This window comes from Natronococcus sp. JC468, from assembly GCF_012163165.1.
Classification (GTDB): Archaea; Halobacteriota; Halobacteria; order Halobacteriales; family Natrialbaceae; genus Natronococcus; species Natronococcus jeotgali.
In genome coordinates, this window is record NZ_JAAVUO010000007.1 from 1 (window position 1) to 110381 (window position 110381).

Sequence of the window (110381 nt, forward strand, 5' to 3'; positions counted from 1 at the left end):
GTGGTCTTTTTCTGGGTCATCTCTCTGCCCGAGGGGGGGGGTGTGGGCGGGCCTCCGCGCGCCAAACAGGGCGCGGCAACGCCCGCGACGACTACACCTACAAACGCAACGGAACACGTAACCTCTTTGTCTACTCTGAACCGCTCGTTGGTTGGCGGGAGATAACCGTCACCAACCGCCGCACAAAACAAGACTGGGCGAACGCGATGCACACACTGGTCGAACAGTATCCTGATGTGGAGATTATTCGCGTTGTCTTAGATAATTTGAACACACACCGACTAGGAGCACTGTACGAGACGTATCCGCCGGCCGAAGCCCGGCGGATACTCGAACGGCTCGAGTTTCACTTCACTCCAGTTCACGGCAGCTGGCTCAACATGGCTGAAATCGAAATCAACGTTCTCACCCGTCAATGCCTTGATCGCCGAATTCCGGATGCAGCGACACTCCGTTCGGAGGTCGCTGCATGGGTGAGTGCTCGCAACGAAAAGAAGTCACAGATCAAGTGGCAATTCACGACCGAAGACGCTCGCACCAAACTGTACCGGCTCTACCCCTCAATTGACGGTTGACAGAACACTAGATCTAATCCGTGAACCGGACAAGAACTAGTGGACTCGCTGGGACTGAGCAAACCCGAAGGGTTTGCGATGTACAGCGAGTCCACGACTGAACGAGCGAAGCGACGTGAAGGAGTGGACTCGCTGGGATTTGAACCCAGGGCCTCTTCCTTGCGAAGGAAGCGATCTACCACTGATCTACGAGCCCGCGACCGTTTCTATCCGCGAGATCTACTTGTAGCTTGCGTTTCGGGGGCGACGTGGGCCGCGGGCACACGCGACGGAGGGCCGTCCTCGAGACTATCGCCGAGACCGCGGTCACACCGCCGACCGGTTCCGCGCCCGCCTCGAGCGCGTCTCGAGCACGCCGGCACGACCCGCGAGCAGCCCGAGCAGGAACCCGGTGAAGTGGGCGACCAGGGCGACGCCGGGCGCGCCGGTCGCGATCGTGATCAGCCCCGCGAGGACGACGAAGGCGACCGCGGCGGCCCACCGCGGGATCTCGACGACCGGCGCGAGCCCGTCCGAGAGGCGGTTGCCGGCGATCAGATAACCCGCGAGCGCGAACACCGCGCCGCTGGCGCCCAGCACGGCGGTCGGGTTCCCGAGCCCGAGCGAGGCGACGAAGCTGCTGGTCAGCACCTGGGCGATCCCCGCGAGCGCCCCCGTCGCGAGGAAGAAGGTGTGAAAGCGCAGCCGGGTCGTCGCGCGGGCGATCGGCCAGCCGAACAGCACGAGCCCGATGCTGTTCGAGACGAGGTGGCCGAGCCCGCTGTGGGCGTAGACGCTGGTGACGATCGTCCACGGGTTGACGGTCAGGGGCGGCCCGAGGACGAACAGCCCGGTCATCAACCCCGCGCTGACGAGCGCGGCGACGGTCTGGAGGACGAGGACGACCGCGAAGACGACCAGCAACTCGAGGATGGGGCCGCCGGAGCGGGAGTCGGACCTGCGGCGCGGGCGCTTCGCCATACCGGCGGTACGGGACGCGGCGATAAAAGTTCACGCGGCGTGGTCGCCTGCAGCCGAGAGCGGCCGCTGGCGAGGCGCGAAAAAACGGAAAATCCGAAGCGCCGAGATCAGTCCTCGAGGACGATCTCGATCGAAACGTCGTTCGGCACCTGAATGCGCATGAGCTGGCGGAGTGCGCGTTCGTCGGCGTCCAGGTCGATCAGGCGCTTGTGGACGCGCATCTCCCAGTGCTCCCACGTCGCGGTGCCCTCGCCGTCAGGCGACTTCCGGGTCGGCACCTCGAGGGTCTTCGTCGGCAGCGGGATCGGCCCGCTGAGGTTGACGCCGGTGTTGCTCGCGATCTCGCGGACGTCGTCGCAGATGTCGTCCAGATCGTCCGGACTGGTGCCCGCGAGTCGAACGCGTGCCTGCTGCATTTATTCGTTGACCTCGAGGACCTTGCCGGCCGCGATGGTCTGGCCCATGTCGCGGATGGCGAAGCTCCCGAGCTCGGGGATCTCGCTGGATGGCTCGATGCTGAGGGGCTTCTGCGGTCGGATCGTCACGACCGCAGCGTCGCCCGACTGGATGAAGTCGGGGTTCTCCTCGGCGACCTCGCCGCTCGAGGGGTCCATCTTCTTGTCGATGGACTCGATCGTACAGGCGACCTGAGCCGTGTGGGCGTGGAAGACCGGGGTGTAGCCGGCCGTGATGACCGAGGGGTGCTGCATGACGACGACCTGGGCCTGGAACGTCTCGGCGACGCTCGGCGGGTCGTCGGCGGGGCCACAGACGTCACCGCGGCGGATGTCGTCCTTACCGATGCCGCGGACGTTGAATCCGACGTTGTCGCCGGGTTCGGCCTTGGGGACCTCCTCGTGGTGCATCTCGATCGTCTTGACCTCGCCGCCCACGTCGCTGGGCTGGAACGAGACGTCGTCGCCGACGTTCATGATGCCGGTCTCGATACGTCCGACGGGGACGGTACCGATACCCGAGATCGTGTAGACGTCCTGGATCGGCAGCCGCAGCGGCGCGTCCGTCGGCGGCTCCGACTCCGGCAGGTCGTTCAGCGTCTCCAGCAGGGTACGGCCGTCGTACCACGGCGTGTTGTCGGAGGACTCGGCGACGTTGTCGCCCTCGAACGCCGAGATCGGGATGAACGAGTTGTCGTCGACCTCGAAGTTAACCTGGTTGAGCAGCTGGTTGACTTCGTCGACGACGTCGTTGTAGTCGTCCTCGGAGTAGTCGACGACGTCCATCTTGTTGACCGCGATGATCAGCTTCTCGATGCCCAGGGTACGCGACAGGAAGACGTGCTCCTGGGTCTGGGGCGCGACACCGTCGTCGGCGGCGACGACGAGGACGGCGTGGTCCGCCTGGGACGCGCCGGTGATCATGTTCTTGACGAAGTCGCGGTGGCCAGGCGTGTCGACGATGGTGAAGTAGTACTCGTCGGTGTCGAACTCCTGGTGGGCGATGTCGATGGTGACACCACGCTCACGCTCTTCAGCGAGGTTGTCCATGACGTAGGCGAACTCGAAGCCGCCCTTGCCCTTCTCCTCGGCTTCCTCGCGGTGCTGTTCGATTACGTGCTCCGGGACGCTCCCCGTTTCGTAGAGGAGTCGGCCCACGAGCGTACTCTTCCCGTGGTCAACGTGACCGATGATGGCCAGGTTCTGGTGGGGTTTGTCTTCGCTCATTGTTGTAGCTCACGCGCAAAGGCGCTTATATCGGTCTCTTTTGCTCGTTGCGGTTAAAACCATTTCGAAAGCGTATTCGAGTCGCCCCGACGCCCGCTTGCGGTTTGTGCCTCGTCAACACGATCTCGAACCCGACGGCGGCGGCGACCTCGTCACCGATCGGGGAGGCGACCGACGTCCGACAGCACCGCCGTCGCGGTCTCCGGACCGCCCGCACCGCGGCCGCTGTTGTGGAGGCTGCCCGCGTGTTTGGTCTCGAGCTGGACGATGTTTCGGGTCCCCGTCACCGCGAGCGCGCCGTTTTCCGGGACCAGCCGCGGTCCGACGCGGACCCCCTCGCGGGAGGCCTCGCCGATGAGCCGGATCGTGCGCCCGTCCTCGGCGGCGAGCTCGAGCGCGCTGCCGGGAATGTCCTGAATGCCCTCGACGGTCGCGTCCTCGAGGGAGAACCCGCCGTCGGCCAGCACGTTCGCGAGGATCACGAACTTCAGCGCGGCGTCGGTGCCGTCGACGTCGAAGGTGGGGTCGGCCTCGGCCACGCCGAGGTCCTGGGCCTCCGCGAGGACGTGCTCGTAGTCCAGCCCCTCCGCGGCCATGCGCGTGAGGATGAAGTTCGCGGTGCCGTTGAGGACGCCCCGGGCCGCGGTCACCGCCTGGGGCGTGCAGTCCTCGATCGTCGACAGCACCGGGATGGCGCCGCCGACGGTCGCCTCGAACCGGATCGAGCCCGCACTGTCGGCCTCGAGCGCGCGAAGCTCCTCGTAGCGCTCGGCGACGGGGCCCTTGTTCGCCAGGACGGCGTGGCGGTCGGCCTCGAGCGCCCGCCGCACGTGGGTGAAGCCGGGCTCGGCGTCGCCCAGCGTCGTCGGAGTCGCCTCGATCAACACGTCGTAGTCGGTCTCGAACGCCCGCGCGGGGTCGGCGTCGCCGATCGGTTTGCCGCCGACCTTGCGCTCGAGCGCGCCCTCGACGTCGATCCCGTCGGCGTCGACGGCCGCGCCGGCGGAGTCGGTGATCGCGACGACCTCGTGGCCGTACTCGCCCGCCAGATCGGCGACCGAGCGGCCGACGTCGCCGGCGCCGACGATCGCGAGCCGCATCAGGCCTCACCCCCGGTCAGCGGTTCGACGACGGTCAACTCCTTGTCGGCGCCGATCGAACGGATCGTCTCGAACGCGTGCTCGGTTCGACCGGAGTCGATCGCGAGTCGGAGCCGAGCGCTGGCGGTCGCGTCGGTGCCGTCGGGCGCCGCGAGCGAGAGGTCTTTCACGACCGCGTCGGCCTCGTCCTCGATCCGCGACAGCGTCCCCGAGAGGTCGGTCTCGACGAGGTGGCCGACGAGGATCACGTTGAGCTCCTCGCCGTAGTGTTCCGCGCCGGCCTGGATCACGTTGACGCCGGCGTCCCGGAGCGCGTCGACGATCTCGTCGAACCGCTCGGGCGGGCTCTCGAGGTCGACCTCGACGGGGATGTGTCCTCGCGGCGTGATGTTGCCGCGCTCGTGGTGGATGCTCAGGAGATTGCCGCCGTTGGCCGAGATCGGCTCGAGCGCGCGGAGCAACTCGCCGGGCTCGTCGACCAGCTCGAGGCGGACGGTGTAGGCGCGCACGCCGCCGTCGGTCTCGGGTTCCTCTTCCTCCGGGTCGGGCTCGGGTACGTCACCCATCGTCGTCACCTCCGAACTGTGGGCGTCCAGGCGTCGTCATACTCTGTGACTCCGTAATGGGCGTGTAAAAGGATATAGGACTTCCCAAAACTCTCCGGGCGTGTCAACAGCCGGCACGGCCGCTCGAGGTCGCACTCAGAGGTGATCCTCGCCCGGGTTCGAGGAGCCCCAGTCGCCCCGTCCACCCTCGGTGCGGTCGATTCCCATGATCGACTCGGCCTGATCGGGCCCCCCGAGGCTCTCGCGGGCGTCCGGGATGCGAACCGTGACCTCGTCGATCTCGGACCACGTGATCAGTTCGGCCTCGATGTTGCTCGTCGTGATGTCGCCGACCGAACACCCCTTGCAGCCGCCGCCGAGTTCGATGATGACCTCGCCGTCGTCGGGGTCGGCCTTCCGGACCGCGCTGGTCCCCCCGTGCATCTGGATGATCGGCATCTCGCGCGTGAGCCACGTCTCGACTCGGTCTTTGAGTGGCGCGTCCTCGGAGTCAGTCATTGCCCGAGCTAGGAACTGGAGCGGTGAATAGGTTTGGTCCGAAACCTTCACGATCGTTCGGTACAGCGCCGGCGAAGCCGTTCGAGCGACCCGAATCGGGGACGGGTCAGCCCTGCAGCTGCCCGCGGTCGCCGGTGCCGCCCGTCAGGGCGCTGGCGATCGCACCCTCGAGGACGACGTCGTCGCCCTGGTCGGTGACGCGGATCTCCGGGACGTTGTTCAGCAGCATCTCGGAGACGCGCTCGCGGATCGGATCGACGACGAGCTCCTCGTTGTGGAGCGCGACCGCGCCTCCGAAGGAGACGACGATCGGGGCGAACGACTGGATCACGTTGGTGACGCCGACGGCGTTCCAGTGGGCGAGCTGTTCGATAGCGTAGTCGGCGAGGTCGTCCTCGCCGGCCAGCTCGAAGACGTCCTTCGCGGTGAAATCGGGGCTCTCGAGCGCGAGGCCGGTGTCGATCGTCGGGTCGTCGTCGGCGAGCAGCCGGACGTAGTCGGGGATCGCGTTCCCCGAGCAGTACGCCTCCCAGTGGCCGTCGTGGCCGCAGCCGCAGGTCAGTCGCCCGCGGGGATCGACGACGCAGTGTCCGACCTCGCCCGCGTTGCCGTCCCAGCCGGCGAGGATCTGTCCGTCGCAACAGACCCCGGCGCCGATCCCCGACGAGATCGTGATGTAGACCATGTCGTCGGGGTTTCGGTCGGCGTGGAACCGCTCGCCGATGACGCCCGCAGCCGTGTCGTTGTGCAGGTAGACCTCGTCGCTGTCGACGAGGTTCGCGATGGGACCGGTGAGCGGAATGCGATCGATCGAGTCGGGGAGGTTCGCCGGGTCGATCACCGCCCCTTCGGCGAGGTCGAACGGGCCGATCGAGCCGATCCCTGTCGCGGCGATCTGCGTCGGTGCGATTCCGGCCTCGCCACACGCCTCGCGAAGCGTCCGGAGCACTCCCTCGGTGACGTCGATTCCGGTGGGACCTCGCGGCGTCCCGTTGCGGCTGACGCCGATCGTCGCTCCCTCCTCGTCCGCGACGGCCGCCCGGACGTTGGTCGCGCCGAGATCGACGCCCGCGTAGTAGACCATGCTATCCTAACGAGCGCCGTCGGCGCACTTAACTACCCGTATCTTCACTCGGGTGCGAGTAGTTACCGGAAACCCCGGGCGCCACACGTATGGGATTCGGACACATACGTCGGGTATGGCGACCGACGAGGACGAGGCCGACGCGGAACCGGAGACCGCGCTCACCGACTCGGAGATCGAGGCGCTCCACGAGGTCGAACTCGGCCTCGAGTGGCTCCAGCGCGCCCAGGGCTGTCTGCTCGAGTTCCACCACGCGACGGGCCACGGGATGGACCACCTCGACGACGCCGAGCGACTGCTCAGGGCGAACGGTCACGAGGCGCTCGCGGACGCGGTCCGGACCGAGTTGCTGCCCCACGGCGTCGTCGACGGCGACCGGTGGTCCTACGACGTCCTCGAGGATTTCCAGGGAACGCTGCTAGCCGAGACGGCCGCCCTCGAGGCTCGCGTCCGCCGGGAACTGGCCGACGGGCGGCGCCACGTCCCGGAGCGACGTCAGGAGCGACGCTGGAAGGAACGGGCCGATCGAGCCCGACCCAAAGCGACGGAGCGAGCCTCGAGCGACGACGAGTAGCCGTCCGGTTCACTCCATCACGTCGAGATCCCGGTAGTAGGTGACCGGACAGGGCGCGGCGAGGATGATCTCCTGGGAGACCGAGCCGAGCACCGCCTTCTCGGCCGGCGACCGTCGGCGACCGCCCACGACCAGGCGGTCGGCGTCGACCGCTCGCGCCATCTCGACGACCTCCGTCCCCACGTCGCCGAGCGCACCTCGAACGTCGGTCTCAACGCCCGCTTCCGAGAACCGCTCCTCGAGGTCGGGAACCGGCGGACGTCGGGCCGCGACCGCGTCGGGGTCGACGTCCTCGACGCGCTCCTCGAACCCCAGGTTCTCGCGGAACTCCTCGTATTCCGCGGCCGTGAAGGCGTGGCCGATGACGACGGTCGCGTCCAGCGGCGCCGCGATCTCGAGGACGGTGTCGGCGAGGTCCTCGGTTCGGACGGTGTCCATCGGACCCACGGCGAGCAAAACGGTATCGATACCCATGCGATGACGTGACCTCCCCGCCCGCTTAAGCGTTCGCGATCCCGCAGTAGTTCGGCGGGCGTTCAGCGACCGCCGTTCGACGGAATCAGTCCTCGTCCTCCCCGGTGCCCCGGACGAACGTCACCGGACACGGCGAGGAGAGCAACACTTCCTGGGCGGTCGAGCCGAAGACCGCCTTCCCGGTCGGCGACCGACGGCGACCGCCGACGACGACCCGGTCGGCGGCGACGCCCGTCGCGAGCTCGACGATCGTCGATCCGTGGTCGCCGATGTCCCCTCGCACGTCGTAGTCGACGCCCGCCTCGTCGAGCTCGCGCTGGATGTCCCGGATCGTCGAGTGACGGGCGGCGACCTCGTCCGGACGGACCTGGTCGCTCTCGGCGTCCATCTCGAGGTTTTCGAGGACCTCGTTGTACTCGTCCTGGGTGAAGATGTGGGCCAGAACCACCGTCGCGTCCGCGGGCGCTGCGACCTCGATCACCGTCTCCGCGAGCTCGTCGGTTCGGTCGGCGTCGCCCGGACCGACGGCGAGCAGGATCGTCTGTAGCGTCATACCCCATCCATGTATCGGCGTCGGCTTAAATTCCGGAGTTGCAACGGCGGGTGGAGCCGCCGCGTCGGTCGCCGGTTCCGGGTGGCTTTTCCCGTCGGTCCGCGATCGAACGCGGTATGAACGAGCCCGATCTCTCGGGTCGCACCGTACTGGTCACGGGCAGCGCGAGGGGCGTCGGCCGCGAACTGCTGCTCGCGACCGCCGACCGCGGCGCGAGCGTCGCCGTCCACTACCACACCAGCGCCGACGCCGCCCGCGAGGTCGCCGAGACGGCCCGCGAACGCGGCGTGGCCGACGCGATGACGGTACAGGGCGACGTCACCGACCCCGAGAGCGTCGACGGTCTGTTCGCGGCCGTCGAGGCCGAACTCGGCGACGTCGACGTGCTCGTGAACAACGTCGGCGACTTCGCGCCCGCCCGCTGGGACGACCTCGAGTTCGAGACCTGGAACCGCATCCTCGAGACCAACCTCAACGGAACCTACCTCTGTTCGAAGCGCGCGCTGGGGGCGATGCGGGAGGCCGACTACGCCCGGATCGTCAACGTCGGCTACGCCTCCTCGGAGAAGGGCCTGGTGAGCCCGAAGAACTTCCCGTACTTCGTCGCGAAGGCGGGCGTCTTGATGTTCACGCGGATGCTCGCCGCCGACACGCAAAACGAGGGCGTGACGGTCAACGCTATCTCGCCGTACGTCGTCGAGAACTCCGACGAGTTCCCCGAGGAACTCCCGCGGGACCGCCCCGCGAGCTTCGAGGACCTGATCAATCCGCTGTTGTTCTTCCTCGATCCCGACAGTGAGTACGTCAGCGGCGAGAACCTCGAGGTCGACGGCGGCTGGCTGCCCGAGGACGTGTAGGCACTCGTTTCCGGCGGGGGCTTTTTCGGCGCACCCGTCGCGAGGACCGGTATGACGCTCCCGGTTGCGATGGGATGGCGCCACCTCCTGTTCGCGAACTGGCCGACCGCTCCGGCGGTCGTCGACGCCCGCCTCCCGGACGGCCTCGAGCCCGACACCTACGACGGGCGCGCGTGGCTCTCGATCGTCCCGTTTCGCAACGTCGCCGTCCGTCCTCGAGGTGTGCCCGCGAGGCTGGGATTCGGGCTCCCCGAACTCAACCTCCGGACCTACGTCCGCCGAGACGGGAAGTCGGGGGTCTACTTCTTCAGTCTGGACGCCGACGGCGTCCTCGGCGTCCTCGCCGCCCGGCTTACCCACCGCCTACCGTACTACAACGCACGCATCGAGATGCGGCTGGGGTCGAGACACGTCTCGTTCGCGAGCGAGCGTCGCCATCCGGGTGCGACCCCCGTCCGGTTCGCGTGTCGGTACGAACCCGTCGGCGAGTCCTTCGCGCCGAACCCGGACTCGCTCGCGGCGTTTCTCACCGAACGCTACCGCTACTACACGATCGGGCGGCGAGGTGAACTTCGCTCCGCCGACCTCGTCCACGATCGCTGGTCGCTCCGCCCGGCGACGGTCGCCCTCGAGAGGAACGCGCTCTTCGAGGCCAGCGGCTTCGAGCCCCCGGCGACGTCACCGGTCTGTTACTACAGCCCCGGGGTCGACGTCGTCTCCTCGCGAAACAGGCCCCTCTGAACACACAACGGGTTCCGGGTGCGGCTCCTCGAGGACGGTCCTCACGGTCGGGGACCGCCTCGAGTCGCCCCGAGCGGAGCCGCGGCGCTCGCACACGTTCGGTTGACCGCCTTCCGGGCGCGGCGCGACCGCCCGAACCCCGGACGCGACGGGAAGGTACATCCCCTCGCAGTCCCAGCACTCGCTCGATGAACGAGCCCGGCGTCCAGTCGCTGCTGGATCAGGAAACGCTCGACGAACGGGTGCGAAACGACGACGCGCCTAGCTGGGTCGCCGCCCACTGGAACTCCTTTCGGGAGGGGCTACTCGGGGAGCGAAACGGGACGCCGTTTCCCTGTTTCTTCGGCGCCGAATCTGTTCGGGACGGTGAACCGCTCTACACCGCGGTGCCGTCGATGTCCGACGCCGACGCCCTGCTGGGGCTGCGGGATCGAATCCTCGAGTACCTCGAGGTCTACCGCGAGCGCGGGGGACGAACGTCGCTGGTCACGTTCTTCGAGCCGCCCGAGGACGCGCTGTCCGAACGGGAGTACCACGACGCGCTGTGGCACGTCCTGCAGACGCTGCACTGCCACGATCCCGAGCCCTGGCCCGAGGACGTCCCCACGAATCCCGACGACCGCCACTGGGAGTTCTGTCTGGGCGGCGAGCCGATGTTCCCGACCTGTCGGGCGCCCTTTTACGACGAGCGCAAGAGCCGTTACTCCCCCGTCGGTCTCGAGATCACGTTTCAGCCCCGCGCGCTGTTCGAGGACCTCGGGGTGACCGCCGACACGCAGGCGGGCCAGCAGGCCCGCGACGTGATCCAGGACCGCCTCGAGGGGTACGACGGGGTCTGTCCCCACGCCGATCTGGGCGACTGGGGCGTCGAGGGCGACCGCGAGTGGCCCCAGTACATGTTCTCAGCGGACGACGCCCAATCGCCCGAGGAGTGTCCGATGACGGTCACGCGAGAGCATCCGAAACCCGGTGCGCAGCTGCCATGACCGACACCGAGGACCGCGACGGCCCGGAGCCGACGCTGGTGCTGATCGACCTTCAGGAAGGGTTCGACGATCCGGCGTGGGGAACGCGGAACAACCCCGACGCCGAACGGCGCGCGGCCGAGCTGCTCGAGGGCTGGCGCGAGGCCGACCGCCCCGTCGTCCACGTTCGTCACGCCTCGGCCGAGCCCGACTCGCCGCTGCGCGGCGACGAGTCGGGTTTTGCGTTCAAATCCGAGACGGCGCCCGCGGAGGGCGAGGCGACGTTCGAGAAGTCGGTCAACGGCGCCTTCGTCGGGACGGGCCTCGAGTCCTGGCTCCGCGAGCGCGGGCTCGAGCGGCTCGTCGTCGCCGGGCTGACGACCGACCACTGCGTCTCGACGACGGTCCGGATGGCCGAGAACCGCGGGTTCGACGTCACCGTGGTCGCCGACGCGACCGCGACGTTCGATCGGGAGTTCGACGGCGAGCGCTTCGACGCCGAGACGATCCATCGGACGGCGCTGGCCCACCTCGAGGGCGAGTTCGCGGCGGTCACGACGACGGCGGAGCTACTGGACGACGGAGCGTGAGAGGGTGCGACCGCGGTTCCACGGGGTCCCGGTCCGAACGCGGTCGCCGACGGCGAAGAGGAGAGACAGTTCGGAGCTCGTAGCGAGAGGGGTCGTCTCGATCGAACCGGGCGATGGCGGACGGTTACAAGGGGAGCTTGCCGTTCAGCGACAGCTTCCCCTCGAGCTGTCGTTTCGCGAAGCGCGCGAGCAGCGGGACGTCCTCGGCGCCGAGCAGCTTCGCGATCCCCAGCGGGTTCCCGTTGTTGGCCTTGGCAAGCGTCTCCTCGTCCAGCCGGCCGAGGTCGGCCATGAACTTGTCGTAGCGGTCGTTGTCCGCGAGGTACAGCAGCTGGGTCATCAGCAGGCGTTTGTTCGCGTTCGGGGCGACCTGCTTGTGCCACAGCGAGTCGTACATCGAGAGGTTCTCGGCGGTGGGCTCGACGCCGTCGTGTTTGAGACAGCTGTCGGCGGCGGCGGCGGCCATCCGTCCGGATTTCATGCAGGTGTGGATCCCCTCGCCCCAGACCGGGTCGATCGTTGGGACGGTGTCGCCGATCGCCATGAACCGATCGGTGTGCATCTGCCCCGGGGGCTGGATGTGGGCCGAACCGCGGTGTTGCTTACCCTCGAGGCGCTCGGCGTTGCGAAAGCGTGGATCGGTGTCGAGCCAGTAGGAGAGGTAGTCGTCGACCGTGAAGTCGTCCCGGGCGTGCTGTTGGTGGCTGCCGCTCTGGATGTAACAGAGCCCGACCTTCGCCGTGTCCTCGCCGGTGTGGAAGATCCAGGAGTAGCCCCCGGGCGCGATGTTGTGATCCAGCCGGAGCATCATCGCGTCGTGGAGGTCGGCGAAGCCGGGGCGGTCGATCTCGATCCCCTCGAGTTCGACCTCGATGCCGATGGCGTGGTTCTCTCGCTCGAGGTTGGAGACGCCGAGTTTCTTCGCCAGCGGCGCCGCCGGACCGGTCGCGTCGACCACGATATCGGCGTAGAGTTCCTCGTCGCCGTTGTAGGTGACCCCGACGGGTTCGCCGCCCTCCATGATCGGCGCGGTCGCCCGCGCGTCGAAGCGGTACTCCGCTCCCTTCTCCCGACCGTCCTCGACGAGGTAGCGCTTGAAGTCCGCGAACTCGAGGACGGCGCCGGGGTGGCGTTTGACGTAGTGGTCGGTCGGGGACTCGAGGACGACCGTGTCGGTGTACTGCATCACGACGTCGTCGGGGATCCCGAACGCGGCCATCATCGAGTGGAACGTGCCCGCGGTCGACTTGTTGCTTTGGCGCGGGAACTCGTCCTCGGATTCCGTCTCGAGAACGACGACGTCGTACCCGCGGGTCGCGAGATCGCGCGCACACTGGGCGCCGGCCGGTCCGGCCCCGGCGACTACTACATCGTAACGCTCGTTCATAGTGCTGAAACTGTCTCGCCCCTTAATGAGTTTGTCCAACCAGTTCCGTCGTCGTGCGGCCGACGGAACTCGAGCGCGGCGGCGAGACGATGGCGTCGACGCGGAGCCGACTCACCCTGTGGTAGCGCGGAGGTCCCGGTCTCAACGAGCGAGCAACGCGAGCGAGTAGGCCGGGGAGGAAGCGCGTTCGCAAAGTTTACTCGCTGTACCCTTCCTGCATGAACGTCCCCTCGGCCTCGTAGATCGAGACCAGTTCCTCGACCAACTCCTCGAGGGACTGGCCCTCGTCGCAGTGGCTGTCGAGTCGGTCCTTCAGGTCGTCGCTGATCTCGAGCGTGTGGGACATGAGCGATCGTCGATCGAACGGTCGGTCGCCGCGATCAAATAGGCCGGGGACGCGTGTGCAGACACCGGCAGGCACGAGACGGCACCGCGATTATTCCCCCGCCCGAGAAAGGCGGTAGTATGGTAGCGACACTATCCGACGACGAGGTCGGCAAGAAGGTGATCGACGCGGAAGGGAAAGAGCTCGGGATCGTCGCGAAAGTCGAGAACGGCGAGGCCGCCGTCGACCCGAACCCCAGCGTCGCCGAGCACCTGCTCGCGAAGATCGGCGTCGAGGGCGAGGACGAGGAGGACTACCTCGTCACCAACGGGATGATCGATCGGGTCGACGACGACACCGTCGTCCTCCAGGGCGATATCTAGGGCTCGACGCCGTCCGTCTCCGCGCTCGAGGGCGCCGAGAGCGACAAGCGAGCCGAGCGGATTAAGACGGATGCTGGTGGCTGAGACGCTCGGCGACGACGTTCGGGACTGGGGTGTTGCAGTCCTTGCACCGCCAGCTCCGGCGCACCCCGCTTCGGTCCTCGATCATGTCCTGTCTGAACCGCAACGTCGCGCCACAGGTGCACCTGTGGGTCGTCGGCGACATACGCGGGCGTTCGGGCGCTCGAGTGAAATAGTCGTCGGGCTACTCCTCGTCGGCCTCCAGGGCGGCCTCGCACAGCGTCTGCCTCTCCTCGAAGTACGCCGGGGCGTCGGCGTCGGCCTCGAACTCGACGACTCGAGTCAGCGCCTCCCCGGCGTCGTCGACGTCGGTCTGGAGGTCGGCCGCCAGCTCGGCGTACCCGGCCGACAGCTCCTGGAACGCCTGGATGCGGGCCTGCTTGGCGTCGACCAGCGCCTGTTTCTCCTCGAGGTCCTTCCCTGCGGCCTCGAGGTCGTCGACCTCGGGTCCGTCGCCCGGACCGGTCGCCGACGGCGGACGCTCGGTTCGCGGGGTGTCGCCCGACCGGGCCTCGAGCTCCGAGCGCAGCTCGGCCAGCCGCGCGTCGATCTCGTCGAGCAGTTCGTTGGCCTCGTCGGTCATCGTCTCGACGCGACCAGACAGCAGGCCGGCCTGCGTGTGGCAGTACTCGACGTACTCCGAGACCGCCGGGGCCGCTCCGGTGTCGTCGCTCATACCGGGTCAATGGTGCTTCCGACCGAAGTCTGTTCGGCTCGCGGACGTGCAAAGCGGTACCATACCACTCCCGGTTTGGCTTTCAGACGGGTTAAGTTGCTCCGACACCTGACTCGGGTATAATGAATCGACCGTCAGCTCGATCACCGTTTCGCGCCCGTCTCCGGAGGGAACCATGAGTCGGGACACGATCGAGGTCCGCGGGGCCGAGGAGCACAACCTCGAGGATCTCGACGTCTCGATCCCCCGCGAGGAGTTCACCGTCGTCACCGGGCTCTCGGGCTCGGGGAAGTCCTCGCTGGCGTTCGAAACCGTCTACGCCGAGGGCCAGCGCCGGTACATCGAGAGCCTCTCGGCGTACGCCCGGAACTTCCTGGGCCAGATGGACAAACCGCAGGTCGAGACCGTCGAGGGGCTCTCCCCGGCGATCTCGATCGACCAGAAGAACGCCGCGAACAACCCCCGTTCGACGGTCGGGACCGTCACGGAACTCCACGACTATCTGCGTCTGCTCTACGCTCGCGTCGGTACTTCCCACTGTCCCGAGTGCGGTCGAGAGGTCGGCGAGCAGTCGGCCCAGAACATGGTCGAGCGCATCCTCGAGCTGCCCGAGGGAACGAAGGCGAAGCTCGCGGCGCCCGTCGTCCGCGACCAGAAGGGCGCCTTCGAGGACCTGTTCGAGGAACTCGTCTCGGAGGGGTACGCCCGCGTCGAGGTCGACGGCGAGGAACACGACCTCACGCTCGAGAAACCCGACTTGGACGAGAACTTCGACCACACGATCGACGTGATCGTCGACCGCGTGAAGGTGAGTACCGAGGCACGACCGCGGATCATCGACAGCGTCGAGACCGCACTCGAGGAGGCCGAGGGCGTCCTCAAGGTCATCCTGCCCGAGGCTCCCGAGGAGGTCGCCGCGGAACTGGGCGCGGAGAGCCGACAGACCGGCGCGCTCGGCAACGAGAGCGAGGACGACGACCGCTTCGTCGTCGAGTTCTCGAAGGACCTCGCGTGTACGCACTGCGGGATCGACGTCTCCGAGATCGAGACCCGTTCCTTTTCCTTTAACTCGCCCCACGGTGCCTGTCCCGAGTGCGAGGGCCTGGGCGAGACCAAGGAGATCGACGAGGACCTGGTCGTCCAGGACGAGTCGAAACCGCTCAAGCACGTCTTCGAGGCCTGGAGCTACAACCGCTCGTACTACCAGACCCGGCTCGACGCGGTCGCCGACCACTTCGACGTCTCGCTGTCGACGCCGTTCGAAGAGCTCGACGAGGAGATCCAGCAGGCCTTCCTCTACGGCACGAGCGGACAGGTGCTGTTCAAGCGCCGAACGAAAAACGGCACGCGGCGCAAGAAGAAGCGCTTCGAGGGCGTCATCCCGAACCTCGAGCGACGCTACCTCGAGACCGACTCGGACTCGACCAGAGAGCACATCGAGGACTACATGTCGGCCACGGAGTGTCCCGCCTGCGACGGCACCCGCCTGAAGCCCGCCTCGCGAGCCGTGCTGGTCGACGGCACCGCGATCACCGAGATCAACGCGATGAGCATCGGCGACGCTCGGGATCACTTCGAGGCGATGGAGGCCGACCTCACCGAACGCGAGCGCGTGATCGCCGAGGAGATCCTCAAAGAGATCCGCGCCCGGCTCGGATTCATGTGCGAGGTCGGCCTCGAGTACCTGACCCTCGACCGCGAGGCCGCCACCCTCTCCGGCGGTGAGAGCCAGCGCATTCGGCTGGCGACCCAGATCGGGTCCGGACTCGTCGGGGTGCTGTACGTGCTCGACGAGCCCTCGATCGGGCTCCACCAGCGGGACAACGACCGCCTGCTCGACACGCTCGAGGAGCTGCGCGACCTGGGCAACACCCTGCTGGTCGTCGAACACGACGAGGAGACGATGCGCCGCGCGGACAACGTCATCGACATGGGGCCCGGCCCCGGGAAACGCGGCGGCGACGTCGTCGTCAACGGCGCCGTCGACGAACTCAAGGCCTGCGAAGAGTCGATCACCGGCGACTACCTCTCCGGGCGCCGGCAGATCCCGGTGCCCGACGAGCGCCGCGACCCCGACGGCGCCCTGACGATCCGCGGGGCCCGCCAGCACAACCTCGACGATCTGGACGTCGACCTTCCGCTCGGAAACTTCACCGCGATCACGGGTGTCTCCGGCTCCGGGAAGTCCACGCTGATGCACGACGTGCTGTACAAGGGGCTCGCTCGGCAGATGAACGACAACACCTCGGTGATTCCGGGCGACCACGACGGTCTCGAGGGGCTCGAGGAGATCGAGACGGTGCGGCTGATCGACCAGTCCCCGATCGGCCGCACGCCGCGCTCGAACCCCGCGACCTACACCGGGGTCTTCGACTACGTCCGCGAGCTGTTCGCCCAGACGAAACTCGCCAAGCAACGGGGCTACGAGAAGGGGCGGTTCTCCTTTAACGTCAAGGGCGGGCGCTGCGAGGAGTGTGGCGGCCAGGGAACGGTGAAGATCGAGATGAACTTCCTCTCGGACGTGTACGTCCCCTGCGAGGAGTGCGACGGTGCCCGCTACAACGACGCCACGCTCGACGTCACCTACAAGGGGAAGACGATCGCCGACGTGCTGGAGATGGAGGTCGAGGAGGCCTACGACTTCTTCGAGTCCTCGAGCCAGATCCGCCGTCGCCTCCAGCTGCTGAAAGACGTCGGGCTGGGCTACATGACCCTGGGCCAGCCCTCGACGACGCTGTCCGGCGGCGAGGCCCAGCGGATCAAGCTCGCCGAGGAACTCGGCAAGAAAGACACCGGCGAGACGCTGTACCTGCTCGACGAGCCCACCACCGGGCTCCACAGCGAGGACGAGCGCAAGCTGATCGACGTGCTCCACCGCCTGACCGACGAGGGCAACACCGTCGTCGTCATCGAACACGAACTCGACCTCGTGAAAAACGCCGACCACGTCGTCGACCTCGGTCCCGAGGGCGGCGAGCACGGCGGCGAGATCGTCGCCACCGGCACGCCCGAGGAGGTCGCCCGCCTCGAGGACTCCCACACGGGTCGGTACCTGCGGGACCTGCTCCCGAAAGTCGACCTCGAGGGACCGCGCGGCGAGCGCGTCGAGCCCGTGACCGCGCCGATGGACGACGACTGAGACGGTTTGCTGTACCGATTTCCCGGTGCAACCGCAGGGCGATCGCGGTTGCACCGGCAATGACTCACTAGACCGTATGAGACGGGCGGTGCGCGATCGGAACCGTTACCAGCCCGATCTTCCTACTCTCGTAGACGAATGAGCGACCGAAAGGATCGGCTCCGACGGGGCTTTCTCGGCGTCGGCGTCGTTACGCTCGTCCTCGCAGTCGGGATCGTCGTCCTCGCGGGGACGACGCCCGTGACGGCGGCGCTGTTTGGCTGGCTCGCCGTCGGTGGCGGCCTGCTGCTCGTCGCCGGCGTCCGCGAACGGCTCGGGAGCATCGGCTGGCCCCGGATCGGCGCCGTCGGCCTGGCGGTGCTCGCGATGGGTGCGACGACGCTGGGGTTCACCCAGTTGCTCGCCGGCGCCGGCGGCTGGACCCTGCTCAACGGCGTCGTCATGCTGGTCGTCGGGCTCGCGCTCGTCCTGCTCGCCCTCGAGTGCTGGCTGGGCGGGGTCGGCATCCCCGCGGAGACGTTCGCGGTCGAGTGAGACGGTCTGCTGTACCGATTTGCCTGCACAACCGCAGCGTGGGTCGCGGTTGCGCCGGAGCTGCTGGAACGGAACGGATTTGCTCGCCGCGACTCGAGCGGGCGTATGGGATCCGACGACTGCCGGATGCGTGACTGTCCGCGCGCGGCCGAGCGAACGATGACGTTCAGGAGCCACGAGGACGTCGCCGTCTGCGAGCGCCACTACAGGCGCGCCATCGCGATCAAGTACGGCGTGCTGGTCGCGCTCTCGGTCGTCCTCGCCGGACTCGGGCTGGGCGCGTACTGGCTGCTCGCGTAGTTCCGGGCGAACCTTTCTGCGCCTCGAGCGCCTCCGTTCGGGTATGACGACCGTCTACGTCGCGTTGCGCGATCGGCTGCTCGTCTGCGAGGACGGCGAGGAGTGGACGACGACGGCCGCCCTCGAGGGGTACGACCTCGAGTGCCTCGCCGCCTCGCCAGCGCGGGTGTTCGTCGGCACCTTCGAGAGCGGGCTCCACCGTTCGACGGACGGCGGCGACTCGTTCGAATCGCTCGAGACCGAGTTCGTCCCCGAGCGCGAGTCGGGGTACGGCGGCGCCGAGAACCTCGAGAGCGACGCCGTCACGGCGGTGACGATCAGCCCCCACGATCCCGACGTGGTCTACGCCGGGACCGAACCCAGTCGGATCTACCGCTCGCACGACGGCGGCGACTCCTGGGAACACCTCGAGGGGCTGACCGATCTCCCCTCGGCCGAGAGCTGGTTCTTCCCGCCCAGACCGCACACCCACCACGTCCGCTGGCTCGAGGTCGACCCGTTCGATCCGGATCGGCTCTACGTCGGGATCGAGGCCGGGGCGTTCGTCCTGAGCACCGACGGCGGCGGGAGCTGGCGGGACCGGCCTGAGGGATCGCGCCGGGACAACCACAGCCTGGCGATCCACCCGGACCGGGAGGGGCTGGTCTACTCGGCCGCGGGCGACGGCTTCGCCCGATCGGCCGACGGGGGCGAGTCCTGGGACCACCCCCAGGAGGGGCTCGCACACCGGTACTGCTGGAGCGTCGCGCCCGATCCGGGCGACCCCGACGCGGTGTTGGTCTCGAGCGCCAGCGGCCCCCGCTCGGCCCACACGGCGAGTTCGGCGGAAGCGTACGTGTACCGAAAGTCGGACGCGGAGCCGTGGGAACGACTCGAGGACGTCGGCCTCCCGACTGGCGAGGGCGTCGTCCGGGCGGAACTCGCCGCCGGGGCCGAGCCCGGGGTCGTCTACGCCGCGAACAACCGCGGACTGTTCCGGACCCGGGATTTCGGCGACGCCTGGGGACGGATCGGTGTCGACTGGGCCGACGGGTTCGAGGCGCAGGCGCCGCGAGGGCTGGCGGTCCTCGAGGGGTAGTTCCGGACTCGAGCCGGCGGCGGCGAGCATCGGGCGCTTCGAAATCCTTTTAGGCGCTACACGGGGATACTAGCGTAACTGAGTGATATCATGGACGTCGACATCATCTCCGAGAAGGAGAACCCCATGTTGCACCGAACGGACGTGACCTTCGAGCTGTTCCACGAGGACGCCACTCCCGAGCGCCTGCAGGTTCGGGACAGCCTCGCGGCGAAGATGAACAAGAACGCCGACGAGGTCGTCGTCCGCAAGCTCGACACGAAGTTCGGGATGCGAAAGACCGTCGGCCAGGCCAAGGTCTACGAGACGGCCGACCACGCCCGCGACGTCGAGCAGGAGCACATGCTCGAGCGCAACAAGATCGGCGCCGACGAGGCCGACGCCGAGGCCGAAGCGGAGGAGGCGTAAGATGGCTCGCCACGAACTCTACGGCGAGGACGGCACCACCGACCGCGAGCAGTGTCCCCGCTGTGGCGACAGCTTCCTCGCGGACCACGGCGACCGACTCCACTGCGGGAAGTGCGGGTACACCGAGTGGGAGTAACGAGGGCTCGAGCGAAGCGGGGAGCACCGGAACACGCGAACGGCCGACAGCCGTAAGCGGGACGTCTCGCTCGCTCGTTCTCCGACACCGCGTTCGAACTGACACCGATCACTAGCCGTGAGTTCTCACACCCGCGTCCTCGGCATCGAGGGCACCGCCTGGGCCGCAAGCGCGGCCGTCTACGACGCGGCGACCGACGAGGTCGTCATCGAGAGCGACGCCTACCAGCCCGACAGCGGCGGCATCCACCCGCGCGAGGCCGCCGAACACATGCACGACGCGATCCCCCGCGTCGTCGAGACGGCCCTCGAGCGGGCCCGGGAGCGCCGCGACGCGGCCGACGAGCCGCCCGTCGACTGCGTCGCCTTCTCTCGGGGCCCCGGGCTCGGCCCCTGTCTGCGGATCGTCGGCACCGCCGCGCGGGCGCTGGCCCAGTCGCTCGGCGTCCCCCTGGTCGGAGTCAACCACATGGTCGCCCACCTCGAGATCGGCCGGCACACCTCCGGCTTTTCGTCGCCGGTCTGTCTGAACGCCAGCGGGGCCAACGCCCATCTGCTGGCCTACCGGAACGGTCGCTACCGCGTGCTGGGCGAGACGATGGACACCGGCGTCGGCAACGCCATCGACAAGTTCACCCGCCACGTCGGCTGGACCCACCCGGGCGGGCCGAAGGTCGAGGCCGCGGCCGAGGACGGCGAGTACGTCGACCTCCCCTACGTCGTCAAGGGGATGGACTTCTCCTTTTCGGGAATCATGAGCGCCGCGAAGCAGGCCTACGACGGCGTCTCCGCGAGCCACGCGAGCGGAGGTTCGTCGGTCGAGCGCAGCGAGTCCGACGGTGGCGTGCCCGTCGAGGACGTCTGTTACTCGCTCCAGGAGAACGTCTTCGCCATGCTGACCGAGGTCTCCGAGCGTGCGCTGTCGTTGACGGGCAGCGACGAACTCGTCCTCGGCGGCGGGGTCGGCCAGAACACCCGCCTCCGGGAGATGCTCGCGGAGATGTGCGACCAGCGCGGCGCCAGCTTCCACGCGCCCGAACCGCGGTTCCTGCGGGACAACGCGGGGATGATCGCCGTGCTCGGCGCGAAGATGTACGACGCCGGCGACACCCTGGCGATCGAAGCGTCGCGGGTGGACCCGGACTTCCGGCCCGATCAGGTGCCGGTTACGTGGCGCCCGCAGGACGAGTCCGACCTGGCGCTCGGCCGCGAAGCGGGCAGCGTTCGGGGGGCCGAGGCGATCGTCGACCTCGAGCCCGAGGCCGGAACGGTGACGAAACGCCGCGAGTCCAAGACCTACCGCCACCCCGAACTCGACGAGCGACTCCGGCGGGAACGGACCCGAACCGAGGCCCGCCTGACGAGTCTGGCCCGACGGGAAGGGGTGCCGACGCCGGTGCTCTCGGACGTCGACGGACGCGAGGCCCGCCTCGAGTTCGAGTACGTCGGTCGCGAGGACCTGCGGGCCGCGCTGTCGCCCGAGCGAGTTCGCGAGGTCGCGGGCCACCTCGCGCGGCTCCACCTGGCGGGATTCGTCCACGGCGATCCGACGACCCGAAACGTGCGGGTCGGACGAGCGGACGACGACTGCGATCGGGGCGGTACCGACCGCGCATACCTCATCGATTTCGGACTCGGCTACCACACCGACCACGTCGAGGACTACGCGATGGACCTGCACGTCTTCGACCAGAGCCTCGTCGGCACCGCCGACGACCCCGAACCCCTGCGGGCGGCCCTGCGCGAGGGGTACCGCGAGGTCGGCGAGGCGCGGGTCCTCGAGCGCCTCGAGGACGTCGAGGGGCGGGGTCGGTACGTCGGCGGCTCGTAAGTTACCCACGACTGAAGTCGTGAGCTTTCCCCCGCGAGGGGTTTCGGCCCACACTTCGTCCACTGTCACGGGCGGGTTGTACGGCAGAAGGTCAGGCACACGGAGGGGGTTCCTGCGTGGTTTTCTGACCCGTGGTCTGCGTCCGAATCTGCCTCACACCGCGTTAATTGTCGGTGGACTCTCACCGCTTCATGGTCGGGTAATCCGACCAGAGGGGCGCTGTATCATCCGTCCCCGACTTCAGGGCCTACCTACGGAGGCCCCTCCACAGTCGACACGTTTGGCCGACCGGGAGTGTACCCCAAACATGATTACATTGACAGTTAATGGTTGTGGTGGCGAAACCAGCCGTGCTATCGACGGTGGAATCAGCGGGACTGTCAGATTCCTCCCACGACTGAAGTCGTGGGCTTCCTCCTTGCATTTCTGCGAGCCCGTCGAGGCCGCGCCGGCGTCCGATTTCTCGAACGCTCGCGCACACAATACTCTTAATCGTGGACGACGTTCGGTCGCGCATGGCAGACAAGCCAACCTCCGGAGAGGTTTTCGGCGTACCGTACAACTTCGATCGGCCGAGCATGGGTCGGATGCTCTCGGCGTACTGGCAGCCCGGCGAGGGGATGCTCGTCGAGAAGCCGTTCGGCGTCGGCTACACGCTGAACCTCGCGAACTGGCGCTCGTGGATCGTCGTGGCCGTCGCCGGCGCGCTCCTCTGGCAGCAAGAGCAGGGCAAGACCGAGGGAACCGACGGTACCGAGGACGAGCCCGTCGAAGTCATCGTCGACGACGAGTAATCGCGCGCCTCGCTACCACGTGGTAGCAACGCGAACGCTTTTTCAGCGGATCTCCGATATACGAGCGTATGGCAACGGACAGCGGTACCGTCTGGGAGTACGAGACGGTTCGCCCGCCGCGAGAGGCGACGATGCGGGAGGCGGCCGATCCGAAGGAACTGTTGAACGACCTCGGTCGAGACGGGTGGGAGCTCGTCGAGACGATCGAGTACACCGGAGGCGGCACGAAGTTCCTCGTCTTCAAGCGACCGACGGACGGTGACCCGGATGAGTGAGAACGCAGACGAGGACCAGATCAGCACCGCGGACACGATGCGCAAGCGGGCCGACGAGAGTCGGATCAAGCTCTGGCTGCTCATCGGGGCGAACCGGCAGGTCATCACGGGCGTCCTCGCGGGGACGTTCTTCGGGTTGTTCATGCTCGGAAGTCTGTTGGATCCGACGCTGGCGGACATGCTGCAGGACCGGGCCGTGATCGAGTCGCTGTACGCGCAGATGATCGGCGCGCTGATCACCGGCGTCACGCTCGTCGTCACCATCAGCCAGCTGATCATCTCCCAGGAGAACGGCCCGCTCGGCGAGCAGCGCGCCCGGATGAGCGAGACGATGGACTTCCGGGACTACATCAAGGAGTTGACCGACAAGCCGGCGCCCGCGGACCCCTCCGCGTTCCTCAGGGAGATCATCGACGCCACGCAGGGCCGCGCCGAAACCCTCGAGGAGCGCATCGAATCCGCGGACAACCGGGACCTCAGAGACGAGGTCAACGAGTTCGTCGACAGCATCACCGGCAACGCCGAGACCGTCCGCGAGAAACTCGACGGCGCGACGTTCGGTACCTTTGACGTCGTCCACGCCTCGTTGGACTACAATTATTCTTGGAACATCTTCCAGATTGAACGGCTGCTCGCCGACTACGAGGACGACATCAACAAGGAGCAACGCGCCGCCCTCGAGGAGCTCAGGACCTCCTTTGCGATGTTCGGGCCCGCCCGTGAGCACATCAAGACGCTGTACTTCCAGTGGGAGCTAATCAACCTCTCGCGGTATATCCTCTACGCCGCGATCCCCGCGTTGTTGATCTCGGGGATGATGATAACATTCGTTGACGCGACGACGATCACCGGGAGGATCCTCGGGGTCGAGGCGCTGCTCTGGCTCGTCGCGATCACCTTCACGATGACGCTGGTTCCGTTCTTCCTGCTGACCTCCTACATCCTGCGGATCGCGACGGCCGCGAAACGCACCCTCGCGATCGGGCCGCTGATCCTGCGGGACTCTCAGCGCTAGCGGTCGAGGGTCGCCCGCGGACTACTCGAGCGACACCGACGTTCCCTTCTCGGCCGACCGGTAGATCGCGTCGATCACGCGCTGGACCGTCAGCCCGTGTTCGGCCGTGTTCAGCGCCGGCGGCTCGCCCGAGAGCACGGCCTTGAGGAACCGCTCGTCGCTGCCCTCCCAGCCCGTGCGGTCGAGCGAACCGCCCGTCAGCGTGGCGTCGATCAGGTGGTCGGTGCCCTGCGTGCCCGCCTCGTACAGCGTCAGCTCCTCGCCGCCGAGTTCGAGTTTCGCCCCCGCCTCGGTGCCGCGGACGACGAAGTCGTTCGTCTCGGCCTGGTTGGCCGCCCACGTGACCTCGAGCGAGATCGTTCGATCGTCCGCACACCGGATCATCGCGGTCGCCGAGTCCTCGACGTCGAACACCGCTTCGTCGGTCTCGTCGTACCAGTCGCCCGGGTCGACGTAGTCCTCGCGGTGGCCGAACTCCGTGCGCGTGACCGCGAACACGTCCTCGACCTCGGGGTAGCCCATCAGGTACAGCGCGTAGTCGATGGCGTGGACGCCGATGTCGACGACGGCGCCGCCACCCGAGAGTTCGCGGTTCGTGAACCAGGAGCCGACGCCGGGGATGCCCCGTCGCCGGACGTAGTTCGCGTCGACGTGGGTCACGTCGCCGAAGAAGCCCTCGGCCTGGCGGTCCTTGAACACCTCCGTCGCGGTCGAGACGCGGTTGTGGAAGTTGACCATGCAGAACCCGTCCGACTCCGCGGCCGCGTCCGCGATGCGCTCGGCGCTCTCGAGGTCGCTGGCGAGCGGTTTCTCGCAGAGGGCGTCGTAGCCGCGCTCGAGGGCGGCGACGACCGCCTCCTCGTGGAAGGCGTTGGGCGTCGAGACCGCGACCGCGTCGAGGTCCTCGCCGTCGTACAGCTCCTCGAACGCCTCGTAGGTCGCCGCACCGTAGGTCTCGGCGAACTCCTCGCGGGTCGACTCGACGAGGTCGGCGCCCGCGACGACCTCGTGGCCGAGGGTTTCGGCGTTGGTCGCGTGGGTCTGTCCCATGAATCCGAGTCCGACTACGCCGAGCCGGACGGTGTCAGTATTACTCACACTCCGAGTAAATCAGTACACCGACGAAAGTGTTGCTGTGGCGGCGAGCCAGTCGGCGCGGGGGCCACGACCGCGGAGCGCAACCGACGACGCTTTGGCGTCGGTGGACACGGGTTCCAGTATGACCGTTCGGTTCGTCACGAGCAACGTGGGGAAAGTCGAGGAGGCACAGGACTACCTCGAGGGGATCGACACCGTCGAGCAGGTCGCCTACGACTACGCGGAACTGCAAAGCGACTCGCTCGAGGAGATCGTCGTCCGCGGGGCCGAGGAGGCCTACACAGCGCTGGGCAGCGAGGAGCCGGTACTGGTCGACGACACGGGGCTGTTCGTCGACGCGCTCGAGGGGTTCCCGGGGCCGTACTCCGCGTACGTCGAGGACACCCTCGGGATCGAACGCGTCTGGCGGCTCGCCAGCGAGGAGCAGAGCACGCGGGCGCGGTTCCGGACGGTGCTGGCCTACGCCGACGGGGAGCGCACGGAGACCTTCGAGGGATCGGTCGCGGGCACCCTCGTCGCGCCCCGCGGCGAGGGCGGGTTCGGCTACGACCCCATCTTCGAGTACAACGGACGGACGTTCGCGGAGATGGACACCGAGGAGAAAAACGCCATCTCCCACCGCGGCCGGGCGCTCGCCGAGTTCGCGGACTGGTACGCCGGCCGGTAGCGACGCCGGCGGAGACGTCCGGCGGAACCGATCCCGTCCCGGGCAAAGGTTGAACAGCGGCGGCCCCGATAGGGTGTACGGATGCTCGAGAGAGACGCCGTTCGCAGATCGTACGACGAACTCGCCGAGACGTACGCCGCGAACCGATCCGAGGACGGCCGCGCGACCGAGCTCCTCGCGCGGTTTCTCGAGTCGCTGCCCGACTCGAGTCGCGTTCTCGACGCGGGCTGCGGACAGGGGACGCCCGTCCTCGAGCGACTGGGCGAGTCGACGACCGCCGTCGGGCTCGACTTCTCGCGCGCGCAACTGGCGCTCGCGGCGGACAGCGAAGCCGACGCCGCGCTCGTCCAGGGGGAGATGACGTCGCTGCCGTTCGGTCGGTCGACGTTCGACGCCGCGGTCGCCTACTGGTCGCTGATCCACGTGCCGACGGGCGACCAGTCGGCGGTCCTCGACGAGTTCGCGCGCGTCCTGAAACCCGGGGGACGAGCGCTGGTGTGCGAGGGAACCGACGAGTGGCGCGGGACGAACCCGAACTGGCTCGACAGCGGCGTCGGGATGGAGTGGGATCTCGCCGGCGCGGCGGCGACGGCCGCGGGGCTTCGGGACGCCGGCTTCGAGATCGTCGACCGGTGGGGCGTCCCCGAGGAGCTCGACGGGGCCGGCGGGGACGGGGACGAGGAGGATCCCGAACACCCGTGGACGCTCTTCGACGCCCGCCTCGAGTCCTCGCCCCGGTGAGCCGGGCGCCGTCGGAACGCTCGAGCGACACCGGCGCGCGAGCGGAGCCTTTTATCCCGCCGCGACGAACGCCACCGTATGACCGACGAGACGGTTCACGTCGTCGGCGTCGTCGGGAGCCTCCGTGAAGGGAGCTACACCCGGCCGGCGCTGCGACACGCCCTGGACGCGGCCGAGGCGAGCGGCGCGAGCGCAGAACTGATCGACCTCCGGGAGCTCGAGCTCCCGCTGTTCGACGCCGACGACGACGAGGCCGGTGACGCCCCGGAGCTCGCGCGCCGGATTCGGGAGGCCGACTCGGTCCTCCTGGGGACGCCGATGTACCACGGGTCGTACTCCTCGGTGCTGAAGACCGCGCTCGACTACTGCGGGTTCGACGAGTTCGAGAACAAGACCGTCGGCCTGCTGGCCGTCTCGGGAGGCAGCTTCCCGGTGGGCGCGCTCGATCACCTGCGGGTGGTCTGTCGAGCCCTCGACGCCTGGGTGTTGCCCCACCAGGCCGCGGTGCCGAACGCCCACCGGCGGTTCGAGGGCCGCGAGCTGGTCGACGAGGACCTCCGCGGGCGCGTCGAGACGCTGGGCGTGCGGGCGGTCCAGTTCGCGAACATCGAACCCGACCCCGCCTCCTTCGAGAGCCGGGAGAACGTCGGCGCCGAGGAGAGTCCCGACTGACGGCGGTTCGGCGTTCCCTTACGCTCGAGGGTCCCGGTCCGGACCCGGGTAGTCGCCGCCGACGGCCGCCTCGTAGAGGCTCTCGGGGTCGAACAGGGCCGCGAACGCGTCCGGGGGCCGGACGCTGACCGAGACGCGGGGCTGGAGCGAGAGCCCCGCCTTCGCGGAGTTCAGTCGCTCGTCGTACGAGAGGAGGTGGGCGGCCTCCCCCTGGTACGCGGAGGCCAGCGCGGGGTGGTCGTCCTCGGGCTGGTCGACCGCGACGCGGTCGGCCTCGAGTCGCTCCCGGTGGGCCGCGGCGAGCTCCGGGTCCGCGAGCGCGGCGACGAGCGCTTCGGTCGCCGCGAGCAACTCGTCGCTCGCGACGAGCTCGACCCAGGAGTGGCGACGGACGTGATCCAGCGCCTCGCGAGCCGCCCCGCCGACCAACAGGTCGGCCGTGAGGACCGCTGGATCGGCGACCACGCGGGTCTGATCGGGCTCGTCGCGGCGCTCGCTCATTCCTCGCCCTCCGCTCGCGCGTCGAACGCGTCTCGGACGTCCTCGAGGTCGACGTCGTACTCCCCGGCTCGCTCGAATAGCGCCTCCCAGCTGGCGGTCATGGGTCGGCGTTCGGACGCCGAGCGGAAAGGTCGACCGCCTGCGGTCCGCGGTCGACGAGGCGAGCCCGATCACGCTCCGCGGGAGAGCAGCCGGAAGGCGACGGTCCCGAGGACGAACGCGACGCCGACGTTGACCGCCAGGCCGACGACCCCGACGCCGACGACCAGCGCGAGCGCCCGCGCGTCCTCGACGGGAGCGAAGGCCGCGCGACCCAGCTCGAGGGCGACGACGACCAGCAGGACCCCCAACAGCGCCAGCGGAAAGGCGGCGAGGACGGCGCCGGCGGCGACCAGCGCGAGCGCGAGGTAACCGACCCCGAGCAGGACGTTCGCCCCGCCGGTGCGGGCGCCGAAGGCGTACTTGCCCGCGAGGCCGCCGCTGCCGTGACACATCGGGATGCCGCCGAACGGAATCGCGGCGAGGCAGGTGACGCCCATGCTCTGGGAGAGGTCGTCGGCGCTGACGTCGCGGTCGTAGAGGTCGCCACAGAGCAGGGCGGTCGCGATCGCCGCGTTGCCGATCGTCATCCCCAGCTGGGCGATAGTACCCTCGAGGGCCGCGGTCGTGAACGCGGGCCCGCCGGCGGGAAAGAGCGTGAGTTCCGGGAGCCGCGGGGTCGGGACGCCCGCGGTCGCGACGGCCGCGACGGCGCCGAGCGCCAGGACGACGAGTACGCTGGACTGGCGGTAGCCGACGAGGGCGAGGGCGACGACGACGGCGAGCCCGGCCGCGGCGACGGGGAGGCTCTCGAGGGAAAGGCCGACGGCCGACTCGAGCAACAGCAGGGCGACCGCGAACTGCACGCCCCGGATGACGGGTTCGCCGACGACCCGCTGGAGGCGGCCGACGAGCCCGAGCCGACCGACGGCCAGCAGGACGACCCCCGCGAGCAGCCCGGCTGCGGCGAGTTCGGGATACGAGAGGGAGCCGACGATCGCCAGCCCGATCAGGGCCTTCATCGGCTCGACCGACAGCGGCATCCCGTAGTACACCCCCCAGACGATCTGGAAGACGCCGAAGCCGACGAGGACGTGGGGTACCGAAACGCTGGTCGTCGCGGCCAGCGCGACGAGCAGGGGGAGGACCGTAACCGAATCTCCTAGCGCACCCGTCAGTTCAGAGGCCGAGAAGTCGAACTCCCGTTCGGTTTCTGAACCGATCGAGTACGCCATCTACCCGGGATTACGCGGGGAGTAACTTGACGCTTGTCAGTAACCTCTCGCGGTTCACTCGAGTCGTGAGTGGAATCGGTTCCGGTTACTCCTCGAGCGAACGCTCGAGGATCGACTCGAGGGCGGCCTCGTCCTCGCGCTCGAGCGGGCGGAGCGGACGCCGCGGGCGGCCGACGGGCTGGTCCCGCATCGCGAGGGCGGCCTTGACCCCCGGGACGCCGAACCTGGCGGTGACGGCGTGGTTGAGCTCGACGAACGCCGCGTTTCGCTCGCGGGCCGCGTCGGTGCGGTCCGCGCGGTCGAGCCCGAAGACCGCACTCGCGCGCTCGGGGACGACGTTCGCGACCGCCAGCACGCCGCCGTCGGCTCCCGCCGCGAGCCCGGCTGCGTAGATACTGCCGCTGCCGACCAGCACGGTGAAGTCGTCGTCGGTGTGCTCGACCAGCCGCTGGACCGAGCCGAGGCTCCCGCTCGAGTCCTTGATCCCGGCGACGTTCTCGCGGCTCGCGAGCTCCGCGACGAGTTCGGGCGCGAGGGCGCGGTCCGTGAACTTGGGCACGCTGTAGAGGTAGACCGGGAGCGGCGAGCGGTCCGCGAGCGCCCGGTAGTAGGCCGCGAGGTCCGCGTCGTCGGTTCCGTAGTAGGAGGGCGTCACGACCAGCGCCGCGTCGGCGCCCGCCTCCGCGGCGAGCGCGGTCGTCTCGAGGGTCGGCTCGAGGGCTTCCCGGCCGGTGCCCGCGAGCACCGGGAGGTCGGTCGCGTCGGCGACGGTCTCGACGACCGCGGCGCGCTCGGCGGTCGTCAGCGACGGTCCCTCGCCCGTCGAGCCGCAGGGGACGAGGAAGTCGACGCCCGCGCGCTCGAGCCACGCGACCAGCGAGCGCAGCCGTTCGTGATCGATCGCGCCGTCCGCGAAGGGCGTAGCGAGGGGAACGCCGGTGCCGTGCATGCGCCGCGGTACGACGGTCGGGGTCAAGGAACGTCGGGTTGAGGCAGCGACGGTGAGACACACCTACGGCACCCGAGCGACTCTGTCCGACGACGGTGACGGCCGCGTATGGAACTGCGCCGCCTCGAGGACTCCTCGGTCGACGCGCGAGCGATCACCCCGTCGGCCATACGGACGGACGATCTCGAGAGCCGATAGCCGTACCGTTCGGCGGCGGTCGGTTCTCCGGCGACTCGCGGCGACCGAACGCGACGCCGTCGATCAGCATCGCTAAGGGCTCGCAAGCGAATCCTCCGGCCGTGAGCGAACTCGGCAAGATCGATCGGCAGTTCTTCGAGGAGCGGATCGCCCCCAATCTCGGCGCCGACCGCGAGGACGTCGTCCTGGGACCGAGCCACGGCGTCGACTTCGGCGTCCTCGAGATCGGCGGGCGGGCGCTGGTAACGGCGACCGATCCCGTCTCGATCCCCCCGGCGCTGGGCCTCGAGCGCGCCGCCCGGTTCGCGCTCGATCTGATCCTGGCCGACGTCGCCGTCAGCGGCGTTCCGCCCTCCCACCTCTCGATCTGTTTCACGCTCCCCGAGGCGATGGACGACGAGGCGTTCGCGACCGTCTGGGAGACCATCCACGAGGAGTGTGCGGACCTGGGCGTCGCGGTCGTGACGGGCCACACCGCCCGCTACGCCGACCCCTCCCACCCGTGGGTCGGCGCGGCGACGGCGATGGGTGTCGGCGACCGCGACGCGATCGTCCGCCCCGACGGCGCGCGACCGGGGGATCGCCTCCTGTTGACCACCGGGCCCGCCGTCGAATCGGTCGGCCTGTTGAGCACACTCTTCCCCGAGCAACTCGCGCTTCCCGACGACGTGATCGCCGACGCCCAGGAACGACTCGAGGACGTCTACTGCGTTCGGGACGCGCTGACGGCGGCCGCCGCGGGTCCGGTGACGGCGATGCACGACGTCACCGAGGGTGGGCTCGCGGGGGCAGCGAACGAGATGGCCGCGGGGGCCGGCGCCCGCTTCGAGATCGACCGCGAGGCCGTCCCGCTGCGTCCCGGGGTCGCCGAGGTCTGCGAGCACCTCGAGATAGATCCCTGGGCAGCGACCAGTTGTGGCTCGCTGTTGCTCGCCGTCGACCCCGACGGCGTCGGCGCGGTCCGCGAGGCGCTCGAGGACCGAGGCACCGTCGTCGCCGAGATCGGGCGGGTCGACGCGGACCCGAGAGCGGGCGGAACGGTCGTCGTCGACGGCGACGTTCTCGAGCACCCGCGGGTCGACCCCTCCTGGGACGCACATGCGAGGCTGGCCGAGAGCGCCACTCGCTGACGATCGCCGCGCCGACCACTACCGCTTAGTACAACCGTGCGATAGCCTCGGGTATGAGAACCCCAGCACCCGACTCCCGTCCCGTGGCGCTGACGATCGCGGGCAGCGACTCCGGCGGCGGCGCCGGGATCCAGGCCGACCTGGCGACGATGACCGCCCACGGCGTCTTCGGGACCTCGGCGATCACCGCCGTCACCGCCCAGCACACCCGCGGGGTCGAGTCCTCGTTCGCGCTCCCGCCCGCGGAGGTCGAGGCCCAGATCGACGCGGTCGTCGACGATTTCGCGGTCGGCGCGGCGAAGACGGGGATGCTCGCGACGACCGAGATCGTCCGGCTGGTCGCCGACCGCGCTCCCGCGTTCGAGTTCCCGCTGGTCGTCGACCCCGTGATGGTCGCGACCTCGGGGGATCGCCTGCTCGAGCCCGAGGCCGAGCGCGCCTACGAGGACCTGCTCGCCGAGGCGACGCTCGCGACGCCGAACGCCGACGAGGCCGAAGTGCTGTCGGGAGTCGAAGTGACCGACGGGGCGAGCGCCCGCGAGGCCGGCGAGGCGATCCTCGAGACCGGCGTCGACGCCGTGCTCGTCAAGGGCGGCCACGTCCCCGGCGAGTCGGTCCAGGACAGACTCGTCACGCCCAACAGTGTCGAGACGTTCGACCACCCGCGAGTCGATACCGAGGCGACCCACGGCTCGGGCTGTACGCTGGCCGCGGCGATCGCCGCCCGGCTGGCGACGGGGGAGCGCCTCGAGTCGGCCGTCGAGGGCGCGACCGACTTTCTCGAGCGGGCGGTCCGGTACCACTACGACGTCGGCGAGGGGCCGGGCGCGGTCGACCACGCCGTCGACCTGCGGAACGCGGCGGCCCGCGAGCCGACCGCGGAAGCGGTCCGGGGGATCGTCGACCGACTCGTCGACCGCGACGTCTCCCGGCTCGTCCCCGAGGTCGGGATGAACGTCGTCGGCGCGACCCCCTACGCCGAATCAGCGGCCGAGACGGCCGCCGTCGAGGGGCGGATCGCGCGCACGCTCGAGGGGGTCCGGCCGAACCGAGGGATTCGCTTCGGCGCCTCGACGCACCTCGCCGCCGTCCTGCTGGCGGCCCGCGAGTCCGCGCCGGAGCTGCGGTTCGCGGTGAACTGTCGGTTCGACGACGAGGTCGAGGACGCGCTCGAGGAGCTAGACTGGGCCGTCGCCGAGAACGGCTCGGAGGAAGACGTCTTCGCCGACCGGGAGACGCCGCCCGTCGCGGTGATCGATCGCGCCGAGATCGGGCGGGAAGCGACGCTGAAGCTCCTCGCGGCCGACGCGGAGACGCTGACCGAACGGACCCTCGAGCTGTGCGATCGGCTCAAGTGAGTCGGGGCGGCGGATACTGCCGTCGGCCCTAGAACTATGCGAGCGCGAGCCGCCGTCGCGGTATGGTCGAGAGTCCGTTCGACGTCGAGATTCGGGTCGGCGAAGTGCTTGAGGCCGAGTCGTTCCCGGAGGCGAACAAACCGAAGATGACCAAGCTGTGGATCGACCTCGGCGACGAGGGCGGACAGATCCAGTCGGCGGCACAGCTCGATCACCACTACGATCCCGACGAACTCGAGGGGCGGCAGGTGCTGTGCGCGACGAATCTCGGCTCCGTCCGGATCGCCGGCTTCAAATCGGAGGCGCTGACGGTCGGCGTCCCCGGCGACGAAGGGTATCCGATTCTCGTCGAGCCCGACCGTGAGAAGGACGTCCCGATCGGCGGGCTGCTGTTCTGATACTGTCGAACAGAAGTCGACGAGAAGTCGGTCGCTCGAGCGATCGATCTTCAAATCGGTCGGGAGGGACGAGCCGGTAGCCGCCGTCCCGCGGTGATCGACGCGCGGTCGCCTGTCGGCCCCGCCCGTTCACTTTCGGTGCGGATCCCGCAGGGTTTTTGCGATGGAACGCCAGGCTCCGCCTATGACAGAGGCGACGGGGATCGTCGGGGAGTTTCTCTCGCTCAAGGAGGAGACCGACGCCGACCTGCTGACGATGCAGTGCGGGGACTTCTACGAGTTCTTCGCCGAGGACGCCGAGATCGTCGCCGACGAGCTCGAGCTGAAGGTGTCCCAGAAGTCCTCCCACGGCTCGTCGTACCCGATGGCGGGCGTCCCCGTCGACGACCTGACGCCCTACCTCAAGGCCCTGGTCGAGCGCGGCTACCGGGTCGCCGTCGCTGACCAGTACGAGACCGATTCGGGCCACGCACGCGAGATCGTCCGCGTGGTCACCCCCGGGACCCTGCTCGAGACCAGCGACGCCGACGCCCAGTACCTGGCCGCGATCGTCGCCGACTCGAGCGCCCGCGGCGACGATCCCGGCTACGGCCTCGCGTTCGCCGACGTGACCACCGGGCGATTCCTCGTCGCGGAGGCCGACGACACCGACGAGGCGCTGACGGAGCTGTACCGGTTCGATCCCGTCGAGGTGTTGCCGGGTCCCGAGGTCCGGGCCGACGACGACCTGCTCGGGCTGGTTCGCGAGCGCCTCAAGGCGACGCTGACCCTCCACGAGACCGAGGCGTTCGCGCCCAGGCGGGCGGACCACGCCGTCCGCGAGCAGTTCGGCGAGCGCGTCGACCGCCTCGGCGTCGGCGAGCCCGCCGTCGCGGCCGCGGGCGCCGTGCTCGACTACGTCGAGGAGACCGGCGCCGGCGTGCTCGCCTCGATGACCCGCATTCAGGCTCACCGCGGCGACGACCACGTCACGCTCGACGCGACCACCCAGCGCAACCTCGAGCTGACCGAAACCATGCAGGGCGAGCGAGAGGGGTCGCTGTTCGCGACGATCGATCACACCGCGACCAGCGCCGGCGGGCGACTGCTCAAGGAGTGGCTCCAGCGCCCTCGTCGGTCGCTCGCGGACCTCGAGCGCCGCCAGGAGAGCGTCGCCGCGCTGTCGACGGCCGCGCTGGCCCGCGACGAGATTCAGGACGCGCTGGGCGAGGCCTACGACCTGGCGCGGCTGGCCTCGAAGGCCAGCCACGGCAGCGCCGACGCGCGGGATCTGGTCGCGGTCCGCGAGACGCTTTCGGTGCTGCCGGCGGTCGCCGACGCCGTCGGTTCGAACCCCGACCTGGCCGACTCGCCGCTGGTCGACGTCCTCAAGCGCCCGGATCGCGAGGACGCCCGCGAGTTGCGCTCGGAGCTCGAGGACGCGATCGTCGAGGACCCGCCCTCGACGGTGACCCAGGGGGAGCTGTTCCGAGAGGGGTACGACGACGAGCTCGACGGGGTGATCGAGCGCCACGAGGAGGTCCGGGAGTGGCTCGACACCCTCGCGGAGCGCGAGAAACGCCAGCACGGCCTGAGCCACGTGACCGTCGATCGGAACAAGACCGACGGGTACTACATCCAGGTCGGGAAGTCGGCGGCCGACGGAGTTCCCGGCCACTACGAGCAGATCAAGACGCTGAAAAACTCCAAGCGCTTTACGACCGACGAGCTCGAGGAGAAAGAACGCGAGGTCCTGCGACTGGAGGAGCGCCGCGGCGAGCTCGAGTACGAGCTGTTCGAGGAGCTTCGCGACGAGGTCGCCACGCGGGCGGAGCTCCTGCAGGACGTCGGTCGGGCGCTGGCGACCGTCGACGCGCTGGCGAGCCTGGCGACCCACGCCGCGGAGAACCGCTGGGTCGAGCCCGATCTCCGCCGGGACGATCGCCTCGAGATCGAACAGGGCCGCCACCCCGTCGTCGAACAGACGACCGAGTTCGTCCCAAACGACGTCCGTCTGGACGAGGAGCGGGACTTCCTCGTCGTCACCGGCCCCAACATGTCGGGGAAGTCGACGTACATGCGCCAGGTCGCCGCGATCGTGCTGCTGGCCCAGATCGGCAGCTTCGTCCCCGCGAAGGACGCGGAGATCGGGCTGGTCGACGGCATCTTCACCCGCGTGGGGGCGCTCGACGAACTCGCGCAGGGGCGGTCGACCTTCATGGTCGAGATGAGCGAGCTCTCGAACATCCTCCACACCGCGACCGAGGAGTCACTCGTTATTCTGGACGAGGTCGGCCGCGGGACGGCGACCTACGACGGGATCTCGATCGCCTGGGCCGCCACGGAGTACCTCCACAACGAGGTGCGGGCGAAGACGCTCTTTGCCACCCACTACCACGAGCTGACCGGGCTCGCCGAAAAACTGCCCCGGGTGGCCAACGTCCACGTCGCTGCGGACGAGCGCGACGGCGAGGTCACCTTCCTGCGGACGGTACGGGACGGCCCCACGGACCGCAGCTACGGGATCCACGTCGCCGACCTGGCGGGCGTTCCCGACCCCGTCGTCGATCGCTCGAGAGACGTTCTCGAGCGCCTGCGCGAGGAGAAGGCCATCGAGGCCAAGGGCGGGGCGTCGAACGAACCCGTCCAGACGGTGTTCGACGTCTCGAGCGGACAGTTCCGCGGCCCCGCGAACGCGGACGGCGGCGAGCGACCGACAGCGGAGGGCGACGATCCGAAATCGACGCTCGACCCCGAGACCGAACGCGTCCTCGAGGACCTCGCGGACGTCGACGTCAACGAGACCCCGCCCGTCGAACTGCTCTCGAAGGTCCGAGAGTGGCAACGGCGCCTCGAGGAGTAACGCTCGGGATCGGTCTCGCTCCTCACGGCTCTGTTATCTTATTAAATTTATAATCTATCGGCTAGTACCATCAGTACACACTCAGAGATATTGAAATACATTTATTAGCTACTGGATTGTCTGTGATTGTAGGAGGTGGAATGGGTGGTACGAAACCTACTGATAGTCGACGACAATCCGGCCGACGTCCGGTACACGGTGGAGATGCTGAACGAAGCGGGGATCGAGAGCGACCGACACGTCGTGGGTGACGGGGTCGAAGCGCTGCGATTCCTCCGGCGACGCGGCGAGTATACCGACGCTCCGCGTCCGGATCTGGTCCTTCTGGACTGGTACCTGCCGCGGAAAGACGGCCGGGAGGTGTTGGCCGAACTGCGCAGCGACGAGCGGGTGGCCGACGTGCCGGTGGTCGTTCTGGCGGGATCGCACCTCGAGGCGGAAACGCTCCGCACCGAGTCCAAAGCGGCGGACGCCTACGCAGTTAAGCCGCTCGAGCCCGACGGGCTACGGGGGTACGCCGAGCGGTTGGGCGGCGCTCGGCGGATCGCGTAGTGCCGGAAATCACACGCGAACGCCTTCCGTCGCGTCCGCCTCGTCGGCGGCGTCGCGGTCCGTGCCGTCGGTGTGGTGGTCGCCGACCACGACGTTGATCGACGCGCCGACGAGCAGGACGAGGGCGTTGCCGTAGAGCCAGACGAGCAACAGGATGACCGCGCCGAGGGTCTCGTAGGTGCCGACGGTGTCGACGAGCCCGGCGTAGATCCCGAAGACGCCCTCGAGCAGGACCCAGCCCGCGGCGGCGACGACCGTCCCGGGAAGGGCCTCGCGAACCCCGACGTCGGGATCGGGAAAGAGGTAGTACATCGGGTAGAAGGCGATCGAGAGGCCGGCAAGCAGCGCCAGCGGGGAGCCCGCCTCGACGATCGCGTGATCGACCGTCGCCAGCGCCGCCGCGGTGGCTCCGGTGCCGACGGTCGCGATCAGGATGGCGCCGAAGACGACGACGCCCTCGAGCAACTTCTCCCCGAACGAGGTCTCCGTGCCACCGTATAGTTCGTCGAACGCGGTGTTGAGCCCGCGGAAGACCCGGAGCATTCCCCACAGCAACGAGGCGACACCGATGAGCGACGCGCCGGCGCGCTCGGAGGCGTTGGTCAGGGCCTCGAACACCAGCCCCTCGCCAGCTGGGCTGAGGTGATCGCGAGCCAGCAGCGTGATCTGCTCGGTCAGGTGGTCGTTGCCGACCGCGCCGACGACGACGAGCAACAGGAGGAGCAGGGGGAGCAGCGAGAGGAAGGCGGCGTGGGCGATGCTGCCGGCCATGAACGGCACGTCGTGCTCGCGGATCACGCTCGCGGCGTCTCGAGCGAGGGAGCCACCCCGTCGCGGATCCATACCGGACGGACGGCGGCCGAATGGAAAAGCCCGGCCCCGGAAGCTGCCGTCAGACGGCCGCCCGCGCCGCGGACGTGATGCTCCCCGCGGTCGACTCGAGTCACGGATCGGAGGAACGCGTCGTCGGGAACGCCTCGCCCCAGTGATCGGGGCGGTCAAGCCGGGGACCGAGCAGTTCGCGGACCAGAACGACCAGCGGGTTGGCCGTCCCCTCGCCAACCAGTCCGAGCTCAGTCTCCGCCCCGTCCGCCGTCCCGCTCGAGAGCCCGACGACGACCGCCTCCCGATCCGCAACCACGAGGCGACTGACGCCCGGACGGCTCGAGGGGTCGGCCGGTCGGTGCGAGTGCGGTTCCCAGACCGTCGCCTCCGGGAGCCGGTTCCGGAGGACGGTCCTGGCGGCTTCGCGTTCCGTTCCGATGCGGAGGTCGACGCCGCGAGCGAGGGCGTCGCTCGCGGGCTGGAAGAAGCCGTCGTCGAGGACCGCGGCGGCGGCGAGCACGAACAGCTCGTCGTCGGCCCCGTCGATCAGCTCGCGTCCGTACGCGGCGACGTCCTCGCGACCCTCGAGGATCCCGACGTCTCCCTCGTCGGCCGCCGACCCGACGCGAAACCCCGAGAGCAACTCGTCGAGCGCGTCGATCCCGTCCCACTCGGGGGCGACGATGTACCCTGTTCCGGTGACGGTTCGGTCGTCGCGGTCGTACTCGAGCAGGCCGGCCTCCTCGAGACGGGGCAGCCGGTCGTGGTGCAACGAGACGAGCGTCCGCTCGAGTAGATCCTCGCCGGCTGGCGGGATCGGCGTCGCTTCCCGCTCGACGAGTCGCTCCGCGATCGCCGTCGCGGGGATCGGCTCCGTCGCCCCGTTCAGCATCGAAACGACCGCTCTGTTTGTCGCGTCCGTGAGCAGCCGGAGTATCCGTGCTTCCCTCGGGTCCATCGCCCGGAACTTGTCGATACAGTGAGTAAAAACGAACGTATTAATTCTCTAATAATTCCACGGAATATACTTCGCGGTGGTCGGCGGACGCGTAAGACCTAACCGCCCGCTCTGAGTACGAACGGTATGTTCCGCGGGAGCGCCCGACGCCTCGGGCGACCGCCGATCGAACCGAACCCATGAGCGACGACACCACCACCGACGCGACCGAGATCCGCCGGCTCGACGAGGACACCGTCGCCCGGATCGCCGCCGGCGAGGTCGTCGAACGACCCGCCAGCGCCGTCAAGGAACTCGTCGAGAACAGCCTCGACGCCGGCGCCGACAGCGTCGACGTCACCGTCGAGGACGGCGGGACCGAGCTGATCCGGGTCGCCGACGACGGCGACGGGATGGGCGAGGCCGACCTCCGGGCCGCGGTCCGCCAGCACACCACGAGCAAGATCGACGGCCTCGAGGACCTCGAGTCCGGCGTCGCCACGCTGGGCTTCCGGGGCGAGGCCCTCCACACCATCGGCTCGGTCTCGAAGCTGACCATCCGGAGCCGTCCGCAGGGAGGCGACGGGGTCGGCACCGAACTCGTCTACGAGGGCGGCGAGGTCGTCTCGGTCGAACCGACGGGCTGTCCCGCCGGAACCGTCGTCGAGGTCGCGGACCTCTTCTACAACACCCCCGCGCGCCGGAAGTTCCTCAAGACGACCGCGACCGAGTTCGCCCACGTTAACCGGGTCGTGACCCGCTACGCGCTCGCTAACCCCGACGTCGCGGTCTCGCTGACCCACGACGGCCGCGAGGTCTTCTCGACGACCGGACAGGGCGACCTGCAGGCGGCCGCCCTGGCGGTGTACGGCCGCGAGGTCGCCTCGTCGATGATCCCCGTTGAGGCCGACGGCGACGAGCTCCCCGTCGGACCGGTCGAGTCGATCACCGGGCTGGTCTCGCACCCGGAGACGAACCGCTCGAGCCGGGAGTACCTCGCGACCTACGTCAACGGCCGGGCCGTCTCGGCCGACGCCGTCCGCGAGGGGATCATGGGCGCCTACGGGACCCAGCTCGGCGGCGACCGCTACCCCTTCGTCGCGCTCTTTCTCGAGGTTCCGGGCGACGCCGTCGACGTCAACGTCCACCCCCGCAAGCGGGAGGTTCGCTTCGGCGACGACGACGCCGTGCGCCGGCAGGTCGATTCGGCCGTCGAGTCGGCGCTGCTCGAGCACGGCCTGCTGCGCTCGCGGGCCCCCCGGGGTCGGTCGGCGCCCGAGGAGACCCGGCTCGAGCCCGGCGGGAACGGGGGATCGACGGGTCGACCCGCGACCACGGACTCGTCCATCGAGGAGGGAGAGCCGACGGACCCTCGAGGACGGACGACCGATCCGGATTCCGCGACGGAGCTATCGGAGCCCGGCGACGCCGGAGCGGAATCCGAACCGAACTCAACGGTGCCGGGCAATCTCGGGACGGAGGCCGAGTCAACGCCGCCGAGCGACGATCCGACCCCTCGAGTCGAGGAGCGCGACGCCGTCCCGGAGTCGAACGCGGACGCTCCCCGCGGGGCCCGCAGCGTCGAGGAGCGGACCGCGACCGATCCCGAAACGGCTCCCGACCCGGACGACGAGCCGACGGAACCCGAGGACGCCGTCGCTCCCGGGGCACACGACGACCGCGAGCGTCGGTTCTCGGGCCCCACCGAGCAGCGGACGCTCGCGGGCGAGACCGCCAACGGCGAGGGCTCGGAGTTCGAGACGCTGCCCGCGCTGCGGGTGCTGGGCCAGTACGCCGACACCTACCTCGTCTGCGAGGCCCCCGACGGGCTCGTCCTCGTCGACCAGCACGCCGCCGACGAACGGGTCAACTACGAGCGCCTGCGGGAGGCCTTCGCCGACGACCCCGCGGCCCAGTCGCTGGCCTCGCCCGTCGAACTCGAGCTCACCGCCGCGGAGGCCGAGGCCTTCGAGAGCTACCGGGAGGCCCTCGCTCGGCTCGGCTTCCACGCGAACCGCGTCGACGACCGCACCGTCGCCGTGACGACCGTCCCCGCCGTCCTCGAGGAGACCCTCGAGCCCCCCCGACTCCGGGACGTCCTCACCTCGTTCGTCGAGGGCGACCGCGAGGCCGGCGCGGAGACGATCGACGCGCTGGCCGACGAGTTCCTCGGCGACCTCGCGTGTCACCCCTCGATCACGGGTAACACCTCGCTGACCGAGGGGTCGGTCGTCGACCTGCTCTCGGCGCTCGACGACTGCGAGAATCCCTACAACTGTCCACACGGTCGACCAGTGATCGTCCGCCTCGAGGACGGCGAGATCGAGGACCGGTTCGAACGGGACTACCCCGGCCACCGCGGGTAGGACCGCTCGCGATCGCAGCGCGGAACGGTCCGGGATCGCCTCGAGCCGGCTTCGCGAGTCAGGTGCCGCCCGATCCTCGCGGTCCGAATCGGCGCGCGAGCGACCCCTCGGGCAGAAAGCATTTATCCACCTGCAGGAAAGTAAATCTCGTTGAAAAATGAGTGTTGTTCTCATAGTTGTCGGGTGGCTGGCGGTACTCTGCCTGTACCTCGGATTCTTCATCGGAATGGGTGCGCCCGAGCGCGACCGCCTCGAGACCGATCGCGCGTCGCACCGTCGCGGTTCACGGTAGCGCCGTCCGCGGGTCAGTCCCTGTGAGGAGGCCGACTCCCGACGACCACGACCGCCCGGCGGGAATTTTTCCAAAATTCGATCCTTCCAACCGATAGGTTATCCCCTGTCGATCACCGGTTCCACAACGACTACATTACTAATCATGATCGACTTTGCTGCTGCTATGAAAAACTATACAAAAACTCGGCGGCGGGTACTGCAAGGAATCACCGCGGCGGGACTGTCGATCGGGGCGCTCGGTTCGGGAAGCGCCAGTTCGGGGACGACGTACGTCGTTACGGGCGGTTCGAGTGGACGACTCGAGGACGCCGGCTTTGCGGTCACCCGCGAGCTCGCGGGCGGATCGGTCTCGATCGTCACCGGGCCGGCCGACGCCGAGGGCGACCTCGAGTCGGTGTCGGGCGTCAGCGGTGTCACGGAGAACTTCGAGGTCGACTTCGCGGACCCCGTCGAGAGCGCCGAACCACAGACGACCGACGACGCGGCGTTTACCGACCTGCAGTGGGACAAGGAGATCACCGACACCTTCGAGGCCCACGACTACGCCACCGGCGAGGGCTCCCGGATCGTCGTCGCCGACACCGGCGTCGACGGCACGCACCCGGATCTCGAGGGGAACTTCAACGAGGAGCTGAGCGTTTCGGTGGTCGAGGGCGGTCAGATATCCGAACACGAGGGGGATACTGGCACTCACGGCACGCATGTCGCGGGAATTGCGGCAGCATCCGGCGCGGAGGGTGTAACGGGGACTGCTCCCGATGCGGAGATCGTCTCTGTGCGAGTTCTCGGCCCCAACAGCAGTTCGTTCGCCGATATCCTCGTCGGCGCAGAGTACGCTGCCGAAATCGGCGCTGACGTCGCGAACTACAGCCTCGGCGCCACTCCCCAGCCCGCCGAGGCGAACAGCGAGGGGCTCCGCGTCGCGGTCCAGCAAGTGATGCAGAGCGTCGCCCGACGCGGGACGCTCTCGACGACAGCGGCCGGGAACGACGTGGTGAACCTGCAGCAGGGGCAGTCCCCGTGGGAGATTACCGACGAAGATGGCGAGGTGGTCGACGTGATCTACGACAACTGGCACTACCTCCCGGGGACTGTGCAAGGGGCGATGACTGTCTCCGCGAGTGGCCCCGGAGACAACCTATCATTTTACTCGAACTACGGGACGAACGCGATCGAGGTTGGGGCGCCCGGCGGCGCACGTTCGACACTCGAGGAAACAACCATCCCAGACGACCTCGTCTACTCGACCGTTCCGAACGGAGGGTACGGCTGGAAGGCGGGCACCTCGATGGCCGCACCCCAGGTCGCCGGCCTGGTCGGGCTCGTCCGCGAACTCGAGCCCGACATGAACGCCGACCAGGTCGAGAACGAGATCGCCCACGGCGCGGAGCTCGCCGAGGGGCGGAGCAGTTCGGAGTTCGGCGCCGGACGCATCAACGCGCTGAACACGGTCCAGCGGCTCTAAACGGCGGCTCGAACGGTACCAGGACGCTCCTTTCGTTCGGCAACGGTAGGTGACTCGAGCCCGTACCCCGACCCATGCGCGAACTCGACGGCTCGAGCGCGGGCGGACAGTTCCTCCGGAGCGCCCTCACCCTGTCCGTCCTCGAGGACGAGCCCGTTCGGCTGGAGAACGTCCGCGGCGACCGACCGAATCCGGGACTGGCGAACCAGCATCTGGCCGTCCTCGAGACGATGGCCGAGGTCTGCGACGCCGAGGTGTCGAGCGCCGAACTCGGCGCCGAGACAGTCGAATTCGACCCCGAAGGGGTGGGCGCGGGCGGACTCGAGGGCGGGTCCTACGCCGTCGATATCGGTACGGCCGGGAGCGTGACGCTGCTGTTCGACGCCCTGCTGCCGCTGGCGACGGTCCTCGAGGCGCCGCTGTCGGTCACCGCGACGGGCGGAACCGACGTCGAGTGGTCGCCGCCCCTCGAGTACTTCCGGCAGGTCAAGCTCCCCCTGCTCGGAGTGCACGGGCTCGTGGCGTCCTGCGAGGTCGATCGTCGCGGGTTCTACCCCGACGGCGGGGGTCGCGCGACGCTGCGGATCGCCCCCTCGAGTCTCGAGCCCCTGGCGCTCGAACGGCGGGGCGACCTCGAGGGAGTGCGGCTGTACTCGACCGAATCCGCGTCGCTCGCGGATCGGGACGTCGCTCACCGTCAGCTCGAGGGCGCCCTCGAGCGACTCGATCTCGCGGGTGCTGGTCGAAACGCCGACGACGGGAGCGACGAGGACGATCAGCTCGCGGTGCTCGAGCGCCAGGAGCGAACCGCCGAGAGCCCGTCGCCGGGCTCCGCGCTGGTGATCAGGGTCGACCACGGAACGGGGATCGCCGGGTTCGGCACGCTGGGCGAGCGGGGCAAACCCGCGGAGCGAGTCGGCGAGGACGCGGCCGACGCGGCAAACCGGTTCCTCGAGGGGGACGCGGCCGTCGACCGCCACATGGGCGACCAGCTTCTGCTCTTTCTCGCGCTCGCGGGGGGACGGGTTCGGGTCCCCCGGGTGACCGACCACGTCGAAACCAGCCGGGCGCTGCTCGAGGCGTTCGGTCGGGAGGTCGATCTCGAGCGCCGCGAGGAGGGTGCCGTCGTCTCGCGGTCGCCCGACCTGCCGTAGCGTCGAACGACACACCTTAACCGCAGCCGATCGATCACCCGCACATGAGCACATCAGCGAGTACCGACGGGAGCGATCGGAGGGCGGTAGAGTGAGCGAGATCGTCACCTTCGGCGAGACGATGCTACGGCTCTCGCCGCCCGATCAGCGACGGCTCGAGGAGGCGACCGAGTTCGAGGTCCGCGCCGCGGGCGCCGAGAGCAACGTCGCCATCGCGGCCCAGCGGCTCGGGTCGGCGTCGGCGACCTGGGCCTCGAAGCTGCCGGACTCGCCGCTGGGTCGGCGCGTCGTCGGCGAACTCGAGCGCTACGGCATCGACACCGAGATCGTCTGGAGTGACGAGGGCCGACAGGGAACGTACTATCTCGAACACGGCGGCAAACCCCGCGGGACGAACGTCGTCTACGACCGGAGCGACGCCGCGGTCACGACCGCCGAAACCGCCGAGATCGACACGGCGCTGATCGAGGACGCCGAACTCTTCTTCACGACCGGGATCACGCCCGCGCTGTCGGGAACGCTGCAGGAGACGACCGCCGAGTTGCTCGAGACGGCTGCCGAGAGCGGGACGAAGACCGCCTTCGACCTCAACTACCGGGCGAAACTCTGGTCGCCCGAGGAAGCCAAAGAGTGTCTGCGGGAGCTGTTCCCGTCGATCGACGTGCTCGTCGTCGCGGCCCGGGACGCACGGAACGTGCTCGATCTCGAGGGCGAGGCCGACGAGCTGGCTGAGGAGCTGGCCGATACGTTCGGGTTCGAGACCGTCATCGTCACCCGCGGCGCAGAGGGTGCCCTCGCCTGGAACGACGGCACGGTCGTCGAACAGCCCAGTTACGAGACCGAGACGCTCGACCCGATCGGCACCGGCGACGCCTTCTCGGGGGCTTTCCTCGCTCGCCGACTCGAGGGCGAGGACGTGGCGACCGCCCTCGAGTACGCCGCGGCGACGGCCGCACTGAAGCGGACGATCCCCGGCGACGTCGCCCTGGTCACCCGCGAGGAGGTCGAGGCGGTCGTCGCCGAGGACGAAGGCGGAATCTCACGGTAAGGTCGGCCTGCAGAATCTCTTTTTGCCCGTCGTCCGTACCTCGAGTATGGTTCACGTCGCGATCGTCGGAGCGTACGGGAGCGCGGGCGTCGCCGTCGCCGACGGGTTGCTCGAGCGGGCCGAGGAGTTATCGGAGCTCGAACTGACGCTGATCGACGACGGCGACCCCGGCGGCGGGCTCTGTATTCTGCGGGGCTGTATGCCCTCGAAGGAGGTTCTGTCGGCGGCCGACCACCGGTTCCAGGCGCGCCACGACGACCGCCTCGAGGGCGTCCCCGAGGTCGATCCCGAGGCCGTCGTCGCCCGCAAGGACGAGCACATCTCGGGGTTCGCCGAGCACCGCCGCGAGCACGTTCACGACCTCGCCGAGCGCGAGAACGTCGAGTTCCTCCGCGAGCCCGCGCGGTTCGTCGACGACCGCGTCCTCGAGGTCGACGGTCGGCGGATCGACCCCGACTACGTCGTCGTCGCGACGGGGTCGACGCTCGACGTTCCGGACCTGCCGGGGATCGACGAGGTCGACTTTTCGGGCAGCGCCGACGTCCTCGACGCGACCGCGTTTCCCGACTCGGGGATCGTTATGGGCTTTGGCTACGTCGGCCTCGAGCTAGCGCCCTACCTCAGCGAGGTCGGCGACGTCGATCTCACCGTCATCGAACACGACGACCACCCCCTCGACGAGTTCGAGCCCGCGTACGGCGAGACGATCCTCGAGCTCTACCGCGAGGAGTTCGGTATCGAAGTGCTGACCAATACCGACGAACGACGGCTCGAGCGGACCGACGACGGCGGGGTCCGGCTGTACGCCGAGCAGGACGGCGAACAGCGCGTGCTCGAGGCCGACCACCTCTACTGCTTTACCGGTCGACGGCCGAACCTCGACGGGCTGGGACTCGAGGAGACCCGGCTCGAGCCCGACGAAGGGTGGGTGGGGTCGACGATGCAGGCGGACGACGACGACCGCGTCTTCGTCGTCGGCGACGCGAACGGTCGCGAGCCGATCCTCCACGTCGCCAAGGAACAGGGCTTTGCGGCCGCCCAGAACGTCGTCAGCCACGCCCGCGGGGAGGAGTGCGAGCCGTACGCGAACGTTCCCCACCACGTGATCTTCTCCGGGCTGGGGACGTACCCGTTCGCCCGCATCGGCCACACGCCCGAGACCGCGGCCGACACGGAGATGGAGACGATCGTCGTCACCCGCGAGGCGAGCGACGACGGCGTCTTTAAGACGAAGGGCCACCCCGAGGGGCGGGCGACGCTCGTCGTCGACGCCGACGGCGGAACGGTGCTGGGGTTCCAGGGACTGCACCTCCACGCCGACGTGATGGCCAAGACGATGCAGGTGCTCGTCGAGATGAAAGTCGACGTCCGCGAGGTGCCCAAGCGAGCCTACCACCCGACGACGCCCGAAATTCTGGACGGACTGCTCCGGGAGGCCTGCGAGGAACTCGGCGACGAGCAGGACTGCGTCGACGACATCGACGCCCGCGATCTGGCACTGTAGCGGCGTGCTACCGCTGTTCTCGCAATCTTTATTATTAACTGAGTCCTGTATATCTCGATCAGTTATGAGATCCTTCGACGAAATGAACCGCATGTTCCGCGAGATGGACCGCATGTTCGACCAGTTCCGCTCGAGCTGGGATGCGGAGTTCCCGGTCGACGACCGCGAGTTCGCTCGGCCGGCGCTCGAGGGGAGCGACGCCGCCGACTCGACCGCGATGGACCACGGAGTAGCGAACCTGGAAGAGATGGACGACGAGTACGTCTTCGTGATGGACCTGCCCGGCTTCGAGAAGGCCGACATCGACCTCTCCTTCCGCGACGGCGTGCTGTCGGTCCGCGCTCACGCCGACGCCGAAGAGGGGTCGGATAGCTACCGGGCGCGTCGCTCCCGACGGGTCGCCAGACAGGTCCCGATCGCGGCGGCCGTCGACGAGGCCGAAATCTCGGCGACATACCACAACGGCGTCCTCGAGGTCCGACTGCCGGTCGCCGACGACGGCGAGGACGACCACCGAATCGACATCGAGTAGTCGCCGCCGGACGCATCGGCCGTTCGCGAGTTCCGCCCGACGCGGGACACACCGCTCTCCGAACGCCCACCGGGGAAAAGGGAGTCCTGGAGCGTGTGACAGGGGTCCAGACTCCAGTCGTACTTATATATTATTCAATAAAATATCTTGTCAGGTTCTCAGTTCGTGAGTATCGGGCTAGCACCACATCGAACCGCCAGTCGCCACCCGTTCAGGACGCGTCGGTCGACCTCGAGACGGAGCGGGGGTGTAGCTACGCCTCCTCGACCACTTCGATGCCGCGGTTGTTGACGGCCGCGGGGTCGAGGCCGACCTCCTGGAGGAACTGTTTGTACTCGCGTTCGCACTGCTCGGCGTCCTTTTGCTTGTCGCTGGCGCGATCACAGAGCTCGACGAGGTTCTCCGGGACGTCGTTCTTGTAGACGATCCAGTGGTTGATCAGGTCCGACAGGCGTCGGATCGGACTGGTGAAGTGGCCGTAGATCTCGAAGTTCAGCGCGTGGTGGCCGCCGAAGGGGTCGTTCATGTACTTCGCGCGGGGCATCACCTTCATGACCGCCCACTGGATCTTGTCGAGCTGGCGGCCGGGCGCCTCCTCGAGAGTAGCGTTGACCGCCTTTCGGGGGTCGTCCCACTTGTCGCCGGGGATCGAGACGCCTTCGAGGTCCTGGATCTCCCGCAGCGCCTCGGACCACTCGTCGGGACTGGGCTGGGGGTGGACGCGGTACATCGCCTCGACGCCGCGGTCCCACATCAGCGTGTGCGTGACGGCCTTGTTGGCCTTCAGCATGCACTCCTCGATGATCGTGTGGGCGCGGTCACGGGCGGGGTTCAGGACGAGCGAGCCGTCTTCCTTGCGCTGTTCGTGCATCCGATCGGCGACCTCGTGGACGAGGACGTTCTCCTCGTGTAACGGCGCGTCGGGATCCTCCAGGCGGTTCTCGGCCTGGGTATAGGTGAGCCGCTCGTCCGAGCGGATGACGGACTTGTAGATCTCGATGGTCTCGTACGAGAGGTTCTCCTTGTCGAGGTGCATCTCGACGGTGTGGGCGAGGCGATCCTCGTCGGGGACCAGCGAGCAGACCGTCTCCGCGAGGACGGGCGGGAGCATGTGGATCGTGTACCCGGGCAGGTAGACGGTGTTGGCGCGCTCGACGGCCTCGTCCCACATCGCGGAGTCGGGGTGGACGTAGTGGGTGACGTCGGCGATGTGGACCCAGAGGACGTACTCGTCGTCTCGCTCCTCGATCGAGAGGGCGTCGTCGAAGTCCTGGGCGTCGATCGGGTCGGTCGTCCAGGTCGTCAGCTCCCGGAGGTCCTCTCGCTCGTCGACTTCGTCCTCGATCTCGGCCTGGACGCCCTCCGTGCGCTCGCGGGCCTCCTCGAGCACTGCCTCGGGGAACTCGTCGCGGATCTCGAACTTCTCGAACAGCTCCTCGCGTTTGTTCTCGAGGTGGCGCGCGACCTCCTCGGAGATCTCGACCGGACCCTGGCCCTCGGCCGTGCCGGCCTGGGCCTGTGCGTCGTCGCTCATAGGCTGGCCTACGAACGTCGGGGTGAAAGTCGTGTCGGGACGGAAACGCTAGGATTCCTCGAGAGGTTCGTCCCGCTCCTCGAGGGCCTGCAGGTACCGGTCGACGACCGTCTCCCAGGGGTGGCAGTCGGCCTCGAGTTCGACGAGGGCGTCCTCGAGGCCGTCCCGCGGGTAGTGACAGAGCTCGCCGTAACAGGGTTTACAGAGGTACTCGAAGCGCTTGTCCTCGCGATCCCAGCGGTCGCCGTACTTGTCGTACTCGCGGGCCCGCGACCGGGGGATCTCGGAGCCGCAGGCGGGACAGACGACCGACGGGTCGCGGTTCCGAGAGAACCACATACGTCCGACGAGCGCGCGTATCCACTTAGCGATTGCTACGGCTCGTCACTGACGGGATCCCGCGATCGATCGGCCGCGGGAACGGTCGTTTTATACGCCGACCGACCCACTCTGGGGGTATGCAGGTCAAGTCTCGACACCACCTCCGCAGCGACGCCATCTCCGAGATCGAGGAGATGCTGTCCGAGCAGCTGGGCGTCTCGCCGACGGGCGACACCTACGAGCGCGTCGAGTTCGAAGAGACCGACTGGGAGGTCGTCCTGATCGACGGCGAGCCCCAGGTCGCCTTCTTCGACGAGGAGCCGTTCCTGACGGTTCGGGGTGCGAACGCGTACGATCCCGACAGGCGGATCGTCACCGTCGACAGCGGCGCGATCTCGTTCGTCAGCGACGGCGCCGACGTGATGCGACCCGGCATCACCGAAGCCACCGACGACATCTCCCCCGACGACCTCGTGTTGATCGCCGAGGAGTCCCACGGGAAGGTGCTCGCGGTCGGCCGGGCCCGCGTCGAGGGGTCGGAGATGTCCGGCGACGAGGGGAAGGTCGTCGACTCGCTGCACCACGTCGGCGACGACCTCTACGAGTTCGCCGGCTAACGACGACGCACCTCCCGTTCCGGGGCGGGGTAGGACTGATCCCGCGCGACGACCGTCTCGGGTGTGAACTCGAGGAGTCGGTACCGATCGGGATCGAGATCGACGAACCCCTCGGGCCACTCCCCGCGGCGGGGTCCCAGGTACTTCGCGAAGAGCCGTTCGGCACGGTCCTCGTCGTAGGGCTCGAGCGAGGCCGCGCCCCGCATACCGACGTGTTCGACCCGTCCCGTCGCGGGGTCGAAGTCGACGATCGCGAGCGCGGTCGCCGGGTCGCGTCGAACGCGCTCGGGGTACGACCGCTCCTCGAGTCGAGCGACGATCCACACCCGGTCGTCCTCCCACAGGAACCACAACGGCGAGATCCGCGGCCCATCGTCCGACCGCTGGGCCAGAAAACAGAACAGCGGCCGCTCGAGGAACGCCGCGAGATCGCACTCGAGGGTGTTCTCGACGATCCGCACGGCTACTCGGCGGTCTCCTCGAGCGAGTCCGCCTCGAAGGCGTCGGCGTACCGCTGCAGGGTGTCCTCGTAGCCCGCCAGCGCCAGCTCGTACGTGTCCCGCAGGTCGTCGATCGGCGACTCGGAGGCGTCGACCCGCAGGTCGTTGTACGGCGGGGTAAACTCGTAGTCCTCGGTCGTCTCGACGAGGACGGCTGCGCTCTGGACCGACAGCTCCTCGCGTTTGTCCCCGCCCTCGCGGTGGCCCGCCTCGAGGGCGTCGAGCAGCCGCTTCGCGAGCGGGTCGGCGCCGATTCCCGCGCCCGCGGTCTCGTCGGTCGTCTCGTGGACCGCGCTCTCGGCGTAGGCGTCGGCGGCCGCCTCCAGTACCGACTCGCCGGTGAGCATGTTGCCGGCGACGGTGTAGTGGTCGCCCTCGCGGTGGCCGAACCAGCCCTCGCAGTCCTCGCCCGAAAAGGCGAACGTGGCGTCGGCGTCGACGCCGTGGAGCTGGCGTTGGGTCGCGCCGTCGTCGGCGTTGAGCAGCGCCTCGAGGGCGTCGTCGACGGCCAGTCCATCGTCGACGTAGCGGATCCCGTCCCGCCCGAGTGAGACGTTGACCAGGCTCTGGGTCGCGACGGCGCCGTTCTCGCTGACGAACGGACAGAGCGTGCCCACCCCCGGAAGACGCGTCGTGACCGCGACGCCGAAGCGGTCGTGGCGCTCCCCGTCGGGCGTCTCGTAGGCTTCGCGAACGCAGACGCTAAACGTCATGGTCGATCGCACGGACCGATCCGGCAAAAAACGGCGGTTTCCGGCAGGGTCCTCGTCGGGAAACGGACAGGCCGGACCCGAACAGCTCGCCGTCGTCGGCCCGCCGCGGACGCGGCGGCTCCCGCCAACTCGTCTGACGTAAGAACTATACTCGCGGCTGCGCAGGATACCGTCAATGGGATTTATGGATAAGATCGTCGGCGGTGGCGGCGGACAGGTCTCGACCACCACCGGCGACTACGTCGAACTGAACCTCGACGACGTCTCGACCGAGTCGGCCGAGGCCAGAACACAGGTCCGGATCGCCGAGATCGGCGGACAGGCCGACGCGGTCGCGATCAAGGACGCCGTCTACGACGGCGACATCGTGTTCGCGGACATCACCCGGCTACGGACCAACGACAGCACGGTCGAACACATCGTCGACGAGCTGCGCCAGGTCGCCCAGGAGGTCGACGGCGACATCGTCCGCAAGGGCGACGACCAGATCATCGTCACCCCCGCGGGCGTGCGAATCAATCGAACGAAGCTGGGACAGGACTCCTGACGGGCGGGATTTCGACCCGATCGCCCGGCTCCGCCGCCTTGCCGATTCGCCCGCTATCGACAGCCGTCGAGCTACCCGTTCGACGAGTGTAATCTCCCACGCGGCCGAGAATCCCGTTCCCGCGGCCTGCAAACGATAATACTTTTCCATTACTATACGAAAGCCCGAGTATGGTTGACGATCTCGAGAAAGGGCTGGAGGGAGTTCTGGTCGCAGAGTCGGAACTCAGCTCGATCGACGGTGACGCCGGGCGGTTGATCTACCGGGGCTATCCGATCGAGGACCTCGCTCGCGGCGCGAGCTACGAGGAGGTCGTCTATCTCCTCTGGCACGGCGAGTTGCCGACGGCGGACGAACTCGCCGAGTTCACCGCCTCGCTCAACGAGGAGCGGACCGTCGACGACGGCGTCCTCGAGACGGTCGAACGCCTCGCCGACGCCGGCGAACGGCCGATGGCCGCGCTCCGAACGGCGGTCTCGATGCTCTCGGCGTACGAGCCCGAGGACGACGCCGAACCCGAGGACCTCGAGGCGACGCTCCGGCAGGGACGGCGGATCGCCGCCAAGCTGCCGACGGTCCTCGCGGCGTTCGAACGCTACCGGCTCGGCGAGGAGCCCGTCGATCCGGACCCCGATCTGGGACTCGCGGCGAACTTCCTGTATATGCTCACCGGCGAGGAACCCGACGAGCTCGCCGCCGAGACGTTCGATCAGGCGCTCACCCTCCACGCCGACCACGGGCTCAACGCCTCGACGTTCACCGCGATGGTAATCGGCTCGACGATGGCCGACATCTACAGCGCCGTCACCGGCGGCATCAGCGCCCTCTCCGGCCCGCTCCACGGCGGCGCGAACCAGGACGTCATGGAGGTACTGATGGAGATCGACGAGAGCGACCTCGACCACCGCGAGTGGGTCGAGCAGGCCAACGAGGAGGGCCGGCGCATCCCCGGGTTCGGCCACCGCGTTTACAACGTCAAGGACCCCCGCGCGAAGATCCTCGAGGAGCGCAGCAAGGAACTCGCCGAGGAGGGCGAGGACAAGTGGTACAACTACACGACGACGATCGAGCAGTACCTCTCGGAAGAGCAGGGGCTCGCCGAGAAGGGGATCGCCCCGAACGTCGACTTCTACTCCGGTTCGGTCTACTACCAGCTGGGCATCCCGATCGACATGTACACCCCGATCTTCGCGATGAGCCGCGTCGGCGGCTGGATCGCCCACGTCCTCGAGTACCAGCAGGACAACCGCCTCATCCGCCCGCGGGCCCGGTACACGGGTCCCGAAGACCAGGCGTTCGTCCCCCTCGAGGAGCGGTAGGAGACACCCGATTCCGAGGCGATCGGCGCTCCTTTTGCGATCCGGGACCGAGACGGTTCCATGGCGACGACGCGTCCGACCGAGACGGTGTTCGTCTACGGTACCCTGACCGATCCCGACCGGGTCGAGGCGGTCCTCCGAAGCGTTCCGAACGCGAGCTACGAGCTCGGCGCGACGGCCGTCCTCGAGGGGCTGTGCCGCGTCGAGGGCGAGTACCCGACGCTGGCGCCCGGCGGCCGAACCGAGGGACGGCTCCTCTCGGTCGACGAGAGCGGGCTCGAGGCGCTCGACCGGTACGAGGGCGTCGATCGGGGGCTGTACGAGCGGATCGCGGTCCCCCACGAGGACGCCGACGCCGACTGCTGGATCTACGTCGGCGACCCCGATCGGCTCGGAGCCGACGGCCGAGTCGACTGGCCCGACGGACCCTCGTTCGAAGAGCGGGTTCGGACCTACGTTTCGGCTCGAGATGTCGCGGTAACGACACCCGAATGACGGGCGTCCGTCCCGCGTCTGACGACCCGATCACGCCGACGCCGTCTTGCGGTTTCACTTCCGCTGCGGGTGCATGGGTTTTATGGTCGTTCCACCCGCGACTACAGTCGCAGGTCACGCGCCGTGCGATCCTGTATTCCCTGTCGTGTTGCCGTCGTCGGCAACACTGTCTATCGGGTTGAGGGGGTAACCGACACACCGATTCCCGATAGTAAATCCTTACAGTACGCGCCGAATAGTCGACCGTATGCTTCAGTTATCGGACATTCTCGAGGCGAAAGAGCGGGTCCGCGACACCTCCAGGTGGACGCCGCTGCAGTACTCTCACACCTACTCGTCGATCACCGGCGCCGACGTCCACCTGAAACTCGAGAACAGCCAGCGGACGGGTGCGTTCAAGATCCGCGGGGCGACCAACCGAATCGCGACGCTGTCGCCCGCGGAACAGGAGGCGGGCGTCGTCACCGCCAGCGCGGGCAACCACGCCCAGGGGGTCGCCCTCGCGGCGACGCGGGCGGGCGTCGACGCGAAGATCGTCATGCCCGAGCACGCCCCGATCTCGAAGGTGAAGGCGACGCGTAACTACGGCGCCGAGGTCGTCCTCGAGGGCGTCGACTACAGCGAGGCCGCCGAGCGGGCCCACGAACTCGAACGCGAGGAGGATCGGACCTACCTCCACGCCTTCGACGACGAGGACGTGATGGCGGGCCAGGGGACGATCGGCCTCGAGATCCTCGAGGACTGCCCCGACCTCGACACCGTCGTCGTCCCCATCGGCGGGGGCGGGCTCGTTAGCGGGATCGCGACGGCGGTCAAGGAGCGCAACCCCGACGCGCGCGTGATCGGCGTCCAGGCCGAGGGCGCCTCGAGCGCCGCACCCTCCCTCGAGAAGGGCGAGCGGGTCACCATCGAGGGGGTCGAGACGATCGCCGACGGGATCGCGACCCGCAGCCTCGGCGAGCACACCTTTCCGATCGTCCGGGAGTACGTCGACGAGGTGGTCACCGTCTCCGACCCCGAGATCGCCGTCGCGACGATCTACCTGCTCGAGCGCTCGAAGACCGTGGTCGAGGGCGCCGGCGCGGTGCCGCTTGCGGCGTTGCTGTTCGACCGGTTCGACTACGAGCCCGACGAGACGATCGTTCCGGTGCTCAGCGGTGGCAACATCGACCTCAACACGCTCAGCAACGTCATCGTCCGCGGGCTGGTCGAGACGGGCCGGTACCTGAAGATTCGGACGGTGCTGAAGGATCGTCCGGGCTCGCTCGAGGAGCTGCTGGCGATCCTCACCGCCCACCAGGCGAACATCTACGCGATCCACCACGACCGCACCTCCCGGGACGTCGAGATGAGCGATACCGAGGTCGAACTCGAGCTCGAGATGCGGGGCACCGACCACGTCAAGCGTTTTCTCGCCGCGCTGCGCGAGGAGGGGTACGAGGTCGACGTCCTCGCGTAGGACGGTGCCGTTAAGGGTGAGGGGACGGATCCTCGAGTGAAAAGCGATGGAAGCCTCGAACTCGCTGGGGCCCTCGCGGCGGGCCAAATCCGCGTTGCTGTGGGGGGTCGTCGGCGCCCTCGCCTTCCTGGTGCTCCTCCAGGGGTACGCCCTGCTGGCCGAGCCTCCGGTGACGATCACTCAGGGTGCGCTCGTCGCCGTTCTCGTCGGGCTGGGCGCGGGACTCGGGAGTTTCCTGCTCGAGCGCCGGATCGCTGCCTGGGCGAGCCGGCGCCCCCCGGAGTGACCCTATCTCGTAACAGTTAAACGACGGACGCGGCTAGGATAACTCGAGCCAGGATGGCCGAACGGTAAGGCGCACGCCTGGAAAGCGTGTTCCCTTTGGGATTCTGGGTTCAAATCCCAGTCCTGGCGTATTCTGCCGCGAGCAAACTCGCGAGCGGCAGATACCCGACGACTGGATTTGAATGAGAGAACGGCGAGCGAAGCGAGCCGTTCGCGTGGTTCAAATCCCAGTCCTGGCGTTTTCGGAGTTCGATACTAACGAGCACTGTGCGTTACTCGAGCGGGGGCCGACGCCACCCTACTGTTCGATCTCGACAGGCGTGTCGCAGGCGATCCAGCGGTCTGGATCCGAACGCTCGCGGACCTCGAAGAACCCGTCCTCGCTGAACCGCGCCTCGTACTCCGAACTCTCGTTCGATTGCATGCCCGGTCCGATCACGGGACCCACTATGAGTACGTGTGGCGTACCGAGAACCGACGGGAAGAAATCGGCCCTTGGGCGACCGTTTCGCCGACGAAACGGTCGGCGACGGAGCCGCGGGTGGAGGGTATTTGCTCACGGGGCGCCTACTCGGTCGCATGTGCGGTCGCTACACGCTGTTCGTCGATCAGGACGACCTCGAGGACCGGTTCGACGCCCGCGTCGCCGACTCGGCGGCCCCGCTCGAGCCGCGGTACAACGCGGCGCCGGGCCAGAAGCTCCCGGTGATCACGAACGAGGACGCCGACGAGATTCGGCACCTCGAGTGGGGGCTGGTCCCCTCGTGGGCCGACGACGACAGCGGCGGGTTCATCAACGCGCGCGCCGAGACGGTCGCCGAGAAGCCGAGCTTCCGGGGAGCCTACGAGTCCCGGCGGTGTCTCGTCCCGGCCGACGGCTTCTACGAGTGGGTCGAGACCGACGATCGAAAGCAGCCCTACCGGGTCGCTCTCGAGGACGACCGCCCGTTCGCGATGGCGGGACTGTGGGAGCGCTGGGAACCCGAGACGACCCAGACGGGGCTGGACGCGTTCGGCGGTGGCCTCGAGGACGACTCCGACGACGGCCCGCTCGAGACGTTTACGATCGTCACGACCGAGCCAAACGACCTGGTCGCGGAGCTCCACCACCGGATGGCGGTCATTCTCGAGCCCGGCCGGGAACGGGAGTGGCTGACGGCCGACGATCCGCGGGCGTGTCTCGAGCCGTATCCCGCCGACGAGTTGCGGGCGTATCCGGTCTCGACGGCCGTCAACGACCCCGGGACCGACGAGCCGTCGCTGGTCGAACCGCTCGAGTCCGTATAGCGGACGATCGGCGCGCCGAGACGCCGAGTCGAGCCCGCTCGTCAGGTGTCGCGGGCGGCTACAGCCCCTCGCGGCCGCCCTGCGAGAGGAGAACGACCAGGGAGAGCCCGGAGACGGCGAGCAACAGCAACGCGGGAATCACGGCGTACTGGTAGTAGGCGGCCTCCTGTGCGCGCCAGATGATGGTGACGAGCGTGTCGAACCCGGTCGGGCGCAGCATCAGCGTCGCGGGGAGTTCCTTCATCGTGGTCAGAAAGACGAGCGCGGCGCCGGCGGTTACGCCGGGTGCGATCAGCGGCAGCGTGATCTTCCGGAAGGAACCCGTCGGCGACTCGCCGAGCGTACGCGCGGCTTCGATCAGCGCCGGGTCCACCTGCAGCGTCGTCGAACGGATCGAGCCGACCGCCTGGGGGACGAACCGAACGACGTACGCGAAGATCAGCAACGGAAGCGTCTGATAGATCGCCGGCGTGGCCAGGTCGCGGGCGGTTCGGAAGGTCTCGTAGTCGGTCGCGAACGCGACCAGCGCCAGCCCCAGGACGACCCCCGGAACCGCGAAGCCGACGTAGGTCGCCCGCTCGAGCAGGGACGCAAGCGGCGAGTCGCTCCTTGCCGCGAAGTACGCGACGGGAAGAGCCAGGAGGACGGCGACCAGCGCGGCCGCGCCAGCGATCAGCACGGAGTTGAACGCGTACTCGAACTCGAAGGCCAGCGACGGGCGGGCGTCCGGATCCGCGGTCACGAGCCAGAGGCCGAGGATCCACAGCGGCACCAGCAGCGCCACGCCGGTCACCGCCGCGGGAAACAGCGTCGCGGGCCAGCGCCACGCGCCGAGGTCGACGACGGGATCGCTGCCAGCCGAGCCGTCGCCGTCGCCCGAGGACGTCTCGCCGCGGCGAACCCACCACTCGAGGGCGAGCACGACGAGCACGATCGCCAGTAGCTGCAGGGAGAGAAAGGCGGCGTACCCCCGATTGAAGACGTTGTACTCGAGGAAGATCTGCCTGGTGAACACGGGCAGTTGCATGATTGCGGGCGTGCCGAAGTCGGAGACGGCGTACAGCGCCGCGAGCAGGGCGCCGGCGACGATCGCCGGGCGAACCTGCGGGAAGGTCACTCGACGAAACGCCGTCCAGGTGTCGTGGTTGAGCGTCCGCGCCGCGTCCAGCAGCGTGGTGTCGAACGACAGCAGGGCGGCCCGCGTCGTCAGGTAGACGTAGGGGTACGTGTAGAGCGTGATCACGATCGTGGTGCCGGGAAGGCCGTAGATCTCCGGTAGCTGTTCGATGCCGAGGGGTTCGAGAATCGACTGGAACTCGCCCTGTGGGCCGAACGCGGAGACGAACGAGAAGGCGCCGATGTAGCTCGGGATCACCAGCGGCAGGGCGGCGACGACGGCCCAGAACCGCCTGAACGGGAGGTTCGTCTGGACCGTCAGCCACGCGAGGGGGACGCCGAGCAACACGCAAAGCACCGTCACCCCGACCATCAGCAGGAGGCTGTTGGCGATCACCTCGAGCGTGTCCGGCCGGAGCGCCAGTTCGCGGATCCGAGTCGGATCGACGGTCGTCGCCTCGACGACGATCCAGGTGAGGGGAAACAGCATGGCGGCGGCGATAGCGCCTGACAGCAGCGCCAGCCCCAGCGGGACGCCGTCGGTCCGTTCGAGCAGTCGTCGCGGTAAGAGAGATCTCATAGGTTCGTGGACGAACTTCCGCCGGGCGTCCGCCGCTTCGGCAGCGGCGCCGAGTCCCCGAGCCGCCGTCGACGAAGGTCCGGACGCGATCGACGGCGCCGAGGGGGAGGCCCGACGTCGTGATACCCGGGTATCTCGTTCCAACGAGTATAAGGTTTAGGTTTACCTAATCCGCTCGTATGGAGCTGACACGACGCGACGCGGTCGCCGCCCTCGCCACGCTCGGGGTTGGCGGCGGGGCCGCGCTCGGGGTCGGTTGGCTGGGGCGCGATCCCGACGCCGACGGGGGAGTCGACGCCGAACGGATCCGCGAAACGCAGGTGGCCGCCGCGGCCGTCGTCTACCCGAGCGAGGTATCCGGAACGCGGGAGTTCGTCGAGACCTTCCTCGAGGGACGCCTCGAGCAGCCGGCCCACGCGACGGCGCTCGAGGAGGCCGTCGCGGAACTGGACGACCGCGCCAAGAGCTGGTACGACGACGCCTTCGCGGCGCTTTCGGTCGCGGACCGCGAGCGCGTTCTCGAGCAGGTCGGTGCCGACACCGCCGACGAGGACCCCGACGGGACGACCGCCGAGCGAATCCGCTACTACGTCGTCAACGAACTGCTGCTCGCGCTGTACGCCTCGCCGACTGGGGGCGAACTGGTCGGCCTCGAGAACCCGCAGGGTCACGCGGGCGGGCTCGAGACGTACCGGCGGGGGCCGGAGGCGTGAGCGCCGATCGTCCGCCCGCGGAGGCTGCGGCGCCGCTCGACGAGGAACTCGATCGAACCCCCGTCGCGGACGCCGATGTCTGCGTGATCGGCGCGGGGCCGGCCGGCGGACTGGTCGCGTCCAAGCTCGCCGAGGCGGGCCTGGAGGTCGTCGTCCTCGAGGCCGGACCCCGGTTCGACCCCGCAGATCGGCTCGCCCGCCAGGAGCGGGCGATCAGACCCGCCTACGATCGGCCGGCCGTCTGGGACGGCGACCCCGATCGGGACGCCCACACGTCGTCGGGCGAGCGGTTCTACCCCCTGAACCACGCCCGCGTCAAGGGCGTCGGCGGATCGACGCTGCACTGGCAGGGGATGGTGATGCGCCTCCACGAGGACGATTTCGACTCCGAGAGCGCCCGCGGCGTCGGCGCGGACTGGCCGATCGACTACGCGGACCTGCGACCCTACTACGCGGAGGCAGAGCGCGAACTCGGGGTTTCGGGAGCCAACGACAACCCCTTCGCGCCGCCACGGGAGCAGCCCCACCCGATGCCGGCGTTCCGGCCCTCCTACAGCGACGGGCTGTTCGCCGAGGCCTGCGACGAACTGGGAATCGCGATGCACTCGGTGCCGAACGCGCGAAACTCCGAGGCCTACGACGGGCGCAGTGCCTGCGTCGGCTACGGCACCTGCCAGCCCGTCTGTCCCTCCGGCGCGAAGTACGACGCGACCGTCCACCTCGAGCGCGCCGAGGCGGCGGGCGCGACGGTGCTCGACCGCGTTCCCGTCCAGCGCCTCGAGCACGGCGCCGAGCGGATCGAGGCGGCCGTCTACGCGACCCCCGGCGAGGAGGAGCACCGCCAGGAAGCCGACGCCTTCGTGATCGCCTGCGGCGGCGTCGAGACCCCCCGCCTCCTCCTGCTCTCGGAGTCGAGTCGCTACCCCGACGGGCTGGCGAACTCGAGCGGCCTGGTCGGGACGTTCTTCATGGACCACTGCTTCGCCGGCACGGGCGGGGTCCTCGAGGAACCAACTCGGCAGAACCACGTCGGCTTTCTCACCAGCGAGTCCCACCAGTTCTACGACGACGCCGACGACGAGATCGCCCCGTTCAAACTCGAGTTCTTCAACTACGACGGTCCCTCGCCCGTCGGGCTGGCGCTGTCGGGCGACGACTGGGGCGACGACCTCCTCGAGCGCCTGCGCGCGGAGTACGGGAACCACGTCGGGATGGGCGCGCTGGTCGAGCAACTCCCCCGCGAGGACAGCTACGTGGCGCTCGATCCAGAGCAGACCGACGACCGCGGCAATCCGGTGCCGGACGTCCACTGGACGATCGGCGATCGCGCCCTGGAGACCATCGAGCGGGTCAACGAGATTCAGGAGCGGATCCTCGAGGAACTCGGCGCCGAGATCACCTGGCAGGTCGGGCCCGAGGACACCGGCCCCGCCTACCACCACATGGGCACGACGCGAATGGGCGACGATCCCGCCGAGAGCGTGGTAGGTCCGGACCTGCGGACCCACGACCTCGAGAACTGCTGGATCGCCTCGAGCAGCGTCTTCCCGACCGGCGGGGCAATGAACCCGACGCTGACGATCGCCGCCCTCGCGCTGAAAGCGGCCGACGACGTTCGCGAGTCGCTGTAACCGTTACTTTAGGCTAACCTAAAAGTATAAGTGCGGCGGCCAGAGAGTACCGCCAATGAGTAGCGAGAAGCGGAACGAACCGGGGGCGAACGGAGCCGTCGACGGTGCGACCGACGGCGGCGAGTACACCTTCGAGGACGTCAGCGTCGTCATGGGGACCTACAACGAGGAGGAAGCGATCGGAACAGTGCTGGCGGACGTCGAGGCGGTCACGGACGGGAAGGCCGAGGTCGTCTGCGTCGACGGCTCCTCGGACCGCACGCCCGAGATCGCCCGCGAGCACGGCGCGACGGTGATCGAACAGCCCCCGCAGGGGTACGGCGTCGCCGTCCGCGCGGCGATCCTCGAGCCCGACCGTCCCATCGTGGTGACGACCGACTGCGACGACACCTACCCGATGGAACAGCTGCCGGAGTTCCTCGAGTTGATCAACGAGGGGTACGACGTCGTCAGCGGCGACCGCCTCTACCACGGCGCCGACGCCATGCCGGCGTTCAATCGGCTAGGCAACCACGCCTTCGCCGCGCTGGCGAGCGTCCTGATGGGGACTCGCGTCCACGACACGACCACCGGGATGCGGGCCTACCGCCGCGAGATCGTCGAGTCCATCGAGTGGACCGAAAATACGGGCCTCTCGGCCGAGCTCCTGATCCGACCGCTGCTGCGGGGGTACGACGTCCGCGAACACCCTATCGAGTACCGCGAGCGCGCCGGCGAGACGAAACTCGACCCGATTCAGGGCGGCGCCGAGATCGCCAAATCGATCGTCAAAGTCTGTCTCGAGGAGCGGTTCCGGTAGTCGACCTGCGCTACGGTTTTCGGCCGCGTTCGACGCTCGAGTCAGCCCTCCGGCTCGAGGCTCGTCTCGAAGGTCACCCACTCCGCGTGTGAGGTCGACTCGTTCGGGAGGTAGGTCCCCTCGGTGCCGCAGTCCTCGACCAGCCGACACGCCGTTCGCTCGGACGGCCGGATCGCCTCGAGGCCATCCGTGGTCGCCCGGACGGCCGTCTCCTGGCGGTACGTGAACGTCGCGGAGACGCCCGTCTCCTGGACGAGCGTCACCGTCAGGACGACCTCGTCGGTCTCCTCGAGCGGGACGGTCGTCGGGTCGTCGCCCGGCGCGTTCAGGCGGGCGACGCCGCCGTCGGTCCCGCCGGACTCGAGGCCCCACTCGACGGCGATCCGATCGTCGGGGTCGTCGATCCGATAACTGGCGTTTCCGTCCGCGGTCTCGAGGCCAACCGTCGCGCGGTCGACCCGCTCGGGGAGACCGACGACGGTCTCGCCGTCGAACGCCTCGCCCTCGCGGACCGTCAGCGGCTGGAGCGTCGGGACGAGGTCGTCGGGCGAGTCCCCCCACTCGCCGTGGTAGGTGTACCGGTAGTAGTCTCGATCCGGATAGGCGTCGAGCACTGCGAACTCCCGCTCGGGGGGGCCCTCGAGCGCGTAGACAGTCTCGCCGTCCAGTCCCGGATCGTTCCGCAGCGCCTGGAACGGGTGGTTCTGCCACTGGCCGTACGGCGTCGGCTGGAACACGAGCGCGTCCTCGAGGTCTGCCTCCTCGAACGGTTCGTAGGCCGTCTCGAGCCGATCGGTGTGGGCGGCGTTGCGATCGATCGGAGCGGAGAGGAGGGCGGCGTTGGCCGCGCCGACGACGAGCGCGCTGGCGACGAGGACCGCGAGCGCGATCGCCCGGGCCGACCGCGGCGACGCCAGCGCCTCGAGTCGGCCGCGGACCGCTCCGTCGCGGAGCCGACGCCAGCCCGCCACCAGTCCGAACGCGGCGAAGATCGACAGCGGCACCAGCACGTCGAAGTGGTAGACGGGGCCGAACTGCGCGAGCAGCCCGTCGGTCGGATCCGTCATCGTCGCGAGGACGTTGTAGTTGCCCCAGAACGCGACGTTGCCCAGGGGGACGGTCAGTAGTAGGCAGGCCAGGAGGACGCCGGCGGTTCGGTCGTGAGCAGCGGAGCCGGCGGATCCGCCGGCGTCTCGAGTCGGCGTCCCGGACCCGCGCCACCGTCGCACCGCGAGCGCGAGTCCCGCCAGCGCGGCGACGGTCCCGACCGCTCCCGCCGAGAACCAGCGGGTGGCGAAATAGCGGAGGACGTACCCGTTGGCCCGCACCGCGAGCGAGGGAGTGTACTCGACGGCGTGGCCCCTGAGCTGGCGGTAGCCGAAGCCGGGACCGTCCAGCGGCGCGAACGCCTGGAAGGGAAACAGGAGGGGCGAGCCGGTGAGACGGGCGTTGTAGACGAGCGCCAGCCCGACGAACGACAGGCCGACGGCGGCGGTGACCGCGTTTCGGCGGATCGGGTCCGGCAGCGGTCGCAGCGGCGTCGACTCCGTCCGGACCGACCGCAGTATCGTCCAGAGCGCGTGGCCGATGAAGGGGGCCGCAAACAGGACGGCGGTGTAGGGCCGGGCGAAGAACGCGAGCCCGATCGCGGTCCCGGCGAGCGCCGCGTGTCGGAGCCGTCCGGAGCGAACGCCCCGGAGGTACCAGACCGCAAAGCAGAGGTTCAGTAGCGTCGTCGGCGCGTACGGCAGAAAGACCGACGTCGCGAGCAGGGCCATCGGCGAGGACGCGAAGACGGCCGCGGCGACGACGCCGACGCGGCGCTCGAAGACCGTCGATCCGAGCACGTACACCAGCGCGGCGTTGGCCGCCGCGACGACCGTGAGCGTCACTCGCGGCTCGCCGAACAGCGCCATCGAGACCGCGTACATCGCCGCCGGAACCGGCGAGTACCTCGGGTAGAGCCGGCCGCCGTCCTCGACGAAGAACCACGGTCGGAACGCGTCCGCCAGCTCGCCCGCGTGGATCTCGAGCTGGCCCTCGAGCAGCATGGCGGCCTGCAGGAGGTAGACGGCCTCGTCGTCGTTGCTCGAGTGGTAGGGAAACAGCTCGGTGGCGAGCGTGAAGACCGCGACGCCCGCACAGAGGGCCACGAGAGCCGCGGCGGCGCGTTCGCGGCGGTGCGAGAGGGTCGCGAGCCGGGAGCGCGAAAACCGGTTACGAATCGGTTCGGGGATCGGCGTCACGGGGCTGCGACGGACTCAGAGGGTGATTCCGTCGACCTCGCGCATGAAGTCGACCGTCTCCTCGATGTTAGACAGCTCGGACAGATCGATATCCGGGACGTTCAGCTCGTCGACCGGCGGCAGTTCGCCGTAGGGGTCGACCCCGGAGATCATCGGGTACTCGAAGGTGTCGACGGCGAAGTACTCCTGGGCCTCGGCCGAGAGCAGGTGCTGGACGAACGCATCCGCGAGGTCGGGGTCGGCGGCGGCCTCGGTGACGGTCGCGCCGGCGACGTTGAACACCGCGCCCGCGTCGCCCTCGGTGAACGCCGCGGCGATCGACGGATCCGACGAGCCGTCGATGACCCGCTGGATGTAGTAGTGGTTGGTGAACCCGGCGTCGATCTCGCCGTCGTTGACCGCGTTAGTGACCAGCTGCTCGTCGTCGTACTCCTGGATTCCCGCGTCGACGACGCCCTCGAGCCACTCGCGGGTAGCCTCGTCGCCCTCGAGCTGTCGCATCGCGGCGACGAAGGACTGACAGGAGCCGTACGAGGGGGCCCAGCCCAGGGTGCCCTCGAACTCGGGGTAGTCCATGATGCCGTCGGGGAGGTCCGACTCGTCGACGGCGTCGGTGTTGTACGGGACCGTTCGGGCGCGACCGGAGGTGCCGATCCAGGTGTCGGTGCGGAACTGCTCGGGAACCAGGTCGGCGAGGTCGTCCGAGATCGAACGGGTCAGCCCCTCGTCGGCGAGCGCGCCGAGCGCGGACGCGTCGACCGTGTAGAAGACGTCGGCTTCGGTCGCGTCGCCCGCCTCGGAGATCTGGTTGACGAGATCCGAGGAGCCGTCGTACCGAACGTTGAGCTCGAAATCGTCGTAGTAGTCCTCGAGGCCGTCGACGAGCGGTCCCACTAGGAACTCGTTGCGTCCGGAGTAGACGTGGAGCTCGCCCTCGAGGTCGGGCAGGTCCTCGATCGACGTGCCGCCTGGCTCGGGTCGGCCCTCCCGTCCGGAGCCGAACTGGCCGAACGGGTTTTGCTGGTCGTTATCCTCTTCGCTTCCGATCAGTCCGAGACAGCCCGAGAGCCCGGCCGTCCCGACGGCGGCGGCGCCGACCAGAAACGATCGGCGGTCCGCGGTGATTCGTCGCGTCATAGGTTTTAGGCTAACCTAAACAATCTTATATCCGTCGATTCGCGGCAATCGGCGCGGGTCGTTCGAGCGCCTCGAGACACTCGAGCCACTCGAGCATGCGTTCGCCGACGTGGGTGAAGAACGCGCCGTTGTTGTACTCGTCCCAATCGCCGTCGGCGAGTTCGCGGGCCATCACCTCGAAGACCTCGGCGTAGGACTCGGCCCCGTCGCCGACGTCGTCGATCACGCGCCAGAGGTGTTCGTTGAGCTCGAGGCCGGGGACCTCGTTGTTGAGGTCGTCGAACGTGCTGCGGGGGGCCTTGTTGTGTTCGCACAGCGGCGCGCCGTTGTAGATGCGCGCGCCGAGGACGTCGCAGGCCCGCTTCAAGAACACGCCCGACCAGATGTCGTCGAACCGACCCACGTCCCACTCGTTGTCGTCCATCGGCAGCTGGTAGAACGCGGGGATCACCTCGCGGCGAAAGGCGAGGTTCATCGAGCAGACCGTGAGGTAATTCCCCCGCGCGGCGACGAAGTCCCCGTCGAAGTCCTCGGCCGTGGTCCGAGTCTGGGCCTGGCCCTCCAGGTCGCCGTCCATGAGGATTCGCACCGCGTCCAGGTCGGGGACGTTGGTCCACAGCCCCTGAGAAGCGACGACCTGCCCGGATTCGATTTCGGTCGTGTCGGTCTCGACGGTCTCGCCCATCGCCGAGTAGGGGTACCCCCGGGGGTAGAGCCCGTGCTCGTCGGCGTTCTGGTAGAGCACGTTGACCCAGTTCTCGTCCGAGGCGACTTCCTCGATTTCGCCCCCGAAGGCGAGGTTCTCGAGGTGGGTGCCAAAGAAGTCCTCGTCGGGGTGGGGAAGGGTGTCGTCGTCGATGAAGAAGCCGTACTCGAACTCCTCGCGGGCCCACATATAGAGGAGGCCGAAGCTCGTCTCGGCGTGGCTCGCCGCGGGGACGACGTGGCTATACTTCTCGACTCCGTGCTCGGCGTACCACTCCTCGCGACGGGAGCCGTCGAAGACCTCGCCCGAGACCCCCTCCTCCTCGAGCATGCGTTCCATCGCGTCGGTCTCGCAGAAGTCCTCGGTGACGAGCACGACGTGCAGCCGCGAGAGGTCGAACCCGTGTCGGCGGGCGTTCTCGAAGTACGAGCGCATGCACTCGTACTCGCGGATCGTGGGAACGACGACGCAGACGTCCTGACTCATTGGCCCGCTATTTTTTAGGCGAGCCTAAAAAACTGCCGGTTCCGTCCGTTCCGTCGGGCTCGCCCCCGGCCGCTTCGGAGACCGAGACGCCGAGCGCGGCGACCGACCCGGCGCCGCCGACCAGCGTCACGGCGTTTTTCAGCGCGTGGTCGACGATCGCGGCCGCAAGCGCCGTGCCCGCGCCGACGGGCGTGAGCCCGACGACCAGCGCCGTAAAGGCGGCCTCGTAGAGGCCGACGCCGCCTTGGGAGAGCGGCAACACCTTCGCGAGGTTGCCCACGCTGACCGCCAGCGTCCCGACCGCAAGCAGGGAGCCGACGGCGAGTCCGCTGTCCAGCGCCGCGAGGACCGCGACCGCGGTGAGAGCGTCCAGCAGCCAGACCAGCAGGCTCGTCGCCCCGACTGCCACCAGCGCGCGCGGCCGTTCCGCGACGACCTGCACGTCGGCCCCGAATCGGAGCGCGGCCTCGAGAAGTCCCTCGAGTCGCGGTCGACCTTCGACCCGCGCTCGGAGCCCCGCGCCGAGGTCGCGATCCACGCGCGCGGACGCGACGACGACCAGACCGACGCCGGCGGTCGCCGCGCTCACGGCCGCCGCCGCCAGGATCGCGGTTCGGGCGCCGCCGGCCGCAGCGGCGAGTTCGATCGGGCCCGCGCCGCCGAGGGCGAGCCACGCCGCGGCGACGGCCGCGAGGACGGCGATGGCCACCAGATCGAACGCCCGCTCGACGACCAGCGACGCGAACCCCGCGGGGTAGGGAACCCCCCGACGGGTCGCGAGAACGTACGCGCGCGCCGCGTCGCCGGCCCGTGCCGGAATCGCGAGGTTGGCCGTCTGGCTGACGAACACCGCCATCGTGAGAAACGCCGTGCCGTGACGGTGGCCCATCGCCCCCAGGATGTCCCCGTACCGGCGCCCCCGAAGCGGCCACGAGACGGCGTACGCCCCGACGGCGAGCGCCAGCAGGCCCGGATCGGCGCCCGCCATCTCGGCGGCGACGGTTCGAACGTCGAGTTCGCGCGCGACGACGAGCAGCCCGAGCGCGACCACCACCGTTCCGCCGATCGTCAGCCGGCGGCGGGTCAGCCCCGCCGCGAGCCCGTCGCTGTCGGCTCCCGCTTCGCCCGACTCGTCGACCCCCGCGGGGTGCGATCGCTCGCCGCCGTTCACTGGCGAGTGCTCTCGAGCGCAGATAGTTAAGTCCACCTAAAACTCGCCTCGGGGGGCGGGACAGCCTCTCTCGGTCGGCTTTCCGTCTCCATATCTCGGCGGTTACTCCAGCTCGTCGAGTAGCTCGCGGGTCGCCCGCCGCACCGCCTCGTCGCTCGAGAGCGCGGGCTCCCAGCCCAGCGCCGAGAGCTTCTCGATCGAGAGGCGCATCTTCGGGACGTCCCCGGTCCAGCCCCGCCGGCCGCCGGTGTACTCGAGGTCGGGCCCGAGACCCATCTCGTCGGCGACGATGGTCGCGATGCGGTCGACCGACGTGGTCGTGCGGGTGCCGAGGTTGTAGGTGTTCATCGCCGCGTCGGCGCGCTCGACGACGTGGAACATCGCGTCGAGGCAGTCCTCGACGTGCAGGTAGGATTTCTCCTGGCGCCCGTCGCCGAGGATCGTCAGCGTCTCGGGATCCTCCCGGAGCTTCTCGACGAAGTCGGGGATCACGGCCCCGCGCAGGCGCGGGCCGACGACGTTCGCGAACCGGAAGTTCCAGACGGTCAGGTCGTGGCTGTGGGCCCGCGCCGAGAGCAGCCCCTCGTCGGCCAGCTTGCTCGCGCCGTAGGCGCTGATCGGCTCCAGGGGCGCGTAGTCCTCCGGCGTCGGCCGCGGCGCCTCGCCGTAGACCGTCGAGGAGGAGGTGTAGGCGATCTCGGTCACGTCGGCCGTGGCCATCGCCTCGAGGAGGTTCCGAGTCATTTGCGTGTTGTCGTCGAACTGCGCGTGGGGGCGGTCGGTGTCGACGCGTTTCGAGGCGGCGAGGTGGAAGACGAGGTCGACGTCCGCGAGGCGTCCCTCGAGCGCGTCCGGCGACGTGAGGTCGGCCTCGAGAAGATCGGCGCCGTCGGGAACCCGATCCGGGTCGCCGCCGGAGAGGTCGTCGACGACCGTCACGTCGGCCCCGTCGGCGAGCAGGCGCTCGACGAGGTGCGAGCCGATGAATCCGGCGCCGCCCGTCACGAGCGCCCGACGGTTCGAGAGGGCCATACGCGTGGATTCGCGGACGGCGGGTTAACCCTGTCGCGTTTCCGTGCGATCCGCGGTCCGTGGGACTCGAGCCGACGTGGACGACTTCTGGTCCGAAAATCCTACTTAAATAACACTGCTCGTCGGCTTCTGTTCCCCGTCGAGTACCGTGGTATCACTGCGCATGATTCGAGGGGTACCGGTCCGCACTACTGCGATTTCCCTCTCGGTTTCCGGTCAGTCTCGACTCCCCGCCCGTGTTCGATAGCGGTGGATTTATGTAGAAGGACAATCAATGAATCGGCTGACTATGAGCCAGCGAATGCAGCAGGGACAGCCGATGATCGTGATGAGCGAGGACTCCCAGCGCGTCAAGGACCAGGACGCGCAGGATTACAACATCCGCGCCGCTCGAGCGGTCGCCGAGGCCGTCCGCTCGACGCTCGGCCCCAAGGGGATGGACAAGATGCTCGTCGACTCGATGGGCTCGGTAACCATCACCAACGACGGCGTCACCATCCTCCAGGAGATGGACATCGACAACCCGACGGCCGAGATGATCATCGAGGTCGCCGAGACACAGGAGGACGAGGCCGGCGACGGTACCACGACCGCGGTCGCGATCGCGGGCGAACTCCTGAAGAACGCCGAGGACCTCCTCGAGCAGGACATCCACCCGACGGCGATCATCAAGGGCTTCCACCTCGCCAGCGAGCAGGCTCGCGAGGAGATCGACGACATCGCCACCGACGTCGACACCAGCGACGAGGAACTGCTCCAGTCGGTCGCCGAGACGTCGATGACGGGCAAGGGCACCGAGGTCAACAAGGAACACCTCGCCGAACTCATCATCGAGGCGATCAGCCAGGTCACCGTCGAGAACGAGGACGGCGAGAACGTCGTCGACCTCGAGTTCCTCAACATCGAGACCCAGACCGGCCGCAGCGCCGGCGAGTCCGACCTGCTGACGGGCGGCATCGTGGACAAGGATCCCGTCCACGACAACATGCCCACCGAGGCGACTGACGCCGACATCCTGCTGCTGAACACGCCGATCGAGGTCGAGGAGACCGACATCGACACCGAGGTCTCCGTCACCGACCCCGACCAGCTCCAGCAGTTCCTCGACCGCGAGGAGAAACAGCTCAAGGAGAAGGTCGAGAAGATCGCCGACCTCGGCGCGGACGTCGTCTTCTGCCAGAAGGGCATCGACGACCTCGCCCAGCACTACCTCGCCAAGGAGGGCATCCTCGCGGTGCGTCGCGCCAAGAAGTCCGACCTCGAGTTCCTCAAGGAGGTCGTCGGCGCGAACATCGTCTCCGATCTCGCGAACGCGACGAGCGAGGACCTCGGCCACGGCGACGTCACCCGTGACGAGGAGGACGAGCTGTTCTACGTCGAGGGCGACGACGCCCACGGCGTCACGCTCCTGCTGCGCGGCTCGACCGACCACGTCGTCGACGAGCTCGAGCGCGGCGTCAACGACGCGCTCGACGTCGTCGCCCAGACCGTCTCCGACGGCCGCGTGCTGGCCGGCGGCGGCGCCATCGAGGTCGAGCTCGCCTCGCGTCTACGTGACTACGCCGACTCCGTCTCCGGGCGCGAGCAGCTGGCCGTCGAGGCCTTCGCGGACTCGCTCGAGCTCGTCCCCCGCGTGCTCGCCGAGAACGCCGGACTCGATAGCATCGACACGCTCGTCGACCTGCGTGCGGCCCACGACGAGAACGACGAGACGGCTGGTCTGAACGTCCTCACGGGCGACGTCGAGGACACCTTCGAAGCCGGCGTCGTCGAGCCGGCCCACGCCAAGGAGCAGGCCGTGACCTCCGCCGCCGAGGCCGCGAACCTCGTGCTCAAGATCGACGACATCATCTCCGCCGGCGACCTCTCGACGGACAAGGGCGGCGACGAGGAAGGCGCCCCCGGCGGCGGCATGGGCGGTATGGGCGGTATGGGTGGCATGGGCGGCGCGATGTAAGCTCGGTCCGCTCACCGCGCTACTCTCCACGGAACGCCTGCATCGCTCGCCGACCGCTTGCGACCTCGATTCTTTCGCGGCGTCGATCGCCTCGAGCCGCTGCCGGACGTTGGCCGACCCGTCGGAGCGATCGTAGAGCACGACCGCTCGTCACACTGAAGACGGCCGTCTCTTCCGCGCTGGTTCCGAGGCACGTCGCCGTCCTGCTGGATCTGACCTGCGGTACCGATCGGTATCGGTCGCTCGGCGAACCGTCAGCTGCCGGTTCGGGTTCTACGGACGTACTCGCGAATGGTCCGGCAGGCCGGTGAACTATCCTGCTCGAGCGCGTTCATCGACTATGGCATACCGGACGACTATCGGCTGGTCGCTGTTTTCCTCGGGTATCGTGACGCTCATCCTGAAGGTCATGCCCGGCGATTCGCTGTGGTGGGGACTGTTATTGCTCGCGCTCGGGGCGATCGTCCTCTATATTCGGTAACCGACACTCGGACTCCGTCGACGATCGCCCGCGGTTCGCGTCGGGTTAGGGGCGATGCGGTCGACACGATCGGGGGTCGGCCCCGGTTCAGGACCGCCACTCGCCGACCCGGTTTCGGAGGCGGCCGGGAACGCCGAGCACGGTGAGTCCGGCGCCGAGCAACACCATCAGGACGTACACGCCGAGCGTCGAGGTCCAGACGACCAGCATCGCGAGAATCGCCCAGCCGCCGGTGAGAAAGTAAAACGCCGCGATCGACATCGCGGTCCCGTACAGCAAGACGAGATAGGGGCCCCAGCCGTGGGCGTGACCGCGCCGTACGCGGCGACGGACGTACCGCTTGAGCTCGGCCTGGAGCGACTCCTTCTCGACCGTGCGGCGTTCGACCGAGGTCTCGAACTCGTCGACGCGGTCGCGAAGCCGTTCGATCTCCTCGCGGAGCGCGTCGGCGTCGTCCGCCCGGTCCCGAGTCCGGGCGCTCGAGTACGTCCTCGTCCGATCCGCATCGTCCGACTCCGGGCGATCGCGCGCGGTCCCCTCGTCGGCACCCGTGGCGTCGTCAGTCATCGCTTCTGTCGAAAGCTGTCGAGCGCGGGGACTTTGTAGCTGCCGGTCCGCTTCCCGACCGGCGAGGACCGCGTTCAGCGTCGCGCCGGAGACGAGAATGATCGCGCCGGCGTACAGCCAGACTAAAACGAGGAAGACGGCCCCGAGGGCACCGTAGACGGCGTACTCCCCGGCGAGAGCCGCGTACAGCGAGAACGTTCGACCGAGCGCGAGCCAGCCCAGCGCCGCGAGGACGGTCCCTGGAAGCGCCTCCCAGACGCCGACGTTCGAGTCCGGAAAGATCACGTACAGCGGCAGGAACGCGGCGATCAGCGTCAGCACGACGAACAGCGGCCCGATCACGAGCCGTCCGCTGAACGGGACGAGCCGAACCGCCACCTCGATCCCGGCGACGACCGAGAGACCGATCGCGATCGCGACGGCGACGATCGCGGCGTCCCGAACGGTAGCGACCAGCGACTTGACGGCGACGGTCCCGTACACCGAAGAGAAGGCGCGGTCGAGGCCGCGAAACACGCGGCTCGAGCCCCAGAGCAGGCCGAGGACGCCGACGACCGTCGCCCCCTGCTGGCCGGTTTCGTCCGTGATGGTCTCCGCGAGCAACGCCTGGGCGGTCGGCGTCAGCACGTCCTCGGTCGACACGGCCACCTGCGCGGCGAAGGCCTCCCCGCCGATCGAGGCGGCGAGGGCCAGCGACAGCAGCGCCAGCGGGGCGAGCGAGAGGAAGGCGTAGAAGGCGACACCCGCGGCGAGAAGCGTCAGCTGCTCGCGTTGTGCCAGTCGAACGAACTGGGTCGCGAACTCGCGAGCGCGGCTGTAGTCGGGCACGGGTCGACGTTCGCGTCCCGATCAAATATGCGGTCGTGTGGCACTGGCCTGCAAAAGCGCTCGAGGACGGACGGCTCCACCTGCGAGTAACCAGGTTAGGTCAGCGAGCCCGCGGTCGCCTCCCGGATCTCCCCGACCGACGCCGTCGTCTTGAACGTCGTCCCGCCGTAGTGGGCCCGCGAGGCCTGGTGGCCCGCCGCGCGGAGGTCCGCGAGAAAGTCGTCCATGGCGTTGGCGGGCAGGCCCCACTCGCGACAGAGCTTGTGCTGGTCGTAGTGGGTCGGCTCGTCGAGTTCGGTCTCGAGTTCGGTACAGAGTTCCCGGGCCTTCTCGGCGGTACCGAAGCCGTCGGGAACCCGCTCGCGAACGTCCGCGACGAACTCGCGGTCGCGGATCGGGCCGAGCCAGACCGGGCCGGCGACGAGGATGCGAGTGCCGTCGCAGTGGGGACAGCGCTCGAGCGGGTCGGCGATCAACCCCGGGTCGGTCTCGCGGTAGAGACAGTCCTCGCAGTGGGAGAGGTGACCCAGCTCCTCGAGGGCGGCGTCGGCCGCGGTGGGCTTGTGCTCGAGTTCGAGGTAGGTCCGCACGTAGTGACTCGTGGCGTGGGTCAGGATCGGCTCGACGCCGACGTCGAACCGGGCCCCGCTTCGGGCCAGCGCCGACAGCAGGATGCGAACGCCCATCTCGGCGTGGTAGTCGGTGTTTCGCGGCACCGCGGAGTAGGAGCGAACGCCGCTGTTGAAGTGAGCGCCACACAGTGGGGCCGTGTCGGTCGCGGTGACACAGACCAGATCACGGCAGTTCGCGACGGCGGCGTCGGCGAAGGGCATCGGCGTCCCGTAGGGGTCGAGGTCGATCACGTCGAAGACCTCGTCGTGCATGAGCGCGCTGACGTCGCGGTTGCGAACGGTGGCCTCGCGGCCGTTTCGCTCGAGGTTGCTGCGGGCGAGCGAGACGGCCTCCTCGTCGACGTCGCAGCAGGTGACGTCCCAGCCGTCCGCGGCCGCCCGCACCCCTCGAACCCCGCTCGCGGTCATCGCGTCGAGGTACGACTCCGCTCGCGGCTCGCGCTCCCGGTAGGCCCGCAGCGTCGCGATCGTCAGATCCCGGTTCAGCTCCTGGCGGGGGTTGTAGAACACCGACTCCTCGATCCCCTCGGTCTGCTCGCCGGGGACCTCGAGCTCGATTCCGCCCTCGGTGACGCGCATACTCCTCCTCGTCGACCGACCTCGAAAAGCGGCGTGATCTCGAGTCGCCGCGGGGCCGATCGCGACGATGTTCGGTATCGGCCGTCGCCCGGACGCACCGAACGGACGGCGAAATCGACGACGACGGGGGAACGGGCCCGCCACCGCGCGCCCGCCGTCGTCCGACAACCGAACCGATTTTACAGTCCGACGCTCAGTTCCGGACGTGTCGAACGCGAACCCCGTCGAGCGCTGGCAGGCCCGGCTCGAGGAGACGGGCGAACTCACGCCGGAGCTGGTCGAGCGGATCTCGCAGTGTCACGGCGACCGCGGGGTTCGGGCCATCGAGGCCGTCGGCGAACACCGGGTGAAATCCTACCGCGATTTCACGATCGTCGTCGGCTACGAGGACGAGTACATCGTCGAGGACGGGGGCTGTACCTGCAAGGACACCGAGTACAACCTCGACGACGACGATCCGACCGACCTCTGCTGGCACGCCCTCGCGGTGGCGATCGCCCGCCGCGTCGGCCACGTCGACTACCACGACATGTGGTACTCCGACGTCCGTGAGCTGCTTTGAACGAGCGTGCCATAGAACCCTTCTCGTAGCCTTCGAAGTAGTCGAAGTGATAGATACAGGCGAACCGTGTATCAGTTGGCGGACCGAACTCGGGTCGATCTCTCTTCCTGCGGTGGCGTGCGCTGTCGATCGACCGAGCACAAGCGAGGGCGGTCGACGATGCCGCACGAGGGATGAGCGAATAGCGCGGGACCGGAGGTCCCGCGTACCATGCGAACGGTGCGCGGTTCGGAGCGAACGTAGTGAGCGAGAACCGCAATGTGAACGGGGAACGACGTGAACCGTGAACGGGCACTTCGTGCCCGTGAGCAGACAGAGTGAGCGAATCGGCTGGGGAGGGCGTGGCGAACTCCTGTGTTCGGGTGATCAGGACCTGCTACCCGTCGGTATCACCGCGAAAGCCCCTGGCCCCTTTCGGTCCCACCCGGCAGTGGTTGGTCGAGGCAACGATAGCCGTTCGACGTACAACCGCCTGTTCGACGAACGCCCTCGAGCGGGCTGTGACGAACCGAACGACGGGACTCCGGGGGCCGCTACTCGTCGTCTGACTCGCCCTCCGAGCTCGGGAGCACGTTGAATGGACGCATCATGTCGTAGTCCTCGTGCTCGATCATGTGGCAGTGCCACATGTACTCGCCCGTCTGATCGTTGAACAGGCCCTCGTACTCCCCGAAGTGGACGATCAGGTGGACCACCTCGGCGGGGTCGACCGAGACCACGTCGTTCCAGCCCAGTTCGTATGGAGCGGGCGACTCGAGGGCGTCCGGATCGACGCCGTCCTCGGAGGGTTCGTAGTCGCGGAGCGACTGCCGTCCGAGCACCTGGAAGTGGACGAGGTGGAGGTGCATCGGGTGGGACATCGACGTGTTGTTGGCGAGGCTCCAGATCTCGGTCGTCCCGAGTTCGGGTTCCTCGGTGACGGGGTCGTCGAGCGTGTATCCCTTGGACTGTTCCCGGTTCCCGAGCAGGTGTTTCGTCCGACCGTACTCGTCGGTCCCCGGCGCGAGGGTGAGGTGGCGGTGGCGCTCGACGTCCTCGAGCGGGAGTTCGGGGACCGTCGTCAGCGCGTCGGGGACCGTCCCGGCGCCCTCGCCGTCCGCCTCGTCGGCGACGTCGACGAGCATGATCTCCGGAAGCGGCTTCGTCTCCTCGCTTTTCTCGGGCGTGCCGCGGTACAGCGACGGCGCGTCGTTGTGCAGGAGCAACGTCTCGCCCGCGTAGTCGCCGAAGTCGACGACGACGTCCGCGCGCTGGCCGGCGCCGATCTCGAGACGGCCGTCGACCGTCACCGGTTCCGAGAGGAGCCCGCCGTCGTTCCCGATCTGGACGAACGACGGGCCGGCGCCGCCGGTTTCGCCCGAGGCCTCGTCGTACTCGAGCAACTCGAGGTTGTAGTACCGGCTGTTGGAGCCGTTGAGCAGACGCAGGCGGTACCGCTCTGGGTCGACCGAGAGCCGCGGCCAGGCCTTCCCGTTGACCACGGGGACGTCCCCGTAGAACTCCGGGACGATGCTCGGATCGGGGAGTGAGTCGTCGCCGCCCCGGTCCTCGGAGACGGCCGACGGGTAGAACAGCGATCCGTCCTCGTTGAAGCTCCGATCCTGCAGAACGAGCGGGATCTCGTTCTCGCCGTCGGGCAACCCGAGGCTGCGCTCGTGGTCGTCCCGGAGGAGATAAAAGCCCGCGAGTCCGGCGTAGACGTTGAGTCGCGTGATGCCAACCGCGTGATCGTGGTACCACAGCGTCGCCGACGGCTGCTCGTTGGCGTAGTAGTAGTCCTGCTTTTCGAACTCGGGGCCCGTCTCCTCGAAGTCGGACGTGAACCACGCTCCCGCGTGGCCGTCGCTCTCGGCCTCGACGTTCCCCCCGTGGAGGTGGGTCACGGTCCGTACGCCGGTGGTATCGTACGGGACCATGTCGCTGTGGACCGTCGTGTCGACGGGCAGGAGGTGCTCGTCGGGCAGGTCGTTCTGCCAGCGAACGGAGACGGGTTCGCCCCGTTCGGCCTCGATCGTCGGCCCGGGGAACTGGCCGCCGTACCCATAGACGGTCGTCGGCGGCAGGTCGCTGTGGAGCTTCTGTTCGACCTCGCTCATCTCGATCTCGTAGTAGGGGTGGCCGTCTTTCGTCCCGGTCGGCTCCGCGACGCCCGGACGGGGAACCTCGTCGATCCACTTCTCGAGGTCCGGCGACGAGTGGGCCGCGACGGTCGTCGCCTCGGTCGATTCCGTCGGTTCCGATTCGGTATCCGACGGCGTCCCGCCGGTCGAACAGCCCGCGAAGGCCGAGAGACCCGTGGCTCCGGTCGCCAGAAGCATTTTGCGACGCGAGAGACTCGTTTCAGTTACCGAGAGTCGTTCGCTCATACTCGTCGGTAAGAAGGCCCTACAAATACCGGGTACACCTAGTTCCTACCTGGTGGGAGGCGAATGGTCCATCCGTCGTTCTAGGCGATCGAGCGGCGAAAAACCCTCCGTTCGTTCCCGTCTCCGCGGACTGTCCGACGCTCGAACGACGGCGTGCTCTCCGGCTTTCGGACGACCGCCTAGTCGGACTCGTTACAGGCCGCGATGATGACCTCCGGGTCGTCGATCAACCTGTTTTCCATGTAGTTGCCCTTCCCCTTGCCCGCCCACTTGCGCTCCTGTTCGATGATCGAGAGGAACTCGAGTTCCGAGAGGATGTCCCGAACCCGACGGAGCTTCAGGTGCTCCGAGCGGTCCCGATCGCAGAGGCGCTTGTAGAGGTCGTAGGCCTCGTTGGTCGTTACGGGCACGTCGGTTCCCTCCTTCTGTTGGGTCAAAAGCGCCATCGCCTCGAGGACGAGCTTCGCGTGGCTCGGGCTCTTCGAGATGAGTTCGGCCAGCCGGCTGGTCTCCTCGCGTTCGTGGGCGTGGTCGACGCAGGCCTCGGTAACCGTCTCCAAGTCGTCCTCCTCGGCGATCTCGCCGGCGAATCGGAGGATATCGATCGCCTTGCGCGCGTCGCCGTGCTCGCGGGCCGCGAGCGCCGCGACGCGGGGGACGACGCCGTCCTCGAGGACGCCGTCGTGGAAGGCGTCGGATCTCGAGCGAAGAATCTCGCGGATCTGGGAGGCGTCGTACGGCGAGAAGACGTACTCCCGTTCGCAGAGGCTCGATTTGATCCGCTCGTCCAGCGAGTCCTTGTACCGGACCTTGTTCGAGATGCCGATGACGCCGACAGTGCTGTCGGTGAGCTTGCCGGATTCGACCGCCCGCGAGAGCTGCATCAGGATGTCGTCGTCCTCGATCTTGTCGACCTCGTCTAAGATGATCAGCGCGACGTCGTACCGGGTGTCGACGATCCGCCAGAGCCGACGGTAGTACTCGGAGGTGCTCAGCCCCGAGTGGGGGATCGAGATCCCCGTCTCGGGCTGATCGTTGAGCTGGTGGGCCGTCGACTGGACGGCCTGGGTCTCGGTTGACTCCTGGAGACAGTCGACGTAGGCGACCCCGATCGAGACATCGTTGCCCTTGGCGCGGTCGATCGCCTGGTTCGTGATGAACTTCGAGCACAGCGACTTCCCGGTCCCGGTCTTCCCGTAGACGAGGACGTTGTTCGGCGTGTTTCCCCGCGTGGCCGGTTTGATCGCGTTCGCGAGGTTCGTCAGCTCGTCCTCGCGACCGATGATGCGGTCGCCGTCCGGGAGGTGTGACACCTGCAGCAGCTCCTTGTTCCGGAAGATCTCGGTTTCGCTGCCGAAGTAGTCCATCGAATCCGACATTCAGCTACCCCGACTATCGGGGGGCCGGTTTGTAAACGTTCGGAACCGGATTGCCGCTGTATCTCCCGACGTTTCGGAGCGTCCGGAGCTGAGAAACGGGAACGACACCCCTCGATGCCGCTGTATAGGCCGTTCGGGGACTCCGGAGTGCCGCTGTATGAGTGTGTCTCCCGCGGTCGGTCGATCAGGAACTGCTCGAGGGGACACCCCGCGGTGCCGCTGTATGAGTGCGGACTCTCGGGGCTGATCGGCGCCGGGTACGTCGGGATGGGGGACACCCCTCGGTGCCGCTGTATCGGGGAACGAAGTCGGCCGAGGGGAAACGTCTCCGATGGTGTTTGGGGGACGGGACACCGGAGTTCTTCTGTATAAGGTAGCACCTTCCGGTACGGAACCTCATATCCTCGATCCACACCCCTCGGTGCCGCTGTATAGATACACACACACCCCGCGTTGCCGCTGTAACGGATGGGAGGGGTGGGGGAGTCGAAACGATGGGTGGAGGAGTCGAAACGAGAGGAGAGGTGGTCGGGAGAATGACGATACCGAGGATCGAAAGACGGAGGACACAGACGCCAGGGGCGGGAACGAACGCCAGGAACGGAGGACGTCCGAACGACGGGAAGTCGGGTACGAGCAGGCGGGACCTGACGGGACGAGGCGGGTCTCGAGACGTCGGTTTCAACCGGAACCGATCGCCGTTCGATCGTCTCTATCGAACTTCCGTTCGATATAGCTAATGGACCATAACTCGATGGTGGTATTTAGTAGTAGTGGTTTCTGCTGGCCGCAGAACACTCGACTCCGGAGTATTGCGCCTGCTCCGCGTATCATCTGACGGATGCCCCAGCGTGGTCCGGTTGAACCGCCTGGTTGTGCATCGAAACGGCCGAACCCTTCTCCGAGAACCGAGTTCCTGTCGCAACCGACCGTCCGAGCCTCCTTCCATCCTTCTCCTCCGGACGCTATACAGCGGCAACGCGGGGTGTGTCTCTCTAGGATTCCATCCCTCCGCTTTCACTCGAGGACACGTTCGAAACCGGAATCCGAATCCGGAACTTCCGAAACGATCGTCGAATCACCCCTCGCGTACGGGAGTGGGAGCGTTGCGCTCTCGAAGTCGATCGATCGTCTCGCGAACCGTCTCGACGTCTTCGGGGTGCGTGCCGTAGACGATCTCGTCGGCGTGGGGCCGGACCCGTCGGGTGACGTCGGCGAGCCGTTCGGGGTCGATCTCGGCTCCCGAGAGCTGAATCGAGAGCGAGACCTCGAGGTCCGCGAGGCGACGGGCGAACCCGCGGGCCAGCGACTCGACCCAGTAGCTCGTCCCGTAGCCGGGGTCACAGAGCGGCACGAGGACGCCGTCGACGTGAGCCGCGAGCGCCTCCAGGTCGAGTCCCGCGCGCGCTCTGAGGTTCCCGGGATACGGGTCGGGGTACAGCGTCGCGAGCAGGTCGCCGTCGACCCGGCTCGCGACCGCCGCGACAACGGCCGTGAGAACGGCGGCCCGCCACGCGTCGCGCTCGTCGTACTCGCTCGCTTCGAACCGCGAGTCGCAGCGCTCGCAGCGACAGAACTCCGCCCCGGGGAAGCCGATCGTGGTGAGTCGTACGTCGCCTTCGATCTCTCCGATCCGCTCGAGCAGCCCCTCCCGATAGTCGGTATCGGTCGGGCAGACGGTCCCCCAGTGGTGGCCCTCGGCGTCGGGCGTGGCGCGCGTCCCGTCGACGTCGACGGCCGCCCGTTCGGGCTCGTCCCGGACCGTCGCCGTGTCGCCCCAGCAGGCGACGGAGCTGATCGTCCCCTCGAGCGGTTCCTGCCGATTCCCGTCGACGTACTCCGTGAAGAAGTAGCTGCGATCGCCGACGTCCGATCGCGCCAGCCCGCGATCGTCGGTGAGGATGGCGTACATGGCTCGCAGTGCCTGGCGAACGGTCTTAAAACGTTCCTCGGACGAGCCGACCGCTCCGCGGTCGATCGCTACTCGTCGCGACAGATCTCGACGAAGTTCCGCAGAATCTCCAGTCCCGTCTCGCCGCTCTTCTCGGGGTGGAACTGGGTTCCGAAGACGTTGCCGGCCTCGTTGGCGACGATCGCGGGGAACTCCCGTTCGTAGTCGGTCGTCGCCACCGTCGCGTCCTCGTCGTCGGGCACGGCGTAGTAGGAGTGGACGAAGTAGGCGTAGCGTCCGTCTACCCCCTCCACGAGCGGGTGATCGCGCTCGACCGACAGCTCGTTCCAGCCCATGTGGGGGACCTTCTGACCCTCGGCGAAGCGAACGTTCGTTCCGGGGATCAGGTCGAGTCCTTGGACCGCGGACTCGCCCTCGTTTGCCCCCTCCTCGCTGGTCGTCAGCAGCATCTGCATGCCCAGACAGATCCCGAACAGCGGCGTGCCGGCGTCGGCGACCTCGAGCAAGTCCTCCCGGAGCGGGTCGGCATTCTCGATTCCCTCGCGGAACGCGCCCACGCCGGGAAGGACGACGCCGTCGGCGTCGGCGAACGCCTCGGGATCGTCGGTGATCTCGACGTCGGCGCCCGCGCGCTCGAGCCCGCGGGTGACGCTGCGGAGGTTGCCGAGGCCGTAGTCGACGACCACGACGTCGGCGAGCGACTGCTGCTGATCGGACGTGACGGTGCTCATGTACCGACCTCGGTGGGGCGGAAAGAAGTGCATTGCCATTGCCGCAGCGTCTCGGAGGGCGTCGAGTCGGCGCCACTCGCTCCCTCGAGCCGAGCACGCGGAGTGCGCTCGAGAAACGGGCCCGTTCCGAGACCGCTGTCGGTGGGTTCGAGTCGGGCGTGCGAACGCAGGAACTACGTACTGCGGTCCGGTAGCTCCCGTATGGCCGACCGCGAACCCGAAACCGTTGTCCGGGAGTACTACGACGCCGTCGACGACGAACGGTACGACGTCCTCGTCGACCTGTTCGCCGAGGACGTCCGCTACGAGCGCCCGGGCCAGGGCGCGATCGAGGGCCGCGAGGACCTCCGGGAGTTCTACCTCGAGGGGCGCCCACTCGAGGACGGCAGCCACGAGGTCGACGGCCTCGTCGTCGAGGACGAGACGGTCGCCGTGCGGGGGACGTTCTCCGGCCGACAGGACGGCGAGGAGGTCGCCTTCGCCTTCGCGGACTTCCACGAGTTCGAGGACGGAAAGATCGCGCGGCGCTACTCGTTTACGGATCGCGACGAGGTGTAGCGGCGGACGCGAACGTGGTGTCAGAAAATCGAAACTGGAACCTGCCCGTTTTGCAGAGCTGGCAACAGGGAATTTCCACGCCCTCCCCAGCCGATTCGTTCGCTCACGGGTCGTTCCTCCCCGTTCGCTCACTCATCCCTCGCACAGTTTCGACCGATAGCTCGCTGTTCGCTCGCTATCGTCCAGCGCGCGCCACTGCAGCGTGCCCGATCGATAGGCGACCACTGTCGACGACTGAAGCGGAACGAGCCCTCAGAACCCGTCGAGACGCGTCTGCCCGCCCTCCGACCCGTCGACATCGGCGAGCTCCGCGGCGCGCTCGAGCGCGTCCGCGAACGTCTCCTCCTGGCTGCGGTCGTACAGCGTCGCCGCGGGGTGGACACAGATCAGCAATCGGCGCGGCGTCCCCTCGATGCGGACCTCCTCGACGGAGCCGGCCTCCTTGGTCACCGACGCCGATCGGCCCAGCAGGTGTTCGGTCGGCACCTTCCCGAGGGTGACGATCACGTCGGGATCGAGTCGATTGATCTCGGTCTCGAGGTAGCCCCGACAGTTCTCGAGTTCCTCCGTCGTCGGGTCGCGGTTCTCCGGCGGGCGACAGCGCACGCAGTTAGTGATCCGAACCGTCTCCCGGTCCAGACCGACCGTCCGTAGCTGGTCGTCGAGCACGGAGCCGCTCCGGCCGACGAACGGCTCGCCCTGCTCGTCCTCGTTGGCCCCGGGGCCCTCGCCGACGAACAGCACGTCGGCGTTCTCGGGTCCGGTGCCGTTGACGATTTGACTCCGCGATTCGACCAGCTTCGGACACCGCGTGCACTGGGTCACGCGGAGGTCCTCCATCGTTCCCATGGCGATGGCTCAGACGGCGTCCTACTACGTCTTTCGGGTCGCGACTGCCGATCCCTCGAGGACGGCGATCTTACTCCGCGCCGACAAGCGATTCGGCGTACGAATCGGCCGCCTGCGCGGCCTGCCGGGCGACCCGGATCGGCTCCGGACGGCCGCCCTCGGGCGTAAATCCGCGGACGACGTCGGCCGCCTCGCCCGGCTCGAGCCCGACGCTGCGGACGTAGACCGTCTCGTCGTTGACCGATACGGGTCGGCGCTCTGGCAGCCGACGGTACAGCTCGAGGCGGGCCTCGAGTTCGGCGCCGGAGAAGGCGTCCTCGAGGCCCGCCTCGAGACCCTCGCTGTCCTCGAACGTCACCGACACGACCGGCTGTTCGCTTCCGCGTTCGATCGCCGAAAAATCGAGAACGTTGAACCACGCGGGCGCGGTGGCCCCGATCAGAACGTACCGAACGTCGGGTCGGCCGAGGTCGCCGACGAGCCCGGAGACGGCGTCGGTCGCGTCGGTGCCACCTACGGTACACCGTCGGTATCCCAGTCCGTCGACGACGCGGTCGGCGCGGACGACCGCGCCGGCGACCGTGCTCCGACGCGTTTCGTCCGGAGCGTCCGTCCTCCCGCGGAACGACTCGGCGATACCGAGCGCCCGCGCCCCGGGCTTCATTCGGGGTCGTCCTTGATCTCCTGGAGCCGATCGAGCAGTTCGTCGCTCGAGGCGCCGTTCTCGAACTCGATCGAGCCGTGATGATTGTTCTGTTCCGACTGGACGGCCTCGTCGTCGTCAAAATCGGCGTCGACCTCCTGCTGTTCGGATTCGTCGTAGCTCCCGAATCCCATACGGTGTCTACTTCGGGAGTGACCTTGAAAAGTTTCGTGGTGGGGCTCATTTAACCTCCTTAAATATCAGTCATCCGTCCAGTTCGGGAATCGATCGCTCGGCGGAAAAACCGCGGTCCGCCCCCGATACCCGTATTTCGCTAACACGGCGGCGGAACCTGTAGGTACGCTTATGATCGCCGTCCGATCGGCGTCGACGACCACGCGAGGACGGGGACCGCTCGAGGGCGCCTCCGGCAGTACCGTTTTGCCGCCGGCCCACGACCCATCCCGTATGGAGGTTCACCACGTCACCGAGGACGCGGAGACGTTCACCTGCAACGCCTACCTCGTCGAGGGCGAGCGACCGACGCTGGTCGACGCGGGCTCGTGGGACGGCGTCGTCGGCGAGGTTCGCAGCCGCGTCGACGAGGTCGACGCCGTCGCGATGACCCACCAGCACGGCGACCACGTCGAACAGCTCGAGGCCGTCTGCGAGGCCTTCGATCCCGAAGACGTGTACGCCTACGACCACCACCCCGAGCGCACGACGCCGATAGAGGACGGCGATACGGTCCGGATCGGCGACGAGGAGTTCGAGGTAGTCTACACGCCCGGCCACGCCGACGACCACGTCTCGTTCGTCTCCGGGTCGACGCTGTTCTCGGGGGACGTCGTCGTCCACGACGACGGCGCCTTCGACTACGGGAGCTTCGGCCGAACCGACATGGCGGGCCAGTCCCGGGAACGGCTCATCGAGAGCATCGAGGACCTGCTCGAGCGCATGCCCGACGGGGTCGAGCACATGTACTCGGGCCACGGCGGCGTCTTCCACGGGGACGTCCGGGACGTCGTCGAGCGGGCGCTCGAGCGCGCGGAGAAGCGGGAGCCGAAGTACCCCGACGAGTAGCGCCCGCTCGAGCGCGAGATACCGCTCGAGGCCGTCGATTGCAGGGAGAAACGGCGGGCCGAACCGCGACCCGACGAGAACGAACCGTTACGCCGCTCGGGGCTCGGTCGCCTTCGGGCGGAGGTTCTTGTAGCCGCATTTGCGGCAGCTGTCGGCGTCGCGCGCGTTACGGGCGTTACAGCGCATGCAGATCATCTTCTGGAGCATCCGGTCTTCGGCGGCGTCGAAGCTTGGCATGTCGCTCCGTTGGCCCGTTGTGCATATAACCGCTGTGGTCGCGAACCCGTCTCGGGGCGAATGATTATCACTCGCCGACACGAATCGAGAACCATGCCCCGGTCCGTACGCAAGTGGTCGGCACTCCCCCAGGAGACGCCGCTCCGGACGGTCCTCCTGTACGCTCCGTACGGACTCTACGGCGGATTCACCGCGTGGATCGTCGGATTCGCCGTCCTGCTGACCGTCAGCCAGGCGCTCGTCGGTTCCCCCGTCGCTCTCGCGCTGTTCGCGACGCTCGTCGGCGGTCCCGTCTCGGTCGTCACCCTGGCGTTGCTCGCCGGCCGCGACGGCCTCTCGAAGTGGACGGACAAACTGTTCCTGACGGATCGCCTCACCCGACGCGGGCTCGCGGTCGCGATCGCCCTCGGCGTCGCGGCGGTCGGCGTCGCAGGCAGCCTCTCGCCGCGAGGTGCCGTGTTGCTCGTCTTCGTCGGAACGCCGGTGCTGGCGCTCGTCTCGAGCGCGGCCGAGACGGGAGTCGAGTTCGACCCGGAGGCGAGCCGGGTCGTGGTGCGAAACGACCGCCGGGTCGGGAGTGCGGCCGAGACGAGCGTCGATCTCGCGAACGTCGCGAGCGCCCACCGGGTGCCCCTCGGCGCGGTCGGACTGTACGTCTGCCGGCGCGTCGGCGCGAAGCCCGTCCTCGTCTCGGTCCCCGAACGTCACCGCTTGGCCTTCGAGCGCGCGCTCGAGGACGGCGTCCGCGCGGCGCCGACTGCCGAGCCGAAGGCGCCGAGCACGACCCGACCGATGCGACTCGTGCTCGCGGTCGTCTCCTTCAAGTTCTTCGCGGTCGCGGCCGCGGTCGGCTACCTCGGCTACGCCGCCTCCGCCCCGGGCTCCGGTCGGGCGCTCGCGTTCCTCTCGACGCTGGTCTTCTTCGGCGCACTCACGCTCTGGTACGCCTGCTACGAGTCGTGGCTGGCGCGCCGGCAGCGAGCGCGCTCCGGGAGGTAGCTCCGGAACGGCCGGGAACGCCTGAACCTACGGCTACGCCGACTCCTCGTCGGCCAGGTAGTCGTCCTGAACCGCGACGATCTCGCTCGAGTCCGCACACTCGCCGTACCGTCGCAGGGGCTCCTCGTTGAGCGTGAGAAAGGTCTCGCCCCAGCGGAACGGTTCGAGCAGCGCCTCGGCTCGCTCGTAGTCCCCGAGGATGCAGCAGGCGGCCGCGAGCGCCTCGACCGTTGTCAAACGGAAGGGGCGGCCGTAGTTGACCGGGTTCGCGGCCACCAGAAAGGGCAGCGCCCGGTGGACGCCGTTCATCCGAAAGGCGGCCTCCTCGGCGGACTCCCACGAGCAGTCCAGCGCGACCAGCGTCCCCAGCGCCTCGTCGGCGTCGGCTGGCGAGAGCGCCTGCTCGGCGTGGGGGTTGAGGACGACGCCGTAGGGCACCTGTCCCATCGTTCGGTACAGTGTCGCCTCGTCGAACTGCTCGAGCCGGCGCGCGGTGCACTTCTCGGGGTCGTCGTCGCCCTCGTAGTAGACGTGACACTCCACGGTCGGCCCGAGGTAGGCGTGCCGACGAGAAAAGCGGGTCGGTCCCTCGAATCCGCGGCTCGGCGTCCCGGCGCGGTCGGTCCGTCGTGGGGGACGGTTAGCCCTCGTGGATCGCCTCGCCGCGGTTCAGCCGCGCGGCGATCGTAAACGTCTGCTCGGCCTCGCGTCTGGTCGGGAAGTGCGCGGCCGCGTACCGGGCTGTCGCGATCAGCGGGACGCGCCGACGGAACGCGCGGTCGACGCTTCCGGCGTGCTCGCCGTCCGGGCGCTCGTCGGCGAGGTCGAACTGGCGGACCGCGGCCTCGTAGTTCTGGATCGCGTGGAAGCCGGCGTCCTCGCGCAACAGTGCGTGACCGAGGGTTCGTTTCAGTTCCTCGGGATCGCCCCCGCAGTCGAGGAACTCGCCGACGAGCCGCCCCGCCTCGTTGACCTCGCCCTCGACGTCGAACGTCTCGAGCAGGTCCTCGAGGACATCCCCGGGTTCCCTCCCGGTGTCGTTTGCGCCCGGCTCCGAGATCGGCGCGGGCGGGGTGTTGAGGAAGCGATCGAGGTAGACGCTGATCGCGGCGTCGAAGACGCCCCGGTAGGGTTCGACGGCGTCGGTCCGGCGGGTCGCCCCGTGGACCGCGTTCGCGTAGGTGAACGTGTGGTGGACCGTGTTCCAGTCGGAGAATTCGTTTGCGGTGCCGAACCGCGCGACCCGCGTCGCGGCCGCGTGGACGACCTCGCTCGCGAGGGCCTCGCTCGTCGCTCCTTCTCGAACGGCGTCCGCGAGCGCGTCGACGATCGCCCCGGGGTCGTCGTCGAGCAGCGTCTCCCGGAACCCCTCCGGAGCCGACCAGTTACTCCCCTCGCCCTCGGCGACCAGCGCCTCGAGCCCCTCCGTCTCGGTGACGTCGCCGCCGTAGACGTCCTCGAGCAGGGCGACGAGGTTGACGGGTCGGCGCCACGACGAGCGCTCGTCGCTTCTGTCGGCCGTCACCAGGGGCTCGACCAGCGCCGCGAGCGCGTCGTCGGCGTGTTCGGGGCCGGCGTGCTCGAGGCTCTCGAAGGCCGTGTTCGCGAAGTCGAGCACGTGTCCGCTCGAGAGGTAGGGGTGGTCGGTCGCCGCGGCGAAGACCAGTTCGGCGAGTTCGTCCTCGGATCGGTCGGCCGCGACGGCGGTTCGCAGACACCGCTCCGCGCCGTCGGCGTCCCGGACCTCGACGCAGTCGCGGAACCAGCGTTTCAGCCTGTCGAACGGAACCTCGCGGGTCGAGAGGGAGGGCTGGTCGAAGTTCGGCGGTTCGCCCGCGCAGTCGCTCGCGACGCGACGGGCCGCGGTGTACAGCGCCCGCTTTCGGTCCTCGGGCGCGAGGTCGTCGGTGACGTTCGCCAGACAGCCCAGGATCGTCAGTCCAGGACCCCATCCGGAGTCGCGGTAGTCGGTGCCGAAGTCGAGGATCGTCGCGGTCGGCTCGCGGTAGTCGACGCCGGCTTCGAGCAGCCCGATCGTCGCCTTCGCCAGGACGAGCCCGAGGTTCTCCTCGAGCCCGGCCTCGAGGCGGCTCGCCCAGTGCTCGGCAGGCGGGCGCTCGCGCTCGGGATTGGGATCGACGTAGACCTCGCCGTCCCGAACCTCGACGGGGTAGGTCTGGACGTCGTCGGCCCACGGATCGAACGTGTCGCCGCAGGCGAGTTCGAACCGCGCGTGGTGCCAGTGACAGGTGAGGACGCCGTCGTCGACGGTCCCCTCCGAGAGGGGAAACCCCATGTGGGGACAGCGGTTGTCGACGGCCCGAACCTCGCCCTCGTGGTGGAACAGCGCCAGCGGAGTGCCGTCGACGCTTACCTGTGTGCGCCCCCGATCGCGCAGCTCCTCGAGCGAGACGGCCGTCCGGAAGTCGTCGGTCGTCGCCATAGGCGTGGTATCGCGGACCACGGACGTAAGGGTTCGCGCTCGCGGCCCCGGAGGACGGTACTTTTGGTCCTGCCCCCGAGACCCGTTGATATGGACGCTGTCGCCCTCGTCGACCGCTACTACGAGTCGCTCGACGCCCGCGAGTACGACGCCCTCGAGGAGGTCCTCGCGCCCGCGTTCGTCCAGCAACGCCCCGACCGCCGCTTCGAGGGCCGCGAGTCGTTCGTGCGGTTCATGCGTGAGGACCGCCCGAACGAGGCGACGCGCCACGAACTCGAGGCGGTCCTCGCCGACGGGGGAGACGTCGCGGTTCGGGGACGCGTGGTCGACGAGGAGACGGGGTCGGCGCTGTTCGCGTTCGCCGACTTCTTCCGGATCGAGGCGGGCGCGATCACCCGCCTCGAGACCTACAGTCGCTGACGGGTCACACTCAGGCTGAGCAGTTGTTCGGCCCCATCTCGAGTTCGACCCGATCTTCGGGAGCGAGCTCGAGCGCCCCGCGGTTGCGCTCGATGATCTCCTCGAAGTTCGCGGGCTTCTCGCCGGCGTCGGCCAATCGGTCGACGAACGCCTCCTCGTCGAGTTCGAGGGCGTCGATCCCCGTGCGCGCCTCCCGGATCGTCGTCGAGATCTCCTCGCCGGGCGCCCCGTGGGCGAACTCGCCGTCGGCCGTGACGGTGACATGACCGGGGAGGACCACGATTCCCTCGGGTTCGGCCAGGATCGTCCGATGGAGGGTCTCGTAGAGCATTCGCGCGCCCTCCTCGCCCTCGTCCTCGCTGAACTCGAGTTCGGTCCGGCCCGTCGAGTCGACGTGCAAGGTGTCGGCCGTCAGCAGCGCTCGGTCGTCGACGAGGACGTTGATCATCTCGCTGGTGTGGCCCGGCGAGGCGATCGCCTTCAGCTCGCGCTCGCCGACCGCGAGCACCTCGTTGCGCTCGAGGGCATCGTACTCGAACTCGACGTCGCGTTCGGTCGCGCGCTCGCTCAGGTAGTACGGTACCTCGAGCTCGTCGGCGAGCTGGCGGCCCCCTGAGACGTGGTCGGCGTGGACGTGGGTGTCGATCACGCCGACGACCGAGAGCCCGGCCTCCTCGGCGGCGACCGTGAACTCGTCGGTGTCAGCGGTCGGATCGACGACGACGGCCTCGCCGGTTTCCCCGCAGCCGACGACGTAGCCCAGACACCCCTTCGCGCGACGCTGGATCTGGACGATCCGGGCGTCCCCGGTCCCCTCGATCTCGACCGTGTCGTAGACGCCACTCCAGCCCTTCATCCCGCCGTCGACGGTCTCGACCGCGTAGGCGTCGGTCGCCGACTCGAGCTGGGTCGCCAGGTTCCCCGAGGAGAGCCCCTTCGCGCAGATGGTGATCACTCGCTCCGTGTCGCCGACCAGCTCCTCGAACTCCTCGAGGCGGCCGTCGAGCTCCTCGTCGGGGCCGAACGGGAAGTGCAACGCGCCCGGGACGTGCCAGGAGTCGTAGCTGTCCTCGGGCCGCGTGTCCACGAGCGCGAACTCCTCGTCCCCGTCCTGCAGTTCGGCGAGTCGGTCCGCGGTGAGGGTCGTAACCATGCGCGTGGTACGTCGGCGATCGACGTAAACGTCCCCACAGCACGCGTCGGCACCGCCGTGTCTCCTCGCGAACCGTCCCCTCGAGGACGAGGAGACCGCCACGGGTTCGCGCGGTCCTCGAGGAGATCCGGGCCCCGCGCCGACGAGCGACGGCGGGAGCGATAAGTTCATCCCGCTGATCGAAAAACTCGGGAGCATGACACTGTCCGATGCGGTCGCGGGAGCCGTCGCGGCGTTGCGACGCCGGCCGGCCGACATCCTGCCCTTCTACCTGCTCGGGGCCGCGATCCCGGCGATCGTCCGCGTCCTCCCGTTTCTGGGGATCGCCGTCGCCGTCGTCTACCTCGAGCTCTCCGGGCGACTCGACGCCGCACTCGCCGACCTCGAGCCCGGCGCCCTCGAGCCGCCCGACTCCGAGGCCGATCCGGCGGCGTTCGACGCCTGGGCCGAGGAGGTCGTCCCGCTGGCCGAACAGCTGTTTCCGCTCGAGGTGCAACTGCTGGCGGCGGCCGTCGCCCTCGGGTCGATCGTCCTCGCGGTCGTGCTCTACGGGGCCGTCTCCGCCGGCCAGCTGTCGGCCTGTTACGGTCGACTCCGGGACGACCGCGGGCTGGCGGTCGGCCTCGCCGGAGCGGAGCGGTTCTGGCTCCGGTTCGTCGGCCTCTACCTCCTCGAGATCGGCGCCTGGATCGCCGTCGGCGCGATCGGGATCGCCGGCGCCGCGCTGATCGGTGGCGCGCTCGCCGCCGCGACCGGGACCGGCGCCGCGGCGGCCCTCGTGGCCCTCCCCGCCCTGCTCGCGGCCGCGGTCGCGTTCGCGGCGATCCGAGCCGTATTCGCCTTCGCCCCCGCCGCCGTCGTCGTCGACGACGCGGGCGTGGTCGGCTCGCTGTCGGCGACCGTCGGCTTCCTCCGTCGCCACCCGATCGCGGCCGGCTTCTACTACGTCCTCGCGGTCGGCTCGACGGTCGCGCTGTCGGCTCTCACGAGCGTGTTCGTGGTGCTCGAGGTCCCCTCGATCGGGGCGTTGCTGACCGCCCTCGTCGCCCTCCCGTTTCTGGACCTGCTGAAAGTCGGGCTGTACGGCGGCCCGACGGGACGGCTCTCCCCGCCGTCGGCGCCCGAACGGTCGTTCCGGCGTCGCGTCGCCGACGGCCTCCGGCGGGGCTGGGCCGAGCTGGGTTCGTTCGTCCGGGCGACGCCGCTGTTGCACGCGTTCGTCGTCGCCGCCGCCGTCGGCACGTTCTGGGCCGGCTGGGAGCTGGCCGACCCACTGGTCGGCACTACCGAGACCTCCATCGCGGCCCGCCTCGAGGGCCACGTCCCGCCGACGGCCGCCGTCGAGTTCTTCGGGAACAACTGGACGGTCGCGTACACGACCGCTTTCGGCGGGCTCGCGCTCGCGGTTCCGGCGTTCGTCGCGCTGGCGTTCAACGGACTGGTGATGGGAGTCACCGCCCGGCTCGAGGTCGAACTCGCCGAGCTCGCGGCGTTCGTCCTCCCTCACGGGCTCCTCGAGGTACCTGCGATCCTCGTCGCCGGCGCGCTCGGGCTCTGGCTCGGGGCCATCGGCTGGCGAGGGCTCCGCGGGCGCGCGAGCCGACGGGAGGTCGTCGACGCGCTCGAGCGGGCGTTCTGGGTCGTCGTCGGTCTCGGGATTGTGCTCGCCGTCGCGGGGTTCGTGGAGGGGTTCGTCAGCCCGTACTACTACGAGCCGTTCCTCTGAGATCGGTACGACTTAGTAGCCCATCTGCCGTTTCGGACTATGGCCAGTCAGCTGCGAGACGTCCGGGAGACGATCGCGACGTCTCCGGAGCCGTCCGATCCGTTCACCGACCTCCCGCGACGGGAGTGGCGAGACGCCTTCTTCGCGCTCCCGGAGGCGGTTCGGGAGACGCTCGTCGCGGACATGGATCGGACCCAGCTAGAGCGGTTTATCGACCGACTCGATCCGGACGAAGTGACGGACGTTCTGGGGTACGCCGACGGGGAGACCCGCGAGGCGCTGCTCGCGACGCTGGACGCCCGACGCCGCGAGAAGATCGACTTCCTGCTGTCGTTCGATCCCGAGAGCGCGGCCGGGTTGATGAGCCTCGATTACGTCACCGTCGATCGGGATCGCGACTTCTCCGCGGTGACCGAGCGCGTTCGGCGCTTCGAGGAGCGAACGGGCCGCGTGCCGACGATCTTCGTCACCGACGAGGACGGGCTCCTCGGCGAGCTCCCGGGTGCGGCGCTCTCGGTGGCCGATCCGCGGGCCGAGACGCTCGACGACTACGTTCGGGAGACGCCACACGTCCGGTACGACCGCGACGACGAGGAGGTGCTCGACGTGTTCCGGCGGAACCGCGAGCGGACCGTCGCCGTGCTCGACGAGGACGGCGACGTTCTCGGCGTGATCCACGCCGACGACCTCCTGACGCTGCTCGAGGAGGCGCGGGGCGAAACCCTCTACGAGTTCACCGGGGTCGACGAGGCCGAAAGCGTCCTCGACGGACCCGGCGAGAAGGTCAGGAGACGGTACAAGTGGCTAATTCTCAACCTCGGAACGGCGTTTATGGCCGCGGCGGTCGTCGGGCTGTTCGAGTCGACGATCGCCGCCGTCGCCATCCTCGCCGCCTACATGCCGGTCGTCGCCGGGATGGGAGGGAACGCCGGCACGCAGGCGATGGCGGTCACCGTCCGGGGGATCTCCCTGAACGAGGTCTCGCTCGACACCGGCAAACGCGTCGTCGTCAACGAGGCGATCGCCGGGGCGGTCAACGGCCTTATCACGGGCGCGCTCGTTGCCGTCGTCGCGATCGCGTTCTCCTTCGCCGAGTTCGGAATCCTCCTCGGTGCCGTGATCGGGATCTCGATGGTCGCGAACCTAGTGATCGCGGGCTTTTTCGGTGCGATCACGCCGCTCCTGCTCGATCGGCTCGGGATCGACCCGGCCACCTCCGCGACGATCTTCATCACGACCGCGACCGACGTGCTGGGGTTTTTCGTCTTCCTCGGACTGGCCCGGGCAATCTTGCTATAAGGGCGGTCGCGTCGAGACCCCGTCGATCGCCTACTCGGGGGTCAGCCGAACGACCGGGGCGTCCGCGCCGTCGACCGCGACGTACAGCGCGCCCGTCCCAGAGTGAACCTCGACGTCCCGGACCCGCCACCCCCGTCCCTCGAGCAGCGGCTCGTGCTCCTCGACGTCGGTGCCGTCGACCGTGAACCGGCCCAGGTACTCTCCGGCGAGGTTGCCGACGAACAGATCGCCGGCCCACTCCTCGCTGTCGCCATCGTAAAAAGTTATCCCCGCGGGCGGGAACCCCCCGGAGCCACACTCCCAGTGGTAGACCGGGTCGACGACGTCGTCGCGCTCGTGAGACTCCTCGCCGATGGGATCGTCGGTGCCGTACCGACAGCCGTAGCCCGCGACGGGCCAGCCGTAGTTCGCCCCCGCCTCGACGACGTTGATCTCGTCGCCGTCCTCCTCGCCGTGTTCGGACTGCCAGAGCGCGCCCGTCTCGGGGTGGACCGTCATCCCCTGGGCGTTGCGGTGGCCGTAGCTGAAGATCGCGCCCTCGAGGCCGTCCTCGTCGACGAACGGGTTGTCCTCGGGGACCGAGCCGTCGGGCTCGAGCCGCAGCGTCGACCCGAGCCCGGTGGTCCTGTCCTGGGCGACGTGGTCGGGGCCGAACGCCTTGGACTGGCGATCGCCGACGGTGACGTAGACCGCGCCGTCCTCGCTGAAGACGACCCGGGAGCCGAAGTGGCCGTCCGAGTCGACGAACGGCTCGACGGCGTACAGCTCCTCGAACCCCTCGAGGCTCCCCGCCTCGAGGTCGAGCTCGCCGCGGCCGAGGGCCGTCGTCGACTCGCCGTCGCCGCCGGCCGTCGCGTAGGTCAGATAGAGCCACGGCTCGTCCGGGAACCCGGGGTGGAAGGCGGCGTCGAGCAACCCGCCCTGGCCCTCCGCGTACACCTCCGGGGCGCCTTCGACGGCCTCGACGTCGCCGTCGTTCGGATCGAGAACCGAGAGTCGTCCCTCCCGTTCGGTCACGAGCAGCCGCCCGTCGTCCGGGAGGACCGTTAGGCTCCAGGGGTGGGCGAAGCCGTCTGCGACCGCCTCGACCGCGAGGTCGTTGTCGCCCGCCTCGAGCACGTCGGCACAGCCGGCGACGGTCGCCGCGAGCGCGCCGCCGGAGGCGGCCAGAATCGCGCGTCGGTTCACGCAGGGGTCTCCGACCCTGGCGGGTAAAAAGCTTCCACGGCGGCTGCCGATCCCCCGCCTTCGCGAGCCGTCGTTTCGAGGGGCGATCCGCCCGCTCCTGGCGGGATCTAACCGAATCAATAAAGGCTGACGGGTTCAACCTCAGAACACATGACAACGACGCTCGGAACGGCGAGCGCGGACCCCGGCGAGATCGACACGGGCCGTCTCGAGGTCGGCGAGACTCGAGACGGGAGCCCGTTCGGGCTCCCCGTCGCCGTGGTAAACGGCGCGAAGTCGGGCAAGACTCTCTACATGCAGGCGGTAAGCGACGGCGACGAACTCCACGGCGTCGGCGTCGTTCGACGCGTCGTCCCGCAGCTCGATCCGACCGAACTCAGCGGCACGATCCTGATCGTCGGCATCGTCAACTACCACGCCTTCCAGGTGGCCGAGCACCGCAACCCGATCGACGACACGAAGATGAACCGGGCGTACCCGGGCAACGCCGCGGGAACCTCGAGCGAGCGGATCGCGGCCGCGACCTTCGAGGCGGCCACCCGCGCCGACCTCATCCTGGATCTCCACCAGGGGTCGACCAGCCGAATGATCGACGAGGTCCGGGTTCGCTGTGGCACCCGCCACCGGCTCCACGGCGAGTGTCTCGAGCTGGCGAAGGTCTTCGGCTGCGGCTACATCCTCGACCAGAAGGGCCCCGAGGGCCAGCTCGCCCGCGCGGCGCCTGACGAGGGGATCCCGACCGTCGACCCCGAGCTCGGCGGCGCCGTCGGCCTGGACGAGAGCAGCGTCCGGAAGGGCGTCGAGGGCGTGTTCAACGTCTTGCGGTACTACGGCTTCCTCGAGGGCGAGCGCGATCCCGCTCCCCAGACCCGCGCGAAGGGGTTCGAACAGTTCGGCGCGCCCGCCGGCGGGCTCGTCGACCTCGAGCCGGACCTCGGCGACCGCGTAAGCGCCGGCGACACGCTGTTTACCGTGACGACGCCCTTCGGCGAGCCCAAGCAGACGGTGACCGCCGACAGCGACGGGATCCTCTGGCGGATCCGTCGGCTCCCGCAGGTCGCGACCGGGGAGTACGTCTGTTCGGTCGCGACGGACATCGACGAGTACTGATGAGTGCCGATCTCACCTGCCCCGACTGCGGAACCGTCTACGCGGCCGGCCCCGACGAGCCGTGGCGCTGTGCCTGTGGCGCCCCCCTCGAGTTCGCCGACCGCCCGCTCCCCGAGGACCCGGGCGCGCTCGAACTCGAACCCGGTCGCGGGCTCTGGAACTTCGAACCGTGGCTCCCCCTCGAGGAGCGGGTCTCGCTGGGCGAGGGCTTTACCCCGCTGGTCGACGCCCCCGACTGGAATGCCGACTTCAAACTCGAGTACGTCTTCCCGACGGGCTCGTTCAAGGATCGGGGCGCGACGACGACCCTCTCCCGGGCGGCCGACCTCGGCGTCGACCGGGTGCTCGAGGACTCCTCGGGCAACGCCGGCGCCGCGGTCGCGACGTACGCGGCTCGAGCCGGGATCGACGCGGAGATCTACGTTCCCGCGGACGTGAAGGCGGCGAAGCTGGGCGCGATCGAGCGAACCGGCGCCAGTCCGGTTCGGATCGAGGGAACGCGTCAGGACGTGACCGACGCCTGCATCGAGGCGGTCGAGGGCGGGAACGGGGACGGCGGCGACGGTCCCGGCGACGCCGAATCGGAAGCCGCCACCCGTCAGGCCGGCGCGGGATGGTACGCCAGCCACGCCTGGAACCCCGCCTTCTACGCGGGGACGATGACGTTCGCCTTCGAGATCGCGGCCCAGCGCGGCTGGACGGCGCCCGACGCCGTCGTGCTCCCCGTCGGCCACGGCACCCTGTTTCTGGGCGCCTACCGGGGCTTTTCGCTGCTGTCCGAGGGCGGCGTCATCGACGAGGTTCCGCGGCTGCTCGGGGGACAGGAGGCGGGGTGTGCGCCGATCGCCGACGCCGTCGCCGACGGGACCGCGACCGACCCCGACGAGCCGTCCGTCGCCGACGGGATCCGGATCGCCGAGCCCGTCCGCCTCGAGGAGATCCGCGAGGCGATCGAGCGGACCGACGGCGACGTCCTCGCCCTCGAGCCGTCGACGATCGAGGACACCCTCGGGCGACTCCACCGCGGCGGGTTCTACGTCGAGCCGACCTCCGCGGTCGCGCCGGCGGCCCTGGAGCGGTACCGGGAGCGCGGCGTCCTCGCTCGCGACGCCGACGTCGTCGTCCCGCTGACCGGCAGCGGGCTGAAAATCGAGTAAGAATCGTGTCGGTCCCGCGATTTCTTCGCGCTCGAGCCGGACGTTACGCGAACGTGAGGCCCTCCTCGAGTTTCGCGTACAGCTCCTTCTGCTGGAAGTACGCCGCGGCGCCCAGCAGCGTCGGCGCCCAGAGGCCGACGAACAGGCCGGCGACCCTGTCCTCCTTGAGGTAGAACAGGTACCACGAGTACGCGACCGACAGCGCGGCCATCACCGACACGGGATCCCCGGACGACATCGGGGTGTCCTCGAGGGCGTTCGATTCGCCGCGTTCGGCGTCGTCGGCTTCGGTTAGCGACGTCATGCACTCGCCGGACGCTGCGGCAACGGTTGACACTGCGGCCGTCCATTTCAGGGCTCGAGCGGAGATCGCCGGACTGCGGGGCGACGCGAGAGGGCAAAGCGGAACCCGACATTCCTTTACTTCCCCCCTGAATACGGGCGGGTATGTTCCTCTCCCTACGCGCGGAGGTCGAGAGCGCCCTCGAGACGGCGCTCTCGACGCTCGACTATCCGACCGACGATCTCGGGATCGAAGAACCGCCCGAGGACGTCGACAGCGTCCTCGCCTCGAGCGTGGCCTTCCGGCTGGCCGGCGAGGCGGGGGCCCCGCCGCCGCAGGTCGCCGCCGAACTCGCTGAAGAGATCGACATCGACGAGCTAACGTACGTCGAGGCGATCGAGACCCAGGGACCGTACCTCAACTTCCTGCCGAGCGAGGCCTACCTCGAGTCCACCCTCGAGAGCGCGACGGCGGCCGACTACGGCGCCCTCGAGGACCGCGGGGAGAGCGTCGTCGTCGAGCACACGAGCGCGAACCCGACGGGACCGGTCCACGTCGGGCGCGCGCGGAACCCGATCATCGGCGACGCCGTCGCCAACCTGCTCGAGTACGCCGGCTACGACGTCGACCGCCACTACTACGTCAACGACGCGGGCCGCCAGATGGCCGTCTTCACCTGGGCCTACGAAACGTTCGACGAGTCGGACTTGGAGAGCGAGCCCGAGCGGGACCGCCCGGAGTACGACCTCGTGCGCTACTACCGGAAGGGCAACGCCTTCCTCGAGAACGGCTCCGAGGACGAAGTCGCCGACGCCGAGGCCGAGATCGAGTCGATCATGCAGGGTCTCGAGGAAGGCGACGACGAGGCCTACGAGCGGGTCAGCGAGGTCGTCGATCAGGTGCTGGGTGGGATGACGGAGTGTCTGGCCCGCCTGCCCGCGGAGTTCGACGAGTTCGTCAAGGAGACGCGGTTCATGCGCAACGGCGACACCGACGAGCTCGTCGCGCGGCTCAAGGAGCTCGACGAAGCCGTCTACGAGAACGAGGCCTGGCAGCTCGAGCTCGACGAGTACGGGATCGACAAGAACCTCGTCTTCCTGCGGGCCGACGGCACCTCGCTGTACCCCACCCGGGACCTGGCCCACCACGAGTGGAAGTTCGACAACTACGATCGCGCGGTAACCGTGCTGGGCGAGGACCACAAGCTCCAGGCCCGCCAGCTCCGGACCACCCTCGAGCTGCTCGGTAACGACACCGACCCGCTCCGGCAGGTGCTGTACTCCTACGTCAACCTCCCGGAGGGGAAGATGTCGACGCGGCGGGGTACGGGCGTGGATCTAGACGACCTGCTCGACGAGGCCGTCGACCGCGCCCGCGAGGAGGTCGAAGAGCGCCTCGACGACCGCATCCGCGACGACGACCTCGACGACGAGGACGTCGAACGCATCGCCCACCAGGTCGGGATCGGTGCAGTTCGGTACGACATCGTCTCGAAACAGCCCGCGAAGGCGATCACCTTCGAGTGGGAGCAGGCGCTGGACTTCGAGGCCCAGTCCGCCCCGTACGTGCAGTACGTCCACGCGCGCTGTTGTGGCATCCTCGAGGAGGCTGGACTCGATCCCGAGACGGCACTGGCCGACCAGGACCTCGACCTCGAGTCCGCGGCCGACGCCGACCTGCTCGAGACCCCCGCAGAACGGGAGTTGCTCGAGACGATCGCCCGGTTTCCGGCGGTCGTCGAGGAAGCCGCCGACGACCTGGAGCCCCACCAGGTCGCGACCTACACCCGCGAGTTCGCCGACCGGTTCAACGCCTTCTACCGGGAGTGTCCCGTCCTCGCCGAGGACGTCGATCCCGAGGTCCGGGAGGCCCGCCTCGCGCTCGTGGCGGCCTCGAGGCACGCGGTCGCGAACGCCCTCTCGATCCTGGGCGTCGAGGCACCGCGCTCGATGTAGACGGCGCGATCGATCGGGTTCGGCGGCTCGCTGGCCGCGTGACCCATCGACGGACGTCGCGCGTGTCAAAGGATACTTAGCCACAGCTCCGTTGTGTACCGACAATGAGCCAGGAGGCCGAGCAGGAGCAATCCGACCGGAAGAAGTACGAGTTCCGGAAGGTCATCGAGGATCTCAAGGACTTCGACGGCTCCGGCACGCAGCTCGTCTCGATCTACATCCCCGAGGACCGCCAGATCAGCGACGTCGTCCAACACGTCACGCAGGAACACAGCGAGGCGGCCAACATCAAGTCCAAGCAGACCCGGACGGCCGTCCAGGACGCGCTGACCAGCATCAAGGACCGACTGCGGTACTACGACACCTATCCGCCAGACAACGGCATGGTGTTGTTCTCGGGCGCCGTCGACTCCGGCGGCGGCCGGACCGAGATGGTCACGAAGGTCTTAGAGAGTCCGCCCCAGCCCGTCGAGTCGTTCCGCTACCACTGCGATTCGGACTTCCTCATCGAACCGCTCGAGGAGATGATGGCCGACAAGGGCCTGTACGGGCTGATCGTTCTCGATCGCCGCGAGGCCAACGTCGGCTGGCTGAAGGGCAAACGCGTCGAGGCGGTCAAGTCCGCCTCCTCGCTGGTGCCGGGCAAGCAGCGCAAGGGTGGCCAGTCCGCACAGCGGTTCGCCCGGCTGCGCCTCGAGGCGATCGACAACTTCTACCAGGAGGTCGCCGGGATGGCAAACGATCTGTTCGTGCCCAAACGACACGAGTTAGACGGCATCCTCGTCGGCGGGCCCTCGCCGACCAAAGACGAGTTCCTCGACGGCGACTACCTCCACCACGAGATCCAGGACAACGTGATCGGGAAGTTCGACGTCGCCTACACCGACGAGTCCGGCCTGAAGGACCTCGTCGACAACGCCGAGGACGCCCTGGCCGACGCCGAGGTGATGAAGGACAAAAAGCAGATGGAGGAGTTCTTCGAGGAGCTCAACGCGGGCGAGCTCGCCACGTACGGGTTCGAACAGACCCGGCGCAACCTGATGATGGGCGCGGTCGACCGTCTGCTGATCAGCGAGGACCTCCGGAAGGACGTCGTCATCTACGACTGTCCGGAGTGTGGCAACACCGATCGCGAGGTGATCGATCGGCGCAAGTCGACGCCCGACCACACCTGCAGCGACTGCGGCAGCGAGGTCGAGGCCACCGAGGAGGACCGCGAGGACGCCATCGACCACCTCATCGAGATCGCCGAACAACGCGGCACCGAGACGAAGTTCATCTCGACGGACTTCGAGAAGGGCGAACAGCTGTACAACGCCTTCGGCGGGTTCGCCGGCATTCTGCGGTACAGCACCGGCGTCTAGAGCCGCGATTGGCGGCCTCCGGGCAAACTCTGCAATCGAAGTCCTCTTTTGGCGGAGCTTACACCCCGATAAACCCGCGATTGCTCGCGGAACGGCCACGATCGCTTATCGCTCCGGCGGAACGGTATCGCCTACTATGTGGTGGGGGAGACAGCCACGACGGCGCGTCCTCGCCGGGATCGCGGCCGGAACGGCGCTCGCGACGACGGGTGCGGTCGGCTCGGAATCGGCCGTCGATCCCCGCATCCTGGAGACGACCGCACCAGTCGCGGCCGGCGATCGGATCGAGGTGAGAGGAGTGCTCGAGAGCGCCGCAGCGACGACCGTCGACGTTCGCCTCGTCGTCGGGCGCGATCCCGAGAGTGTGGCGGAACGGACCGTCGAGCTCGAGGCCGACGAGCGGGCGTCGATCGCGCTCGGATACGAGACGCCCCGCGTCGCGCGCACCCAGACGTTCCCCGTCCGGCTCGAGACGAGCGGTGGCAGCGACGAGCGCCTCGTTACCGTGGTCGGAACCGACGACGGCGAGAGCGCGGCGATCAGACCGGCGGACGATCGCGTCGCGGTTCGGCCGGACACCGCGGTGCTCTTCGAGGTCGCGGCGGGGCGTCGCCTCGAACCCGGCGACCTCGAGTGGGCCGTCGACGACGCGCTCGCGGGCGACCTCTCGCTGGCGACCGACTACGCGTACGTCACCGGAACGGGCGCCTACCTCGCCGCGCCCGAGGACGTCGGCACCCACCGGATCGGCGTCACCGTTCCGACCGAGTCGGGATCGGCGAGTCACGAGTGGATCCTCGAGGTCGATCCCCGGAGTCGGGGACGGCCGTCGATCGAATCGCTCGACAGCGATCCCGGCGCGGACGCCGCCGTCGGGATCGACGACGCCGTCGAGACCACCCTCGTCGCGCGCGACGACGCGGGCGAGCTCGATCGGGCCGTCTGGATCGAGGGCCAGAACCACACCGTGGTCGGGATCGACGAGCTCGAGGGCGAGCGCGCCGAGACGGCGCTCACCCGAACCGGACCCGGTTGGATGGCCGCGGGGTATCCGACGATGGCCCGGGTCGTCTGCGAGGACGGGCGAACGAGCGAGCTCGTCACCGTCGACGGCCCCGAAATCCGGCCGCCGTTCGGGGTCGATATCGTCGCGACGAACGAGCCCCTCGAGGGCGGCGATCGGCTCGCGGTCCGCGTCGAGGTCACGAACGAGGGCGGGATGATGTTCGTCGGCGACACGACCCAGGAGATCGAACTGCTGGTCGGGACCGATCGGGAACTGGTCGATACGACCACCGTTACGGTTCCGTTCGGGACGACCGAGACGGTCGTCCTCGGCTACGAGACCTACCCCGTCGCCGAGACCGACGTCTTTCCGATTCGAGTCGAGAGCCCCGACGACGCGGCCGAACGGACCGTTGCGGTTCGGGGGATCGACGGGTGAACCTTTTGCCCGTCGCGTGCGAACGAGTAGTATGTCTGGGGATGTCACTGTCGGGGGGCAGTACACGATCGTCGTCGCGCTCGCGAACCCGGGGGCCGTCGAGCAGTTGCTGCGGACGGCCTCGGATCTGGCAGCCCGCCACGACGGTCGGATTCACGCGATCGCCATCGAACACAAGCCCGTCAACTCTCCGTTCTTGCTGTTCTCCGACGAGCACATCTCCGCGGAGTACGCCGAGGACAGCACGCGACTCCTCGAGCGCGCCGAGCGCGTTTCGGCGGTGCCGATCACGACCGACCTCCGGGTCGGCAGCGACGTGCCTGGGGCCATCCGGGACGTCGTCCGCGAGGTCGACGCCAACGCCCTGCTGATGGGTTGGCGCGAGCGAGCGTCGGCCGCGGACGCGGTGCTCGGTACCTCCGTCGACCCCGTCCTACGGCGACCGCCCTGCGACGTGCTGGTCGAGCGGATGGGGACGGTCGCCGACGGCGTCGAACGAGTGCTGGTGCCGACCGTCGGCGGGCCCCACGTCGGGCTCGCCAGCGACGTCGCCGCGGCCATCGCCGCGACCAACGGCGCGACGGTGACCATCCTCTCGGTCGTGACGGGCGAGGGACCGATGGCCGATCCGGACGCCGCACAGGAGAAGGTTCGCCGAACCGCGGCGCAGTTCCCGGACGTTCCCGTCGAGCAGCGGGTCGTCGACGCCCCCGACTCGGCGGCGGGGATCCTCGAGGTCGCGGTCGACCACGACCTGATCGTCCTCGGCGCGACCGGAACCGGGCTGGTCCGCCCGCCGGTGATCGGCTCGGTCGCCGACACGGTCGCCCGCGAAGCCGAGTGTCCCGCCCTCATCGTCAAACACCGCACCGAGTCGCGGCTCGACCGAGTCCTCGAGCGGGTCGGCGACGTTTCCGAGCGGCTGGCGAGAGCCCGCGGCGACGGGCGGCGTCGGTAACCGCCGACTCGAGGGCGGTTCGGTCGGGCGCCGAGGGCCGGCGAGGCGGCCTACTGCCGGAGCGCGGAGACGCAGTTCCAGCAGTAGGTGAACGTCCGGTCGGCGTCGTTTCTGGCTCCGCAGTGGGGACACCGTATCGTCTCCCCGTCGAACTCGAGTTCCGGATCGCCGTCGTCGTCGGACCCGCCCGTGTACTGTTCTGACCCCGGCGAGGATCCGGATCGAGACTGGTTGGGGCCGGGGTCGGCGACCGACGGGGACCGCACGCCGTCCCCGTCCTCGCGACGAACGTACGCGTAGTACAGTACCAGATGAAGAAGGGCGAACAGCGCCACGTAGCCGACGAGCCAGCCCCAGAGCTCCATCGCCGTGTGATACGGTCTCAATACACTTGGGTATTCCTTACCCAATCGCTCCGTGACAGTGTCCCGCAGCTGAACAAGGGCGGCTCCCGACTCCCCGTTTCCGGCGCGGACGGCGGGGCCGACCGCTACTGGGGCGGACGGAGATCCCGCTGGAACTCGTCGAAGACCTCGAGGTCCTCGGGGAGGTCGTACTCGAAGTGGCGCTGTTGCTGACGGTTGACGCCGGCCTCCTCGATGGGTGCCGCGACGTCCTCCCAGCCCGGTTTGATCTTGACGCTTTTGGCGGGCATGCCGACGGCGATGTGGTGGGCGGGGATGTCGTGCTGGACGACTCCGCGGGCGCCGACGATGGCGTTCTCGCCGACCCTGTTGCCCGCCTGAACCATCGAGTCGTAGGTCAGCCTGACGTCGTCCTCGACGATCGTGTGGTAGTTGCGGACCTCGGTCTGGTCGACGACGTCGTGGTCGTGGCTGTAGACGTGGACGCCGTCGGAGATCGAGACGCGGTCGCCGATCGTCAGCTTCCCGCGGTCGTCGAGGTGGACGTCGTCGTGGACGACGGTGTTGTCCCCGATCGTAATGTTGTGACCGTACGTGAACGTCACGCCCTTGAAGAACCGGCAGTTCTCGCCACACTCCTCGAAGAGGTGGTCGGCGAGCATCCGCCGAAACCGAAGCGCGAACTCGACGTTGTCCGCGATCGGCAGGCTGTCGAACTGGCGCCAGAGCCACTGGATGTGCTTCGAGTGGCGGAACCGTTCCTCGTCCTTCTCGGCGTAGTACTCGCTTTCGAGGGTGGTGTTACACGGGTCGTAGCTCTGCAGGCGAACCCGCTCGGCGGGGGTCATCGACTCGCCGTTTTGCCAGCGTTCGTAGGCTTCCCGGTCTCCCGAGAGATCGATCAGCACGTCCTCGACGACCGAACAGGTGTCCTCCTCGCTCGAGAGGCGCCGATCGACCTCGTCGATGAACTCGCGCATTCCTGCTTCCGCCTCGTCGGGAAGCGAGACGTCCCGCTTTGTCATACCGTTCCGTTTTGCCCGCGAGGTGATATGAGTTCGGTTGTCGGCTCGAGTCCCACCGAACCCGCGACCCGGCGGCCAACGGCGGCGGACGCCGCGATGTCGATCGAGCGAACGCGCCGTGCGGGACGATAGGTAGCTTGTTGTACGGGACGGTCCCACGACCGGTATGATCCTCGCGACCGCACGGCGGGTGATCGGTCGGTGACGTCGATCGCGCTCCTCGAGCGGATCGGACGGTTCACCAGCAAGTACTTCGTCGTCTGGGTGCTGATCGGCTCGGCCGCCGCGTTGTACGCGCCGCCGGCGTTCGTTCCGATCGGGAACTACATCTCGCCGCTGCTGGGCGTCGTCATGCTCGGAATGGGGCTGACGCTGACCCTCGAGGACTTCCGGCGGATCGCCGCGCGGCCGCGGGACGTGCTCGTCGGCGCGGCCGCCCAGTGGACGGTGATGCCCGTACTCGCCGTCGCGCTCGTCGCCGCGCTCGGTCTGCCCCGAGAGATCGGGGTCGGACTGATCCTCGTCGGGGCCGCACCCGGCGGGACCGCCTCGAACGTGATGACCTACCTCGGCCGCGGGGACGTCGCACTCTCAGTGACGATCACGGCGGTGACGACCGTCGCGGCGCCGATTGTGATGCCGGCGTGGGTCGTCGCGCTCGCCGGGGAGTCGATCACCGTCACGTTCGCCGAGATGGCCCGGCAGATCGTCCTGATCGTCCTGATTCCCGTCGTCGCGGGGCTGGGGCTCCGGTACGCCCTCGAGCGGACGGCGCCGTCGGTCGCCCGGGTCGGGCTCTCGGTGTTTCCCGCGATCAGCGCGCTCACGATCGCCGCGATCGTCGCCGCGATCGTCGCGCTCAACGTCGGCGAGATCCGCGCCGCGAGCGCGCTCGTCCTCCTCGCGGTCGTCGTCCACAACGGGCTGGGTCTGGCCGGCGGCTACGGCGTCGGCCGGCTCGCCGGGATGCCCGAGGCGCGGGCCCGGGCCTGCGCGTTCGAGGTCGGTCTCCAGAACAGCGGGCTCGCGGTCGCCCTCGCGGTCGCCTTCTTCGATCCCGTCGCCGCGCTGATTCCGGCGCTGTTCAGCGTCTGGCACAACGTCTCCGGCTCCGTCCTCGCGACGCTGTTCACGCGGGTCGACGACGCGGACGGCCCCCGGTACGAGGCCACGGCGGCCGACGACTGAGTCTCAGTTCGAGAGCGCGCGCTCGACGGCCTCGGCGACGCCGAGAGCTTTCTCCCCCAGCGGCGCCGCGACGAGGCCGTCGTCGATCGCGTCCTCGAGTTCCTCGCGGTCGACGATCTCGACCCCGCCGTCGGGGGTGCGGATCACGTCGACGTAGAGGTCGACGTAGCGCACGCCGTCCGGAAACAGCTCGAGGGGCGTACAGACGTTGACGTAGGTCCCCTTCGTCGTCCCCTCGTCGTCCCGGTAGGTCGTCGGGTACCACCACCGCCCCTCGCGGAACTTCGTCACCGCGACGTCGCCCGCTTCCTTGGGAACGCCGAGCGCGTCGTAGGTGCCGCCCCCGCGCATCGAGCGCTCGAGGGTGATCGTCCCCTCCGGATCCCGGTCGGTGACGTCGCCGTAGCCCAGCGAGATCAGGCGGCCGTCGGGTTTCCCGTGACCGATCTCGAGGCGGTCGCCCTCGAGCGGGCCGAACTGCTGGGAGACGGCGTCGAAGGGGAACTCGCCGCCGAACCCGTTGCCCGCGGAACCGCAGACGGCTTCGGCGAAGTCGACCGCCGCGCTCGCGGCCCGGTCCGTCGCTTTGGTCCGGTGGTGGCCGGGCATCGTCGACTCGACCTCGCGGCGGTGCTCGTCGAGCGCGAAGCGGGACTCGCGGCCGAACCAGAGCCAGCGGGTTTCTTCGGGTGCCGCCAGCCGGCTCGGTGAGCCGGGTTCCTCGGGGGCGTCGGACAGCGCCGCCTCGAGCGCGCGAGCCCGCTCGACCGCGTCCTCGAGAGCGGTGCCCATCGCCTCGAGGTCCGCGTCGGCGGCCGGGCGGTGCCAGCGCACCCCCCATCCCTCGGGAACGTCGACCGAGAGGAGGTTGGTCATCCCGACCAGCTCCTCGGCTCGCTCGCCGGACAGGCTCGCGGAGACGCCGCTGCGGGCCCGCGAGAGCGTACAGAGCCCGCCCGCGGCCTCGAGCGCGGGCGCGACCCGCGGGTGGTCGTCGTCCCAGGGCGGGGTCGGCTCGCGCACCTGCACGCGGTAGCGGTCGCCCGCGTCGACGTAGTCGTCGGCGTCGTCGTACGCGAGGTAGCCCCGACGACCGCCGCCCAGATCGACGACGGCGCCGCCCCCGCCGTCGGCCTCGAGCACTTCCGCGTCGAAGACCGCCCCGCGGGGGGCGTCGTCGTCCCAGTAAAACGTGTCGACGGCGAGGTTCTCGAGGCGCGAGGCGGCCGTCGCCACCGCGTCGGAGTCGCCCGACACCTCGACGCCCTGTCGGTCGCGGGTCGTCTCGAGCGAGACGTCGGCGGGCGCGGCCGCGAACGACTCCGCCTCGAAGCGTTCGCGGATCGGGTCGGAAGCCTGGACGACCTCGAGGCCGTCGCCGTTCAGCAGTTGCGTCAGCGCCGTCGCGTAGATCCCCCGAACGCGCGCGGTCGTCATCGTCGACCCTCCGTCGGCGGCGAGGGGGCGCGCTCCTCGGAACGCGCGAGCGGTGGAGCGATCGCCGACACGGCGATCACCGCAGCGTCTCGCGGTCGGGCGCGAACCGGACCCGGTCGTGGATCGTCGGCCCGAGCGTCAACTCGACCGAGCCGTCCGAGAGGACGCGGCCGTCCTCGACGTAGACGCCCCACGTATCGAACCGCAGCCACCCGCGCATCTCGTCGGCGTGGGTCGTCAGGTCCAGCGAGTCGACCGTGTGCTCGGGATAGTCGGCGCTCGAGTGAGCCATCTCCATATCGGAGTACACCACGTCGTGAGCGTCGAAGAAGGCCTCGAGCGCGTCGGCATCCTCCTCGACGGCCGCGACGACGGCCTCGGAGGCGGCCCGGAGCTCGTCGGTCTCGAGGCCGACCTCGCGAAGCGCCCGCTGCGTTCGCTGATCGAAGTGCATGCGGGGACGTTGGCACGACGCCCCCTTGTGCGTTCGGTTCGTCGGTCGCTCCGCCGTACGGTCTGCTGTCCGCCAGTCTCGGAGCGTCCGCTGGGCGGCTCGTGTCCCACCAGGAGACGGTGCTTCCGAATCGTTTCAGTCGTCGGCGGCGAGCCCGGTTTCGGCCGGCGACGAGGCGTCGTCGGCGCTCGCGGGCGTCGCCGACTCGGCCGCGTTCTCGGTCGTCTCGTTGGTCTCGTCCTCTGGACCCGGCGGGGCGGTGTAGTGGATACCGCGGCTCGCGTTGTACATCGTGATCCGTTCTCACGATCGAGTACACATAAGCTCGATCCTAATACGGATCATGAGATCTGATATCATACTAGGACTCGCCGTTCCGAACTATTACCGGGCAGGGCGGAGTATCCCGTCGCATGAAACGACGGCGGGACCCGGTCGAACGGGCCAGCGACGAGTCGAGGGATCTCCAGGACGTCTCGACGTGGGAGCCGCGAAACGCGCTCGATCGGTTCTCGGTGGCGACGTACAACGGGATCGCGTACGGATTTCGCGCGATTGTCATCGGGGTCGCGCTCGCGATCACGGCCTTCCTGCTCGTCCAGCCGAGCGTGCTCGTGCTCGAGGATCCGTGGCTGGCCCTCTTTTTCGGGCTCTCGGTGGTGCCGGCGGCCCTGCTTGCGGCGTTTATCTGGAACTCCGACGTCACGACGAACGAACCCCTCGGGCTGCTCGTGGCGACGTTCGTCCTCGCGATCCTGTTCGCGACGTTCGCGGCCGTCGTCAACTCCGTCGCCAGGCCCTACTTCCAGCTGCTCGGGGGGATCGGGACGATCCTCTTTTTCTACCTGATCGTCGGCCCCGTCGAGGAGACGGTCAAGCTCCTCGCGGTTCGGGTCTTTGCCTTTCGAAGCACCACGTTCGACGCCGTCATCGACGGCGCCGTCTACGGGGCGATCGCCGGCCTCGGCTTCGCCGCCATCGAGAACACGATCTACATCACGGGAACCGTCGCGGAGGCCCAGATGGGTACGATCACCGCCGCGACCGGTATCGCGACCCAGCGGGCCCTGGTCGGCCCCGGCCACGTCATCTACTCGGCGATCGCGGGCTACTACCTCGGGCTGGCGAAGTTCAACCGCGAGCACGCCGGCCCGATCGTCGTGAAGGGGCTGTTGCTCGCGGCGTTTGTCCACGGCACGTACAACGTCACCGTCGGGATCGTCCCCGACGTCGTCGCCTCGCTGTACCCGATCGGGTTCGGGCTCGCGTTCGTGACCTACGTGATCGTCTTCGATCTGACGGTCGGCTACTACCTCTACAGAAAGATCGCCCGCTACCGGCGGACGTACCGCGACGTTCGGGGCGACACCGACGAGGCGCCCGCGGCCGAACTGACCGAGTTCGATCCGCCCCGCCGTTCGGAGTGAGGACGCGGGCTACTCGAAGCGGGCCTCGAGCAGCCGTTCGACGTACTTCGCGAGGACGTCGACCTCGAGGTGGACGGGATCGCCGACCGCCTTCTCCGAGAGGCTCGTCAGCTCGTAGGTCGTCGGGATGATCGCGACCGTCACCCGTCCCGTTCCGGCGGTTTCGTCGCCGTCGGCGGCGAGGTCGGCGACGGTGAGGCTGATCCCGTCGAGCGTGATCGAGCCCTTCTCGACGACGTAGCGTTCGTACCCCGCCGGCAGCTCGAACTCGAATACCCAGTCCTCGTCCAGCGATTCGATCCCCGTAACCGTCGCGACCGCGTCGACGTGACCCTGGACGACGTGGCCGTCGAAGCGACCGTCCGCCGGCATCGCGCGCTCGAGATTGACCGCGTCGCCCTCCGCCAGTTCGCCGAGGTAGGTCCGCTCGACGGTCTCGGTCGCCAGGAAGACCTCGAACCACTCCCCGTCCTCGAACCGTTCGACCGTGAGACAGACTCCGCTGACGCTTACGCTCTGGCCGTGCTCGAGCCCGGTCGCGACCTCGTCGGCGCCGATCCGGAGCCGAAGCCCGTCCTCGGTTCGGGTCCGGGCGGCGATCGTCCCGGTCTCCTCGACGATTCCCGTGAACATACCCGAACGTCCGAGCCGACGGATAAAACCGCTCCGAAACGCGGATGCGTCTCGGTTCCGTGACGAGCGACAGCCGCCGCACTTTTGAGGGGACGCTTCGTAGCCGACTCCGATGGGCGGCGTCATCGATACGATCGAGCTCGCGGGCGTGCTCGTCCTCGCGTTACCGGCCGCGCTCGCCGGGCTCGAGTTGCTCCTGGTGCGCGGAGAGACCGCCGTCGGCGCGGTCCTGATCGGGCTGGCGATCGCGCTCGTGATCGTCCAGCGACGGTTCACGCTCCCCTCCGACGTCCCCGCCGCCGCCGCGAAACGGGTGGTCGGGGCCGTACGCGTCGACGGGGACGAGAAAAACGACCGGTAGCCGCGACGAACCGCGCCCGAGATCGGTACGGATTCGGTCAGTCGATCGCTACATCGCCGTCGCCGTCGGAAGCTTGGCGGTTCTGACCCAGAACTCGTTGATCGCCTGCGCGAGCGAGACGAACCCGTCGTGGCTGTCGGGCTTCGTGAGGTAGGCGTTCGCACGGCGGTCGTAGCTCCCGGCGATGTCGCACTCGTCGTCCGAGCAGGTGAGGACGATGACCGGAATCTGCGTCAGGTCGGCGGTTCCCTGGATCGACTCGAGCAGCTCGAACCCGTCCACGTGTGGAATGTTGAGATCGAGCAACAGCAGATCCGGTAGCTCGTCCGTTCCGCGGCGCTCCGAGAGAAAGCTCATCGCCTCGGCCCCGTCGGTGACGGTGCGGATCCCCACGTCGTCGGCGACCTGATCGAAGGCGTCGTTCACGAGCGCGACGTCGCCTGGATTGTCCTCGACGAGGAGGATCTCGGTTGGTTCGGGCGCGGTCACGGTTCTCATGGGAACGAAACGTCCGACATGCCAATAAAACCGATCACTACACACGTTGGTGCGGTTGAAAGTGCAAACCCAACCGATATATACTAGCTGTCTTCGCCGTCGATCCCCTCCGGATCGAGCGACCGCGGAACCGATCCGAGTCGGTCGACGTTCCCGTCACCGACCGCGAACAGCTCCGTCAGTCGGATCCGTCCGGCCTCGAGCGCGACTCCGACCTCGAGTCGAACGACCGCCCCTTCGTCGATCGTCCGGGAGCCGCGAGCCGGACGCTCGACGGGCTCGAGGCCGACCCCGGCGACGCGGGTGCGGATCCCGTCCTCGAACCCGAACGCCCGCACCTCGGCCTCGAGGTCGGCCTCGACGGCGGTCACCGACTGCGCGTCGGCCGTGAGCATCGCCGCGGCCGACCGGAACGCGCGGGTGACGCCGACGTGCGCGCGGCGCTCGCTCCCGCCCTCGCCGTCCCGAACGAAGGTTCGGCCGAGGGCGCCGTGATACCCCGACGGCTCCCGTGGCGCGGCCTCGAGGACGATCGGTTCGCCCGGGCGAACGTGGTCGTCGCCGGGAATCGAAACCCTCGTCTCGCCGTCGGGGAACCCGCCAGCGGCGACGATTCCCTCGTCGACCGCGGTCCGGAGCCGCGTCGCGGTCAGGTCCTCGGCCTCGAGGCGGAGTCGGCCGTCGACGACCTCGGCGCCCGCGAGCGCGGCGGCCCCTCGCCGGAGTCCCGCGCCCGCGGCCGCCTGTGCGTCCTCGATTCGGGACCGCTCCGCGTCGGTCTTCGTCGCCCTCGCGCGGGAGACGACGTCGGTGGAGGAAAGCGAGAACCCGGCGTCCTCGAGGTAGAGCGCGGCGTCGTGGGGGAGTCGGGCCGGCGTCAGCACCGTCCCGGAGAGCCCGTCGGCGGCGAGCCCGTCGGCGAGCGCGCTGGCCGGATCGACGCCGGTGTCGGCTGCCGAGCGAACGCGCCACTCGCGACCGTCGAAGGCGACGGCGTGACGGCCTCGCTCAGGCTCTCGCTCGAGTTCGGGCGCTGGTAGGCAGTACCGGATCGCCGGATCGCAGGCGGGGCCGACGTGGACGAACGCGGTCGCGTCCTCACGCTCGAGGGCGTCGACCAGGGCGGTCTCGAGGGGCGAGTCGCCGGTCACGGCGCTTCGGCTTCGAGTTCGTCGGCCTCGCCGTCGGGCGCCTGGGCCTGCTCGAGCAGCTCCTCGAGGGTCAGGTCGGTCAGCTGGTTGGTGAGCAGGACGTCGATCGGTAGCGTCGGCGCGCCGTCGACGAGGTTCTCGAGGATGAACAGTCGCTCGCGGGCCCGGGACATGCCGACGTAGAAGACCCGTCGTTCGTTGTCGGTCAGCACGGGCACCGGGGAGGTCGTCTTTGTGAACTCCTCGCAGCCGGGGACGTCGGCGGGGTCGTCGACGGTCGCGACCATCTGCTCGACGACCTTCTCGGTGAGGTCGGTCGCGACGAAGACGTGGTCGGCTTCACGGCCCTTCGCGGAGTGGATGGTGCCGACGCGAACCCGATCGGTGTCCATCCCCTGGTACTCGCCGATGTTGAAGTACGAGCGGATGCTCTTCTTCTGGAAGTTCGTCACCTTCCGGACCATATCGCCCGCGGAGGCGGGCCCGGGCATGAACGGGGCGTGATCCTCGATCACGTCGGCGGGAACGGTGAGGTCCTCGAGGTCCTCGATGCCGGCTTCCTCCTGGCGCTCGTCGATCTCGTCGAAGAGTCCGTCGCGTTCGTTGGTTCCGAACGCCGAATCCTGAAGCATGTCGGCGAGCCGGCGGGCCTGGAGTCCGGTGACGTCCTCGCCGTCGTCGATCGCCTCGACGGCCCGGACGTACTGGGTGAGCCGATCGGTCCACATCCGCTGGTCGGTCAGCGAGCGGAACGGCACGCCCTCGGTGATGAACTCGTCGATGAACTGGAACATCTGGTACCGGGCGCGAAACAGCAGCATGATCGTCCCGTCGTCCTCGACGAGGGTGCGCCGGACCATCCGGACGAGATCGAGCATCGAGGCGTTCGCGCGGGCCTCGACCGAACCGCCCTCCTTGCGGGGTTTGAGGTCCTTGTCCTGGCGCTTCTCGATGTGGCGGATCTCCTTGTTGACGGCGTTGAGGACGTTCGAGGGAAGCCGGTAGGAGTTGGGCAGGATGACGTCCTCGTCGACCTCCTCCTCGAGCAACAGGGCGGGGTCGGCGCCCTGCCAGGAGTAGACGACCTGGTCGTCGTCACCGGCGATCAGGACCTGCTCCATGTGGGGTTTCCACTCGTCGTAGACGTCGTACTGGAGCGTGGTAATGTCCTGGAACTCGTCGATCACCAGGTAGTCGACGCTTGGCAGCAGCGAACGCTGCTTGACGCGCTCGAGCATGTCGGCGAAGCCGATCTTCCCCTGCTCGCCCTTGTAGTTACGCCAGCCCCGGATCGCCTCGGGGACGTCGATCCGGTCGTCGTCGGAGGGCCAGGTCGGCGTGTACTTGTTGCCCTCCTGGGCGCGGTCGTCGATCTCGGGCGGCAGCCGAACCTCCTCGTCGTCCCACTGGAAGGGGACGTCGTACCAGTCGGAGACCTCGCGGCTGGTCCGCTGGAGCCACTGGCTCGTCGCGATGACCTTGTTCCCGATCGTCGTCGAGCGGGCGGTGCGCCGTCCCGCACCCGAGTACTCGTCCTCGTACTCGATGCCGTACTCGTCGCAGAACTCCTCCTTGTCGGACTCGCCGATGACGTCGCTCCGGGAGAGATCCAGCAGCTCGTAGGCCTTCGCGTGCATCGTACAGACGTTGCCCTGCAGCGCGCGCGGGCTCTCGTCGAGGCGCTCGGCCAGTCGCTCGCGAACCTCCTGTGCGGCCGCTCGAGTGTACGAGACGACGAGAATATCTCGGAACGTGACCCCGTCTTGCTCGAGGATCTCCTCGACGTGATCGAGCAGCGCGGTCGTCTTCCCGCTCCCCGGTCCACCGAACAACCGGGTGACCTTCGTCTCCGTAGTAGCCATTGTAGCTGTTCAAGGTCGCAATACCCATAAGTGACGCGGGTTAGGCCCGAGAAACCGCCGTCGAGCCGAAGATCATCGGCTCGGGTTCGCCCGCCCGACTACCGGGCCGGCGTCCATCCGCAAACGGTACAGTCGGTGGCCGACTCCTCGTGGAGTCCGCCGCAGTCCGGACACTGCTTTTTGTTATACTCCTGCTCCCACCCTGCTCGCTCTACCGTGTGACCGCGGTCCGAGAGGAATTCGTCGAAGACATCGTCACCGGCACCATTGGGTGAGGTTGCCATACCCGTGATATGGAGAACCGTGGTATTAAAGGCCATGGTTCGTCCGGGAATCTG

At 68.5% G+C, this 110381-nt stretch carries 113 protein-coding genes and 2 tRNA genes; 60 read left to right on the forward strand and 55 right to left on the reverse strand.

All coding sequences use genetic code 11. The features are described 5' to 3' along the window. The coding region (locus tag GWG54_RS05970) for a transposase (protein ID WP_209438294.1) at nt 1-575 on the forward strand (575 nt) is incomplete at its 5' end. 124 nt (nt 576-699) lie between these two features. Here GWG54_RS05970 and GWG54_RS05975 read toward each other — a convergent pair. The 8 genes from GWG54_RS05975 to GWG54_RS06010 all read right to left on the reverse strand — a co-directional run bounded on the left by GWG54_RS05975 (nt 700) and on the right by GWG54_RS06010 (nt 6465). Then, a tRNA-Ala gene (locus GWG54_RS05975) sits at nt 700-771 on the reverse strand. Between the two features lie 110 nt (nt 772-881). Next, entirely contained in the window at nt 882-1535 is a 654-nt protein-coding gene (locus tag GWG54_RS05980) for a rhomboid family intramembrane serine protease (RefSeq protein WP_167936911.1), read from the reverse strand. Nucleotides 1536-1642: 107 nt separating this feature from the next. Beyond that, a complete protein-coding gene (gene rpsJ / locus GWG54_RS05985) occupies nt 1643-1951 on the reverse strand; it encodes a 30S ribosomal protein S10 (RefSeq protein ID WP_008420226.1) in 309 nt (102 codons plus the stop codon). Then, nucleotides 1952-3217, reverse strand: a complete 1266-nt coding sequence (gene tuf, locus GWG54_RS05990) for a translation elongation factor EF-1 subunit alpha (RefSeq protein ID WP_167936912.1) — start codon at nt 3215-3217, stop codon at nt 1952-1954. Between the two features lie 152 nt (nt 3218-3369). Beyond that, nucleotides 3370-4317, reverse strand: a complete 948-nt coding sequence (locus GWG54_RS05995) for a homoserine dehydrogenase (RefSeq protein WP_167936913.1) — start codon at nt 4315-4317, stop codon at nt 3370-3372. Beyond that, on the reverse strand, nt 4317-4883 hold the full coding sequence (locus GWG54_RS06000; protein WP_167936914.1) for an amino acid-binding protein: 567 nt from the start codon (nt 4881-4883) through the stop codon (nt 4317-4319). The genes GWG54_RS05995 and GWG54_RS06000 overlap by 1 nt, the downstream gene beginning before the upstream one ends. 135 nt (nt 4884-5018) lie before the next feature. Next, nucleotides 5019-5381: a NifU family protein gene (locus GWG54_RS06005; RefSeq protein ID WP_167936915.1), complete on the reverse strand. Its 363-nt coding sequence runs from the start codon at nt 5379-5381 to the stop codon at nt 5019-5021. A gap of 106 nt (nt 5382-5487) precedes the next feature. Beyond that, nucleotides 5488-6465: an ROK family protein gene (locus GWG54_RS06010; RefSeq protein WP_167936916.1), complete on the reverse strand. Its 978-nt coding sequence runs from the start codon at nt 6463-6465 to the stop codon at nt 5488-5490. A 115-nt stretch (nt 6466-6580) separates the two neighbouring features. Here GWG54_RS06010 and GWG54_RS06015 point away from each other — a divergent pair, with 115 nt between their 5' ends. Next, entirely contained in the window at nt 6581-7039 is a 459-nt protein-coding gene (locus GWG54_RS06015) for a hypothetical protein (protein WP_167936917.1), read from the forward strand. 9 nt (nt 7040-7048) lie between these two features. Here the strand turns inward: GWG54_RS06015 and GWG54_RS06020 are convergent, their stop codons facing one another. Both GWG54_RS06020 and GWG54_RS06025 read right to left on the reverse strand, forming a co-directional pair. Beyond that, on the reverse strand, nt 7049-7513 hold the full coding sequence (locus tag GWG54_RS06020) for a universal stress protein (RefSeq protein ID WP_167936918.1): 465 nt from the start codon (nt 7511-7513) through the stop codon (nt 7049-7051). Nucleotides 7514-7598: 85 nt separating this feature from the next. Further along, nucleotides 7599-8066 carry a universal stress protein gene (locus GWG54_RS06025; RefSeq protein WP_167936919.1) on the reverse strand — a complete coding sequence of 156 codons (468 nt, stop codon included), beginning with the start codon at nt 8064-8066 and terminating at the stop codon, nt 7599-7601. Between the two features lie 116 nt (nt 8067-8182). On the opposite strand from GWG54_RS06025, the gene GWG54_RS06030 reads away from it, so the two are divergent. From GWG54_RS06030 to GWG54_RS06045, 4 genes are all read left to right on the forward strand, one after another. Then, the gene (locus tag GWG54_RS06030; RefSeq protein ID WP_167936920.1) at nt 8183-8923 is read left to right on the forward strand and encodes an SDR family NAD(P)-dependent oxidoreductase; all 741 of its coding nucleotides are present in this window, start codon (nt 8183-8185) and stop codon (nt 8921-8923) included. Nucleotides 8924-8974: 51 nt separating this feature from the next. Continuing rightward, nucleotides 8975-9664, forward strand: coding sequence for a YqjF family protein (locus GWG54_RS06035; RefSeq protein WP_167936921.1), 690 nt, complete (start codon nt 8975-8977; stop codon nt 9662-9664). Nucleotides 9665-9852: 188 nt separating this feature from the next. Next, nucleotides 9853-10650: a YqcI/YcgG family protein gene (locus GWG54_RS06040; RefSeq protein WP_167936922.1), complete on the forward strand. Its 798-nt coding sequence runs from the start codon at nt 9853-9855 to the stop codon at nt 10648-10650. Beyond that, nucleotides 10647-11219 (forward strand): cysteine hydrolase family protein, encoded by a 573-nt coding sequence (locus GWG54_RS06045; protein ID WP_167936923.1) that lies wholly within the window; start codon nt 10647-10649, stop codon nt 11217-11219. The genes GWG54_RS06040 and GWG54_RS06045 overlap by 4 nt, the downstream gene beginning before the upstream one ends. A 124-nt stretch (nt 11220-11343) precedes the next feature. Here GWG54_RS06045 and GWG54_RS06050 read toward each other — a convergent pair whose 3' ends face one another. Both GWG54_RS06050 and GWG54_RS06055 read right to left on the reverse strand, forming a co-directional pair. Then, nucleotides 11344-12606, reverse strand: coding sequence for a digeranylgeranylglycerophospholipid reductase (locus tag GWG54_RS06050; protein WP_167936924.1), 1263 nt, complete (start codon nt 12604-12606; stop codon nt 11344-11346). 196 nt (nt 12607-12802) lie between these two features. Further along, complete coding sequence (locus tag GWG54_RS06055; RefSeq protein WP_167936925.1) at nt 12803-12952, reverse strand: hypothetical protein; 150 nt, start codon at nt 12950-12952, stop codon at nt 12803-12805. Nucleotides 12953-13071: 119 nt separating this feature from the next. Here GWG54_RS06055 and GWG54_RS06060 point away from each other — a divergent pair, with 119 nt between their 5' ends. Continuing rightward, entirely contained in the window at nt 13072-13314 is a 243-nt protein-coding gene (locus GWG54_RS06060; RefSeq protein ID WP_167936926.1) for a hypothetical protein, read from the forward strand. Between the two features lie 265 nt (nt 13315-13579). Here GWG54_RS06060 and GWG54_RS06065 read toward each other — a convergent pair whose 3' ends face one another. Continuing rightward, nucleotides 13580-14071, reverse strand: a complete 492-nt coding sequence (locus GWG54_RS06065; protein WP_167936927.1) for a hypothetical protein — start codon at nt 14069-14071, stop codon at nt 13580-13582. A 175-nt stretch (nt 14072-14246) separates the two neighbouring features. Here GWG54_RS06065 and uvrA point away from each other — a divergent pair, with 175 nt between their 5' ends. From uvrA to GWG54_RS06115, 10 genes are all read left to right on the forward strand, one after another. Continuing rightward, nucleotides 14247-17210 carry an excinuclease ABC subunit UvrA gene (gene uvrA, locus GWG54_RS06070; RefSeq protein ID WP_167936928.1) on the forward strand — a complete coding sequence of 988 codons (2964 nt, stop codon included), beginning with the start codon at nt 14247-14249 and terminating at the stop codon, nt 17208-17210. Nucleotides 17211-17348: 138 nt separating this feature from the next. After that, nucleotides 17349-17744, forward strand: a complete 396-nt coding sequence (locus tag GWG54_RS06075; protein ID WP_167936929.1) for a hypothetical protein — start codon at nt 17349-17351, stop codon at nt 17742-17744. Between the two features lie 105 nt (nt 17745-17849). Continuing rightward, nucleotides 17850-18044 carry a hypothetical protein gene (locus tag GWG54_RS06080; protein ID WP_167936930.1) on the forward strand — a complete coding sequence of 65 codons (195 nt, stop codon included), beginning with the start codon at nt 17850-17852 and terminating at the stop codon, nt 18042-18044. A 43-nt stretch (nt 18045-18087) separates the two neighbouring features. Continuing rightward, nucleotides 18088-19122 carry a hypothetical protein gene (locus GWG54_RS06085; protein WP_167936931.1) on the forward strand — a complete coding sequence of 345 codons (1035 nt, stop codon included), beginning with the start codon at nt 18088-18090 and terminating at the stop codon, nt 19120-19122. 90 nt (nt 19123-19212) lie between these two features. Beyond that, the gene (locus GWG54_RS06090) at nt 19213-19530 is read left to right on the forward strand and encodes a 30S ribosomal protein S24e (protein WP_167936932.1); all 318 of its coding nucleotides are present in this window, start codon (nt 19213-19215) and stop codon (nt 19528-19530) included. A gap of 1 nt (nt 19531) precedes the next feature. Next, nucleotides 19532-19666 carry a 30S ribosomal protein S27ae gene (locus GWG54_RS06095; protein ID WP_167936933.1) on the forward strand — a complete coding sequence of 45 codons (135 nt, stop codon included), beginning with the start codon at nt 19532-19534 and terminating at the stop codon, nt 19664-19666. Nucleotides 19667-19783: 117 nt separating this feature from the next. Beyond that, nucleotides 19784-21496, forward strand: a complete 1713-nt coding sequence (locus GWG54_RS06100) for a bifunctional N(6)-L-threonylcarbamoyladenine synthase/serine/threonine protein kinase (RefSeq protein WP_167936934.1) — start codon at nt 19784-19786, stop codon at nt 21494-21496. Nucleotides 21497-22011: 515 nt separating this feature from the next. After that, the gene (locus GWG54_RS06105) at nt 22012-22290 is read left to right on the forward strand and encodes a DUF5808 domain-containing protein (protein ID WP_167936935.1); all 279 of its coding nucleotides are present in this window, start codon (nt 22012-22014) and stop codon (nt 22288-22290) included. Between the two features lie 68 nt (nt 22291-22358). Next, nucleotides 22359-22565, forward strand: coding sequence for a DUF4177 domain-containing protein (locus tag GWG54_RS06110; protein ID WP_008420267.1), 207 nt, complete (start codon nt 22359-22361; stop codon nt 22563-22565). Beyond that, nucleotides 22558-23580 (forward strand): hypothetical protein, encoded by a 1023-nt coding sequence (locus tag GWG54_RS06115; protein ID WP_167936936.1) that lies wholly within the window; start codon nt 22558-22560, stop codon nt 23578-23580. The genes GWG54_RS06110 and GWG54_RS06115 overlap by 8 nt, the downstream gene beginning before the upstream one ends. A gap of 21 nt (nt 23581-23601) precedes the next feature. Here GWG54_RS06115 and GWG54_RS06120 read toward each other — a convergent pair whose 3' ends face one another. Next, nucleotides 23602-24678, reverse strand: coding sequence for a Gfo/Idh/MocA family protein (locus GWG54_RS06120; RefSeq protein WP_167936937.1), 1077 nt, complete (start codon nt 24676-24678; stop codon nt 23602-23604). Nucleotides 24679-24799: 121 nt separating this feature from the next. Here GWG54_RS06120 and GWG54_RS06125 point away from each other — a divergent pair, with 121 nt between their 5' ends. The 3 genes from GWG54_RS06125 (at nt 24800) to GWG54_RS06135 (ending at nt 26758) form a co-directional block, all read left to right on the forward strand. After that, entirely contained in the window at nt 24800-25345 is a 546-nt protein-coding gene (locus GWG54_RS06125; protein WP_167936938.1) for an XTP/dITP diphosphatase, read from the forward strand. A gap of 81 nt (nt 25346-25426) precedes the next feature. Further along, nucleotides 25427-26086, forward strand: coding sequence for a class I SAM-dependent methyltransferase (locus GWG54_RS06130; protein WP_167936939.1), 660 nt, complete (start codon nt 25427-25429; stop codon nt 26084-26086). 78 nt (nt 26087-26164) lie between these two features. Beyond that, nucleotides 26165-26758 (forward strand): NADPH-dependent FMN reductase, encoded by a 594-nt coding sequence (locus GWG54_RS06135; protein WP_167936940.1) that lies wholly within the window; start codon nt 26165-26167, stop codon nt 26756-26758. 18 nt (nt 26759-26776) lie between these two features. On the opposite strand, the gene GWG54_RS06140 is transcribed toward GWG54_RS06135, so the two are convergent. From GWG54_RS06140 to GWG54_RS06150, 3 genes are all read right to left on the reverse strand, one after another. After that, nucleotides 26777-27259: a hypothetical protein gene (locus GWG54_RS06140; RefSeq protein WP_167936941.1), complete on the reverse strand. Its 483-nt coding sequence runs from the start codon at nt 27257-27259 to the stop codon at nt 26777-26779. Nucleotides 27260-27429: 170 nt separating this feature from the next. Further along, on the reverse strand, nt 27430-28533 hold the full coding sequence (locus tag GWG54_RS06145; RefSeq protein WP_167936942.1) for a putative sulfate/molybdate transporter: 1104 nt from the start codon (nt 28531-28533) through the stop codon (nt 27430-27432). Nucleotides 28534-28618: 85 nt separating this feature from the next. Further along, nucleotides 28619-29482, reverse strand: a complete 864-nt coding sequence (locus tag GWG54_RS06150) for a dihydrodipicolinate synthase family protein (RefSeq protein ID WP_167937034.1) — start codon at nt 29480-29482, stop codon at nt 28619-28621. A gap of 299 nt (nt 29483-29781) precedes the next feature. Here GWG54_RS06150 and GWG54_RS06155 point away from each other — a divergent pair, with 299 nt between their 5' ends. The 5 genes from GWG54_RS06155 to GWG54_RS06175 all read left to right on the forward strand — a co-directional run bounded on the left by GWG54_RS06155 (nt 29782) and on the right by GWG54_RS06175 (nt 35960). Beyond that, nucleotides 29782-30810, forward strand: coding sequence for an AIR synthase family protein (locus tag GWG54_RS06155; protein ID WP_167936943.1), 1029 nt, complete (start codon nt 29782-29784; stop codon nt 30808-30810). A 53-nt stretch (nt 30811-30863) separates the two neighbouring features. Next, the gene (thiD, locus tag GWG54_RS06160) at nt 30864-32168 is read left to right on the forward strand and encodes a bifunctional hydroxymethylpyrimidine kinase/phosphomethylpyrimidine kinase (RefSeq protein WP_167936944.1); all 1305 of its coding nucleotides are present in this window, start codon (nt 30864-30866) and stop codon (nt 32166-32168) included. 62 nt (nt 32169-32230) lie between these two features. Next, nucleotides 32231-32566, forward strand: a complete 336-nt coding sequence (locus GWG54_RS06165; protein WP_167936945.1) for a tRNA-binding protein — start codon at nt 32231-32233, stop codon at nt 32564-32566. 184 nt (nt 32567-32750) lie between these two features. Continuing rightward, nucleotides 32751-35408 carry a DNA mismatch repair protein MutS gene (gene mutS, locus GWG54_RS06170; RefSeq protein ID WP_167936946.1) on the forward strand — a complete coding sequence of 886 codons (2658 nt, stop codon included), beginning with the start codon at nt 32751-32753 and terminating at the stop codon, nt 35406-35408. Nucleotides 35409-35552: 144 nt separating this feature from the next. Then, complete coding sequence (locus GWG54_RS06175; protein WP_167936947.1) at nt 35553-35960, forward strand: response regulator; 408 nt, start codon at nt 35553-35555, stop codon at nt 35958-35960. A gap of 9 nt (nt 35961-35969) precedes the next feature. Here GWG54_RS06175 and GWG54_RS06180 read toward each other — a convergent pair whose 3' ends face one another. Beyond that, entirely contained in the window at nt 35970-36803 is an 834-nt protein-coding gene (locus GWG54_RS06180; protein WP_167936948.1) for a YihY/virulence factor BrkB family protein, read from the reverse strand. Between the two features lie 100 nt (nt 36804-36903). Next, nucleotides 36904-37743, reverse strand: coding sequence for an ArsR family transcriptional regulator (locus tag GWG54_RS06185; protein WP_167936949.1), 840 nt, complete (start codon nt 37741-37743; stop codon nt 36904-36906). Nucleotides 37744-37922: 179 nt separating this feature from the next. Here GWG54_RS06185 and mutL point away from each other — a divergent pair, with 179 nt between their 5' ends. The 6 genes from mutL (at nt 37923) to GWG54_RS06215 (ending at nt 46085) form a co-directional block, all read left to right on the forward strand. Continuing rightward, a complete protein-coding gene (mutL, locus tag GWG54_RS06190) occupies nt 37923-40088 on the forward strand; it encodes a DNA mismatch repair endonuclease MutL (RefSeq protein ID WP_167936950.1) in 2166 nt (721 codons plus the stop codon). Nucleotides 40089-40545: 457 nt separating this feature from the next. Continuing rightward, nucleotides 40546-41847: a S8 family serine peptidase gene (locus GWG54_RS06195; protein ID WP_167936951.1), complete on the forward strand. Its 1302-nt coding sequence runs from the start codon at nt 40546-40548 to the stop codon at nt 41845-41847. A 74-nt stretch (nt 41848-41921) separates the two neighbouring features. Beyond that, entirely contained in the window at nt 41922-43001 is a 1080-nt protein-coding gene (rtcA, locus tag GWG54_RS06200) for an RNA 3'-terminal phosphate cyclase (RefSeq protein ID WP_167936952.1), read from the forward strand. Nucleotides 43002-43092: 91 nt separating this feature from the next. Further along, nucleotides 43093-44049 (forward strand): bifunctional 2-dehydro-3-deoxygluconokinase/2-dehydro-3-deoxygalactonokinase, encoded by a 957-nt coding sequence (gene kdgK1 / locus GWG54_RS06205; protein WP_167936953.1) that lies wholly within the window; start codon nt 43093-43095, stop codon nt 44047-44049. Nucleotides 44050-44095: 46 nt separating this feature from the next. After that, nucleotides 44096-45553 carry an NAD(P)/FAD-dependent oxidoreductase gene (locus GWG54_RS06210; RefSeq protein WP_167936954.1) on the forward strand — a complete coding sequence of 486 codons (1458 nt, stop codon included), beginning with the start codon at nt 44096-44098 and terminating at the stop codon, nt 45551-45553. Nucleotides 45554-45635: 82 nt separating this feature from the next. Beyond that, nucleotides 45636-46085: an Hsp20/alpha crystallin family protein gene (locus GWG54_RS06215; RefSeq protein ID WP_245242759.1), complete on the forward strand. Its 450-nt coding sequence runs from the start codon at nt 45636-45638 to the stop codon at nt 46083-46085. Between the two features lie 253 nt (nt 46086-46338). On the opposite strand, the gene GWG54_RS06220 is transcribed toward GWG54_RS06215, so the two are convergent. Further along, a complete protein-coding gene (locus tag GWG54_RS06220) occupies nt 46339-47619 on the reverse strand; it encodes a ribonuclease R family protein (RefSeq protein ID WP_167936956.1) in 1281 nt (426 codons plus the stop codon). A 48-nt stretch (nt 47620-47667) separates the two neighbouring features. Further along, entirely contained in the window at nt 47668-47958 is a 291-nt protein-coding gene (locus GWG54_RS06225; protein WP_167936957.1) for a hypothetical protein, read from the reverse strand. Between the two features lie 119 nt (nt 47959-48077). Between GWG54_RS06225 and GWG54_RS06230 the strand changes: the two genes are divergently transcribed. After that, nucleotides 48078-48557, forward strand: a complete 480-nt coding sequence (locus GWG54_RS06230) for an RNA-binding protein (RefSeq protein ID WP_167936958.1) — start codon at nt 48078-48080, stop codon at nt 48555-48557. Here the strand turns inward: GWG54_RS06230 and GWG54_RS06235 are convergent. Both GWG54_RS06235 and GWG54_RS06240 read right to left on the reverse strand, forming a co-directional pair. Continuing rightward, nucleotides 48554-49018, reverse strand: a complete 465-nt coding sequence (locus GWG54_RS06235) for a pyridoxamine 5'-phosphate oxidase family protein (RefSeq protein ID WP_167936959.1) — start codon at nt 49016-49018, stop codon at nt 48554-48556. The two genes, GWG54_RS06230 and GWG54_RS06235, sit on opposite strands and share 4 nt — an antisense overlap. A 2-nt stretch (nt 49019-49020) precedes the next feature. Beyond that, on the reverse strand, nt 49021-49770 hold the full coding sequence (locus tag GWG54_RS06240; protein ID WP_167936960.1) for a DUF1028 domain-containing protein: 750 nt from the start codon (nt 49768-49770) through the stop codon (nt 49021-49023). 175 nt (nt 49771-49945) lie between these two features. On the opposite strand from GWG54_RS06240, the gene sepF reads away from it, so the two are divergent. The 6 genes from sepF to GWG54_RS06270 all read left to right on the forward strand — a co-directional run bounded on the left by sepF (nt 49946) and on the right by GWG54_RS06270 (nt 54004). Then, nucleotides 49946-50317 carry a cell division protein SepF gene (gene sepF, locus GWG54_RS06245; RefSeq protein WP_167936961.1) on the forward strand — a complete coding sequence of 124 codons (372 nt, stop codon included), beginning with the start codon at nt 49946-49948 and terminating at the stop codon, nt 50315-50317. A 170-nt stretch (nt 50318-50487) separates the two neighbouring features. After that, nucleotides 50488-51636 (forward strand): citrate synthase, encoded by a 1149-nt coding sequence (gene citZ / locus GWG54_RS06250; protein WP_167936962.1) that lies wholly within the window; start codon nt 50488-50490, stop codon nt 51634-51636. 60 nt (nt 51637-51696) lie between these two features. Beyond that, nucleotides 51697-52131 (forward strand): gamma-glutamylcyclotransferase, encoded by a 435-nt coding sequence (locus GWG54_RS06255; protein WP_167936963.1) that lies wholly within the window; start codon nt 51697-51699, stop codon nt 52129-52131. 247 nt (nt 52132-52378) lie between these two features. Then, nucleotides 52379-53590 (forward strand): threonine ammonia-lyase, encoded by a 1212-nt coding sequence (ilvA, locus tag GWG54_RS06260; protein WP_167936964.1) that lies wholly within the window; start codon nt 52379-52381, stop codon nt 53588-53590. 46 nt (nt 53591-53636) lie between these two features. Further along, nucleotides 53637-53876, forward strand: coding sequence for a hypothetical protein (locus GWG54_RS06265; protein ID WP_167936965.1), 240 nt, complete (start codon nt 53637-53639; stop codon nt 53874-53876). Between the two features lie 47 nt (nt 53877-53923). Continuing rightward, a tRNA-Ser gene (locus GWG54_RS06270) sits at nt 53924-54004 on the forward strand. A 169-nt stretch (nt 54005-54173) separates the two neighbouring features. Here GWG54_RS06270 and GWG54_RS21155 read toward each other — a convergent pair. After that, nucleotides 54174-54299, reverse strand: coding sequence for a hypothetical protein (locus GWG54_RS21155; protein ID WP_275040317.1), 126 nt, complete (start codon nt 54297-54299; stop codon nt 54174-54176). Nucleotides 54300-54454: 155 nt separating this feature from the next. Between GWG54_RS21155 and GWG54_RS06275 the strand changes: the two genes are divergently transcribed. Further along, a complete protein-coding gene (locus tag GWG54_RS06275; RefSeq protein ID WP_167936966.1) occupies nt 54455-55162 on the forward strand; it encodes an SOS response-associated peptidase in 708 nt (235 codons plus the stop codon). A 58-nt stretch (nt 55163-55220) separates the two neighbouring features. On the opposite strand, the gene GWG54_RS06280 is transcribed toward GWG54_RS06275, so the two are convergent. Continuing rightward, on the reverse strand, nt 55221-56858 hold the full coding sequence (locus GWG54_RS06280; RefSeq protein ID WP_167936967.1) for an iron ABC transporter permease: 1638 nt from the start codon (nt 56856-56858) through the stop codon (nt 55221-55223). Between the two features lie 179 nt (nt 56859-57037). Between GWG54_RS06280 and GWG54_RS06285 the strand changes: the two genes are divergently transcribed. The 3 genes from GWG54_RS06285 to GWG54_RS06295 all read left to right on the forward strand — a co-directional run bounded on the left by GWG54_RS06285 (nt 57038) and on the right by GWG54_RS06295 (nt 60001). Beyond that, the gene (locus tag GWG54_RS06285; protein ID WP_167936968.1) at nt 57038-57571 is read left to right on the forward strand and encodes a gluconate 2-dehydrogenase subunit 3 family protein; all 534 of its coding nucleotides are present in this window, start codon (nt 57038-57040) and stop codon (nt 57569-57571) included. After that, nucleotides 57568-59202 (forward strand): GMC family oxidoreductase, encoded by a 1635-nt coding sequence (locus GWG54_RS06290; protein ID WP_167936969.1) that lies wholly within the window; start codon nt 57568-57570, stop codon nt 59200-59202. Before GWG54_RS06285 ends, GWG54_RS06290 begins: the two co-directional genes overlap by 4 nt. 151 nt (nt 59203-59353) lie before the next feature. Next, the gene (locus GWG54_RS06295; RefSeq protein WP_245242760.1) at nt 59354-60001 is read left to right on the forward strand and encodes a dolichyl-phosphate hexose transferase; all 648 of its coding nucleotides are present in this window, start codon (nt 59354-59356) and stop codon (nt 59999-60001) included. A gap of 41 nt (nt 60002-60042) precedes the next feature. Here GWG54_RS06295 and GWG54_RS06300 read toward each other — a convergent pair whose 3' ends face one another. The 5 genes from GWG54_RS06300 to GWG54_RS06320 all read right to left on the reverse strand — a co-directional run bounded on the left by GWG54_RS06300 (nt 60043) and on the right by GWG54_RS06320 (nt 66779). After that, complete coding sequence (locus GWG54_RS06300) at nt 60043-62247, reverse strand: glycosyltransferase family 39 protein (protein ID WP_312854258.1); 2205 nt, start codon at nt 62245-62247, stop codon at nt 60043-60045. Between the two features lie 15 nt (nt 62248-62262). Further along, a complete protein-coding gene (locus tag GWG54_RS06305) occupies nt 62263-63384 on the reverse strand; it encodes an extracellular solute-binding protein (RefSeq protein WP_167936971.1) in 1122 nt (373 codons plus the stop codon). Between the two features lie 25 nt (nt 63385-63409). Beyond that, the gene (locus GWG54_RS06310) at nt 63410-64576 is read right to left on the reverse strand and encodes an alpha-1 4-glucan-protein synthase (protein ID WP_167936972.1); all 1167 of its coding nucleotides are present in this window, start codon (nt 64574-64576) and stop codon (nt 63410-63412) included. Nucleotides 64577-64583: 7 nt separating this feature from the next. Beyond that, nucleotides 64584-65747, reverse strand: coding sequence for a lysylphosphatidylglycerol synthase transmembrane domain-containing protein (locus GWG54_RS06315; RefSeq protein WP_167937036.1), 1164 nt, complete (start codon nt 65745-65747; stop codon nt 64584-64586). Nucleotides 65748-65849: 102 nt separating this feature from the next. Beyond that, nucleotides 65850-66779: an NAD-dependent epimerase/dehydratase family protein gene (locus GWG54_RS06320; RefSeq protein ID WP_167936973.1), complete on the reverse strand. Its 930-nt coding sequence runs from the start codon at nt 66777-66779 to the stop codon at nt 65850-65852. Between the two features lie 289 nt (nt 66780-67068). Here GWG54_RS06320 and thsB point away from each other — a divergent pair, with 289 nt between their 5' ends. Further along, complete coding sequence (gene thsB / locus GWG54_RS06325; protein ID WP_167936974.1) at nt 67069-68736, forward strand: thermosome subunit beta; 1668 nt, start codon at nt 67069-67071, stop codon at nt 68734-68736. A gap of 340 nt (nt 68737-69076) precedes the next feature. Continuing rightward, nucleotides 69077-69217: a hypothetical protein gene (locus tag GWG54_RS06330; protein WP_167936975.1), complete on the forward strand. Its 141-nt coding sequence runs from the start codon at nt 69077-69079 to the stop codon at nt 69215-69217. A gap of 87 nt (nt 69218-69304) precedes the next feature. Here GWG54_RS06330 and GWG54_RS06335 read toward each other — a convergent pair whose 3' ends face one another. Together GWG54_RS06335 and GWG54_RS06340 are read right to left on the reverse strand one after the other, a co-directional pair. Next, the gene (locus tag GWG54_RS06335) at nt 69305-70612 is read right to left on the reverse strand and encodes a YihY/virulence factor BrkB family protein (RefSeq protein ID WP_167936976.1); all 1308 of its coding nucleotides are present in this window, start codon (nt 70610-70612) and stop codon (nt 69305-69307) included. 95 nt (nt 70613-70707) lie between these two features. Continuing rightward, a complete protein-coding gene (locus tag GWG54_RS06340) occupies nt 70708-71823 on the reverse strand; it encodes a tRNA (guanine(26)-N(2))-dimethyltransferase (RefSeq protein ID WP_167936977.1) in 1116 nt (371 codons plus the stop codon). A gap of 205 nt (nt 71824-72028) precedes the next feature. Here GWG54_RS06340 and GWG54_RS06345 point away from each other — a divergent pair, with 205 nt between their 5' ends. After that, nucleotides 72029-72385 (forward strand): hypothetical protein, encoded by a 357-nt coding sequence (locus GWG54_RS06345; protein WP_167936978.1) that lies wholly within the window; start codon nt 72029-72031, stop codon nt 72383-72385. Nucleotides 72386-72918: 533 nt separating this feature from the next. On the opposite strand, the gene GWG54_RS06350 is transcribed toward GWG54_RS06345, so the two are convergent. The 4 genes from GWG54_RS06350 to hisH form a co-directional block, all read right to left on the reverse strand. Next, entirely contained in the window at nt 72919-74751 is a 1833-nt protein-coding gene (locus GWG54_RS06350; RefSeq protein WP_209438295.1) for a multicopper oxidase family protein, read from the reverse strand. A 179-nt stretch (nt 74752-74930) separates the two neighbouring features. Then, nucleotides 74931-76130 carry a Cdc6/Cdc18 family protein gene (locus GWG54_RS06355; RefSeq protein ID WP_008420361.1) on the reverse strand — a complete coding sequence of 400 codons (1200 nt, stop codon included), beginning with the start codon at nt 76128-76130 and terminating at the stop codon, nt 74931-74933. A 1078-nt stretch (nt 76131-77208) separates the two neighbouring features. Then, nucleotides 77209-78042 (reverse strand): hypothetical protein, encoded by an 834-nt coding sequence (locus tag GWG54_RS06360; protein ID WP_167936979.1) that lies wholly within the window; start codon nt 78040-78042, stop codon nt 77209-77211. Between the two features lie 68 nt (nt 78043-78110). Beyond that, entirely contained in the window at nt 78111-78773 is a 663-nt protein-coding gene (hisH, locus tag GWG54_RS06365) for an imidazole glycerol phosphate synthase subunit HisH (protein ID WP_167936980.1), read from the reverse strand. Nucleotides 78774-78974: 201 nt separating this feature from the next. On the opposite strand from hisH, the gene GWG54_RS06370 reads away from it, so the two are divergent. Beyond that, nucleotides 78975-79331: a nuclear transport factor 2 family protein gene (locus tag GWG54_RS06370; RefSeq protein WP_167936981.1), complete on the forward strand. Its 357-nt coding sequence runs from the start codon at nt 78975-78977 to the stop codon at nt 79329-79331. Between the two features lie 252 nt (nt 79332-79583). Here GWG54_RS06370 and GWG54_RS06375 read toward each other — a convergent pair whose 3' ends face one another. The 3 genes from GWG54_RS06375 to GWG54_RS06385 all read right to left on the reverse strand — a co-directional run bounded on the left by GWG54_RS06375 (nt 79584) and on the right by GWG54_RS06385 (nt 81017). Beyond that, nucleotides 79584-80180 (reverse strand): uracil-DNA glycosylase family protein, encoded by a 597-nt coding sequence (locus tag GWG54_RS06375; protein ID WP_167936982.1) that lies wholly within the window; start codon nt 80178-80180, stop codon nt 79584-79586. A gap of 70 nt (nt 80181-80250) precedes the next feature. Next, a complete protein-coding gene (locus GWG54_RS06380; protein WP_167936983.1) occupies nt 80251-80844 on the reverse strand; it encodes a DUF99 family protein in 594 nt (197 codons plus the stop codon). Continuing rightward, entirely contained in the window at nt 80841-81017 is a 177-nt protein-coding gene (locus tag GWG54_RS06385; RefSeq protein WP_167936984.1) for a DUF5786 family protein, read from the reverse strand. Before GWG54_RS06385 ends, GWG54_RS06380 begins: the two co-directional genes overlap by 4 nt. Before the next feature lie 274 nt (nt 81018-81291). On the opposite strand from GWG54_RS06385, the gene GWG54_RS06390 reads away from it, so the two are divergent. Continuing rightward, on the forward strand, nt 81292-81906 hold the full coding sequence (locus GWG54_RS06390) for an MBL fold metallo-hydrolase (RefSeq protein ID WP_167936985.1): 615 nt from the start codon (nt 81292-81294) through the stop codon (nt 81904-81906). 87 nt (nt 81907-81993) lie between these two features. On the opposite strand, the gene GWG54_RS06395 is transcribed toward GWG54_RS06390, so the two are convergent. Beyond that, nucleotides 81994-82143, reverse strand: a complete 150-nt coding sequence (locus GWG54_RS06395) for a 50S ribosomal protein L40e (protein ID WP_167936986.1) — start codon at nt 82141-82143, stop codon at nt 81994-81996. Between the two features lie 93 nt (nt 82144-82236). Here GWG54_RS06395 and GWG54_RS06400 point away from each other — a divergent pair, with 93 nt between their 5' ends. Continuing rightward, nucleotides 82237-83142: a hypothetical protein gene (locus GWG54_RS06400; RefSeq protein ID WP_167936987.1), complete on the forward strand. Its 906-nt coding sequence runs from the start codon at nt 82237-82239 to the stop codon at nt 83140-83142. 33 nt (nt 83143-83175) lie between these two features. On the opposite strand, the gene GWG54_RS06405 is transcribed toward GWG54_RS06400, so the two are convergent. Both GWG54_RS06405 and GWG54_RS06410 read right to left on the reverse strand, forming a co-directional pair. After that, a complete protein-coding gene (locus tag GWG54_RS06405) occupies nt 83176-83685 on the reverse strand; it encodes a DUF367 family protein (RefSeq protein ID WP_167936988.1) in 510 nt (169 codons plus the stop codon). A gap of 97 nt (nt 83686-83782) precedes the next feature. After that, nucleotides 83783-85585, reverse strand: a complete 1803-nt coding sequence (locus tag GWG54_RS06410) for a Rieske 2Fe-2S domain-containing protein (protein WP_167936989.1) — start codon at nt 85583-85585, stop codon at nt 83783-83785. A 90-nt stretch (nt 85586-85675) separates the two neighbouring features. On the opposite strand from GWG54_RS06410, the gene GWG54_RS06415 reads away from it, so the two are divergent. Then, nucleotides 85676-86005: a nuclear transport factor 2 family protein gene (locus tag GWG54_RS06415; RefSeq protein ID WP_167936990.1), complete on the forward strand. Its 330-nt coding sequence runs from the start codon at nt 85676-85678 to the stop codon at nt 86003-86005. Between the two features lie 10 nt (nt 86006-86015). Here the strand turns inward: GWG54_RS06415 and GWG54_RS06420 are convergent, their stop codons facing one another. Beyond that, on the reverse strand, nt 86016-87158 hold the full coding sequence (locus GWG54_RS06420; protein WP_167936991.1) for a rhodanese-like domain-containing protein: 1143 nt from the start codon (nt 87156-87158) through the stop codon (nt 86016-86018). Nucleotides 87159-87354: 196 nt separating this feature from the next. On the opposite strand from GWG54_RS06420, the gene GWG54_RS06425 reads away from it, so the two are divergent. Next, nucleotides 87355-88884, forward strand: coding sequence for a stage II sporulation protein M (locus GWG54_RS06425; protein WP_167936992.1), 1530 nt, complete (start codon nt 87355-87357; stop codon nt 88882-88884). Between the two features lie 39 nt (nt 88885-88923). Next, nucleotides 88924-90183 carry a magnesium transporter gene (locus tag GWG54_RS06430; RefSeq protein ID WP_167936993.1) on the forward strand — a complete coding sequence of 420 codons (1260 nt, stop codon included), beginning with the start codon at nt 88924-88926 and terminating at the stop codon, nt 90181-90183. Nucleotides 90184-90213: 30 nt separating this feature from the next. On the opposite strand, the gene GWG54_RS06435 is transcribed toward GWG54_RS06430, so the two are convergent. Continuing rightward, complete coding sequence (locus tag GWG54_RS06435) at nt 90214-91371, reverse strand: PQQ-dependent sugar dehydrogenase (protein ID WP_167936994.1); 1158 nt, start codon at nt 91369-91371, stop codon at nt 90214-90216. Nucleotides 91372-91521: 150 nt separating this feature from the next. Between GWG54_RS06435 and GWG54_RS06440 the strand changes: the two genes are divergently transcribed. Together GWG54_RS06440 and GWG54_RS06445 are read left to right on the forward strand one after the other, a co-directional pair. Then, nucleotides 91522-92481, forward strand: coding sequence for a succinylglutamate desuccinylase/aspartoacylase family protein (locus GWG54_RS06440; RefSeq protein WP_167936995.1), 960 nt, complete (start codon nt 91522-91524; stop codon nt 92479-92481). Next, a complete protein-coding gene (locus tag GWG54_RS06445) occupies nt 92481-93638 on the forward strand; it encodes a pyridoxal-phosphate dependent enzyme (protein WP_167936996.1) in 1158 nt (385 codons plus the stop codon). The genes GWG54_RS06440 and GWG54_RS06445 overlap by 1 nt, the downstream gene beginning before the upstream one ends. Nucleotides 93639-93681: 43 nt before the next feature. Here GWG54_RS06445 and GWG54_RS06450 read toward each other — a convergent pair whose 3' ends face one another. After that, entirely contained in the window at nt 93682-93942 is a 261-nt protein-coding gene (locus GWG54_RS06450; RefSeq protein WP_167936997.1) for a hypothetical protein, read from the reverse strand. 143 nt (nt 93943-94085) lie between these two features. Between GWG54_RS06450 and argS the strand changes: the two genes are divergently transcribed. The 4 genes from argS (at nt 94086) to GWG54_RS06470 (ending at nt 99642) form a co-directional block, all read left to right on the forward strand. Further along, the gene (gene argS / locus GWG54_RS06455; protein ID WP_167936998.1) at nt 94086-95876 is read left to right on the forward strand and encodes an arginine--tRNA ligase; all 1791 of its coding nucleotides are present in this window, start codon (nt 94086-94088) and stop codon (nt 95874-95876) included. 104 nt (nt 95877-95980) lie between these two features. Beyond that, a complete protein-coding gene (gene prf1 / locus GWG54_RS06460; RefSeq protein WP_167936999.1) occupies nt 95981-97240 on the forward strand; it encodes a peptide chain release factor aRF-1 in 1260 nt (419 codons plus the stop codon). A gap of 136 nt (nt 97241-97376) precedes the next feature. Continuing rightward, on the forward strand, nt 97377-98684 hold the full coding sequence (locus GWG54_RS06465) for a hypothetical protein (protein ID WP_167937000.1): 1308 nt from the start codon (nt 97377-97379) through the stop codon (nt 98682-98684). Between the two features lie 31 nt (nt 98685-98715). Next, entirely contained in the window at nt 98716-99642 is a 927-nt protein-coding gene (locus GWG54_RS06470) for a universal stress protein (RefSeq protein ID WP_167937001.1), read from the forward strand. 50 nt (nt 99643-99692) lie between these two features. On the opposite strand, the gene GWG54_RS06475 is transcribed toward GWG54_RS06470, so the two are convergent. After that, nucleotides 99693-100007, reverse strand: coding sequence for a hypothetical protein (locus GWG54_RS06475; protein WP_167937002.1), 315 nt, complete (start codon nt 100005-100007; stop codon nt 99693-99695). A 125-nt stretch (nt 100008-100132) separates the two neighbouring features. Next, nucleotides 100133-101032 (reverse strand): acyltransferase, encoded by a 900-nt coding sequence (locus tag GWG54_RS06480; RefSeq protein WP_167937003.1) that lies wholly within the window; start codon nt 101030-101032, stop codon nt 100133-100135. Between the two features lie 201 nt (nt 101033-101233). On the opposite strand from GWG54_RS06480, the gene GWG54_RS06485 reads away from it, so the two are divergent. Continuing rightward, nucleotides 101234-102220 (forward strand): bile acid:sodium symporter family protein, encoded by a 987-nt coding sequence (locus GWG54_RS06485; protein WP_167937004.1) that lies wholly within the window; start codon nt 101234-101236, stop codon nt 102218-102220. Between the two features lie 3 nt (nt 102221-102223). On the opposite strand, the gene GWG54_RS06490 is transcribed toward GWG54_RS06485, so the two are convergent. From GWG54_RS06490 to GWG54_RS06500, 3 genes are all read right to left on the reverse strand, one after another. Then, complete coding sequence (locus tag GWG54_RS06490; RefSeq protein WP_167937005.1) at nt 102224-103657, reverse strand: DUF402 domain-containing protein; 1434 nt, start codon at nt 103655-103657, stop codon at nt 102224-102226. Between the two features lie 76 nt (nt 103658-103733). Further along, complete coding sequence (locus GWG54_RS06495) at nt 103734-104111, reverse strand: hypothetical protein (protein WP_167937006.1); 378 nt, start codon at nt 104109-104111, stop codon at nt 103734-103736. 135 nt (nt 104112-104246) lie between these two features. Next, a complete protein-coding gene (locus GWG54_RS06500; protein WP_167937007.1) occupies nt 104247-104402 on the reverse strand; it encodes a hypothetical protein in 156 nt (51 codons plus the stop codon). Between the two features lie 122 nt (nt 104403-104524). On the opposite strand from GWG54_RS06500, the gene GWG54_RS06505 reads away from it, so the two are divergent. Continuing rightward, nucleotides 104525-105538 (forward strand): PrsW family intramembrane metalloprotease, encoded by a 1014-nt coding sequence (locus GWG54_RS06505; protein ID WP_167937008.1) that lies wholly within the window; start codon nt 104525-104527, stop codon nt 105536-105538. 9 nt (nt 105539-105547) lie between these two features. Here the strand turns inward: GWG54_RS06505 and GWG54_RS06510 are convergent, their stop codons facing one another. Continuing rightward, nucleotides 105548-106171 (reverse strand): riboflavin synthase, encoded by a 624-nt coding sequence (locus GWG54_RS06510; RefSeq protein WP_167937009.1) that lies wholly within the window; start codon nt 106169-106171, stop codon nt 105548-105550. A 112-nt stretch (nt 106172-106283) separates the two neighbouring features. Between GWG54_RS06510 and GWG54_RS06515 the strand changes: the two genes are divergently transcribed. Continuing rightward, nucleotides 106284-106532: a hypothetical protein gene (locus GWG54_RS06515; protein WP_167937010.1), complete on the forward strand. Its 249-nt coding sequence runs from the start codon at nt 106284-106286 to the stop codon at nt 106530-106532. Nucleotides 106533-106580: 48 nt separating this feature from the next. On the opposite strand, the gene GWG54_RS06520 is transcribed toward GWG54_RS06515, so the two are convergent. The 4 genes from GWG54_RS06520 to GWG54_RS06535 form a co-directional block, all read right to left on the reverse strand. After that, entirely contained in the window at nt 106581-107030 is a 450-nt protein-coding gene (locus tag GWG54_RS06520; RefSeq protein WP_167937011.1) for a response regulator, read from the reverse strand. An 83-nt stretch (nt 107031-107113) separates the two neighbouring features. Next, nucleotides 107114-108181, reverse strand: coding sequence for a M24 family metallopeptidase (locus GWG54_RS06525; protein ID WP_167937012.1), 1068 nt, complete (start codon nt 108179-108181; stop codon nt 107114-107116). Then, nucleotides 108178-110043, reverse strand: a complete 1866-nt coding sequence (locus GWG54_RS06530; protein ID WP_167937013.1) for a UvrD-helicase domain-containing protein — start codon at nt 110041-110043, stop codon at nt 108178-108180. Before GWG54_RS06530 ends, GWG54_RS06525 begins: the two co-directional genes overlap by 4 nt. Before the next feature lie 98 nt (nt 110044-110141). Then, nucleotides 110142-110327, reverse strand: coding sequence for an HVO_0416 family zinc finger protein (locus GWG54_RS06535; protein ID WP_008420409.1), 186 nt, complete (start codon nt 110325-110327; stop codon nt 110142-110144). Between the last annotated feature and the right edge of the window lie 54 nt (nt 110328-110381).

What these genes read in the sequence shown, in the direction of transcription:
- ilvA (WP_167936964.1), top strand. Translation starts at nt 52,379, where the DNA reads ATGCTTCAGTTATCGGACATTCTCGAGGCGAAAGAGCGGGTCCGCGAC.
- GWG54_RS06255 (WP_167936963.1), top strand. Translation starts at nt 51,697, where the DNA reads ATGGCGACGACGCGTCCGACCGAGACGGTGTTCGTCTACGGTACCCTG.
- GWG54_RS05995 (WP_167936913.1), bottom strand. Translation starts at nt 4,317, where the DNA reads ATGCGGCTCGCGATCGTCGGCGCCGGCGACGTCGGCCGCTCGGTCGCC.
- GWG54_RS06275 (WP_167936966.1), top strand. Translation starts at nt 54,455, where the DNA reads ATGTGCGGTCGCTACACGCTGTTCGTCGATCAGGACGACCTCGAGGAC.
- GWG54_RS06430 (WP_167936993.1), top strand. Translation starts at nt 88,924, where the DNA reads ATGGCCAGTCAGCTGCGAGACGTCCGGGAGACGATCGCGACGTCTCCG.
- GWG54_RS06515 (WP_167937010.1), top strand. Translation starts at nt 106,284, where the DNA reads ATGGGCGGCGTCATCGATACGATCGAGCTCGCGGGCGTGCTCGTCCTC.
- GWG54_RS06140 (WP_167936941.1), bottom strand. Translation starts at nt 27,259, where the DNA reads ATGAGCGAGCGCCGCGACGAGCCCGATCAGACCCGCGTGGTCGCCGAT.
- GWG54_RS06065 (WP_167936927.1), bottom strand. Translation starts at nt 14,071, where the DNA reads ATGAGCGACGACACCGGAGCGGCCCCGGCGGTCTCGGAGTACGTCGAG.
- GWG54_RS06505 (WP_167937008.1), top strand. Translation starts at nt 104,525, where the DNA reads ATGAAACGACGGCGGGACCCGGTCGAACGGGCCAGCGACGAGTCGAGG.
- GWG54_RS06280 (WP_167936967.1), bottom strand. Translation starts at nt 56,858, where the DNA reads ATGAGATCTCTCTTACCGCGACGACTGCTCGAACGGACCGACGGCGTC.
- GWG54_RS06475 (WP_167937002.1), bottom strand. Translation starts at nt 100,007, where the DNA reads ATGGAGCTCTGGGGCTGGCTCGTCGGCTACGTGGCGCTGTTCGCCCTT.
- rpsJ (WP_008420226.1), bottom strand. Translation starts at nt 1,951, where the DNA reads ATGCAGCAGGCACGCGTTCGACTCGCGGGCACCAGTCCGGACGATCTG.
- GWG54_RS06415 (WP_167936990.1), top strand. Translation starts at nt 85,676, where the DNA reads ATGGACGCTGTCGCCCTCGTCGACCGCTACTACGAGTCGCTCGACGCC.
- GWG54_RS06425 (WP_167936992.1), top strand. Translation starts at nt 87,355, where the DNA reads ATGACACTGTCCGATGCGGTCGCGGGAGCCGTCGCGGCGTTGCGACGC.
- GWG54_RS06530 (WP_167937013.1), bottom strand. Translation starts at nt 110,043, where the DNA reads ATGGCTACTACGGAGACGAAGGTCACCCGGTTGTTCGGTGGACCGGGG.
- GWG54_RS06210 (WP_167936954.1), top strand. Translation starts at nt 44,096, where the DNA reads ATGGTTCACGTCGCGATCGTCGGAGCGTACGGGAGCGCGGGCGTCGCC.
- GWG54_RS06015 (WP_167936917.1), top strand. Translation starts at nt 6,581, where the DNA reads ATGGCGACCGACGAGGACGAGGCCGACGCGGAACCGGAGACCGCGCTC.
- GWG54_RS06090 (WP_167936932.1), top strand. Translation starts at nt 19,213, where the DNA reads ATGGACGTCGACATCATCTCCGAGAAGGAGAACCCCATGTTGCACCGA.
- GWG54_RS06115 (WP_167936936.1), top strand. Translation starts at nt 22,558, where the DNA reads ATGAGTGAGAACGCAGACGAGGACCAGATCAGCACCGCGGACACGATG.
- GWG54_RS06085 (WP_167936931.1), top strand. Translation starts at nt 18,088, where the DNA reads ATGACGACCGTCTACGTCGCGTTGCGCGATCGGCTGCTCGTCTGCGAG.
- GWG54_RS06195 (WP_167936951.1), top strand. Translation starts at nt 40,546, where the DNA reads ATGAAAAACTATACAAAAACTCGGCGGCGGGTACTGCAAGGAATCACC.
- GWG54_RS06035 (WP_167936921.1), top strand. Translation starts at nt 8,975, where the DNA reads ATGACGCTCCCGGTTGCGATGGGATGGCGCCACCTCCTGTTCGCGAAC.
- GWG54_RS06060 (WP_167936926.1), top strand. Translation starts at nt 13,072, where the DNA reads ATGGTAGCGACACTATCCGACGACGAGGTCGGCAAGAAGGTGATCGAC.
- GWG54_RS06410 (WP_167936989.1), bottom strand. Translation starts at nt 85,585, where the DNA reads ATGGCGACGACCGACGACTTCCGGACGGCCGTCTCGCTCGAGGAGCTG.
- GWG54_RS05980 (WP_167936911.1), bottom strand. Translation starts at nt 1,535, where the DNA reads ATGGCGAAGCGCCCGCGCCGCAGGTCCGACTCCCGCTCCGGCGGCCCC.
- GWG54_RS06010 (WP_167936916.1), bottom strand. Translation starts at nt 6,465, where the DNA reads ATGGTCTACTACGCGGGCGTCGATCTCGGCGCGACCAACGTCCGGGCG.
- GWG54_RS06185 (WP_167936949.1), bottom strand. Translation starts at nt 37,743, where the DNA reads ATGGACCCGAGGGAAGCACGGATACTCCGGCTGCTCACGGACGCGACA.
- thsB (WP_167936974.1), top strand. Translation starts at nt 67,069, where the DNA reads ATGAGCCAGCGAATGCAGCAGGGACAGCCGATGATCGTGATGAGCGAG.
- GWG54_RS06050 (WP_167936924.1), bottom strand. Translation starts at nt 12,606, where the DNA reads ATGAACGAGCGTTACGATGTAGTAGTCGCCGGGGCCGGACCGGCCGGC.
- GWG54_RS06285 (WP_167936968.1), top strand. Translation starts at nt 57,038, where the DNA reads ATGGAGCTGACACGACGCGACGCGGTCGCCGCCCTCGCCACGCTCGGG.
- GWG54_RS06480 (WP_167937003.1), bottom strand. Translation starts at nt 101,032, where the DNA reads ATGACAAAGCGGGACGTCTCGCTTCCCGACGAGGCGGAAGCAGGAATG.
- GWG54_RS06110 (WP_008420267.1), top strand. Translation starts at nt 22,359, where the DNA reads ATGGCAACGGACAGCGGTACCGTCTGGGAGTACGAGACGGTTCGCCCG.
- GWG54_RS06420 (WP_167936991.1), bottom strand. Translation starts at nt 87,158, where the DNA reads ATGGTTACGACCCTCACCGCGGACCGACTCGCCGAACTGCAGGACGGG.
- GWG54_RS06395 (WP_167936986.1), bottom strand. Translation starts at nt 82,143, where the DNA reads ATGCCAAGCTTCGACGCCGCCGAAGACCGGATGCTCCAGAAGATGATC.
- GWG54_RS06510 (WP_167937009.1), bottom strand. Translation starts at nt 106,171, where the DNA reads ATGTTCACGGGAATCGTCGAGGAGACCGGGACGATCGCCGCCCGGACC.
- GWG54_RS06265 (WP_167936965.1), top strand. Translation starts at nt 53,637, where the DNA reads ATGGAAGCCTCGAACTCGCTGGGGCCCTCGCGGCGGGCCAAATCCGCG.
- GWG54_RS06495 (WP_167937006.1), bottom strand. Translation starts at nt 104,111, where the DNA reads ATGCACTTCGATCAGCGAACGCAGCGGGCGCTTCGCGAGGTCGGCCTC.
- uvrA (WP_167936928.1), top strand. Translation starts at nt 14,247, where the DNA reads ATGAGTCGGGACACGATCGAGGTCCGCGGGGCCGAGGAGCACAACCTC.
- prf1 (WP_167936999.1), top strand. Translation starts at nt 95,981, where the DNA reads ATGAGCCAGGAGGCCGAGCAGGAGCAATCCGACCGGAAGAAGTACGAG.
- GWG54_RS06145 (WP_167936942.1), bottom strand. Translation starts at nt 28,533, where the DNA reads ATGGCGTACTCGATCGGTTCAGAAACCGAACGGGAGTTCGACTTCTCG.
- GWG54_RS06240 (WP_167936960.1), bottom strand. Translation starts at nt 49,770, where the DNA reads ATGACGTTTAGCGTCTGCGTTCGCGAAGCCTACGAGACGCCCGACGGG.
- GWG54_RS06020 (WP_167936918.1), bottom strand. Translation starts at nt 7,513, where the DNA reads ATGGGTATCGATACCGTTTTGCTCGCCGTGGGTCCGATGGACACCGTC.
- GWG54_RS06490 (WP_167937005.1), bottom strand. Translation starts at nt 103,657, where the DNA reads ATGACGACCGCGCGCGTTCGGGGGATCTACGCGACGGCGCTGACGCAA.
- mutL (WP_167936950.1), top strand. Translation starts at nt 37,923, where the DNA reads ATGAGCGACGACACCACCACCGACGCGACCGAGATCCGCCGGCTCGAC.
- GWG54_RS06400 (WP_167936987.1), top strand. Translation starts at nt 82,237, where the DNA reads ATGCCCCGGTCCGTACGCAAGTGGTCGGCACTCCCCCAGGAGACGCCG.
- GWG54_RS06305 (WP_167936971.1), bottom strand. Translation starts at nt 63,384, where the DNA reads ATGACGCGACGAATCACCGCGGACCGCCGATCGTTTCTGGTCGGCGCC.
- GWG54_RS06105 (WP_167936935.1), top strand. Translation starts at nt 22,012, where the DNA reads ATGGCAGACAAGCCAACCTCCGGAGAGGTTTTCGGCGTACCGTACAAC.
- GWG54_RS06075 (WP_167936929.1), top strand. Translation starts at nt 17,349, where the DNA reads ATGAGCGACCGAAAGGATCGGCTCCGACGGGGCTTTCTCGGCGTCGGC.
- GWG54_RS06440 (WP_167936995.1), top strand. Translation starts at nt 91,522, where the DNA reads ATGACAACGACGCTCGGAACGGCGAGCGCGGACCCCGGCGAGATCGAC.
- GWG54_RS06130 (WP_167936939.1), top strand. Translation starts at nt 25,427, where the DNA reads ATGCTCGAGAGAGACGCCGTTCGCAGATCGTACGACGAACTCGCCGAG.
- GWG54_RS06310 (WP_167936972.1), bottom strand. Translation starts at nt 64,576, where the DNA reads ATGAGTCAGGACGTCTGCGTCGTCGTTCCCACGATCCGCGAGTACGAG.
- GWG54_RS06535 (WP_008420409.1), bottom strand. Translation starts at nt 110,327, where the DNA reads ATGGCAACCTCACCCAATGGTGCCGGTGACGATGTCTTCGACGAATTC.
- thiD (WP_167936944.1), top strand. Translation starts at nt 30,864, where the DNA reads ATGAGAACCCCAGCACCCGACTCCCGTCCCGTGGCGCTGACGATCGCG.
- GWG54_RS06445 (WP_167936996.1), top strand. Translation starts at nt 92,481, where the DNA reads ATGAGTGCCGATCTCACCTGCCCCGACTGCGGAACCGTCTACGCGGCC.
- GWG54_RS06375 (WP_167936982.1), bottom strand. Translation starts at nt 80,180, where the DNA reads ATGGGAACGATGGAGGACCTCCGCGTGACCCAGTGCACGCGGTGTCCG.
- GWG54_RS06030 (WP_167936920.1), top strand. Translation starts at nt 8,183, where the DNA reads ATGAACGAGCCCGATCTCTCGGGTCGCACCGTACTGGTCACGGGCAGC.
- GWG54_RS06465 (WP_167937000.1), top strand. Translation starts at nt 97,377, where the DNA reads ATGTGGTGGGGGAGACAGCCACGACGGCGCGTCCTCGCCGGGATCGCG.
- GWG54_RS06095 (WP_167936933.1), top strand. Translation starts at nt 19,532, where the DNA reads ATGGCTCGCCACGAACTCTACGGCGAGGACGGCACCACCGACCGCGAG.
- GWG54_RS06390 (WP_167936985.1), top strand. Translation starts at nt 81,292, where the DNA reads ATGGAGGTTCACCACGTCACCGAGGACGCGGAGACGTTCACCTGCAAC.
- GWG54_RS06045 (WP_167936923.1), top strand. Translation starts at nt 10,647, where the DNA reads ATGACCGACACCGAGGACCGCGACGGCCCGGAGCCGACGCTGGTGCTG.
- sepF (WP_167936961.1), top strand. Translation starts at nt 49,946, where the DNA reads ATGGGATTTATGGATAAGATCGTCGGCGGTGGCGGCGGACAGGTCTCG.
- GWG54_RS06360 (WP_167936979.1), bottom strand. Translation starts at nt 78,042, where the DNA reads ATGTACGCCATCCTCACCGACGATCGCGGGCTGGCGCGATCGGACGTC.
- GWG54_RS06080 (WP_167936930.1), top strand. Translation starts at nt 17,850, where the DNA reads ATGGGATCCGACGACTGCCGGATGCGTGACTGTCCGCGCGCGGCCGAG.
- GWG54_RS06350 (WP_209438295.1), bottom strand. Translation starts at nt 74,751, where the DNA reads ATGAGCGAACGACTCTCGGTAACTGAAACGAGTCTCTCGCGTCGCAAA.
- GWG54_RS06370 (WP_167936981.1), top strand. Translation starts at nt 78,975, where the DNA reads ATGGCCGACCGCGAACCCGAAACCGTTGTCCGGGAGTACTACGACGCC.
- hisH (WP_167936980.1), bottom strand. Translation starts at nt 78,773, where the DNA reads ATGAGCACCGTCACGTCCGATCAGCAGCAGTCGCTCGCCGACGTCGTG.
- mutS (WP_167936946.1), top strand. Translation starts at nt 32,751, where the DNA reads ATGACAGAGGCGACGGGGATCGTCGGGGAGTTTCTCTCGCTCAAGGAG.
- rtcA (WP_167936952.1), top strand. Translation starts at nt 41,922, where the DNA reads ATGCGCGAACTCGACGGCTCGAGCGCGGGCGGACAGTTCCTCCGGAGC.
- GWG54_RS06500 (WP_167937007.1), bottom strand. Translation starts at nt 104,402, where the DNA reads ATGTACAACGCGAGCCGCGGTATCCACTACACCGCCCCGCCGGGTCCA.
- GWG54_RS06220 (WP_167936956.1), bottom strand. Translation starts at nt 47,619, where the DNA reads ATGAGCGACGACGCACAGGCCCAGGCCGGCACGGCCGAGGGCCAGGGT.
- GWG54_RS21155 (WP_275040317.1), bottom strand. Translation starts at nt 54,299, where the DNA reads ATGCAATCGAACGAGAGTTCGGAGTACGAGGCGCGGTTCAGCGAGGAC.
- GWG54_RS06230 (WP_167936958.1), top strand. Translation starts at nt 48,078, where the DNA reads ATGCAGGTCAAGTCTCGACACCACCTCCGCAGCGACGCCATCTCCGAG.
- GWG54_RS06215 (WP_245242759.1), top strand. Translation starts at nt 45,636, where the DNA reads ATGAACCGCATGTTCCGCGAGATGGACCGCATGTTCGACCAGTTCCGC.
- GWG54_RS06125 (WP_167936938.1), top strand. Translation starts at nt 24,800, where the DNA reads ATGACCGTTCGGTTCGTCACGAGCAACGTGGGGAAAGTCGAGGAGGCA.
- argS (WP_167936998.1), top strand. Translation starts at nt 94,086, where the DNA reads ATGTTCCTCTCCCTACGCGCGGAGGTCGAGAGCGCCCTCGAGACGGCG.
- GWG54_RS06040 (WP_167936922.1), top strand. Translation starts at nt 9,853, where the DNA reads ATGAACGAGCCCGGCGTCCAGTCGCTGCTGGATCAGGAAACGCTCGAC.
- GWG54_RS06005 (WP_167936915.1), bottom strand. Translation starts at nt 5,381, where the DNA reads ATGACTGACTCCGAGGACGCGCCACTCAAAGACCGAGTCGAGACGTGG.
- GWG54_RS06295 (WP_245242760.1), top strand. Translation starts at nt 59,354, where the DNA reads ATGGGGACCTACAACGAGGAGGAAGCGATCGGAACAGTGCTGGCGGAC.
- GWG54_RS06225 (WP_167936957.1), bottom strand. Translation starts at nt 47,958, where the DNA reads ATGTGGTTCTCTCGGAACCGCGACCCGTCGGTCGTCTGTCCCGCCTGC.
- GWG54_RS06055 (WP_167936925.1), bottom strand. Translation starts at nt 12,952, where the DNA reads ATGTCCCACACGCTCGAGATCAGCGACGACCTGAAGGACCGACTCGAC.
- GWG54_RS06320 (WP_167936973.1), bottom strand. Translation starts at nt 66,779, where the DNA reads ATGGCCCTCTCGAACCGTCGGGCGCTCGTGACGGGCGGCGCCGGATTC.
- GWG54_RS06000 (WP_167936914.1), bottom strand. Translation starts at nt 4,883, where the DNA reads ATGGGTGACGTACCCGAGCCCGACCCGGAGGAAGAGGAACCCGAGACC.
- GWG54_RS06450 (WP_167936997.1), bottom strand. Translation starts at nt 93,942, where the DNA reads ATGACGTCGCTAACCGAAGCCGACGACGCCGAACGCGGCGAATCGAAC.
- tuf (WP_167936912.1), bottom strand. Translation starts at nt 3,217, where the DNA reads ATGAGCGAAGACAAACCCCACCAGAACCTGGCCATCATCGGTCACGTT.
- GWG54_RS06355 (WP_008420361.1), bottom strand. Translation starts at nt 76,130, where the DNA reads ATGTCGGATTCGATGGACTACTTCGGCAGCGAAACCGAGATCTTCCGG.
- GWG54_RS06340 (WP_167936977.1), bottom strand. Translation starts at nt 71,823, where the DNA reads ATGCGCGTCACCGAGGGCGGAATCGAGCTCGAGGTCCCCGGCGAGCAG.
- GWG54_RS06520 (WP_167937011.1), bottom strand. Translation starts at nt 107,030, where the DNA reads ATGAGAACCGTGACCGCGCCCGAACCAACCGAGATCCTCCTCGTCGAG.
- GWG54_RS06025 (WP_167936919.1), bottom strand. Translation starts at nt 8,066, where the DNA reads ATGACGCTACAGACGATCCTGCTCGCCGTCGGTCCGGGCGACGCCGAC.
- GWG54_RS06330 (WP_167936975.1), top strand. Translation starts at nt 69,077, where the DNA reads ATGGCATACCGGACGACTATCGGCTGGTCGCTGTTTTCCTCGGGTATC.
- citZ (WP_167936962.1), top strand. Translation starts at nt 50,488, where the DNA reads ATGGTTGACGATCTCGAGAAAGGGCTGGAGGGAGTTCTGGTCGCAGAG.
- GWG54_RS06470 (WP_167937001.1), top strand. Translation starts at nt 98,716, where the DNA reads ATGTCTGGGGATGTCACTGTCGGGGGGCAGTACACGATCGTCGTCGCG.
- GWG54_RS06135 (WP_167936940.1), top strand. Translation starts at nt 26,165, where the DNA reads ATGACCGACGAGACGGTTCACGTCGTCGGCGTCGTCGGGAGCCTCCGT.
- GWG54_RS06150 (WP_167937034.1), bottom strand. Translation starts at nt 29,482, where the DNA reads ATGCACGGCACCGGCGTTCCCCTCGCTACGCCCTTCGCGGACGGCGCG.
- GWG54_RS06385 (WP_167936984.1), bottom strand. Translation starts at nt 81,017, where the DNA reads ATGGGATTCGGGAGCTACGACGAATCCGAACAGCAGGAGGTCGACGCC.
- GWG54_RS06380 (WP_167936983.1), bottom strand. Translation starts at nt 80,844, where the DNA reads ATGAAGCCCGGGGCGCGGGCGCTCGGTATCGCCGAGTCGTTCCGCGGG.
- GWG54_RS06165 (WP_167936945.1), top strand. Translation starts at nt 32,231, where the DNA reads ATGGTCGAGAGTCCGTTCGACGTCGAGATTCGGGTCGGCGAAGTGCTT.
- GWG54_RS06180 (WP_167936948.1), bottom strand. Translation starts at nt 36,803, where the DNA reads ATGGATCCGCGACGGGGTGGCTCCCTCGCTCGAGACGCCGCGAGCGTG.